Raw genomic sequence first — 115,343 nt, 5'->3', positions numbered from 1 at the left:
AAAGGTTTTATTGATAAATTGATTAATATTCTCATCCTTATCAGCCCCCAGTTTAAATGTTTCTCGGATATGTTCTCTGTCAAATGGAATAATTACAGATATTTTATCAAAGTAATGCTCGGAAAAAAAAGTATGTATTGAAGACCATAATGTTTGAACCTTATCTGCCGGTAACCTATCCATATTGTCGAACACGATAATTAACTTTTTTTCGATTAAGCTTTGCGATAAGTCATGCATCCATTTTTTAAATTCTCTCACTGATGGCTCGCTCTCTGACACAGTAACATGTGTCTTGTTCTCTAATTCTTTTTCTTTGTATAAATAAAACATTTCGGCAAGGGCTATCGGCTTACGACGAACAATGGAGAATATTATCCAGATGATAAAAGCAATTATTAATGGAATCGCGGTTATTAATAATTTAGTTATCTGACGCTGCACGGTTTCCGACATGGCTTTTGCTATTGGAGTCAGTACAGTTACTAAAATAGCAACAATAATTCCAGGGCTGAGCTTGGGAATTGTTTTCGTAACAGTTTCTCTTTTTTTTGACAACAAATTCTTTAGATTACCCTCCCAAGTCTTTTTATCTATTAAGTTGTTGCTACATAAATCTTCAGTTAATTCCTCGAGAAATGTCCTGCGTTGCAAGTCTTCTTGGTGGCCCCAAGCATCATGGATATATATGTGGTGTGTATTCTTAAGTTTATCTTGAATTATTGTAATTACATTTGACTTACCCGACCCCCAAGCACCATCAAGCCCAAGCAACCGGTTTTCAGAGTCCTTATCATTGATTAATTCGATAATACTAAAGGAAATTTTTTCCTGGGCTTTGCCCTCGAACATATCTTCACCCCGAGGTTGATCACTTATAAATTTTGGCTGCGACATATAAATTATGAGTAGGAAGTTAGGCTTTTTTATAAAGGTTTAAACAATTGTTAAAAATACGATTAATTAAATAAGATATGACCGTGAAAACACCCATTTTCAAAGGTTTAGCACAAGTAATTATACTCACGGCCCTGCGCTCACCCACCCCTGCCACCGCACGGGCAGCCGCACCCCCTCCGGGGAGGGGAATTTTTTTCGCGTTAGCCCTTACAGGGCTGGTAGTTTGCAAAAACACGCCAAATGAAAATGCAAAGCGCATTGCAGGCTGGCTGCGGGTTACGAATGACAGCCTTACAGCAACATCACATCAACAAACGGCAAGAAAAGACAACATTGTGCTAAAAGCCAGGTGCGGTTTTCCGCAAAATGAAAAACTCGGGAAACGCCATAATTCACTAAACTGTTATGATCTGGTAATTTGAGGCAACTTTAGCCAACTTAAGGCAGAAAAAGCCAAAATGGAGCTTTTGGCCCCTGGCAGGTACCGGGATATTCGGTCGGCCAAGTGCGATCTATAGACATTCGGCAATGCCGCTTATTTTATGGTTAACACTTCTCAATCCTGATTGGACTTAATATGTTGATTATCAAGTAATTAACAGACGGACCGCCTAAAAATGTGTTAACCATGTTAACCCTCTTTTGAGGTGAAAGGCGGAAAGGGAAAACGCGAAAGGTTGTTGTACCAAGGCGTACCTTTAACCTTTCACCTACCAAATCAATCCCTGTCCCTGCTCAGTTTGGTTATTACCAATGGGTTTTCGGTGAGTACGGCGGTTTCGCGGCGGTGTTTTACGATGTGGATGGCGGTAAACAGCGCCTCGCGGAACGAGTCGGCCGAGGCGAGGTTTTGGCCGGCTATGTCGTAAGCGGTGCCATGGTCGGGCGAGGTACGCACGAAGCTTAAGCCCGCCGTAAAGTTTACGCCCGATTCGAAAGCTAATTGTTTGAAAGGTATCAGGCCCTGGTCGTGGTACATGGCCAGCACGGCATCAAATTTATGGTACGATCCGTTGGCGAAAAAGCCATCGGCAGGGTAGGGCCCAAAGGCCAGTATATCGTTTGCCTTAGCCTCCTGTATAGCCGGGATGATGACGGTTTGCTCCTCGTCGCCAATCAGGCCGTTGTCGCCGGCATGCGGGTTAAGGCCCAGCACGGCTATCTTGGGTCGCCGTATCCAAAAGTCGTTACGCAGGCTGGCGTCCATCAGCTTCAGCTTGGCCAGTATTTTTTCGGTAGTTATGCTTTGGGCCACCGAGTTTAGCGGGATATGCCCGGTAACCACGCCAATGCGCAGGGTGTCGCTCACCAAAAACATCAGGGACTCGGCAGCGCCGTCGCGTTCCTGCAAATATTCGGTATGGCCGGGAAATTTAAACTCCTCGCTCTGGATGTTATCTTTATTGATGGGCGCGGTAACCAGCGCGTCTATATCGCCGCGCAGCAGGTCGTCGGCAGCGCGCTGTAACGAGATAAGGGCGTATTTGCCACCGTTTTCGGTAACCTGGCCCAGGTCTATTTTCACATCCTCGTCCCAGCAATTGATCATGTTGGCCTTGCGGTGCTGCGCCTGCGAAGCGTGATCGATCACCTGGAAATTGAAGTCGCTGATATTAATGGCCCGGCGATGGAAGGAGGCAATTTTGGTTTGCCCGTAAACTATGGGTGTACAATAATCCAGTATTTTATGGTCGGCCAGGGTTTTGATGATCACCTCGAGCCCTATGCCGTTAACATCGCCTATACTTATCCCTATTTTTAATTTCTCGCTCATAACTTTAGTCATTGGGGCATTAAGGCATTGGTCATTCGCCTGTAGCCATGCGCCACCACAAAGATGCAAATAAAGAATTTAGGTATGCAAATTCCTGATTAAAGCACAAATATGTATAATTTGCGCCTATAATTGGATCGGAAATGTCGATAGTAAGGGCGAAAAAGCATCTGGGTCAGCACTTTTTGACGGATAAAAATATTGCCGCAAAGATAGTTGGCAGTTTGCAGCTGGCCGGCGGCTATACGCAGGTGCTGGAAGTAGGGCCGGGTATGGGTATACTGTCCGACTTCCTGCTCCAGCGTACCGACCTGCAAACTTACCTGATAGATATTGACACCGAATCGTACGAGTTCCTGCAAAAGAAATATCCCCAATTAGGCGAGCGGCTGATCAATGATGACTTTTTGGAGATGGATTTCGGCAAGGTGTTTACGGGGAAGTTCGGCATTATTGGTAATTTCCCTTACAACATTTCGTCTCAGATATTATTCAAGGTGCTGGATAGCCGGCAGCAGGTGGCGGAGGTAGTGGGCATGTTCCAGAAAGAAGTGGCCGAACGGTGCAGCGCCAAACCAGGCAGTAAGGAGTATGGCATATTGAGCGTGTTTTTGCAGGCTTATTACAAGGTGGAGTATTTATTTACGGTGAAAGCGGGGGTATTTAATCCGCCGCCAAAGGTACTTTCCGCTGTGATACGTTTGACAAGAAACGAAGTGGCTGAACTGGATTGTGACGAAAAACTTTTCTGGCAGGTAGTAAAGGCCGGTTTTAACCAGCGCCGGAAGACTTTGAGGAATGCAGTTTCGTCGCTCATCAATAAAGAAAAGATGACCGGCGAGCCGATGCTTGACCTTCGGGCCGAACGGCTTAGCGTTGCAGATTTTGTTAGTTTGACGAATAAGATTGTTGAAAATAGATAATGGATAAGAATATATTAATCGTCGACGATATACACCCCATTTTTATAGAACAGGCAGAGGCTATGGGTTACCATTGTGATTACCGGCCGACCATCAAGCCGGATGAAGCTTATGCTATTATCGGGGATTACGAGGGGTTGGTGATACGTTCCAAATTTTTGGTAGATAGAAAGGTGCTTGATTTGAGTACAAAGCTGGAATTTATCTGCCGCGCAGGTGCGGGTATGGACAATATTGACGAGGCTTATGCCATTGAAAAAGGTATCATCCTGATCAACGCACCCGAAGGTAATATGGACGCAGTAGGTGAACATGCCATTGGTATGCTGCTAAGCCTGATGAATAACTTTAACCGGGCCGATGCCGAAATACGCAAGGGCGAATGGAAGCGCGAAGCTAACCGGGGTTATGAGTTAAAAGGCAAAACGGTGGGCATCATCGGCTATGGTTTTATGGGTAGCAGCTTTGCAAAAAAACTGTCTGGCTTTGGGGTGAATGTTATTGCCTATGATAAATACAAAACCGGCTTTAGCGACCAATATGCCCGCGAAGTAAGTATGGAGGAAATTGTAAAGTATTCGGATGTTTTGAGCCTGCATGTGCCGCTTACACCGGAAACAAGCGGCCTGGTGAATGACGAATACCTGTTTCACTTCAAAAAACCTATTTTCCTGTTGAATACCTCAAGGGGTAAAGTGGTGAAAACGCAGGCAGTATTAAACGCTATTAAGCAGGGGAAGGTATCAGGCGCCGGGCTGGATGTACTGGAAACCGAGAAGTTCCCGGCCCTGGGCGAACAAGCCTGGTACGAAGAATTACGGCAATCGGGCAGGGTATTACTAACCCCGCACGTAGCAGGCTGGACTTTTGATTCGTACCGCAGGATCAGCGAGGTAATGGCCGAAAAATTGAGCAAAATAAAGCGCTGAGCTGTACGGTTTTCGGAATAAAATCGCTCAAAAAATTTTGATATTCAAACTTAATTCGTTTATCTTCGTTTTACTGAAAAGCAAGACTATGCAGGCATCAGCCCACATAGTCTTGTTTGTTTTTTAAAGCAAACCCGTCCTTCCTTTAGTTAGGGGGACTGTTTTTTTTAGTATCAATTTGTAAACTAAGTAATTAATAACAGGGATCATGGCAGATGTAGCATACTACACCAGGGAAGGTTTAGATAAGTTAAGAGAAGAATTACAACAATTAAAAACTTCGGGCAGGGCGAACATAGCCAAAGCGATTGCCGAAGCGCGCGATAAGGGCGACCTTTCGGAAAATGCCGAATACGATGCCGCCAAAGAGGCCCAGGGGCATCATGAGTCAAAAATTGCCAAGATGGAAGAGTTGCTTTCGACAGCCCGCTTGCTCGACGAAAGCAAGCTGGATTCGTCAAAAGTACTGGCACTGTCAATTGTCAAAATAAAAAACGTGAAGAACGGCGCTACAATGAGTTACCAGTTGGTATCTGAAAGTGAAGCTGACCTGAAATCGGGCAAGATATCGGTAAGCTCGCCGATAGCTAAAGGCCTGTTAGGCAAAAAAGTAGGGGAGACAACGGAGATACAGGTGCCTGCCGGTAAAATGGAGTTTGAGATACTGGAGATCAGCCGGTAGTCAACTATTGATTTATTGAATTGCTGAAAGGTAATGCGATCTCTATTCAATAAATCAATAATTCAGTCATTCAATAATTAAAATATGACCATCTTCTCAAAAATAGTAGCCGGCGAAATACCCGCTTATAAGGTAGCCGAAACGATAGATTACCTGGCTTTCCTGGATATTAGTCCGCTGGCTGAAGGGCATGTGCTGGTGATACCCAAAAAGGAAGTTGATTACCTGTTCGACCTGGACGACGAACTTTATACCGGCTTGCAAATTTTTGCCAAAATAATAGCTACCGGTTTACGAAAAGCCATCCCGTGCAAAAGGATAGGCGTAGCGGTGATAGGGCTTGAAGTGCCCCATGCGCATATCCACCTGATACCGATGAACAGCGTTAGCGACCTGAACTTCTCGCGCCCTAAATTAAGCTTTACACCGGAGCAATTAGAGGCGACCGCGGCGAAGATAAAAGAAGCGCTGAGGAGTGAATGATATGGGTGTGCGTTCAGGCATTGCCGCTTAAACCTGTCCGCGTTGTCTCATTACCCCTGTTACAAAAAAACGGACGGACACCTTCGGGCTAAGGGCAATTTATTTTTTGATCTTCAATCCGCTCACCCTGTTGGTATTATCCTTCACAAAAGTTTCCCATCCCGAATAGGATTTCTTACTGCCGGCTTTTCCGGTACTCGTGCTGATCTTCTGGAACGAATGGCATACCGCCACGGCAAGGCCGTCGGTAGCGTCTAAAAATTCAGGTGTCTCGCTAAATTTCAATAGGTTTTGCAGCATGGCTGCCACCTGTTCCTTCGTTGCATTACCGTTACCTGTAATAGCCTGCTTAATTTTGCGGGGCGAATATTCTGTTATGGTCACATTCCGCGAAAGCGCGGCCGCCATGGCCACCCCTTGCGCACGCCCAAGCTTAAGCATTACCTGTATGTTTTTGCCATAAAAAGGCGCCTCGATCGCCAGGCAATCGGGGTGATAATTGTCTATCAGCGCGACGGTCTTTTCAAAAATGCGCTGCAATTTCAGCATGTGGTCGTCAAGGCTTTCCATCTTTATCACGCCCAGGCTTATCAGCTCCATTTTGGAACCAATCTCTTTCACCAGCCCGTAGCCCATTACAGCCGTTCCGGGGTCGATACCTAAAATGATACGTTCTTTTTGGATTATTTGCTGCATAAGTCTGTTAATGTCATCCTGAACTTGTTTCAGGATCCTGCAAGTAGATTACCGGTATGGTGTACTAAGCATGAGAGATGCCGAAACAAGTTCGGCATGACATTCTATTTTGAAAACAAAACTAACCTTTAAACCCCGCATTTTGCAGCATGCCCATGTATTCTTTTCTGCTGATCATACGTGCGCCCATGGATTCAAGATGTTCAGTATATACCTGGCAGTCGATCAGGGTGTATTTCCCTTTTTGGCATAAGCCTATCAAGCCAACTTTTGAAGCGTTACTTACCCTGCTGAACATGCTTTCGCCGCAGAACACCGAACCGATCTGCACGCCATATAAGCCGCCGACCAGTTCAGTATCTTCCCATACTTCAACCGAGTGGGCATGGCCTGCGTGGTGCAAATTAATGTAAGCTGCTTTCATGTCGTCAGTTATCCAAGTACCGTATTGCCCATCTCTTTCGGTAGCAGAACAAGCTTCTATTACTTCTGCGAAACTTTTATCATAAGTAACTTTGAACCGCCCAGACCGAAGCACCTGCCGCATGCTTTTTGATATTTTTAACTCCTGTGGGAACAGCACGAACCGCTCATGTGGTGAATACCAAAGAATAGGCGTATCATCGTTATACCAGGGGAATATGCCATTTTGATAAGCCAGCAACAGGCGCTCGACTGAAAGATCGCCACCTACTGCTAACAGACCATCCTCTTCTGCAAGCGACGGGTCGGGGAATATCAAACGCGCATCCAGCCTGAATATCATCAGGCAAATTTATGCCTTCTTGCGTATCACCAGTTTTTTATTCTGCGCTTTTGCAACGGCATCCAGGTATTCCTGCATTTCGGTGTATTTGGCGGCGGGTATCACCTGGTTGCTCAGCACAAATTTGGCTGTACTTATCACCTGGTTCTTATCCTTATTGTAAACATAGCTTACGTCGTAATTGCCATAAGTGAATTTGAGATTTGCATTTGCCGGCATGGTTTCCAATTCGTAGCCTGCAGGCAGGTCGATGGTAGTAGTACAGGATTTAATGCGCGGCCATTCCCAATAGAAATCTGTTTTTCTTGGCTTATCAGGTATCGGAACCGTATTTGCCCACAGTTTAAAGGCAGCAGGCCGGTAAAATTGCTTGTCACCGGTCATTACATCACAAAATTTGTCAAACTCCAAATTAAGATCGATATGTTTAACGCTGTTGGTATCCTTACCCGATTCCAGGTCAAATGCTGATGGTTGTTTAATTTGCAATTGCTCCAGCCAAAACTGTTTTTGTTCATCCAGCTTAATAGCGGCAGACCCGATATACAACAATCGGTATTCTCCTGTGCTTTGTAGTTTGATGTTCACCTTAGCGCTGCCGTCAGGCTGCAGCATAATATGTACGTTGCTGTTAAACTGGTTGTCGGCCGCATTGCTTTTTGGGGTGTTAACTAATCTGCCGCCATCCTCGGTAATTATTAGTGCATTCCGGTTCTCCGTAAAGGGGCCTAATTTCCCAAATTCCGATTTATTACTGGTACACTCCAGCCAGGTGGTGTCATTTTTGAAGGGGATACATAAAATAACATGATTGAAATTATCATAGGGGAAAGAGTAACTGGCAGGCTCTTCGTTTTCACCAGCACGTACAATCGCATAATATGAATTGATATTTACTGCCTTGAGTAAGGCATACATATAATTTGATAATGCCTTACAATCACCATATTTTTTTTCGTCTACAAATGTTGCCGCAAAGGGTTTAAGGCCACCAATACCCAATTGAATGCTGACATACCGCATATTTTGCTGCATATATTTGTATAGAAATTTAGCCTTTTCCTTGTCAGTCTTTATGGTATCGGTCATTTTTTTTATTTCAGCAATTCGTTGTGCAGTCAGCGAGCATACGTCTGAGTTTAGCACTTGCTGCCACTTGCCATAGGTGTCCCAACTACTTATGTCGCCTGGATTGCCAAAAAAATCAAATTTGGTTTGGCTGAATTTGATTGCCGGCATAACGCGCCAGGGCATGGCCTCCTCTTCCAGTTTAAAAGCTTTTAAATTTGAAACCCGCCAGGTATAAGTATCAATGTTTCCGGATGATGTTTTTTCTGGCTTCAACGTGGTATTTCTATTAAAATATCTAAACCCGGCGTCGCTGTTGATCGATATAGCATAATACTCATTTTGAATGGATTGCTCGTCTCCCTGAAGATTCCACTGCCCGAGGTCAATGAGGCTCGTTTTACTTTCCCCATATTCAATTTCTATAGTTTCCGGATAATCAGCAACCGAGTGCTTTAAGCCAAGAAAACGTTCGTCATTTACTAATGTCGATTCCATGGATACAGCGCCATCATACATATCGCCTTTACGGTATTTTTTAATCATTTTCCCGTTTTTGTCATAAACATGAACATCTATAAAACTGTAATTGTCATATTTTTTATTGTAACCGTATTGTAGCAATGCTTCATGGTCACCTTTTTCATTCAGGATAGTGATCAGGCTATGGTGGTTACGGGTTTCTTTACCCGGACCGGTTATTTTTAGTTCATCCCATGAATATCGTACCACCGAATTAGCATCCTCCTTTAATGAATCAGGAATGCCGGCGGCAGTATAAAGCTCTTTGGGGATATCTTTATCCTGGCTACGGGCAGCAAGGCTGAAGAAAAACAAGCCAGCAAAAAGCAACAGCCCCTTTATATAATTATTAAACTCCATTTTTTATGCTTTTTTTAAGATGATCTGCTCATTCAGCATCTCGTACATCTTTTTGAAAAATTCATGTATCTCTTCGTAATTCTCTTTGAACATGATCGACTTTTTAAAACTAATGGTATATCTCACCGTTATCACCCCCTCCTGTTCTACCACCAGCCTCTTGAAGCCGATACTTTGGTCGGACATATCCATCCGTGCGCTTTTGGGCAGTGCGTCGGTTTTGTACCCGGCCGGCACTTTGTAGTTGCCCGAAATTATATAGTTGTTATTATAACCAAAGTCGATATCTGTCGTTCTTTTTTCACTCATGAATGGATTAGCCCCCATCGAAATGAATAAATTCGGTTTGAAATAAATGTAGGTTTCATCCGAACCGGTCAGATCGAGATTGAAATTGATATTTTGTGTTAACGGCAGCGAATCGACATCCATGTTATCAAATTTGACGGAGGATATTTTCAAATCGTTGTTGCCTTCTTTTAAATTTTCGATAAACTTTTTTTCGCCATCGGTTTTATAGCTTTCAACATTATCTATCCTGTTATAGCTGAAATTACTTATTTGTGCCAGTCCCTCCATTTTACCATCAGGTTTTATATCGGCATTAATCAGTACCACATCGCGCACCGGGGCTGTGTTTTGGATAAATGTGATGTCGTATTTTCTATTTTCTTTATCAATGGTCAGGCCGAACGAGTTCAACAGGTTATGTGGGATCACATTATACATATTGTACTTGTTAGTGGCGTCAAGCACGTAATAGGTTGCGCTGTCGATAGGTACATAAGTGGCTGTTGTGTTAAACTGGTACCTTGTAGGGTAAGCGGGATTTACTTTGCCATTTTTACGCGTGCTCATTAATATCGGGTAAGCCTTAATGCCTGCACGCATAAGCAGGTGATATACCATCAGGTTTATCTCGGTGGAATTTCCTATCTTTTTATCCCACGCTTTTGCCGTACCATCATCTGTATATCTAAGGTACAGGTCATTCCACTTCATCGTATTTTTTACCTGGTTAAAAATGTAGGCTATCTTCTCGTCACCTGTTTTCAGGCTTTTTACATGGTTGAGTATATCCTCCTCGCCGGTTAGTTTTTTCCTGAACTGTGCGCCAAAATCATCAAAATCAGCCTCATTTTCCCCTATCTTTTGCCAGCTTTCAGAAAAATTCTGGCCGAACGATCCAGCACCAGGGGTAATGCTTAGCAACTGGGTGAGAATACATTGAAAGTTATCTTTTACCGAGCTCATGTAAGGCTCAGCATTGATCGAGGGTACATTGGCAAGTGCTATTTTGGATATCTGTCCATTGCCGTCCCTGTTGTTTACTACATAGGCCTGGGTTACTTTTACCAGGTTTTTGTAGTGAAAGGCGTCCGGGACCTTGGCTTCGATCTCACTATACCGGGTAGGTAATTCACTTTGAAAATACCAGTCGGGGAAATCACCTGCCGACTGGCTCAGGATACTGTATTTGTATTCAATAACTGAGCCCGGCTTAACATCTGGAAAGGTTAACACCATTTCAGACCTATCCCGGTCAATGCGCTTATCAAATATCTGTTTCTTATCTACTTTTACTATCTCAACATTCCCGTTATTCAGGTTAACAGTTTGCGCCTGTAGTTTTTCGATCCATTCGAAATGGCCTCCACCCCAATACGGAATGTGCACGTCAGCAGCATCTTTGCCATGATCGTTAAATATTTTTATCCGCACATGCCTTTCCAAAACAATTTCGGCGTCTGTAAAAAAAACAGTGCCCTTGTCAAATAATACTTCGGCGTTGGCATCGGTCTCAAAATCACATTTTGTCATTTCGAGATCGGCTTTGTCAATTTTTCCGAAAGGCTGGATTGTGGGGGTGGTTTGTGCATTTACTTTAAAAACAAATACACACAAAATAGCAGTAGTAAAAAATCTGTTCATATAAAATTGTGTTAAGGTTGGTAAATTGAAAATAGGGTTTATTAATGGTTTTTGAAATTAAAATCCTTCTATGTTTTTTTCAGTACTATCTGTTCGTTCAGCATTTCGTACATTTTTTTAAAGAACTCGCGCAGGTCAGGATATTCGTTCTTCAAAAATTTTGTTCGGGTAATATTGATCTCGTAATGAAGGGATACATAACCATCCTGGTTTTCAAGTGATCGTTTGAACCGGATACTTTTATCGGCCATTACAATATTTACGTTTTTGGGCAGCGATTCCACAGCGTACCCTGTCGGTAGTTTATACCGCCCAGTAATAATGTGGCTGCTTCCAAAACCAAAATCGATCGGCGACGTACGCGACTCGCTTAAAAAAGGATTATCATGTAACGGAGTAAAGATATTGGGTGTGAAGAACAGGTATTTATCCGAATTATTGAGCTCATATTGAAAATCAAAGCTTTGCTCGAATGGCAGGGTATCAACCTGCATGTTTACTAATTTGAGGTTTGTTATTTTAACATCGTTGTCCCGCCCGGTCAGGTATTCATTAAATTTCTGATCGCCCAGGGTTTTATATAATTTAAGATCTTGCGTTCTTTTGTACCCATAACTCGCTATCTGGCCGGTTCCTTTCATTTTGGCATCGGCGCTTATATCAGCAGCTATGATTATTACATCCCTTGACAAGGTCTTGTTTTCCATATAAACCATCTCATACTTATCAGCTTCTTTATTAAGGCACAACCCGAATGCGTTCAATAATTCGTAAGGTACCTGGTTATATACGTTGTATTTGTCGGTCGCATCAAGCACGTAATACCTGTTACTATCCACAGGCACATAGGCAACCAGGTTATTGATTTGAAATATGTCTACAAAATCAGGCTGGATAAGACCGTTCTCACGTGTGCTAACCAGCATAGGATAAGCTTTTATACCGCTTTTTTTCAACAAGTGATAAAGTACCGCATTTACTTCGGCCGAGTTGCCAACCCGTTTTTTCCAGGCGTTCCGGATACCATCCCTTGACGCCCAGTTCCGGAAGCCGTTCCAGCTCATGATACTTTTAACGCTATTGAATAAATAAGCAATTTTCTCATCGTCGCTATGCAATGACGATGCTTTTTTTATCAGGGTGTCCTCGCCACTGAGGTGCTGATCAAGCTCTCTATAATAGTCTTTTTCGTTCGCAAGTTTCTTGCCGGTTTTCTCCCAGGTATCGCTTAGGTCAATAGTTTTCCCGTCAAAAGTTTGCACCGAAGTGAGCAACAACGCAACACTTTGCATCCCGTCGCCTTCGGCCCGCGCGTAGGCCTCATCTTTTACTGATGGAAGGTCCTCCGCCGTCCAGATGTGCCCTCCTGTCACAAGCGTATCCAGGGCAAACGGCTGATTCCTGCGCGTAAAGGCTTTGAACTGCAATCGTGAACTGAACATGACGTTAAATTCGCTGTACCTGGTCGGGATATCCGTTTGAAAATGCCATGCGGGAAAGTTGGAGGCGATATTCCGCATCAGTGTATACTTGTACTCGATCACCGATCCGGGCTTTATACTAGGGAAGGATATAATAATGGCATCCTTGTTATTATCGGTGTGCTGGGCATAAATAAGTTTCGGGTCGAGTTTGTCTTTGACGATCTTGCCATTTTCGAGGTTTATGGTTTCCGCCTGGATGTCTATTATATTATCGACACCGTACATGTTGTCGTATTCTATCTTGACATTACCATATTCCTTGCCCTTTTCATTAAATATTTTAATGCGTTTATGTCGCTCCATGGTAAGGGCGCCCAGCGCGCTGAAGTAAACACGGGCTTTGTCAAAAAGCACCTCAGCGTTGGCGTCTTTTTCAAAGCTACAGGAAGGCAGGCGCAGATCGGCACTATCGATTATGCCAAATAGCCGTATCTGTGCATTCGCACCGATGGCGACAGCCATAAAAATTAACAGGGTATAAAACTTCCTCACGTCACAAGGTTTGGCAGCGACTAATTTAATAATAAAAAATAAATTAAAAAATTTAGCTTAATCTTAAATTCTTTGTGATAGATGAGGCAGGCGCAAATAAAAAGCCCCGTCATCAAAAGATAACGGGGCCTCATTTTGTTCATTGTACCATTAGAAGAATTTAAACCCGACGCTCAGTGCCCAAAGGTTTTGACGCTGGCCGAAATCGGGGTTGATCTTGGTTAAGCCACCTTCGTAACGCAAATCGGCTGTGATAGGACCTATATCCACACCGCCGCCGGCCTGGAAACCAAGTGTACTGTTTTTGTAATGACCAAAGTCGGCAACGGCGGCATTGGTATTATCCGAAAAGCTTTCGCTTTTATCAAGCGTATGCGTGTACACCGGGCCCGCCATTAGCCTGAAATTAAGGCTTTTTGTGCCGAATTCATGGCCGACCAATACGGGTACGCTTACATTAGTAAAATTAACTTTGGCATTGAAATTACCATCGTCGGTACTTAACTTGCCACCGGTACTGCTCAAATACACTTCGGGCTGAAAATACAGGGCGCTGCCAAAGCGGGCGAATACACCAGCCTGGTAGCCTGTGCGGGTGGATTCGTTGAAATTGTCGGTATTTATTTTAGAGAAATTAACACCGCCTTTAATACCGACGGAGATCTGCGCCTTTGCACTGATGCAAACTGCTATCAGCAATGCGGCACTTAAGAGAAACTTTTTCATAATTTTAATTTAGTTTATACGCAGGTTAGATGTAATCCTGTAACAAGGGTTTAAACAAACGTCAAGCCAAATTATTGCATCGGGCTACAGCAGAATTTTTATATTTTTGCTCAAATATTTTTTCGACCATGGCAGAGATCAGCATCAGCAACAAGGATTGGGAACGCGTAAAGATCAAATTACAAAGGAAATACAACAATCTCACCGACGAGCAGCTCCAGTATACCGAGGGCCAGGAAGACAGCCTGATCAGCAATATAATGAGCCTTGTGAACCGCGATCGTGGCTATGTGGTGTTCACCCTGAAGAAGGCTTTAGTGAATATAGATAACAACCGTTTGTAGGTTATACTATACAAATATGACGTCTTTCCCCGCTGATTCATGATCACTACTATCATCTTCGACCTCGGCGCAGTCCTTATCGACTGGAACCCGCGTTACATGTACCGCACCCTGTTTGATGATGAAGCCGAAATGGAAAGGTTTTTGGCTGAAATTACCACGCCTGACTGGAACGAAGAGCAGGACGCCGGGCGCCCGTTAGATGAAGGCACTAAGATGCTCGTTCAGCAATTCCCGGAACATGAACATCACATCCGCGCTTTTTATAGCCGGTGGGATGAAATGCTGGGTGAGGCATTTCACGATACGGTGGAAATATTCAAACAACTGAAAGAAAGCGGGAAATATAGGATATACGCACTTACTAACTGGTCGGCAGAGACATTCCCGGTAGCGTTTGAACGTTTTGATTTTCTGCGATGGTTCGATGGCATAGTAGTTTCAGGTACTGAAAAGATGCGCAAGCCTACTCCGGAATTTTACCATATCCTGCTTGACCGCTACCAGGTAAAGGCCAAAGATGCTCTTTTTATCGACGATAATTACCGCAATATTTTAGCTGCGGAAAAGATCGGAATCAATTGTATCCACTTTACCTCAGCTGGGCAGTTGGAACAGGATCTGCTTAACCTCGAACTTCTTTAAAATATCGCCTCTGCAATTTTTCTTGTCGGGCCAGGATTACTCATGGTATAAAAATGCAACACCGGCGCACCAAATTCTACCAGTTCCTTGCACTGATGGATCATCCATTCGATACCGGCATCTTTTACTTCTTTTTCCGATTTGCAGTTATGGACCAGGTCACTTAGGTCCTCCGGAATGTCGATATGGAATATTTTGGGCAAACTGATCAGTTGTTTTGATGAGGTGATCGGTTTAAGGCCCGGTATGATAGGTACATTGATGCTGTTCTCGCGGCAGAGCGCAACAAACTCTTTGTATTTATTGTTATCAAAAAACATTTGGGTAACAATAAAATCGGCTCCCATATCTACTTTTTGTTTCAGGTACCTAAAGTCTGTTTTCAGGTTGGGAGCCTCAAAATGCTTTTCGGGGTAGCCGGCAACACCTATGCAAAAATCGGCATTGGCAACTTCATGGTCCTCGTATAAATACTTGCCGTTATTCATATCCAAAACCTGCTGTAGCAGTTCCGTAGCATAACAGTGACCGCCGGGTGTTGGTATAAAACCAGAATCGGCCATGCGGGCATCACCGCGTAGTACCAGCACGTTGTCGATACCTAAAAATTGCAGGTCGATAAGTGCATTCTCGGTTTCCTCTTTTGTAAAGCCACCGCAAATCAGGTGGGGCACAGCGTCAACCTTATACCTGTTCATGATAGCCGCGCAAATAGCAACAGTCCCCGGGCGTTTGCGATAGGACACTTTTTCGAGCAAGCCATTCTCATGCTGTTTATAAATGTAATCCTCGCGGTGGTAGGTAACATCGATAAACGGCGGGTTAAAGTCCATCAGCGGGTCGATAGCATTATAAATGCTCTGGATGCTATGGCCTTTTACAGGCGGTAATAGTTCGAACGAGAAAAGCGTTTTGCCTTTGGCGGCATTAATATGCTCGGTTATTTTCATTTATGATTCGGTACAGATCAAATATATAATATCATTTTAAACTTTTTCGTTGCGATGCGCTAACAAGCAATCTGCTCGTCACTATACGACGGGTTTGCTTCGTCGTTTCTCCCCGCGATGGCATATTTTTAATAATTTAAGTTTGGGCCGAGCCAACGTTCAACGGTCTCTAAATCCATACTCTTCCGCTTCGCGTAATCCTCCACCTGGTCTTTGCTTATTTTGCCCAAACCGAAATAACGTGCCTGCGGGTGTGCGAAATAAAACCCGCTGACGGATGCAGCCGGTGTCATGGCCAGGCTTTCGGTCAGGTGCATGTGTGCATTGTCCTCTGCTTTCAGCAGATCGAACAACGTGGTCTTTTCAGTATGGTCAGGACAGGCTGGGTAACCCGGTGCGGGGCGTATACCCTGGTATTGTTCTTTGATCAGGTCCTCGTTGCTTAAGGCCTCGTCTTTGGCATAACCCCAGTATTCGCGGCGTACCAGTTCATGCATTTTTTCAGCAAATGCCTCCGCCAGGCGATCTGCCAGTGCTTTAGCCATAATGCTATTATAATCGTCGTGGTCTTTTTCGAATTGTGCTACCAACTCATCGCAGCCTATACCGGCTGTTACCGCAAAACCACCGAAATAATCGGGTACACCGCTTTCTTTTGGTGCGATAAAGTCGGATAATGCATAGTAGGGCTCTCCCTTTACTTTCTCTGCCTGCTGGCGCAGGGTATGAATGCGGGTCAGCAATTGTTTACGGCTTTCATCAGTGTATAATTCAATATCATCGCCAACGCTTGCAGCGGGCCAGAAACCGATAACACCGTTTGCCTGCAGCAATTTTTCGTTCACAATTTTCTTTAACAATTCCTGGGCATCGTCAAACAGCTTTTTGGCTTCAACGCCTACAAACTTATCGTCGAATATCTTGGGATAGCTTCCCCGTAGTTCCCAGGTATGGAAAAACGGCGTCCAGTCGATATAAGGCACCAGTTCTTCCAGCGGGTAAGCTTCAATCACTTTAGTGCCCGTGAACGTTGGCCCGGTTGGCATCGCGCCATTCAGGTTGATCTCCATCTTTGATTTCCTGGCATCGCCAATGCTCACAAAGCGTTTGTCCGAACGTTTGTTCAAATGCGCTTCGCGGGCTTTTTCGTATTCGTCTTTTACGCTTTGGATATAACCGTTGCGGGTGTCGCGGTTCATTAAATTACTGCAAACCGAGACACTTCGCGAAGCGTCAAGTACATGCACTACACCATGCTGATAGTTAGGCGCAACTTTTACCGCCGCATGTATGCGCGATGTTGTTGCGCCGCCAATGATCAGCGGTATATCAAAGCCCTCACGTTCCATTTCTTTGGCGAAGTGAACCATTTCATCCAGCGATGGCGTGATCAAACCGCTCAATCCAATAATATCCACCTGGTGTTTCCGTGCTTCTTCGATGATGCGTTGCGCAGGCACCATCACACCCAGGTCTATCACCTCGAAATTATTGCAGGCCAATACAACGCCTACTATATTTTTGCCTATATCGTGCACGTCACCTTTAACGGTGGCCATCAATACTTTGCCCGCATTCGCGCGTGAACCGGAAGAATCCTCTCCGGCATCTATCACGCGTTGTTTTTCCAGTTCGATAAATGGCAACAGGTAGGCAACGGCCTTTTTCATAACACGTGCCGATTTTACCACCTGCGGCAAAAACATCTTACCAGAGCCAAACAGGTCGCCCACCACATTCATCCCATCCATCAGTGGTCCTTCGATCACATCAAGCGGTTTAGCCGCTTTTTGTCGGGCCTCTTCCACATCATCATCTAGGTATTCAACAATGCCTTTTACCAGGGCATGCGATAAGCGTTGTTCAACCGGCTCTTTGCGCCATTCTTCATCCTTAACAACCCCTTTTCCCTTGGCTTTTACGGTTTCAGCAAATTCCACCAGGCGCTCTGTAGCATCCGGGCGACGATTCAGGAGCACATCCTCTACGTATTCTAACAGATTTTTTGGTATTTCTTCATAAACCTCCAGCATCCCGGCGTTTACGATACCCATATCCAAACCTGCTTTAATGGCGTGGTACAGAAAGGCTGAATGCATAGCCTCGCGTACGGTATTATTCCCCCTGAAAGAAAAGGAAATATTGCTGACCCCACCGCTCACCTTGGCCAGCGGCAAATTCTGTTTTATCCAGCGGGTAGCCTCAATAAAGTCTACCGCATAATTGTTGTGTTCTTCAAGCCCGGTAGCAACGGTTAATATATTGGGGTCGAATATGATGTCCTGTGGTGGAAAATGAAGTTCGTCGACCAGTATATCATAGCTTCGTTTGCATATCTCAATACGACGGGCCAATGAATCAGCCTGGCCCTGTTCGTCAAATGCCATCACCACCACCGCAGCGCCATAGCTTAATATTTTATTGGCCTGGTCTTTAAATTTTTCTTCTCCTTCCTTTAGTGATATGGAGTTGACAATCCCTTTTCCCTGTAAACATTTCAGCCCGGCTTCTATCACCGTCCATTTGGACGAATCGACCATGATGGGCAGTTTGGCAATGTCGGGCTCTGATGCTATCAGGTTCAAAAACTTAACCATCGCCGCTTCCGAATCGATCATACCCTCGTCCATATTTACGTCAATGACCTGTGCCCCGCCTTCCACCTGCTGACGGGCAACGGTTAAGGCGCCTTCATAATCCTCGGCTAAAATCAGCTTGGAAAACTTTGGCGACCCGGTAATATTGGTACGCTCACCAATATTGGCGAAGTTGGTTTCTGGCGTCAGGATAACTGCCTCCAAGCCACTAAGCCTTAGATAAGGCTCGGTTTGGGGTATTTGTCGCGGTATTCCTTTTGCAGCCTTTTCGGCAATATGCCTTATGTGATCGGGTGTGGTACCGCAGCATCCGCCGACGATATTCACCATGCCCGAACCAATAAAATCTTCTATAAAATGAGCGGTTTCGTGCGGCGTTTCATCATAACCGCCAAACTCATTCGGCAAACCTGCATTGGGATAAGCCGAAATAAAAACATCGGCTTTTGCTGATAATTCCTCCAAGTGCGGGCGCATTTCCTTAGCGCCCAAAGCACAATTCAAGCCAACGGATAACAGGTTTCCATGGCGAACCGAGTTCCAGAAAGCTTCAACGGTTTGGCCGGAAAGCGTGCGACCGGAAGCATCTGTTATAGTACCCGAGATCATGATACCGCCCGAATCCCTGAACGCCGGATAATCTTTACCTGCCGCTTTACACTCGTTTTCGTATCGTTTTATTGCGAATAATGCCGCCTTGGCATTCAGCGTATCAAAAATGGTTTCGATCAAAAGAATATCCGAGCCTCCATCAACCAAACCGCGTACCTGTTCATAATAAGCTTCGGCCAGGTCGTCAAAGCTAACAGCGCGGTAGCCCGGGTCGTTCACGTCAGGCGACATGGATGCTGTCCGGTTTGTCGGTCCTACAGCGCCCGCAACAAAACGCGGTTTCCCTGGATGGTCCTGGCTATATTCGTCCACAGCCTCGCGGGCAAGCCTTGCGCCTTCGTAGCTTAACTCGTAAGCCAGCTCCTCCATGTGATAATCGGCCAGCGATATACGCTGCGTGCTGAAGGTATTGGTTTCAATAATATCGGCTCCGGCATCCAGGTATTCTTTATGTATCGCTTTGATCACATCAGGGCGCGTGATATTCAGCAGGTCGTTATTGCCTTTCAGGTCGGAAGGGTGGTTTTTAAAACGCTCGCCACGAAAATCTTCCTCGGTCAATTGGTACCGCTGTATCATGGTACCCATTGCGCCGTCGATAACCAGTATGCGTTTTTGTAACTCTTTTCTAATATCCATTTTTTTCAGATATGAGATGTGAGAGGTGCGATGTGAGAAAAATGAAGAAGCAAATGCTAACTCAAAACTCAAATCTAATATCTCAAATCTATAACATGCTTATAACGAAAGGCCGGGTATAATGTTGACCTTCGCTTATCTTTCTTATCCATTTTGAGGCGGATAAGTAGAACGTAGCACCTTGTAAGCACAGGTTGCTAAGACATCGCAGGGTCTAATCCCTCCGTCTTTCTCTATAAGCACTGCAAATTTGCACAATAAGCTTGTAAAAACAAAATGAGTTGGGCGGGTAGTGGTGTAAGCTGTTTTAAATGAGAATAAGTTGACAGTTTTTTACCGAGCGAACAACTTATATTGCCTAAACTACTTTTAAACACCATTTTCTTTTTCGCTCAAAGAGTAGCAACTTCGCAATCCCGATTTGAATTTTATGACCAATCATTATAAAAAAATTGCTGCTGAATTATCCATTACCGAAAAGCAGGTAAGCACTACCGCTGCATTGCTGGATGAAGGCGCGACCGTGCCGTTCATCTCCCGTTACCGTAAAGAAATGACCGGAAGTTTGGACGAGGTGAAGGTTGCCGCCATCCGCGACCGTATGCTGCAGTTGCGCGAATTGGATAAACGCCGCGAGGCTATTCTGAAATCGCTGACCGAAATGGGCAAGTTGATGCCGGAACTGGAAAAACAGGTGAACGAGGCGGAAACAATGGTGGCGCTGGAAGACATCTATCTTCCTTATCGCCCCAAAAGAAAAACGCGGGCCACCGCTGCGCGCGAGAAAGGTTTGCAGCCTTTGGCCGACTTGCTGCTGGCTCAAAGCAGGGTAGACCCTGAAGAGGAGGCGACCAAATTTATCGACGAAGAAAAAGGTGTTAGTTCAGCAGAGGAAGCGCTGGCCGGAGCGCGGGATATTATTGCCGAGCATGTCAGCGAAAATGCCGAAACCAGGGCCAAAATGCGGCAATTGTTTTTGAATAAGGGAACCTTTCAATCGAAAGTGATAGCCGGCAAGGAAGAGGCCGGGATAAAATATAAAGATTATTTCGACTGGTCGGAGCCGGTGAAAACGGCGCCTTCTCACCGGGTGCTGGCTATGCGCAGGGGCGAAAAGGAAGAGATATTATGGCTGGATATTCAACCGCCCGAAGATGATGCGGTAAGCCTGTTGGAGCAGCAATTCGTTACTGCAAATAATGCCGCATCGCAGCAGGTGAAACTGGCTATTAGCGATGGCTATAAACGCTTGCTGAAACCATCAATGGAAACGGAGATACGTTTGTTCACCAAAAAAAGTGCAGATGAGGAAGCGATACGGGTATTTGCTGAAAACGCCCGGCAATTGCTGATGTCCGCGCCGCTGGGGCAAAAACGCATGATGGCTATCGACCCGGGTTTCCGTACCGGATGCAAGGTTGTATGCCTTGACGAGCAGGGCAAGCTGCTGGAATATACGGCCATTTTTCCGCACACAGGAGCAGGAAACGCAAAAGAAGCCGAGAAAACCACCCGGCATCTTTTTGAAAAATATAACATCGAGGCCATCGCCATTGGAAATGGAACTGCAGGGCGCGAAACCGAGCTTTTTGTCCGCAATCTTAATTTGCAGGGCGCAATCATCGTAATGGTGAATGAAAGCGGGGCATCTATCTATTCGGCTTCGGACGCGGCGAGAGAGGAATTCCCGGACAAGGATGTGACTGTAAGGGGCGCGGTTTCTATCGGTCGCCGGTTGATGGACCCGCTGGCGGAACTGGTAAAGATCGACCCAAAATCTATCGGCGTAGGGCAATACCAGCACGATGTGGATCAGAACAAGCTGCAAACCTCGCTGGACGATACCGTGATCAGTTGTGTGAACGCGGTGGGTGTAGAATTAAACACAGCATCGAAGCAAATACTGGCTTACGTTTCGGGCCTGGGGCCGCAACTGGCGCAGAATATCGTGGATCACCGTGACCAGAACGGCGCCTTCAAACGCCGGGATCAGCTAAAAAAGGTCGCCCGTTTAGGCGACAAAGCTTTTGAGCAAGCGGCAGGTTTCCTTCGCATCAACGGCGCTGAAAACCCACTGGACGCCAGCGCTGTACATCCCGAGCGTTATGCTTTGGTTGAACAAATGGCAAAAGATATGAAGTGTTCGGTACGGGATATGATGACCGATACGCAGCTTCGCAAAAGCGTCCCGCTGCAAAAATATGTGAGTGATACCGTGGGCCTGCCTACGCTGAATGATATTATGGCGGAACTGGCCAAACCCGGTCGCGACCCGCGCGAGCAGTTTGAGACATTCAGCTTTACCGAGGGAGTGAATGAGATAGGCGACCTGAAGATTGGCATGAAACTGCCGGGTATTGTAACGAATATCACAAATTTTGGCGCTTTTGTGGATATCGGCGTTCACCAGGATGGATTAGTACACCTGAGCCAGATCACGAACCGTTTCATCAAAGACCCGAACGAAGTACTTAAAGTTCATCAAAAGGTTGAGGTTACCGTAACGGAAGTGGATGTTAACCGCAAACGGATTTCCCTATCAATGAAAGCTAACGAACCGCGGCAGCAGCTACAACAAAGGCAGCAGCATAAACCCGCTTCATATCAGCCAAAAAATCAGCAAGAGCAGCCTGAAACGGATATGGCTTTAAAGCTGGCGGCGCTGAAAGGGAAGTTTAAATAATGTAGTAGAGACGCAAGATTTTGCGTCTCTACTTGAAAATCTATTCCAGCGTTATCTGCCTGCGGATGCTTTCTTCCAGCGAAATAAAGGTCTCGGTACGCTGTATCCCTTTCACGCTCTGGATATGCTCGTTCAGCACTTCGCGCAGGTGGTTAGTGTCATGACATACGATCTTGGCGAAGATGCTGTAGCTGCCGGTTGTGTAATGAAGTTCAACAATTTCCTTTACGGCTTTTAACTGTTTTACAGCCTCGTGATATTGTGATCCTTTTTCTAAATAAATGCCCAAAAACGCGGTAATATCATATCCCAGCTTCTGCGGATCAACCTCGAGGCTGGCGCCTTTGATGACACCCATTTCCTCCAACTTTTTCATGCGAACGTGTATCGTTCCGCCGGAAACAATCAATTCTTTGGCGATTTCGGTGTACGGAGTGGTCGCATTTTTCATTAAAATCGACAAAATCTGGATGTCGAGATTATCAATTTCTAAATTTTGAGCTTTTCTGTGGGACATAAATTTGAATTTCGGTATTCAAATACAAGTTTAATTAAAATAAAATTAAAAATGCAAATATATTATTGAAATATTTGCAAGAAATTGATAGTCCTGTTAGATTTGTAATAAGCAAATGGATAACGCTTGCTGTTCTTTTATTTACAAAAACAATGTTGGGTGGTGAAATTTATGGCAGACACACCTCCTTGTCCCGGTGGCGGAGATCATGGGAAATCAGCTTCGGCTGACTAACCACTCCTTGAAGGTTCGACCCCTTCCCCAACAGCTAGTTTAAGTCCTTAGTCTTAAGCCCGAAGTCCAAAGTCAAAATGACTTCAGACTCATGACTCAGAACTTCAGACTAATATACTGTAGGATGGTGAAATTTATGGCAGACACACCTCCTTGTCGCGGTGGCGGAGATCTTGCGAAACTCTTAGCAATAAGAATAAGCACTTCGTGAAGGTTCGACTCCTTCTCCTACAGCCCTTCTCATAATTTAGGTTTATAATTGGTTAGTAAAGACCCCTGCCCATCAGGGGCTTTGCTGTTTTTAGAGAGTTTGCGGATCTCCGGAAACATTGCTCACTGCAAACTGCCCACTGCCGACTAATAATAAATGCCTATCTTTAGAAAATCGACGGCTTATGATACTCTTTTCAAGAAGGAACTTATTTTATAGCGACTATAAATGGAATACCTATGTGCCCAACGATCCACGCACCAACGGCAAGCCGGACAGTACCCCTTTTGATAAAGCCGAAGGCAACGAAGTAGTTTACCTGATCAACCGGCTGATGATGCTTTGGGATTATCGTTTTTCAAATACCGGTAACAAGATGGAAAAACTGATACACGATAAAATGCCGCCGGATGTAACCACCCAGGAAAATGTGCAATTTTGGCTGAAAGCTAATTTGAAGTTTTAACCCCCACCCCTGAAGGAGAGTCTTAATCTGTATGCCAAACGCCTACGAGTAGCTGCTAACTCAAATTACTGCTTTTCAAACCTTGCCGCCCAGCCGCCGCCGGATGCCAGCTGAACTTTCAATTTGTCTTTTGAAGTTACGGTGATCTCTTTCTTTACATAGTCCGTCGCGTCCCGGTCAGCATTAATACCGTCTTCGAAGATGATAGCTTTGTAAGTACCGTCGCCTAAAAAGGAAAGGTCTATCGTAGTTTCCCGTGGCGTCCAGTTACTCATCGATCCGGCATACCATGTTGTTCCTTTGCGGCGTGCGATGCTGACAAATTCGCCGACTTTACCATCCAGCGCAACGGTTTCATCAAACACGGTAGGCACTGCGGCAATGAAATTCGTGCTTTCCTGCTCCTTCATGTATGCGGTCGGATTATCAGACAGCATTTGCAAAGGCGCTTCAAATATGGTATACATGGCCAGCTGGTGGCAGCGTGTGCCCTGGGCCATCGGGTTGCTGTTTATGGGGCGGATAGATTCTTTGGTAGCATTGCGCATGGCGCCGGGGGTATAATCCATCGGTCCGGCCATCATGCGGATGAACGGTATGCTTACGTCATATCCCGGGTGGTCCTTTACTCCCCATTTCTCGTTCTCCATGCCTTTTACACCCTCGCAGTTGATCACATTCGGCCAGGTGGTCATCAATCCCGAGGGTTTGTACATGCCATGATAATCAACCAGCAAATGATTTTTTGCAGCTTTTTCGGCAAGATCATAAAGCGAGGTTACCATTTTCTGGTCGTCGCGGTCGATAAAGTCGATCTTGAATCCTTTGACACCCATCTGCGCGAATTTGGCAAACAAGCCGTCGGCATCGCGGGTAATGGCATACCAGGTAGACCATAAGATAACGCCCACTCCCTTTTGCTTGCCGTAATCCACTATCTGCTGTATATCCAGCTTGGTTTTATTCAGATCGTGATCGTCCGACCAGCCTTCGTCTATGATAATATATTCCAGTTTATTTGCTGCCGCGAAATCAATGTAGTATTTATAGGTTGGTACATTAATACCCGCCCTGAAATCCACATGCGAAATATTCCAGTCGTTCCACCAGTCCCAGGCAACTTTGCCTGGTTTTATCCACGACAGGTCCGCAATTTTGGAAGGTTCGGCCAGGCGGCGCATCATGTCGTTATTAGCTAACTGCCTATCTTCCGTACTGATCACTACCACCCGCCACGGGAAACTATGAATACCTTTGGTTTTGGCAATATAGTCGGCGCGCTCGTCAACAACGTAATTAATGTTGCTCAGCTCCTCCCTGGTTGGATAATTGGCGAATACCCCATGCAGGTTATGGCCGGTAGTGCCGGGTGTAAGGTACATGCCGGGATAATCCTGTAAGTCGCCTTCAAGCAGGGCCGCCTTTTTGCCATTGCCCAGGTCCACCAGCACCGGCATAAACGCCAGCGTATCTTTTTTGATGGCGGAAATGTTCAGCTTGTCATACAAGGCCTCAAATGAAGTGTTGAATTTATCGTGGTGACGGTAGTCGTTCACAAAAGGAAGATAGGCCTGGTAGTCATCTTTAAAATTAAAATTTGCCTCTTCATTAGCTATGGTTATCTCATAAGCTTTTGAAGTAACAAAACGATAGGCCACTCCATCATCATAGGCCCTGAAAATCATCCCATAATCATTTCTGAAAGTTAGTGTTAGCTGGTTGTAGTTGTCGGAAACCTTATCTTTTTTATACAGCGGCGTATTGACGACCTGGTTGCCGGATGATGGCTTTGCATCTTTTACTTTCACATCATCGCCGAAAACCATGCCATCGCCCAGAGTAAGCGATACCTCCGAAGGTAATATTACTTCGGTGTCACCGTGCTTTACCGACCATTCGATGGTTTTCCCGACAGAGACCATAAGGTCAATTTTCCCATCAGGCGATTTTACATGATAAACCTTTGTGGTTTGTGCGATAGCAATTGTGCAGGCGAAAAATAAGCAGAACGATAGGAGGGCGCGCAGTTTCATCAGTAAAGGGTTTATAGTTAGCGATTCGTGATTTCGAAACTAAATAAAAACCGTATAAATGACAATTTTATTTTTGGAGCCGAAAGACCATATAAAATCCAGGAGCAGGAAATTCGCCTCCGTACTAAAGTGTTTGCAAATCAACTTTCGGACTTTCCGACTTCCGGACTAAATTAATTCGTCTGTTTATAAACCCTTACGTAGTCCACATACATGCTTGCCGGCAGTATACTTTCATCAACCGTGGCGCCGGGGAAATCACCACCAACGGCAAGGTTTAGTAAGATGAAAAAAGGCAAATGGAATGCGCCGGTATTGTTTACGTTTCCGTAAATATTTCCTGTTTGAAAAAGTGTGTCATCGACATACCACCTGATCTGTTTTGAATCCCATTCCACGGCATAAACATGGTAATCGGCCGGAGTGGACATGGTAGTATTCCCATATGATACATGCCCGTTATTGTTCCAATGCATGGTTCCGTATATTACGTTATTGGCGTTGATATGCTCCATAATATCGATCTCGCCGCATTGCGGCCACGAAACCGTGTTGATGTTAGCGCCCAGCATCCAGAATGCGGGCCACATGCCTTGTCCCATCGGTAATTTGATACGAGCTTCGATGCGGCCATAAGTCATGGAGAACTTGTCCTGGGTTTTCATACGCGCGGAGGTATACGGCTGACCCGAAACCAATTCTTTGTTGGCCGTGATTACCAAATTCCCATTAGCAATGGCAGCATTCTTGGCCTGGTAAAATTCCTTTTCGTTATTCACCCCGAGATTGCCCAGGTCGAAGCCCCACTTGGTAGCATCAATATCGGCCTCATCAAACTCATCCGACCACACCAGCGCATAAACAGGCTTTACTACCGTATCCGTTTTTATAATGACGTTATTTGAAGGGTCTGATTTTGATTTGCTGCACGATGACAGGCTAGTAAAGGCAAGCGCAACGACTAATGCAGCGAGAATATTTTTTTTAAGTATTGATGTTTTCATAAAGTTGAAATGTCCTGTTTCGTTATTTACGGAATTTTATATCAATTGGTCTTAAAGCCGAGCGCGCCAACGTACCCCTTGTTAACCCGGCAATGTTCAAAACGGCTGTTCTCTATAAAATCATATAGCGCTTTCTTTACCTGCTCGCGGTCTACGGGCCCGGCTTTGCGTATGTCTTCAAAGCTGCCCCGTTGTTTTGCGGCGTATTCAATGATCTTGTCATAATTGGCCGGCTTATCAAAAGTGACAAAGCCGCTCAGGTTTTCCATCTTTTTGTATGGCCAGTAGTGCCAGCCAATGTTATTTTCCTCCAGCACATCCTTAAATTTTTTAACCCATTCGTCCTTATTCTCGCCTGTTTCGCCGCAGTAAATAGGCACGTTGTATTTGTCTCTGAAGTCAATATAGTCCTGTATCACGGCTTTGGTGGGGTCGGTCCAGTATTTATGGAACTGGTAAATGAGTTTTGTATCGAACGGTGGCCCGAAGGGTTTGAAGTTGCTATCCCACTGAGCGCCGCCTAATATTACGATATGGTTCTTATCCACAGTACGGATAGCAGCAGTTATCAGCTTATAAACTGGTTCCAGCGAAGGGTTAAATTCGCCGGCATCAAAATAAGTGGCGATAGGTTCATTCAGCAGGTCGTATCCTATTATGATAGGCTCATTTTTATAATGATCGGCAATACGCGCCCAAATTTCGGCACATTGCTTTTGGCTGGCCCCGCTTTTGAAAAGGAATGGATAGCCGTAGCCGTCGTCAATATTATCGCCGGTCTGGCCGCCCGGTGCTGCGTGCATATCCAGTATTACGTAAATTCCCTCTTTTTTGCACCACTTGATGACAGGATCGATCAGTTCAAAACCCCGGTTGGGGTCATTGGCTCCCAGGTAATCCTCGTTAGTAAAAAGCCGGTAATTGAAGGGTATACGGATGGAATTTACGCCGATGCTTTTCAGGTAATGAATATCAGCTTCGGTGATATAATTATGCAGGTATTTCTCCCAGAATTTTTTGGCTTCGTCTGGCCCAATCAATTCGGTTATCGCTTCGTTGATAAGCCTGGGTGAATTTACCTTGTCAAATTTGAACATGTACCCCTCTGGGATGAGCCAGTTACCCAGGTTAGTGCCGCGCATGATGAAAGGTTTACCGTCAAGCCCGATGACGTCTTTACCCTTTACGGTGATAAAGCCTGGTTGCGCTTTAGCCCAAAAAGATAGCAGCAGCGCAAAAAACACAACTGCGAGTATGCTCTTCTTCATAATAAATGCTATTAGGTTATAATTGCCTGGTGCAAAATGATATTTGCAAAAGCTAATATAGTATTATTATCCACTTAGTGTATAAAATACAGCATTAAAAATAAATTATTAGTTGTAATTACTGGCGCTATGGTATAATTTTAAACGAATTAATACCCCTTCATTAATAATCATGAAAAAGACTATTTCAATAAGCATCTCAGTAATTTTACTTTGCCTGCTGTTTTCGGTACATGCTATTGCACAAGGTTTAAAGGTGGCTGTTGCCGCCAACCTGCAGGGCGTGATAAAAGTGCTGCAAAAAGATTTTAAGGAAAAAACAGGCATCGAAATTCAGCCGATCGTTGGTTCATCGGGCAACCTGTCGGCACAGATCAAAAACGGCGCGCCGTTCGATGTGTTTTTATCGGCTGATATCACGTTCCCGGAAACGCTTTATAAAGAAGGTTTTGCCGCAAAAGAGCCGGCTGTATACGCCTACGGCAGCCTGATTATTTGCAGCACCCAGGACATAGGCTTTGAAAATTGGGAACGCGAATTGTTGAGCCCGCGGGTTAAAAAGATCGCGATAGCAAACCCCAAAATAGCGCCTTACGGAAAAGCAGCAGAAGAGGCGCTTAAAAAGAAAGGCATTTTGGACGATGTGCAATCCAAAATTGTCTCAGGCGAAAGCATAGCCCAGGTTAATACCTATATTACTACCGGAGTTGTTGACGCTGGCTTTACAACACAGGCATTGGTCAAAGACCTGGAAGGAAAGAAAAAACTGTACTGGAAAGCCATCGACCCGAAGACCTACGAGCCTATAAAGCAGGGGATGGTTCTGATCAAGACTTCTAAAGAAACCATTAATGCCGAAAAATTTTATCAATATATGACAAGCCCTGAAGCGAAGAAGATATTAAAGGAATACGGATACGGGGTATAGCGCACACTGGAATTTATTTCATAGCGATGGGTTTTAAACCCATCGCTATTTTTATTTTTGACTTAATGGATCTGACCCCGATATGGCTTACGCTTAAACTGGCCGCTATCACCACGCTGGTGCTGCTGATCATCGGGCTTCCGTTAGCTTATTGGTTGTCTAAAAGGCGTTCCATATTTAAGATCGTTATCGAAGCATTGATAACCATGCCGCTGGTATTGCCGCCATCGGTGCTGGGGTTTTATTTACTACTGGCATTTAGTCCGCGGCATGGTATAGGCCAATGGTTGCACGATAACTTCGACCTGCAGTTGGTTTTTTCTTTCAAGGGATTAGTACTGGCATCGGTTATTTACAGCCTGCCTTTCATGATCGGGCCCATCAAGTCGGCACTGCAACAACTGCCCAAATCTTTTTCCGAAGCATCTTATACGCTTGGGTACACCGAATGGCAAACTTTTGTGAATGTATTGCTACCCAATATTAAGGCTTCGGTATGGACTGCCGCCATTTTAACGTTTGCGCATACGCTGGGAGAATTTGGCGTAGTGCTGATGATAGGCGGCAATATACCGGGAGTGACCAGGGTGGCTTCTATTGCTGTGTATGACTCAGTGGAAAACCTGGATTATCACTCGGCAAATATTTACTCCCTCATCCTTTTTAGCATCACGTTTGTAATGGTAATAGCCGTTTTTGTTTTCAATAAGTATAAAGCTAAAAGCCCGTTGGAATGATCGCCATCGACATAGAAAAAAAGCTGAAAGCCTACCGGGGGCAACAGGTGCTGAAAATTGACCGGCAATTTCCGTTGGGCAGTATCACCAAAATTTACGGCCCGTCGGGTACGGGCAAGACAACATTTTTGAAGGCAATAGCAGGGCTTGTACAGCCCGAAAAAGGAAAGATACAGTTTGGAGACACCGTTTGGCTGAATACCGAAACCAGGATATCTTTATCGCCACAAAAACGGAAAGTTGGTTTTGTGTTCCAGGATTATGCCCTGTTTCCCAATATGACGGTGCTTGAACATTTGCAATACGCGAGCCCTAACGACAGTTGGATTGCGCGCCTGCTAAGGGTGGGTAAACTGGAAACTTTTACCGATCACAAGCCGGAATACCTGTCGGGCGGTCAGCAACAGCGATTGGCTATTTTAAGGGCATTGGCCATAAAACCGAAACTACTATTGATGGACGAGCCATTCTCGGCCCTCGACCCGGAGATGCGGACTACCTTGATCAAAGAGTTGCGCGCGGTTTGGAATGAACAGGGAACAACGGTAATGATTGTGAGCCATAACCCGCAGGAACTGGATGGCTTTACCAACCAGGAACTATATATTGAAAGCTGATAGTTTCAAGTTTTGGCCAAGAAGTGAACGGGTCACAACTTTCGGCTCTATATTTTTTACTGTGCCTGGCAAACCACGATCTTATCCAGGTTATGCAAATACCGTCTTCCGGTTTTCATATCCAGCATCGAGGCCATTTGCAGGCTTTCGGGCAGTTTGCCGGCTTTAACGCCGTTCTTTTCCATCAGGATATACACCTGGTCCCCAGCCTGGGTATTAAACAGTTCGTTCCACGAATAAACCACCTTGTAGCCATCGGCCCCGGTGCAAACAAAATAAAGCTCGCTGAAAAATTTGGGGCCGCTAACCGCCCATTGGCTATGGTTTAAAATATCCTTCAATAAAACGCCCTTCAATTTTTCATCGTTATGCTTAAAATCGCCAAGATGGTTGGTTACCCGTATATCGCCTATTTCTTTCAAAGGATAACTATTCAGCGAATCCAAAGTGATAACGGATTCCTTTTTTACTTTACCGCTAATGGTAAACTGGTGCGTGGTTTTATAGGGTGCATCCTGCGCTAAAGCGGTGCCGGTATAAAGGGAAAGAATAAGCAGTAGTTTTTTCATAAATAAAAAAAGTGTGGCATAAAAATATCCACACTTTTGCGCTAAATCAATAACCCCAATTTTCTCAAGAACCCTGAATAGCGGTCAACAACTCGCTTACAGATGTTCTTTTGGTATAATTTTTATCGAAATGAACGAAGATCAATTTCCCGTTCTTGCCGATAACATAAGTTGCCGGTACCGGAAGCACATGGTCAGTATTGCCGTTATTCTTTTCCAGGTCGACACCATACCCTTTTAACTTTGAATACAGGCCGGCATCAACGGTGTAGTTGACATCGTAATCCTTCATTATTTTATATCCTTTATCCTGTATGATGGAAAAGGAGGCGTTCGTCTTTTCGATAGTTTTCCCAATATTTTCGCTAGTCTCCGGTGTTACGCCAATAATATAAGCACCTTTACCGGTAAGGTACTCCAGCGAATCCTGCAGCTTCTGGATGTATTTATTACAATAAGGGCACCATTGTCCGCGGTAAAAGAACAGCACAACCGCTTTATGCGACTTTAGAATGGTTTTCAGGTCGACAGTTTTGCCGTTGTTGTCCTTAGCGGTGAACGAAGGCGCTTCCGCACCCTTCTGCAGCCCGGTTTGAGCTAAAACCTGTAAAGCAAATAGCGTCACAAGTGTAATAAGTATGTATTTCTTCATAAAAAATTATTTGTATACAAGTCAAAAAAAAGGAGAGGATTAAGCACTCCTCTCCCCATAAAAAACAAAAAACAACTCACATTTTTGTTGTGTCTTTGCCCATCTTATCCTTCTTCATCTTGCTCATTTTCTTCTTTTCCATTTTGTCCATCTTATGGTCCATCTTGCCCATTTTGTCCATTTTTTTCATTTTGCCGGTATCAGCAGCTGCAGTGTGAGTTGGACCTGCCTGTGCGCTAACGGCAAAAAATGATGCGATAATAGCGGCTACTGCCACTTTTGAAATAATCGATTTCATACTGTTGTTTTTTTAGTTTTTAAGTAATGATTTACCCTTTTGTCGGGTGTCATTCTTAAACCTTACAAAACATTTTAATTTTTATTCAATTCTTCCTCAATGCGGTCCTGGAGGTCTTTTTTAAACTCCTCATCCAGTTTTGGAGCTTGGGCAACACGGCTGTTGAAAAGCTCCCGTATCATTTCACCGATCCTCGTAGTTTGTTTTTGATATAGTTTGCATACATCGCAGCCAACCAGGTGGATCTTAAGGAAAATACGCTCACGCAGGCTAAGCCGCCCGGCCAGTTTTTTCTCGATCAGGAATGTGGCGTGTTTGCAGTTATGGGTAATTTTTTTTAGTGCTTCCATCGTCATATCCAGTTTTTTTGAAGGCAGGCCCTCAGGTTAAGTTTGGCACGGTGAATGATGACCCAGAAATTTGATGACGTCAGTTTAAGTTCGGAACAGATCGTGTCCGTACTTTCCTCGTCGATATGTTTCATGGTAAATACAGACAGCCAAAGTGCCGGCAATTTCTGCATGCAAAGCATTAGTACGCGGTTAAACTCCTTTGCTGTCAGCGGGTCGTTATCTTCTATACCAAACGGTTGTGGCGCTCGCTCTGCGGTCCAGTGTCCATAATTATCGTCAAAAAAGTCGGCTTGTTCATCCTCTGCGTGTTTTACATCTATATTGATCAATGCCGATGATTTTTTTCGATAAACATCGATCACCTTATTTCGTAAAATAGCAGTCAGCCAGGTCCGTTCGGAACTTCGCCCTTCAAAATTTTTAACCTTTTCGAGCGCTGCCAGGAAGGTTTCCTGTACCAGGTCCCGCGCCAGTTCTTCGTCGTTTATTCGCGCCCGTGCGTATGCATACAGATAGTCGGCATGGGCCTCTACCCATTTATGCGGGTCGGGTTGATTATTTTCAATTATCATTAACTTTAATGTGAGTCGCGGGATTAGTCGTAAATTTATCTAAAACCTTACAGCTTATTTAAAAATAAGTTGAAAGGGAAAGCCCGGCTCAAAAAAATTATTTACAATTATTGTAAGGATAGATGTTGCTGCCCGTCTAAATCAGCATAACACCAATAAATTGAAAACAATGACAAAGATGAGTTCATTTAAAATATTCATTATCGCAGCCAGCCTGGGGTTTGCCGCCATGATCACCCAGGCATTTATTATTATTAAAGATAAAGACACCCTGAAAGTGCAGACAGAAGCCGATAAGGGCTTTGCCGTGGTGGAGCTATTCACTTCGGAGGGGTGCTCAAGCTGCCCGCCCGCCGATGCACTGGTAGCACGGGTACAAAAGGAAGATGCAGGCAAGCCGGTTTATATCCTGGCGTATCATGTCGATTACTGGAACCGCCTTGGCTGGAAAGATGTGTTTAGCGATGCAGCCTATTCGGCAAGGCAGCAGCAGTATGCCCGCTGGCTTAATTTATCATCAGTTTATACGCCACAGGCTGTGGTGAACGGTCGCAAAGAATTTGTTGGCTCCGAAAACGGGACTTTGCACGAAGCAATAGTGAGTGATTTGCAAAGATCATCAAAAACAGAGCTGATTCTAAACGGCTTACGCGAAAATGACGGCAAAGCCGAACTGCAATACCAGGCTTCAGGCACGCCTGTTAATGCGGCACTCGTGGTGGCGCTGGTCGAAAAAAACGCAACAACCAGGGTTGAGCGGGGAGAGAACGGTGGCCGTACGCTTTCGCACGTGCAGATAGTACGTAAACTGCAAAACGTGAACCTTGCAAGCCACAGCAGCGGCAACCTTAGTATAGCTTTGCCCGCTGGCTTTAATGCAGACGGATACGAAGTGATCGCCTTTGTGCAGAATACTTCAAATGGCGAGATCACCGCTGCGGCTAAATCGGGCTTTTCTTCCGCAATGAGCAATAAAACGAAATAAAGAATAGTTACCTTTAACCATAAACCAAACCAATGAAAGTAATAAAGGAAAAGCATCCCCTGATTATGCGGTGGACCCACTGGATCAACTTCCCGGTGCTTACCATTATGATATGGAGCGGGATGCTGATCTACTGGGCCAATGATGTTTACAGTGTTACCATCTTTGGCCACACTTTTGTGCGGTTTTTTCCTGAATGGTTTTATAAAACTTTACATATACCGCAAAGATTGGCAGAGGGTATGGCATTCCATTTCCTGTTTATGTGGTTTTTTGTGCTGAACGGGTTCTTTTACGTACTTTACAGTATCATATCGGGCGAATGGCGCTACCTGCTGCCCAACAGGCATTCGTTCAAAGAAGCGTGGCTGGTGCTTTTGCACGATTTGCATATCCGGAAAACAGCACCACCACAGGGTAAGTATAATGCCGCGCAACGGGTAGCCTACACAGCGATTATCGTAATGGGTTTCGGTTCTGTTATCACCGGTCTTGCTATTTACAAACCGGTTCAGTTTTATTACCTGGCGTGGATATGCGGTGGTTACCACCTGGCCAGGATATGGCATTTTGTGCTTACGATAGGGTATGTTTTCTTCTTCCTCATTCACATTATCCAGGTTATCCTGGCGGGATGGAACAATTTCAGGGCGGTAATATCAGGTTTCGAGGTTGTGGAAGAACAGCCCAAACCGGCAATTGAAACAAACAGCGACGATGAAAAAGCCTAATAAAGAATTAACTGTTAACCAGCAAATAAAACGGCGGACCTTTATCTCCTTCGGCTTGTTTGGCGTATACGCTGCCGGGGCTTACGGAGCCTGGAGATGGTTGTACAAATCGCCGGAAGAAACCGCCGGGATAACAGCAGGCGCACGCAAACCTTTGCGCCGGGCGCTAAATAAAACCGAAATATTTTTCAGGAGGCTGACCTTTAACGAGAATCACCTGGTGAAAACTTATCCGAAAGAGATGGCCGCCAAGATCATCAGGCACAATAGCGACATCGGATCGGAAGGTAAATTGCCGCCCGAAAACTGGAAACTACAGGTAAAGAAAATCAACGGCGAAACCTTGCAGATATCGCTGGATGAGATCAGGGCGCTGCCAAAGACCGAGATAACCTACGATTTTAAATGCGTTGAAGGGTGGGACCAGATACAGCACTGGGCCGGCGTAAAATTCAGCGATTTTATAGCCCATTACAAATTGGATACCGAAGCAAAGTTACAATACGTAGGGCTCGAAACACCTGATAAGCAATATTATGTAGGGATAGATATGCCCAGCGCCATGCACCCGCAAACGTTGCTGGCTTACCAGATGAATGATGTGTTGTTAAGCGGTAACCACGGCCAGCCTTTAAGGCTGATCATCCCGGTAAAGTATGGTATCAAAAATCTGAAACGCATCGGCACCATGACCTTTAGCAATACCCGTCCCCGAGATTACTGGGCCGAACAGGGATACGATTATTTTTCTGGATTGTAAAAGATTGGGGCAGAAAGTCCGACGCGGACAGTTATTCTACTTTTTCTTTAGGCTTTCCGCTTTAAGCTTTTCTTCGCATCTTGCGGTAAATGCCTTCCGAAAAACTGACCTTAGGAAAAGAACTAGCCTACGCCTGCGGGATGGTAGGCTGGAGCATCATGACGAATATTATTATTGTGATGCTGCCTTATTTTTATCTGCCGCCATCCAATGCCGGATTGGTACAATTGGTGCCGCAGTTGCTGCTTTTCGGAGTTATCAATATCTTATCCATCATCGCTGCTTCGGGCAGGCTTGCCGATGCTTTATACGATCCGTTCATCGCATCGATGAGCGATAAAAGCCGCCACCGCCGGGGGCGCCGTATCCCGTTTATGCAATGGGCTATTTTGCCCGCCGTAGTTTTTTGCTGCCTCACTTTTTACCCGTTGGTAAAAGGGGTGAGCGACAATAATTCGATATGGCTGGCTATTACCATGGTACTGTTTTTTATGGGCGCGACTACTTACATTATCCCCTATAATGCCTTATTGCCCGAACTGACTCACAGTGCCGCCGAAAAAGTTAAACTTTCGTCTTTTCAGCAGGCCGGTTTTGTGTTGGGTATTATCATCGCGGCACTGGTTAATAACTATGCCGACCTGGTGCAGCGTTTCTTCCATGTGACCGATCGCGATTTGGCAGTACAGTACACTATCTGGGGGCTTTGCATTGTGGCGGGCCTGATCATGCTGGTACCAGTGCTGGCTATTGACGAAAAGAAATATACAACGGGTAAGCCGGCGCACCTGCCTATTATGCAGGCTATCCGTAAAACATTCGGTAACTCAAATTTCAAATATTATCTCATTTCTGACTTTACATTTTATATCTCTCTTAGTATAGTCTCCAGCGGTTTGCTATATTTTGTAACGGTATTACTTAATATCGACGAGTCCGAGGGCGGAAAACTGATGGGCGCTATGGTTGTTTCCTCCTTATTATTCTATCCCGTCGTTAATTATTTTTCAAGGAAGATAGGCAAAAAGCCACTGGTACTTATAGCCTTCGGAATGCTGAGTCTCATTTTTGTGATGATTTATTTTCTTGGTAAATTTCCCGTCTCACCTTATGTGCAAGCTTATACTTTAGCATTACTTACCGCTTTCCCGCTGGCTGCCCTGGGTATTTTGCCGAATGCGATATTAGCTGAGATTGCCGAACAGGACGCTAAAGAAACCGGCGAGAATCGTGAAGGGATGTTTTTTGCCGTAAAATATTTTTTTGTTAAAATGGGGCAGACCTTAGGTATTGCTTTGTTTGCTTTCCTGACAGTATATGGAAAAGATCCGGGTCACGACCATGGCCTTAGGCTGAACGGAGTTTGTGGTTGTGTGCTTTGCCTGGCTGCGCTTATTTTCTTTAGCCGGTTTAAGGAGGCCCGCAATACCTAAACTTTATTCGGAGGGACCTAACGAGAAACATTATTCGGCCTCGAATACACCAATTGCATTACATTGATATTACGTGTGGCAAAAGCCGCTTCGCAATAGCAAAAATAATAGTTCCATTTACGGATGAAGGTATCATCAAATCCCAGCTTTTTGATAGCTGGAAGGTTGGTGTTGAACTGGTCGAACCATAATTTAAGAGTTTGGGCATAGTGCAGGCCAAGGTCCTTCAGGTCTACCATCGTCAGGTCGCCTGTGCGGTTGACGGCGCCGTTGATAGCGGCAACTGAAGGCAAAAGCGAACCCGGGAAAATATGCTTTTGTATCCAATCCACACCTTTACGCAGGCTGTCATACCTCGAGTCGGGCGAAGTAATTACCTGTAGTGCCAGTATGCCGTTCTTCTTCAGCAGGTCGTGGCATTTTTTAAAATAGACATCTAAATATTTGTGGCCGACCGCCTCCAGCATTTCAACGGACACGATCTTGTCGAACTGCCCTTCCATCAGGCGGTAATCGCGAAGCTGGATGCTGATTTTATCACTCAGCCCTGCTTTTTCTACACGTTCTTCGGCGAGTTTTAGTTGTTCAGACGATATGGTAAGCGAAGTAACCTTACACCCATAATTCTTAGCCATGTAAATGGCGTTGCCGCCCCAGCCGCTGCCAATTTCCAGCACATGGTCGGTAGGCTTTAAAAGCAGTTGCCTGCACAAGCGGTCATATTTAGCCAGCTGGGCATCTTGTAAACTCATTCCATCCTTATAAAAGTAGGCACTGGAATAGGTCATGGTCGGGTCGAGGAAACTTGCAAAAAAGTCGTTGTTTAAATCATAGTGTTCTGAAATATTCCTTTGCGAACCGCTGATGGAATTGGCTCTTTTGAAGTGGGAAAGCTTGTTGAACCATTTCAATATGTTAAGCATTACGGCCTGGGTTTTGCTACCCGAAACCACAGGATTATTATCCACGTTCAGCAAAAACCATTTGATCACATTGGTGATGTTCTCGGTGTCCCACATACCATCAACATAGGCCTCGCCAAAGCCAATATCGCCGTAAAGGATCACTTGCCGGAAAAACTCGCTGTCATTGATAGTCACATTGGCCGACACATTTCCTTCGCCGCTGCCTAACGCAATACGCCCGCCATCGGGCAAAGTAAGGTGCATGCGGCCCTTATCCATCCGCGACATGATCTTGAGAATAATATCCTGGTATAAACTGTGCCTTTTTGTGAGCGTAAGGGTATTGGGCATTTTAAATACTGTTATTGGGTTTATATGTATTTACGTAGGTTTTTGATATGCCGGTTTTACTAAGATAACAAAATTCAATTATATGGCCGGTAAACTTCCCTTTGCAGTTCCTTATTAACGTTTTTTTTATGATAAGGGATTTTTTTGAGCCAAAGTTTTAACGCCTGCCAGTGTATCAGCGCAATAACTTTCAAGGTAATAAGCGGAAAGCTAAAAAAATATTTCAGCAAGATCATATCGGTCAGGGGCTTCCGGTCGCCGGTAAGCGTACTGATAAAAAATCTATTACCTTGTTTATCAAAATCGTCTATCCTGATCTGTAATTTTTCGCCGGGAATCTGTAGGTTGAAATCAAAATTGGTATCCATCTCGATGAACGGCGACACGTAAAAATATTTGGTTGTATTCAGTTTGTAATGGTCGCCGGTTTTGGTATCCGCTCCTAAAAAGAAAGGCTTCATCTCTAAAAAGGTATTGCATATCTCAACGATTGAACAAACAGGTTGCCCGGCTTCGTCATAACAGAAATAGAATGAAACCGGATTAAACTGGTAGCCCAAAGTGCAAAGGTTGGTTAATATCATAATACGCCCATTACCGATATGGACACCGTTTGCCTGCAGGTAATCCGTAATATGCTGACGGACGTTTTTCGACTTTTCCGGGCTTTCTTTGGGTAATTGCAGGTGGTCCTTGTCCCGAAAGTTGAACAGGTTGAACCGGTTTCGGCTCATGAATTTCATCTTTTTGTGAAGGCTGTCGATCTCGTCCAGGTCGAGGTAAAACATGAATATATTGTAGTGAAAACTGTGCGGCTTGGGTGCCAAACGGTTATGCATTACGCGCGCTTTATAAAGACATGAATTCATGAGCGATATTAAAGATACGATTTAAACCGCCGGATGGATGATTTGTTCGCCGTAAACCGGCTTGCCAAGCAGTTGCGAGCACAAATTGACCGCGCTTGCAAATGCGTCCTCGTGAAAGCCGTATTTGAAATAGCTTCCGCAAAAATAAACCGGCCCGCTTTCATTCAAAATGTGCAGGCGCTCCTGTGCATTTATAGCCGGAACATCGAACAGCGGGTGCTCATAATCGATTTCCATGAGGATTTTCCTGTCATCCAGGTCATGATGAGGATTGACGGAAACAAAGTAATTCTTTTTATCTGACACGCCCTGTAGCCGGTTCATCCAATAAATGGTGCTGGGTTCTAAAGCGCCATCCTGAATTTTGATGCGGTAATTCCAGCTGCTCCAGGCCAGCCTGGTTTTGGGCATGATACTTTCATCGGTATGTAAAACAGCTTTGTTGTATTGGTATTTGAACGGGGGAAGCAAGCGTTGTTCTTCCCAGGTGGGTTTTTCCAGCAAGGCAAGGGCCTGGTCGGCATGTGTGGCGATGATCACCCGGTCGAATGTTTCTTCCGAACCGTCTGATGCTTTCACGGTTACCTTCCCACCAGCGCGGATAACTTTAACAACTTTTCGATTGACGTGAATGCTGTTCTTAAACGGTTTTATCAATAACTCCCGGTAGCTTTGACTGCCCTTATCCAGGGTGTACCATTGGTGCTGGGTATCCAATCCCAAAAAACCATGATTCTGAAAAAAACGGATGAGCGTGACGGCAGGAAAATCAAGCATCTGCTCCATCGGGGTCGACCATACTGCCGAGCTCATTGGCACCAGGTATTTCCAAAGCATGTCATCGCCGTACCGGAACTCTTTAATATATTGACCTATGGAATAACCAGCGTAACGGGGATCGTCCAGAATTTTCACGCTTTCCTTGTTGAACCGTCCGATTTGTTTCAGCATTTTAATAAAACTGCGATTGAAAATATTCTTCCTTTGGGCGAACAAGTGATTCAGGCTCGATCCGCAGTACTCTAATCCCGCCGGTAAATGCTGGACGCTGAAGGACATATCCGTTTTTTTAACCGGGGCATTCAATTCAGCAAAAAGCTTACATAACCTTGGATAGGTTTTGTAATTGAAAACCATAAAGCCCGTGTCGATATAAACGGGTTTGCCTTCTTCATCTATCGTCACGGTATTGGTATGCCCGCCAACGTAGCTGTTTTGTTCATAGATGGTCAGTTCATCCTGCTTATGCAAAAAATGCCCGCAACCCATTCCGGCAATGCCTGTGCCTATAATAGCCGTCTTCATTTGGTAACAGTACTTAAAAAATTCTCGACCGCGTAGGTGGATAACTGCCCCCCGGGGCCGTACAGGTTAAAATCGAAACCATGCGTGGCCCAGGGAAGCCTGAGCCAATAATGTTTTACATGCTCCTCCTCCAGTTTTGTGCTGAGTTTAACAGCATGGAGGTAAGTGACAAGCACATCGTTTACCCCGTGTATCATCAGGGTTGGCGGCGAAGCCGGGCCGGCAAAAAACAAAGGGGAACAATCGTGATATTTTTGCGGAACCTGGGCGTAGGTACCGCCTACATAGTCGCCCATTACCTTTCGGCTGTCCATGATAAGCGGGTTGGATGGTATTGAATATCCCCATACCATATCTGCCGGTCCGTAAAACTCAATAACGCCTTTAATGCTTTTGTCGTGTAATGTATAAGCAGCCAGCAAAGCTATCTGCGCGCCTGCCGAGCGGCCAAGCAAAACAAATTGACTGGTATCGATATGGAATTCATCCGCGTGAGTGCGGAAAAAGCTCATCGCGCTTTTAATATCTTCAACAGGCGCAGGGGTTTGGTATTTTGGAGCCAGGCGGTAATTAACGGCCGCAACGTTATACCCCGTTTTTGCCATGTAGCTATTCAGGTTGGCCAGTTGTTTGCTGTCGCCACTGCTCCACGAACCGCCGTGAACAACGATGACGCATGGCCTTTTTCCGGCCGCCTGCGCCGGGAAAAAGTCGAGTTTCAGTGTGGCTCCATCATTGTAAGTAACATAAGTTAAGGTTTTTGATCCGACGGTATCTTTAAAATTCAGCCGGAAGAACTTACTAAAACTGAAGGGTTCAACGCCATTTTTCAAATACACCTGACCGAAAGCGGCGCGCATGTCCTTTTCCAGGCGCCTCGATATTAAGTAGGACCTTAATATTGGCGAAAGGAACAAGATCAATGCTATGAAACCAACAAGTGTACCCGCCCACTGGTACTTGCCCGCCCAAAAACCGGTGGATAGCATGACTATTGTACCACCGGCGAAGATCAGCGGAAATTCGGTAACGGCAATGGCCATCAGCCAAAGGTAATAAGCCTGTGCCCGCATAACCGATAGTAACGATAGTAATAATAATATGATGAGAATGATAAGGCGGATCATGCGTTGGTTTTATGAAAAAGGTAATGGCTAACTATCCATTCATTACCGTTATTGTAGTTCCACAGTTCGGCGCAGGCCATATAAAATATCCGCCAATAGGCCCACCATTTTAGTGCCTGTGCCTTACCATAAGTTTCTTCAAATAATGGCATGATCTCATTCCTATGTCCATCCATGTTTTTGAGCCAGGCTTCAGATGTTTTGGCGTAATGACTGCCGCTTACATGCCAGTGCTTTTCGACGGTCAGGTGGTTGTTAAAGTAAAACAAAAGATCGTCGCTTGGCATAATGCCCCCGGTGAAAAAGTATTTGCTCATCCAGTCGGTTTCATCCTTCACCTCGAACAGGTAAGCATATTCCTTGTGGGTAAAAATATGGATGAATACTTTTCCATCGGGTTTCAGGAACGAAGCCACCTTTTGCATCAGCAGCTGGTAATTGCGCATGTGCTCGAACATCTCAACCGAAACGATCCTGTCGAACTGTTCATCGATACTGAAAGTGTTCATATCAGCAGTGATAACCGTCAAATTTTTGATGCCGCGTTCTTTTGCTTTCCCGTCGATAAAGGCCTTTTGCGTGCGCGAATTGGAAACCACTTTGAAAGTGCTATTAGAGAATTTTGCGGCCATATATAACGACAACGAACCCCAGCCGCAGCCTAATTCCAATACCTGCTGGCCGTCGGCCAATTCTGCCCGTTCACAGGTCAGCGCCAGCATATCATCCTCCGAGGTGTCGATATCGCTAACGCCATCGTTCCAGTAGCCGCTGGAATATTTGAGATTTTTGCCAAGGCAATATTGATAGAATTGTGTAGGGACTTCGTAATGCTGCTGGTTAGCTTCAGACGTATTAACCGCGATAGGTGATGCCTTGAGTTGCTCTATCAACGACATCAGGTGGGCCTGTTGCGCTTCAACGCCGCCTTTGTTTTCGTCTTTCAGGCGTTGCTTTAGCAGGCCGCGTATGCCGCGTCGCAGTAGAAAATCAGGGACTTTATTTTGCTCGATCAGTTTATCGTACCACATTAAGTTAGGGTCAGTAATATTTGTGATAATTGTAAGTCTGTAAATTACAGATAATACGATAAATGCGGGTGGTTGGATTTTTAAAACTAAATGTTGTGGAAAATTTACTTTTTCTTCTTAAACCACGGCACAAACACGCTTGTTGTTTTTTGATATTCCCTGAAGGCATCGCCCTTCGACCGGATGGATTGCTCCTCGGTAATGGGGATACCGGTTACCCGCAGCAACAGATAAAGAATAATAGCGGGACTGATGATCGCTAAATATCCGTACGGCGATGCCAGCGCAAAAACCAGGTACGACATCCACATCATCCACTGAAAAAAGTAATTAGGGTGACGCGAATAATTCCAGAGCCCTGCACTGCAAACTTTGCCTTTATTGGCCGGATCTTTTTTGAATGCCCGCAACTGCGCGTCGGCAACCGATTCACCTATCACACTGATCAGCCATATCGCAACACCGGCATATTCCAGCGGCGACAAATGCGCAACTGTATTCATACAGATGACGAAGAAGGGTATCGCCAGTATCACATTAGAAAGCGCCTGCGCCTGGAAGAACCAAAAGAAGGTACGGTCGGGATTTGGCCCCCATTCTTTGCGCAATTGCTGGTAACGGCCTTCCTCTTCTTCCAAATGGCTTACCGTACGGGTAAGGATATGCGTGCCAAGCCGGCCGCCGGCTACAATTACCATAGCGCAAATAAGCTGTTTGCGTATTTCGAAACCGGGCGCAAGCAATAATAAAATGAAGGCGATAACAGGGAAGTTATACGACCAGAAGATATCAACCACGCCGGCATTTTTGATCTTATAAGCCCAAAGCCATACCAATATCATGATGATACAGCACGCAATAAGGCTGTAAAGGGCCAGCCACCATACAGAATTATCCATTTTTGCTAAAAAACTCTTTTAAACCTTCGCCGGGCTTTAACCTGAATAATTGGATCAGGACATAGGCGCAACTGGCGATGCTGCCTAAACATACGAGGAATATCAGCCAAAGGATTTTCAAAAAAATACTTTTTTCTTTATAACAAACCCACAGGAAAATTACGGCAACATTGGCATAAAAATCCCATAAAGTGGCCCGCATCCAGGGTATGGAGCCAAGAAAATCCCACTCTGTTAACAAATTGCTCTGCAAACTGGTGCGTATCACAATATAACACATCCAGGCAAATAAAATACCGAATATGACCTTAAGCGCTGTTATCATACCGCAATTTGCAACGAAAATCTGGTCAACAGAAAAATGAATATAAATAATTGCCTGGTTATCAGCGGTGTTCACGCGGTGGCGCGTTCCAAAAATATTTTCGCCATAAATAATTGATTATCAATAATTTGACGATCGATGGACCTCAAAAAGTGCCCCGTTTTTGCACTTTTCGTGAACACCCCGCTGCAATATGCTGATTGTCAGGTGGTTGCACGACTCCGGGATTTGCCACTCCTGCAATACACTATTGCTTGATTATGAGGCTATTAAAACTTGTTGATTGCCAATTTCCCGCAAATTTAAACGACCCGCGAACGGCGCTAGCTTATTAGTTTGATTAACAGGCTGTTAAATTTTTAGGGAATTTGCGCAGGACTTTATGTTTTTCTGAGTTTGATGATCCGCATTACATGCAGCAATTTCATTACAGGGTAGGTGGGGTCGAATTCGAACCAGCGTTTCGAAAAATTCGGATCGTTGGGTTTTTTATGGTGGTTGTTTTGAAAAAGCTCGCCCAGCATCAGGAAATCGAATGGGAGGGTGTTTTTGCTATGATCGTCGTTGTCAAAATTGGAATAGCCGTACTTGTGCCCGCACCAGTTTACAATGGCGCCATGGATAGGACCCATCAAAAAGTGTATCGGCAATAGCAGGAACATCCACCAATGCGTGGCAAACATCACGTAAAAAGCGGTGTAAAACAGGCCAAAACCTACGCGGGTTATCCAATGGTCGCCTACGCGGTCAACAAATTTCCAGGTAGGGTAACGGTCAATAAATTGCGGTTCGGGTTCAAGCTTGTATCGCTGGTAACTCAGATAGATTTCCTTGGTCTTCCACATCAGCCCGAAAACATCCTTAATAAAATGCGGCGAATGCGGGTCCTTTTCAGTATCGCTGTAGGCATGGTGCATACGATGCATAATAGCATACGCGCGTGGGTTAAGAAAGGATGAACCCTGGAACATAAAGGTGCAGAAATAAAACACCTTCTCCCACACGGCATTCATTTTAAACATCTTATGCGAGGCATAGCGGTGCAGAAAAAATGTCTGGAAAAAGAGGGAGAGGAACCAGTGGGCAAGAAAGAAAAATAATATGATCATGAAAACTACGACGGTATATGCAACTACATACGAAATACAAAATTCCGCGGTTCAAAGTTCTTAAAATTTTTGATTTATTTGGCTTTGAACAGGTTAAATAATTGATGCAGCTCGCTATAAATCAAAAAGGGCCCCGCAGGGCCCCAAAAATATCGTCGGGCAAACTACTTCGCCTTCACAAACTTTAAAGCGTACGAGTCCAAGCAATAACGCTGCCCGGTTGGCGCAGGCCCGTCATCAAAAACATGGCCCAGGTGCAGCCCGGTGCTGCGTTCTACCACTTCGTCGCGCACCATGCCATCCGAATAATCTTTTACGATCATAATGGCTTTCGGATCGATGGGTTTAAAGAAGCTTGGCCAGCCGGTACCAGATTCAAATTTTGAATCCGAGCTGAATAATGGTTTGCCGGTTGCGGCGCTTACATAAATGCCTTTTTCGTGGTTATTCCAGTAAGGGTTATGAAATGGCGCTTCGGTGCCTTTTTCAACCATAATATAATAGGCGTCGGGCGATAAAACGGTTTTCCAGTAAGCATTTGGTTTGGCATCAGGGAACTTTTTTACGTCTTCAGAACTACCTGCCACTACCTTGCCATTGGCCGGCGCCTGGCTACAGGCATTGAGTACGGTTATTAACAAAACCGCCAATAATGTGCAAAACTTTTTCTGTCTGATTTTCATTATGTTATATATGTTTATCTAAATTTATAGTAGGAAAAATCACGAATACCTTACAATAAATTTTCAAATAATTTTCGACTGCTAAAAGATTTTGATTTAGCAGGGATATGTTAGCTGATCGCCTGGCTTGTAACCTTAAAACTGGACACTTTAAGGGAATAGTCATATAGTGCTGAATAGCAGCGGGTAATTTATTGCCCGTTAAAGTGCTGTGTATAATTCCTTTGTGGAATATACTACACAATAAAGTTACGCCTTTTTAAACCATTGGGGGTAAAAGGGGTCAAATTTTTATTGTATGATGGTTTTATGCTTAGGGGCATGATTGTTGTACTACATTATTGCTAATAATAACTAATAAAACACCCCGTCATGAGTAATTTAACATTAGTCGGAGTAATCATAACTGTTCTACCCATAGTACTGATCATCGCAACGGTGATCGTAAGAGGTAAGAAATTATTTGATTAATTTCTCCCGTCAAAATAACATGTGCACTGCTATTAATGCAATGCCCAGGTAAACTTGCCCTCCGTAAAGGGAACTTTTCTGAGACCATCCCAGGTATGACAGCGTACATTGTTACGCCCCGGAATATTAAATTAACTTCCTGCGTTAAAAAAGGTTTGCTTATAAACTGCTTAAAATCTCCTTTTGGAGCTAACTCCTTTTCTTTCAGGTAATTTTTTTTCTTTTTTCTCAACCGTGCTCTCGTCGTCAAAACGGGTTAATTTGGCTATCCGCTCCTCCATGGTTTCGGTTGTAAGCCTTTCGCGGCCCAGGCTGTCAACCATTATAGGGAATGCAAATGGCGTGGGGCGGTTTATTTCTTTCAGCACAATACTTTGTTTTACGATACGCTGCAATGCTTCGCGCAAGCGAAATTCTTCCAGTTGGAAAGCCAGCGCTTCATTATAGGCCTGCTTAACCAACAGGTTTTTAGGATCGTACTCTGTAAATACATCAAACAACAGCGAAGATGAAGCCTGTAAATGCCGGTTTTTGACCAATTGTCCGGGATACCCGGTGAACACCAGGCCTCCGATACTTGCAATATCGCGGAAGCGGCGCCTTGCCATTTCGTTGGCGTTCAGGCTATGCTGTATATCTTCAAGCAAATTGTCGATGGAAAAAAAGCTTGCATCTTCTAAAGCCTGTTCAATAGGTATCTCTTCATCGGCCAGTAATTCGAAGCCGTAATCGTTCATGGCGATCGAAAAGGAGAAGTTCCTGATACGGGAAATGCGGAAGGCAAGCAGCGAGGCCATTCCCTCGTGCACCAGCCGTCCCTCAAAGGGATAAAAAAGCAGGTGATGCCCGTCCCGGGCCTTGAACGATTCTATCAGGAACTCGTGGCTTTGAGGTAGATGCGATAATTCGGCCTGCAAATTAAAAAGAGGCTTTAGGGCTATCACCTCTTCATCGTTTTCAATACCATGGGCCACTTCGTCCAGCTTATCCCTGAAAACGGCCGAGAGTTGCGACGAAAGCGGCATACGGCCCCCCATCCAGCTTGGAATGAGTCCCTTTTTTGCCTTCGATTTTCGCACATAAGCGCTCATCTCCTTAATACGGATAAACTCAAGGTTTTGCCCTGCAAACCAAAAGGTATCGCCTTCTTTCAATTTCGATATAAACGATTCTTCGATAGTTCCCAGGCTGCCACCGCTTAACCAGCGAACGCGTATGCTCACATCGCTGGTGATGGTGCCGATGCTTAGCCGGTGCCGCATGGCCACCCGGCGGCTGTTTACTTTATAAACCCCGTTCTCTACCTCTACTTTCAGGAACTCATCGTACTGGGCCAGCACCCTGCCGCCTTTGGTTATAAAGTCCAATAACTCGTTAAATTCGCCACGACTTATGTCTGCAAAGGCATAGGTCGATTTTACTTCGGCAAACAATTCGCCGGCTGTGAAACCGTCTGATACTGCCAGGGTGACCATATATTGGATCAATACATCCATAGACAGCAGCATCGGGTCGCGGCTCTCATAAATGCCTTTTTTGATACCTTCTTTCAACGCTGCACCCTCTAATAGCTCAAGAGAGTGAGTAGGTACGAACCAGGCCCTTGATACAGCGCCGGGGTGGTGCCCGCTCCGCCCGGCCCGCTGCATAAAACGCGCAACACCTTTTGGGCTGCCCACCTGTACTACCGAATCAACAGGGCGAAAATCGACCCCAAGGTCGAGGCTCGACGTACAGACAACCACTTTCAGTGCTTCCGCATGCAGCGCCTGCTCTACCCAATTCCGCAGCTCGTTATCCAGCGAACCGTGGTGCATGGCCATAATACCGGCATATTCGGGGTAGTTATCCAATATGGCATGATACCAGATCTCGGCCTGCGAGCGTGTATTGGTAAATATCAGGGTGGTATTGCTTTTGGCAACAATTTCCATTACCTGGGGCAGCAGCCTCACGCCAATATGGCCCGACCATGAAAAGCTTTCAATGTTTTCCGGGATGACGGATTTAATAACCAGCTTTTTGTCAATAAAAGCCCGGACCATCCGGGTATTTTCCCTCGGAAAGTTATTGCCAAGCAGTACATCAACCGCCTGTTCCAGGTTGCCGATGGTAGCGCTGATACCCCAAATTCGTAGCCCTGGGTCCTGGGTATTAATTTCTGAGCCCTTTACCTTCTGACTTCCGACTTCCGACTTTCGACTTAAGACTTTCAACCTACTCAACCCCAGCTCCACCTGTACGCCGCGCTTGGTGCCCAGCAGTTCGTGCCACTCGTCTATCACCACCACCTGCAGGTGCTGGAATATTTTATAATATTCCTTTTGTGCCAGCATCAGGTGCAGGCTTTCGGGAGTGGTAAGCAACACTTCGGGTAGCTTTGTTTTTAGCGCTTGTTTTTCGGCGGCCGAAGTGTCTCCCGTGCGGGTCATGATGCGCCAGGGGAGACCTGTTTCCTCACACACTTCCTGCATGGCCTTGCGAATGTCGTTGGTCAGGGCCCGCAGCGGCGTTATCCATAGCATCAATAATCCGTTGTTTTGCCTGGTTTTGTAAGTATCCGGGTATTGGTTGATATAACCCGCCAAAAAAGGCAGAAACAATGCAAACGTTTTACCGCTGCCGGTAGGCGCATTTAACAAGCCTGAATTGCCGCCTAAATAGGCTTCTTCCATTTCGCGCTGAAATGGAAACTGCTGCCAGTTTTTGCGTTTATACCATTCCTGTATTACCTGCTGCCCTTTGGTGCTCATGTTTGGTGTCTAACAAATCTACCCCGATTTGGTTATATCTGTAAGCATCTGCTAAAATTGATGAGAAAATATCTTTTAATATTATCTGTATCACTGCTGGTTTATTCGTGTCACCATAAAACCGGCAGGAACTTCGCAAAGGAAGATTCGGTAGCGGCAGTGAGGAATATGATGAAGGACGTGCCGGCGAGCGATCTTATTGTGCCTGGAAAAAGTATAGGTAAGATGATGATCGGTGAGAATTCGGCCAAAGTATTTGACCTTTTAGGAAAGCCCGACATGGGCGATGTTGCCATGGGCAAGGCACTTGCTACGTGGTACCAGGGCCACGATACAGCGGGTTCCCAGGTCCAGGTTTTCTTTTGCCGCCAAATGGGTACTGCCGATGACACCAGCCGCGTAAAACAGATCCGTGTTACATCACCGGCTTTCGAAACCGCCGACCAGATACACGTAAACACTTTATTTAAGGATATTTCAGCCAAGTTCAAGCTGGATAGTATCGCCTTGTATCAACAGGGCGGTAAAGCATTCTCGGTTTATGCTGCGACAAGCGAAGGTATTGCTTTCGAGGTAGGCGACGACAGGAGGTGCGCAGGGATCATCGTTTTTAAAGCCGGGCTGCCCTTATCTTATTTTCCATTTCACGGCAACATGAAGTTAACGGGGAAATGAAAAGGCCCCGCTTCTTCAAGCGAGGCCTTTACTTGATTACCAGGATGTGGTTACCTTGTCAAATGCCGCAAGGCTTATTTTCCCTTCTCCGGCAATAAGATCAGTTTAATAAAATTGCTTTCGTTCAAATATTTGTTGGCCGCATCTTTTACTGTTTGCACAGTTGCCTGGTCAAGCTCGCTGATCCATTTCAAGGCGCCATCTGGTTTTTCCTGGCGCTGAACTGACTCAGTTATATGATCTTCCCAAAACGAATTTTCTTTCAGGTCAACTTCAATGGAGCGGGTAGTTTCAGCATGGAATTTTTGCACATCCACGGCCTCCGGACCATTTTGTTTGATCTTATTGATCTCGTCCAGCGTAGCTGCTATCAGCTTATCCACATTGGCAGGTGCGCAGCCAAAGTATACCGAGATACTATAACGTCCGTTCGGAAGCTTGGCGGTGTTCGACCGTACGCCCGGAGCATAAACACCACCTTCTTTTTCGCGCAGGCGTTCTATCAGTTTAATATTTAAAACTTCGGTAAGGGCGTTTATTTGCAGGTTATTGGCGTCAGAGTACTCGAATGGACCGCTGAACACCAGTTGAACACTGCTTTTATCGCCTATGCCCTTGTGGACCTCTTTGGTTAGCTGCCCCGCAGGAATATGAATGCCCAGGTCCTTATATGTCTCATTCCCGCCCGATGACGGTAACCCGCCCAGGTATTTTTCGAGCAATGGTTGGATCTTATCAACATCAAAGCTTCCTACCAAAACAAAGGTAAACCCATTGGCATCGGCAAAGCGTTGTTTGTAGAACGCATAAGCCTTATCCAGGCTGGCACTGTTAAGCCGCTCGACAGTAGTTACCATCCGCCTGAAATTGTGGTTGCTCAGGGTTGAGGAAACCGTGTCCTGGAATACGCTCGTTGGGTCCAGGCTGCGGTTAGCCAGCAGCGACTTGGTTTGGGTGATGTTCGATTGCCAGATATCCGGATCTTTGCGCGGCTGCGTAAAATACAGGTAAATTAATTGCAGCGCGGTTTCAAAATCTTTTGGTGATGAACTGCCGCTGATGCCTTCAGACAATTCGCGGATATAAGGCGAAATGTTCACGTTTTTACCGCTCAGCATTTTTTCGAGCTGTATCTCGTTAAAATCGGCAAGGCCACTGCTGCCGATAATGCCCGCCGCAAGATTGGCCGAGGTAAAGTCCTCGTCGCTTGCCAGCGAGGTGCCGCCAAAGTGGTAACCATTGATCAGTATCTGGTCGTTCTTGAATGTTGTCGGTTTCAGGATCACTTTTACACCGTTGCTCAATGTAAGCGTTGTGGTCGTGATAGCCGTGTCTTTTTCAACCGAGACAGTTTTGCCCGGTGTTGGTTCTTTTTCGAGCAGCGGCTTATTGCTTACGTTATCCACGTAAGGTTTAACATCCTTACCGGCAATGCTTATCCATTCAAGCAGGGTTTTTTCATTTGGCAGTTTATCTTTTTCCTTGTCCGGGGCCTCAACTATTACGGCGCGATTCTTATCACTGATATATTTGCCCGCCAGCGCGTTGATTTCGCTTAGTTTGATGCGGCCGATATTATCCTTGAAAAAATTGTATTCGTATTCGATACCGGGTATTGCCTCGCCCTGTAAAAAATTCTGCTGGTACTCTTGCACAAAACGTACAGATTTTGTTTTGTCGCGTTCTTTGTAAGCATTTTCCATCTGGGTTAGCGCATCCTGTTTTGCACGCTCGAATTCGGTTTCAGTAAAGCCAAACTTACGGGCGCGTTCCGTTTCAGCAACTACGGCTTTTATGGCAGTCTCCAGTTCGCCCGGCTTAGCAACCGCTATCGACGTAAAAGCATCCTGGTGCCCTATAAAACCGCCGTAGCTTGCCCTGCCAAAAAGAAAAGGCGGATTGGCTTTTTGCGTCAGCTCACTAAGGCGTGCATTCAGCATCTGGTTAAAAATATCGTTGCGCATACCCTGCAGGTAATCGGCTGTGGTGCGCATTTTAGTTTCCGGATGCTTTACAATAATTTCAGCCAGGGTATAAGGGAACTCCTTATCGGTCGCTATCTTAACCTGGGTGCCGGGGGTAGCGGGCACGCTGTATTGCGTACGCGGCTTTTCGCCGGCCGGGTCTTTCAGGTCTGAAAAATTATCCCTGATCAACTGCTCGACACGTTTCGGGTCGAAATCGCCCACCGCAATAACGGCTTGCAGATCGGGGCGGTACCAATCGTGGTAAAAACTCTTGATAGTTTCCGGCTTAAAGGTTTTCAATATATCCTCCTTGCCAATAGGCAGGCGTGCGGCATATCTCGAATTATTCAGCAATACCGGCAGTATCTGGTGTTGCAGGCGTTCCTGTGCGTTTTTGCCGCGAAGGCGCTCTTCCTCAAGCACAACACCCCGTTCAGCATCAATTTCTTTTGGATCGAAAGTGACGTGCCCGGCCCAATCAGCTAAAATATCAAAACCTTTTTCGAAAACTTTTACGCTGTCCGTCGGCAATGGCAATTGATACACCGTTTCATCGAACGAGGTATAAGCATTCAGGTCGGCCCCAAACTTCACACCGGCTTTTTGCAGGTAATTCACCAATTCGTTTTTGGGGAAATCGCGTGTGCCGTTGAAGGCCATGTGTTCGGTAAAGTGCGCCAGGCCCTGCTGGGCGTCCGTCTCCAGTACCGATCCGGCTTTGTTTACCAGGTATAGCTCGGCGCGGTTCTTCGGTTCAGCATTTTTGCGGATATAATAGGTTAAGCCATTAGGCAGTTTGCCGATGATCACATTCGGGTCAACAGGCAGCAATTCGCCCCTGATCTGTATAGCGGCCGCAACCGGTTTTGATTTAGGCGACGGAACCGGTTTCTTTTTTACCTGCGCAAATGAACAGGTGGCAGTTACGAACAGCGTTATAGCCGCTAAGGAAAGTTTTCTATCGAGATTCATAGATCAGTATTTAGGGTTTGCTAAGATGCAAACGAATTAAATAGTTTCAAAGTATTTATGTTATTGCTTACCAGGATCCTTAACTTCCGGCCCGGACATTGCCTCTTTCATCATTTGCTCCAATTCAGCCTGGTGGTCCTGTACAACCTTGACACCCCAGGCAGCACCTTTTTGCATTAATTCGGGCTGTTTCGAAGTCATAGCCTTGCCCGCCGGCGACGCCAGGAAATCGGCTATCTTGTTTAATTCATCCGCTGTGTAAGACGATGCATAAATCGGGATAAAGGCGCTTCTAAGCTGATCCCAGCTTACATATTTATCCAGGAATTTATTCATTGCGACGGTGAAGGCGGCACGTTGGTTCTCAGGCAACCGGCTTGACTGCATGGTAATGATCTGTCCAAACATTTTCGTCATGTTCTCCTTTAAACCGGAAACTTCGACCACCCGGGCGGCAGCCTGTAAGCTTGCCTCGCTCGGTTTAGCATCGGTTTGTGCTTTTAAATTGTTGACATTCAGAAATACAGATCCTGCAAGGATGATAAGGAATAGTTTAAGTTTCATGTGATCAGATTTTGATAAAAATTTTTCGAATATACAAAACCCACATCACCACCCAAACCGCCAGAACAATAAATACCGCGCTGGCCAGCGAGGCATTGACGGGCGACAGGAAATTAAGGAAAAAGGCATGATAAAAGGGATTGCCCTTTGCATCCCCGCGTATCATACTCAGGTAATGCGGCACAAAATCGGCCATTACATAAGCTGTAATAGCGTTGGCGCCGAAGACGACAAAAAACCAGGTGAAACGTTTATAGCCCTGTACGTCTATCAGCCAATAACTTAAGCTAAGCCCTATGGTAGCCAGCCCGCCGGCGTACAATACGAATGAACTGGTCCAAAGCGCCTTATTGATGGGGAAAAACAGGTCCCATATCAGCGCTATAACAACCGAAATAGCCCCATAAGTAAACATCCAGCTAACTTTGGTGCTATCGTCGCGGTCCTTGCGTTTGAGCCAGGTGCCCAGCCGAATGCCGAATAAACCCGTCGCCATTGCTGGTATGGTGCCTAATAATCCTTCGGGATCCCAGGTATGCGACTGGCTCCATAGGTGGTCGGGGGTAAAGATCAGCCTGTCGAGCCAGGCGCCCATATTGGTTTCCGGCTCCAGGTTGGCATAACCCACACCAGGTACGGGTACAAAGTTCATGATTATATAATAGCCAACCAGCGCAATAATAAATATCCAGTCCCGTGTTTTTTGCGAGGTTTTAACATACAATACGGTGCATATAAAATAAACCAGGGCTATCCGCGGCAGCACACCAGGTAAGCGCAGGTGCGACAGGCCTGGGTGAAACAGCAACTGGATGCTATACTGGATCAGCAATATCAAGCCCATTCGCCGCAATGCCTTCAATATTAGGCTGGAATGGCTAACGGTTGCCAGCTTATTCTCCATAGAGTACACGATAGACACCCCAACCATAAACAGGAAGAATGGGAATATAAGATCGGTGGGTGTGCAGCCGTTCCATTTGGAATGTTCCAGCGGGGCGTAAATATGGCCCCAGTCGCCGGGATCGTTAACTAAAACCATAGCGGCAATGGTAATTCCGCGGAATACGTCCAGGGATAATAAGCGTTTCTTAAGTACTGAAGGGTCAGTGGTAATTTCGGTCATTGGCTGTATATTGCATTTAATTTCCTAATCTAACATTTATAGTTAAAATTTGGAATCCCATCATAAACAGAATGAATCGAAACCTGCAAAACTTGGTTAATGCTGCGCAAAAACCCGAGAAACTCGGTATCGGTCTCATGTCGGGCACATCGTTGGACGGATTGGATATTGCCTTATGCCGGTTTAAGGGGAACGGCTTAAGTACTCAATTTGAGTTACTGGAGTTTATCACTTTACCTTATAACGATCATTTCAAACAGGAGGTGCATGAGGTATTCTCGCGGCGTTTGGTCGACCTGGAAAAGGTGACTTTGCTGAATGCTTTTATAGGTACGTTTCATGGAGAACTGATACTGCAGGCGCTTAAAAAATGGGGCATTAAAACGGCTGATGTCGATTTTATCGCCAGTCATGGGCAAACCATTTACCATGCGCCGAAAAGCCTGCATAAACAGGCCGGGTACCCCAATGCTACGTTACAAATTGGTGATGGCGACCACCTGGCAGTCAAAACCGGAATTTTAACTGTCAGCGATTTTCGGCAGAAACATATCGCCGGTGGAGGCGAGGGTGCGCCGCTGGCCTTGTATGGCGATGTACTGCTGGGAAGCAAGCCCGGCGAAGACAGGATACTCCTTAACATCGGCGGTATAGCTAACCTGACCTACCTGCCTGCTGACGGTGATCTGAACAAAGTGATCTGCACGGACATTGGTCCGGGAAATACGCTGATAGATGCCGCCTGCCGCGAGTATTTTAACCGCCCCTATGATAAAGACTCGCTGATCGCCTTATCCGGCACAGTAAATCAGGGCCTGCTGAATGCGCTGCTCAGCCACCCCTTCTTCAAAGAAAAAGCGCCCAAAACCACCGGGCCGGAATTATTTAGCCTGGCTTATGTGGAAGATGCCAAACAATTGGCTGGAATAAGTGACATCAATTCTGAAGACCTGGTAAGCACCCTGAGTGAGTTCACCGCAAAAAGCATCGCCGATTTCATCAAAACTAACCTGCCATCGGGCATTAAAATATTCGCCAGTGGTGGCGGTGCCAAAAACCAGTTCGTGATCAATTGTTTGAAACATTTGCTACACAAGGAAAGTATTTTTAACACCGAAGCTTTAGGTATAAACCCGGATGCAAAAGAGGCGATTTTGTTTGCCCTGTTGGGCAATGAAGCACTATCCAGCGAGCCCATGAAGATCGGAACCAATCCGGCGGTTTTGATGGGGAAGTTTAGTTTTCCTTTGTGAATAAAAGAACCTTGTCAACCCGGTTTCCTGACATTCTCCACATCGATCAGGTCGATGGCCCGGTAATAACTCATTGCTCCGCATTGTACGGCATCGTTGATGAATGGATAGAAAGATTTGGCGCCATTCTTAACCTGCATCCTGAAATAGATACGAATGATTTGCTGAGAACTATCTTTAAATTCAACAAAATTATCAACGCCTTGTGAAAGTCGCGGATTAAAACTGCGCATCCAGTACATCATTCCATAATAGTCATTAAACGCAAAGTCAAGTTTACTGATCATTTTTAAGTCGTAAACCTTTTCATTAACTACAATGCTGTCACCGTTAAATACGATGGTTCCTTGCATGATGCCATCTAAAGGTTCGTAAGACCAGTACGATTGCACAAGAAAATATATGATTACAAATACATCTATGCCTAATATAATTTCCCTCAAATAGCTACCAGTCTTGAAAAAATCATCAAAAAGCCATAGGAAAGCTATTGTTATTAGAAATAAGCCAAAAACTATCCGATTTGGCGATAGCCTGAACCCTTTTTCCATGGGTATAAATATGTCAACCGATAACCTGTCCATTATTAACTAATCTATGCAAAAATAGCGACGGGCGCAAACCCATCGCTATCTATATCCCGCAGGCCGGCGCACCGCTTACCATTCCACGTTTCACACGTTTCACCGTTTCATACTGCTGACGACTGAAACACGTGAAACAAACCGAATATGTCATTTCGAACGAGCGCAGTGAGGAGAAATCTTAAACGAAAGACCGGTGACGCATGGCGTCTAAGTTCCCTCCGCCTGCGGCGTTCGGGATGACATAGTTTATTAAAGGGCCCTCGTTTTGTGGTTAATGAATAGGTGCGTTTCACATGTTTCACCGTTTCATACTTCCATACCTGAAACACGTGAAACAAAAAATAGCGACAGGCCTAAACCCATCGCTATTTAAAATCTTTTAAGTCCTTAAATCGTGTCTTATAGATTCGCCTTTATGCCATACTTGGCAGCAAACTTGCGGTAAAGCTGTTTATGCAGGTTGTCCAGGTTAATGTCGCGCCCCTGGATGAAGGCTTTTTGTACGTCAATAGTGATCATGTCCAGCGCATCGCCTTTGGAGATGAACAGGTTAGCATCCTTGCCCACTTCCAGTGTACCGGTAGTTTTATCGATACCCAAAATTTTCGCGTTGTTCATCGTGATCATCGATACGGCCTGTTCTTTGGTCAGCCCGTAACCGCACGATTGGCCAGCCTCGAAAGGCAGGTTGCGCTGGCGCCAGAAACCGGTGCCGGTGAGGCCGTATAATACGCCCGCATCCTGTAATATCTTTGGCAGTTTATAGGGAAGGTACACGTCGTCGTCGTCATGTTCTGGCAGGGCCTGTGTTTCGCGGATGATCACCGGTACGTTGTTATTTTTTAATGCATCGGTAACCAAATAGGATTCCTTGCCGCCAACGATCACTACTTGTATGCCCAGCTTTTTACCGAAACTGATGGCCTGAAGGATCTCTTTAGCGCCATCCGCGTTTACGAATAGCTTTTTAGTGCCGTTAAACAAACCTTTCATCGCTTCAAAGCGCAGGTTGATAACCGCAGGCTTTGCTTCGGCGTAGGCTTTTGCTTCGGTAAACAGGTTATCGATCGCATCAAGTGCCTTCAGCATTCGCTCCTCGGGCGACTCCTGCGGAGTGCCTGGCGTGGGCTGTGCCCTGCGCCGGCCCTGCGGACGGATAACGGGCCAGTTCATGTGAATGCCGATGTCGGTTTTGTAAGCGGCATCCTCCCAGTTCCAGGCATCCAATTGTACGATGGACGATTGCCCGGATATAAGGCCGCCGGAGGGGGTAGGCTGTGCCAGCAGTATCCCGTTTGAACGAACGGTCGGGATCACTTTCGAATCGGTGTTGTAAGCTATCAGCGAACGGACATTCGCGTTGATATCGCCGGTTTCGTCGTCATCTACCGTACCGCGCGCGCCTTCTTCAATTTCTACCAGGCCAAGTGTTGTTGCCGGGCAAATAAAGCCGGGATAAACCTGTTTTCCGCTTGCGTCGATGACATCAGCGCCGCTGGTGTTAGCAGGTGTGCCTTCGCCAATGGCAGTAATTTTTCCTTTATCAAAAGTAATGTAACCATTATTGATCACCTGCCCGTTGCCGATATGGATAGTTGCGCCTGTAATGGTGACAGGTTTGGTTTGTGCGGGCGCCGGCGATATGTCTGCCTGCCCGTATGCGAGGATAGTGCCGAGCAATAATCCCCAAATGCTAAATGTTATTTTTTTCATCGTTTGTTTCAATTAGGGTTATTGTTGATCCTTTTTTTCGTCGCCGGTGCCTTTGGTTTGCATGCCGTTGTATTGGTCGGCTACTACATAAGCAGCATCCTCAACGGTATCGCAAGTATAATGCGGACGGCGGCTGCCACCTGTCGGGCGCTGTGTTGCTTCGCCTTTGTTTTTGGCGGCGATCATTTTTTGGATGATGCGCGCCTCGTCGGCTTTTAACGCTTTCTGTTTGGCAGCATCCTTATCGATATCCCAATAAGGTATGCCGTCGACATAAGTTTTTTCAGCAACCGCATAAATAGACAGCGGGTCGGCCGACCATACCACCAGGTCAGCATCCTTACCCGGTTTCAAACTACCGATGCGGTTATCCACATGCAGCATTTTGGCGGGGTTCAACGTCACAAATTTCAACGCTTCTTCCTCGCTCACCTTGCCATAGGTAACCGCTTTACCGGCTTCCTGGTTCAGGCGGCGGGCCATTTCCTCGTCATCCGAGTTGAACGCGGTGGTAACGCCTACGTCGTGCATGATAGCGCCATTGTAAGGGATGGCTTCCTGCACTTCCATCTTATAGGCCCACCAGTCGGAGAAGGTAGAACCTGCTATACCCCTTGCCTTCATCTTGTCGGCAACTTTATAACCTTCCAGTATGTGGGTAAATGTGTTCACTTTAAAGCCCATCGAGTCGGCCACGTGCATCAGCATGTTGATCTCGGACTGTACATACGAGTGGCAGGTGATGTGGCGGGTGTCGTTCAATATTTCAGCCAGGGCATCAAGCTCCAGGTCGCGGCGGACGTGGCTGCCTTTTACGGCACGCGCCGCTTCATATTCTTTTGCCCTCGTAAATGCATCCACATAAACCTGTTCCACACCCATACGTGTTTGCGGGAAACGCATGTTGGCGGTGCCCTGCGGAATACCCCAGTTACTTTGCTTTACATTCTCTCCCAACGCAAATTTGATAAAGCCGGGTGCACCTTCCAGTTTCATTTGGTCGGGCAATACACCCCAGCGATGTTTGATAAGCATGGTTTGCCCGCCAATCGGGTTTGCCGAACCGTGCAGGATATGCGAGGTGGTTACCCCGCCTGCCAGCTGGCGGTAAAGCTGTATATCTTCCGAATCGAGCACATCGCCTATGCGCACTTCGGATGTTACCGCTTGTGTGCCTTCGTTTACACCGCCGGTAACGGCAATGTGCGAGTGTTCGTCCACAATGCCCGGCGAAATGTGCTTCCCGGTAGCGTCGATCACTTTAGCGCCTGCAGGGGCTTTCAGATCTTTTCCCACGGCTTTGATCTTGCCATTCTCTATCAGCACATCGGCGTTTTTGAGGATGCCTTCTTTTTCATTGGTCCAAACGGTTGCGTTTTTAAATAATGTAGTTTCCTGTTTTGGTAATTCGGTATTGCCAAAGGGAGCAAACGGATAAACCACCGGCCCAACTTCCAGGTCGGGTTTGGTTTCCGGTTTCGGGGTCGAAGGCGTAAAGGGTGCGGTTAAAGTTGCCGTCCACCGGGTAAAAGTTCCGTCGGGTAACACCGCATCGCCGCTTAACGCAACGGGCGACGCCGAAGTGATATACCCGCTCAGGCGGATATTCCCCGCTGGTTTATTTTTCAGGTCGAAGTAGATGGTTACTATGTCGCCGGCGCGTTTAATGGTTCCTTTGGCACGGGTACTGTCGGTGCCGGTACGTTCTACATTCAGGTCGTATGCGCCGGGCGTGCCACCTATTTTAAGTTTGATATTGGCCAGTTCGTCGCCGGCAAGCGAGTAAATGCCGCGCAGGTCGGTTACATCCATGCGGCTAACCACATACTGCCGGCCCTCCACCCAATTCTCGTAGATAATATTGTCTTTTTTGAAAATATCGTCGGAAGTGATAATGAAATTGGCGAGTTTGCCTTTGGATAACGAGCCAACTTTATCACTCACACCCAGCATTTCAGCAGGGATCTGCGTTAATGATAACAGGGCTTGTTTTTCGCTCAGCCCGTATTCCATTGCCTTGCGCAGGTTGGTCCAAAAATCCTTTGCATTTTGCAGCCCGTAGGAAGTAATGGCAAATTTGATACCAGCCTTTTCCATCGCAGCCGGATTAGTAGGGGCAAGCTCCCAGTTTTTCAATTGGTCGTAGCTGATGTTCTTGGCATCCAGGGGGTCCTCGATATCATAAGGCTCGGGGAATGTCAGCGGGATAATAAAACTGCTCCCGGTGGCTTTCATGGCATCCATCCGGCGGTATTCTTCACCGTCGGTTTTAAAGATATATTGCTTGCCGAATTCTTTAGCTATTTTATCGGCACGCAGCACATTTAAAACGTCGCCTGCTTCGAATATTTGTGGCAGATTTTGTTCGGCGTTAAAATCGGCCAGGGAAATATTGTATTCCTCTTTTTGATTTTTGTACCAGTCCGCGTCGTAATAGGTTTGGCGAAGCAGGGCTATGCTGCCCATTAGCGATGATGGATAGTTGGTAGCCGCAGTCCCTTTGCTGAACGAATAGTGTGCCGCTGCCTCGTCGTTGAGCATTACTTCGTTGTCGCGTTCGTCGCCAAGCGAAACCACTACCGATGTACCACGGGCAATACCATCGTGGATCAGCGACTGAACGGCCCCAAAACCGTTCTTTTTTAGCTCCTCGGCTTTTTTGTCGTCTCCATGAAAAATTGCTTTCGCGTTCATTTCGGGGCGTATGGCTTCGTTCCAGCCGTAAGCTCCCGGCTTGGTTGACGTCGGTACGATCTGGAAACGGCCGCCAAAAGCCTGCCGCGGCGCTTCGGGCATACCATAAGTAGTATAGGCATCGATCAGTCCCGGGTAAATGTATTTACCCTTCAGGTCGACAACAATGTAACCCTTCGGGATAGCGACATTTTGGCCTACAGATTCGATAACCCTGTCTTTGACCAGCAGTGTTCCATTATTGATGGTCTGCCCGGCATTTACCACGATATTGGCGTTGGTAAACGCATACTGCCCGGGGCGCACGTCCCATGCGCCATTTACGGGAAAGGTTTGCTGAGCCCGGCACAAATGGAATGCAGCCATGGCAAAGCACAGAAGTAAAAGTTTCTTCATTCTTTATAAGTTCAGTTAATGCTCTAAAGTTATTTAAACATTAATACACTAAGTAATTTTCCGTACAATCATTCTATATTTGTTACACGTTTGTTACATGCAAGCGGGCAAAAATTTCAACCTTCTGCTTACTTTTCAAAACAATTTAAAGAAATGACTCCATACAGCTTTTTCAGGGAACTTCATTCAGGTTTCCGGTACATCGTTTTAATACTGCTTCTGGTAGCTATCATCAGGGCCTGGGCCGATTGGCTTGGAAAAAAACCATATAGCGAGGGCAACCGCAAACTGAACCTCTTTACCCTGATTTCGGTGCACACGCAATTTTTGATCGGGCTGGTGCTTTACTTTTTGAGTCCTTTTGTAAGATTTGGCAGCGACACGATGAAAGATCATGACACCCGGTACTGGACGGTGGAACACCTGACGGCGATGATCATCGCCATTGTTTTGATCACCATCGGGCACAGCAAATCAAAAAAAGCGGCATCGCCGGAGGCAAAGCATAAAGCGATAGCCATATTTTACACAGCGGCGTTGGTGATTGTTGTTGCAACCATTATGCTGAGCGGCAGGGGCTTGCTGACGATGACGCATTGATATAGATAAATACAGACCGTAAATAGGTCATATTATCCGGCGAAAGGATGATTAAAACGACCTACCCGGTATATTTAATAATATATTTTTTGAGAAAAAATTTGGTAATTCAAATTTCTTTATAAATTTGTCACCGCGATGATTAAAAACAACAAAAATAACAGCTGGTGGCACCATGAAAATGGCAGCCGGATGTGTTTTTGATGATGAAATACTAATCAATTGTAAACCTAAGATAGCCCGGCGCACCAATCGCCGGGTTTTTTTGTTTTATAACGCGACCGAAACAACAACATGAAAACATATAAAATTACAACCACTTCTAAAAAGCTATTAGCCGATACCACCACGCCGGTGAGCATTTATTTACGCTTGCGCGATGTGTTCCCTAACTCGCTGCTGCTGGAAAGTTCGGACTATCATAGCCGCGAGAATAGCCTGAGCTATGTTTGCTGCGAGCCGATTGCCGGCCTGGTACTGAGCGACGGGCAATTGCGCAAAAGCTACCCCGGAGGGAAAGCTGAAGATAAGGCGCCGGGCACATTCGACCTGGTTGATGAAGCGACCAGCTTTCTTGCCGAATTCGACGTGACCGATAATCCATCCAAAATCATATCGAATGGGTTATTCGGATATTTTACCCACGAGGCGGTAGAGCATTTTGAGACCATCAAGCTGAAACAGGTAGAAAGCGATCCGAGGAAGATACCAACAATGCAGTACCATGTATACCGGTATATCATAGCTATCGACCATTTTAAAAATGAGCTTCATATTTTTCACAATCAGGCCGACGGATTGCCTGCGAACGGCGGTATCGAAAAGCTGGAATACCTGATCAAGAACAAAAACTTTCCCGAATATCATTTTCAAACCAAAGGCGAAGAACGTTCGGGTTTGACAGGTGAGGAATTTATGGCGATGGTTGATAAAATGAAGCAGCATATTTTCCGGGGCGATGTTTTCCAGATCGTTCCTTCGCGACCTTTTTCAAGAACATTTTTAGGGGATGAGTTTAACGTGTACCGTGCCCTGCGGTCGATCAACCCATCGCCATACCTTTTCTATTTCGATTACGGCGATTTCAGGATATTCGGTTCATCGCCCGAGGCACAGATCACCATAAAAAACAACGTAGCCAGTATATTCCCGATAGCAGGGACTTTCAAACGCAGCGGAGATGACATTAAAGATGCGGAAATTGCCCGCCAGCTGGAAAATGACCCCAAGGAATCGGCTGAGCATGTGATGCTGGTTGACCTGGCCCGTAACGACCTGAGCCGTCATTGCGAGCAGGTGGAAGTTAAGGCTTTCAAAGAAGTTCAGTATTATTCGCATCTTATTCACCTCGTGTCGCATGTGAGTGGTAAGCTCCGGGATGATGTATCTTCCTTCAAGATCGTAGCAGATACGTTCCCGGCAGGCACGTTAAGCGGTGCACCAAAGTACCGTGCTATGGAGATCATCGACGAGAATGAGAAAGTAAAACGCAGCTTTTACAGCGGCGCCATAGGTTACCTGGGCTTTAATGGCGACTTTATTCATGCCATTATGATACGCTCATTTTTGAGCAAGAATAACACACTGCACTACCAGGCGGGCGCTGGCATTGTGGCCGACTCGAACCCGGAAAGCGAACTGAAAGAAGTTGACAATAAAATAGCAGCGTTACGTAATGCCATTGAAATGGCGCAATCGTTGTGATCAGTTAAAACAGAGTAAAATGAACAAGATCCTTATAATAGATAATTACGATTCCTTCACCTACAACCTGGTGCATTTGGTAAACGAATTGGGTTTGCAATGTGATGTATGGAGGAACGATAAATTCGCCATAGGCGACGTAGATGCATACAGTCATATTATCCTTTCACCCGGGCCGGGCATACCATCCGAGGCTGGTTTGCTGCTCGAAGTAATAAAAACCTACGCGCCAACCAAACGCATTTTGGGAGTGTGTTTGGGCCAGCAGGCTATTGCTGAGGTGTTCGGCGGAAAGCTGTACAATTTGAGCCGCCCCATGCACGGAATAGCGACGCCGATTAAAGTAACCGATCAACAGGAAGAACTGTTTACCGGGCTGCCGCAAAGCTTTAAAGTTGGGCGTTATCATTCGTGGGTGGTGGACAGGGATGGGTTGCCGGATGTGCTAACGGTAACCGCCATTGATGAGCAGGACAACAGCATTATGGCGCTCCGGCATAAGCAATATGACGTGCGTGGCGTACAGTTTCACCCGGAGTCGGTTTTAACAGAACACGGGCGGGCTATGCTATATAACTGGCTTTCGCCGTCTTTCGACATCGAAGAGCTTAAAGCCACAGAAAATCATTTTATCAAAATTTAGTAGCATTGCAAAATAGTTCCTTTAGGGGCCAGGAGTTTATGAATATACTCGATAAGATAGTCGCGCATAAAAAGACAGAGATACAAGCCGCAAAAAGAAACGTTTCGTACACCAGCCTGGAGGAATCAGAACATTTTCACCGCGATGTACTTTCATTTAAGGATTTTTTACTCGACCCGCAACGGACAGGCATCATTGCCGAGTTCAAACGGAAATCGCCATCCAAAGGCATCATTAACGATAAGGTTTCGGTGGAAGAGGTAACAACGGGTTATGCCGCAGCAGGCGCCTCGGCATTGTCTGTATTAACAGATCGCCAGTTTTTTATGGGTCGCAAAGTCGACCTGCGCCGCGCACGGCAGGCCAACAAAATACCGATACTGCGCAAGGATTTTATGATAGACGAGTACCAGGTGATAGAAGCCAGGGCTTTGGGCGCGGATATTATTTTGCTGATAGCAGCTATCCTGGCGCCGGATCAAATACAACAACTGGCCTCACTGGCCAAAAGCATCGGTCTGAATGTATTGCTGGAGGTGCATAACCTGGAAGAGTTACAACGGAGCGTCAACCCCAACCTGGACGCAATCGGTGTAAATAACCGCAACCTGGCTGATTTTACCGTATCGGTGGAAACATCTTATCAACTGGCTGAACATATTCCATCAGAATTTTTAAAAATATCAGAGAGCGCAATTAGTAATACAGGCACCATAAAGCAACTGAAAAAAGCAGGCTTTAACGGTTTCCTGATAGGCGAAAATTTTATGAAACAGGCTGATCCGGGTGCGGCAATGAAGGAGTTTGTGAGGGAGTTGTAGTATGATCGATAATTTATCCCAAATGTAGCTTATCCGGATTTTGATAATTATTCCAAAATGTAAGTAGGTCTATTATATGGTCGTTAACAATACGGTAATACACAGTAATTTGTGGAACAATTACATATTTATGTATATGGAGTGTTGAACTATGTAGAGGGAAAGCTTTCGGGTTTGACGCTATAATTAGAAGTGACTCGTCTACTTTATTGATAAATTCAATCACAACTTTGTTATTCCACCGGTAAGCCAGATATTCGAGATTTTGTGAAAAAGTTCTTTCTGCTTCCGGCGTCCAGTTTATAGCAATCATTTATATTTATCTATAAATTCTTGCATTACTTTGGCGTGCGGCTTTGTTAAACCCTGTCCGGATTGTTCGTAACCTGTCATTATCGATCTTTGAAGCGCTTCAGGGTCATCCAAGTGGTATTTTACCCCCAAATTGTCTAAAAATTCCTCTACCGCAAAAAGGTCTTTTTCTTTATCTATTTCAATGGTCACTATACGCATAAACAAATTTAACAATTGAAAAGGAAAATGTAAAACAATTTGGTGCCGGGGTAATAGAGGAGATTATGCGAGTATGCACATAGTTTACACTGTTACTTTGTCATATTCCCTAACTTGGCACTTTCATTGATAGCTAATTATTTGAATGAAGCAAAAATTTTATGATACTGCTGTGAAGCAGGAAAGAGTGGTGCTCGTCGGCATTATTACGCCGAATGAGACCGAAGAACAAACAAAGGAGTACCTGGATGAATTGCAATTCCTGGTGGAGACGGCTGGCGGGCAAACTATCAAAAGTTTCACCCAAAAAATGTTGCGCCCGGAGAGGGCCACTTTTGTGGGAACCGGTAAACTGGAAGAGATCAAGGCCTTTGTTGATTCGGAGGAAATTGACATCGTAGTTTTCGACGACGAATTGTCACCTTCACAATTGCGAAATATTGAAAACGAATTGCAGGTAAAAATACTCGACCGAAGCAACCTGATACTGGATATTTTTGCCGGCCGCGCACAAACTGCCCAGGCTAAGGCGCAGGTAGAACTGGCGCAGTTGCAATATTTACTACCGCGACTAACTCGCTTGTGGACGCACTTAGAGCGGCAAAAGGGTGGCATCGGTATGCGAGGTCCGGGTGAATCACAGATTGAGACTGACCGCCGTTTGATCCTGAACAAAATATCCCTGTTGAAGGACAAGCTCAAACTAATAGACCGGCAGAACGAAACCCAGCGCAAGAACCGGGCACAACTGGTGCGCGTAGCTTTGGTGGGTTATACCAACGTAGGCAAGTCCACCATTATGAATATGATCTCCAAATCAGAGGTGTTTGCCGAAAACAAATTGTTCGCTACGCTGGATACTACGGTGCGGAAAGTGGTTATAGAAAACCTGCCTTTCCTGCTGTCGGATACGGTTGGGTTTATCCGCAAACTGCCGCACCATTTGGTGGAATGTTTTAAATCGACACTGGACGAGGTTCGCGAAGCGGATATTTTGGTTCACGTAGTGGATGTTTCGCATCCCTATTTTGAAGATCAGATACGGACGGTAAACGAGACATTAAAGGACCTGGGTGCAAGGGATAAACAGACGATAATGGTGTTTAATAAGATTGATGCTTACGAACCCATGCAACTGCACCCCGGCGAGGAAGCCCACCAACTGAACCTGGAAGATTTTAAACAAAGCTGGATGGCCAAGGATAATAACCCGGCGATATTTATTTCAGCCTTGAAAAAGGAAAATGTAGATGAATTTCGTAAGCTGCTTTATGATAAGGTAGTTACAATACATACGCATAGGTATCCGTATGATAAATTGTTGTATTAGCCCAGCCCCTGAAGGGGAGCAAATCCAACTGAGAGTTATTCTTCCCCTTTAGCGGGCGGGCTTAAAAATATATCTTCCTTTATCTCCGGAATAATATTCTTCTCCCTCGCCGTATCAAACAGCAGGTTTATTGCCTTCCGTCCTTCTTCGCCCAGGTCGAGCGAATACTTGTTCACATACAATCCGATATGCTTGTACATTACTTCTTCGCTCATTTCCTGCGCATGCGAGCGGATGAATTCCAGTCCTGATTTTGGATTGGCAAAGGCAAACTCCACCGACTTTTTCAAAACCCGGTTGATTTTATGCTGAACGTCCAGCGGCAAACTCCGGTTCGCCACAATACCGCCAAGCGGGATAGCGCAGCCGGTCAGCTTTTCCCAATAATCGCCCAGGTCGATGATCTTTTTCAGGCCTCTATCCTGGTAAGTAAAACGGTTCTCGTGGATGATCAGGCCTATGTCGATTTGTTCGTCCAGTAAGGCGTCCTCTATCCCCGAAAAAACTATTTCCTGTTTATTAGTCGCTTCCGGAAATGCCAGGCCCAGTAAAAAGTTAGCCGTTGTATATTTCCCGGGGATACCAATTTTGAGTTTTGAATTGTTTAAATCCGAAATTGAAAATTCGGATTTCGAAATCAACATGGGTCCCACACCAAATCCCAGCGCACTCCCTGCATCCAGCAAAACGTATTTGCCGGCTACGTAAGCAAAGGCATGATAACTCAGTTTGGTAATATCCAGCTCACCGCGGAAGGCCTTTTGGTTCAATGTTTCCACATCGTCATAAAACACTTCAAACTCCAGCCCTTCGGTGTCGATCTTGTGGTGGATCAGGGCATCAAAAATAAAAGTATCGTTGGGGCAGGGAGAGAACCCGAGGGTTAGTTTCATTTGTCTAATAATCTTCTATGGTAATTCACCTGGCCTAAGTGATAGCTAAGGTGGGTGGCAAGATGGCTCAAAAAATAAGCTGTAGTGTCACCTTTTGCAAACACAGTTATCGGATACTCCGATCTCAGTTGTTCGTCAGTAACTTTATCTATAACCTGATCGATCATAGCTATGGTATCCTCTATTTTCTGAATGAGCTCGGCCTTCGGTATGTCTTTAAGGGAGAATTCCAGGTCGCGCTGACGAACGTAACCCGTATTGCCCAGCACCGTACCAATAAAATGATTCAGGTTACCAACCAGGTGCAGGCAAAGATTTCCCGCCGAATTGGCGATGCGATCAGCCACTATCCAAATATTGCTTTCTGTATTGTATGCGGCGATCTCTGTTTTAAGCTTGTCCAGGTCGCGTTTAAAAAGTTTTATTAAAATTTCCTGCAGCATGGTTTTTATTTAAAGGGAGAATCCTTTCGTCCGAAAAGCCCGGCAGCAAATGTATTCAGATTTTTAATAGCCAGGCCTACCTGCCAGGCGTCCCGGTTGCGTTTTTCCACGTAATTTGACACTGTCCTGATCTGCATACATGGAACATCGGCTTGTTTACAGGCATAGAAAAAAGCCGCGCCCTCCATACTTTCCAGTTGCGGTTGAATACGATTGATAAGCTTTTTAATGCTGAAGTCGTTACCATGTACCGTATTTACCGTAGTAGCGCTCACCTGCCTAATATCGGTTATGCCGAAATCAGAAAGCCGTGCGGTAGGCTTAAAGTCAGCTTCGCCAAAACCTAATTTGTCAATCGATAGGAATTTTTCATTGTCCTCGGCTCCTAATTCTGAAAAGCTGTCTTCCACTACTTCGACTACATCACCCAAAGCGATACTTCGGTCGAAGCTGCCTGCAATGCCGAGGTTTATCGCGAGGTCGTATCGCATAGTTGCCAGGTGTTTACCCAATGCAAATGCTGTTGCCACCATGCCTACGCCGGTTGTTAACAGTTCAATATCTTGATTCTGAACTCTGACTTCCGACATCAGTTCACCGACTTCAAACTCAGTCGCCGCGACAACCAATACCCGCATAATGGCTTTAATTTGACAACGAAGATAAACAAAGCCCAGTTTTTTGTTTTGTATATTTGCGCCAATTATTATTATGATGATCTATATTACACGCAGAGAGCACTTTAACGCTGCGCACCGTATGTACCGCGAAGAGTGGAGCGAGGAAAAGAATGCCGAGGTTTTCGGCAAATGTGCAAATCCCAACTGGCACGGGCATAATTACAATTTATTTGTGACGGTAAAAGGCGAGATAAGCCATGCCACCGGCTACCTGATTGACCTGAAGGACCTGAAAGTGATCATTAACGATTACGTGATTGAAAAGCTTGACCATAAGAACCTAAATAAAGACGTAGATTTTATGCAGGGCAAAATGGCCTCGACCGAGTTACTTTGCATCGAGATATTTAACCAATTGAAAGGCCCGATCGAAAAACACGAAGGCGTGTTCCTGCATTCGGTCAGGTTGTTTGAAACTGAAAATAATTCGGCGGAGTATTTTGGTGATTAAAACCTAAAGATGAATAAACAAGACGCTTACCCCGACCGCGACGAAGGTATCGACGGTTACGTAAAAATAGACCGGTATAACCCGGAACTGATAGATAACCTGAGCGCGCATTATCATGGGGTGCTTGAACAGATAGGCGAAGACCCTAAACGCGAAGGCTTGCTAAAAACACCGGAACGTGTTGCCAAAGCCATGTTGTTCCTGACACAGGGATACGACCTGAATGCCGAAGAAATACTGAAATCGGCGATGTTCAAAGAGGAATACAGCCAGATGGTGGTGGTAAAGGACATAGAGGTTTATTCAATGTGTGAGCATCACATGCTGCCATTTTTCGGTAAGGCCCACATCGCTTATATACCAAATGGGCACGTAGTAGGCTTGAGCAAAATACCGAGGGTTGTGGATGTTTTCGCACGGCGGCTGCAGGTACAGGAGCGCCTGACCAACGAAATACGCGATTGCATTCAGCAAACCCTAAATCCATTGGGCGTAGGGGTGGTTATTGAATGCCGCCACTTATGCATGAGCATGCGCGGTGTACAAAAGCAAAACTCAGTTACCACAACGTCGGCCTTTACCGGCGAATTTTTAAAAGAGAAAACCCGCACAGAGTTTCTAAATTTGATAACAGCTAAGTTAGGTTAGTGACTTATGATCAGTTAATTTGTGATTAGTATTTATAATTGCAGAATGAGCTGATAACCAATCACTGATAACCAGTTAACTATTCACTAAATATGAAAGCATACTTATTTCCCGGGCAAGGCGCCCAATTTGTCGGCATGGGTAAAGACTTATATGATAAGTCGGACAAGGCCCGCGAACTGTTTGAAAAGGCTAATGAAATATTGGGTTTCCGCATAACCGACATCATGTTCGGTGGCACCGATGAGGACCTGAAACAAACCAAAGTAACCCAGCCGGCCATATTCCTGCATTCGGTTATCCTGGCAAAAGTTTTGGGCGATGATTTTCAGCCGGATATGGCGGCAGGACATTCGCTGGGCGAATTCTCGGCCCTGGTATCGGCCGGCGCATTATCGTTTGAGGATGGTTTAAGACTGGTTGCCGCACGTGCCAATGCCATGCAAAAAGCCTGTGAGATACAGCCGTCGACTATGGCAGCAATTTTGGGCCTGGATGACTTTACGGTAGAAGATATTTGCGAACGCGCTACCGAGGTGGTAGTACCTGCCAATTACAACTGCCCCGGCCAGTTGGTTATCTCGGGAAGCATAGCCGGTATTGATTATGCCTGCGAAAAATTACTGGCTGCGGGAGCAAAACGTGCACTGAAATTGAACGTAGGCGGGGCTTTCCATTCCCCATTAATGCAATCGGCAAAAATGGAACTGGAATACGCTATACTGAATACAGAGATCAAAGAACCGGTGTGCCCCGTATATCAAAATATCGATGCAAAACCTTATACCGATCCGGCTAAAATAAAACACAACCTGATAGAGCAGCTGACCGGCCCGGTACGCTGGACCCAAACCGTTATGCACATGCTGGAGGACGGGGCCACATCCTTTATTGAGGTTGGCCCGGGCAGTGTGTTGCAGGGCCTTGTAAAAAAGGTAGACCGTGCTGCGGTAACAAGCAGCGCCGCTTTAAGCGAATAAAAATCGCGAAGCCATCCAAACTGAAAACGGATGGCTTTGTTTTTTTATAGTAATTTTATCCCTACCTTTTGAAACATTGACACCCGCTGCGAAAATACGATTGATGCTGGCCCTCCTGTTTGCCAGTTTACTGCTGACAGCAATTGTTATACAGAAAACCTACACGCCCAAAAATAACCTTTATCAAACCGCGCAAACGCTTGAAAGCAACCTGCAAAAAAAGGAACGTGTTGTTGCCGATGTTATTAACGATAAAAAAGCTTTCGACAATTTAAAGACGCTGCAGGATGATGACCGGGCAGCGCTGAAGGCCATAAAGAAATTTACGACCGACGAAGGTATCTGGGTGCTCACTTACAAAAAGGGCCGGCTTGTGTTTTGGAGCGGGATAAAGGTAATACCACTGCATCCCATTAGGGAGGGCTATTCTTTTGTTAAGGAATCGAACGGGCATTATAATGCCATCAAGAAGACGGATGGCGATTTTTCGGCTGTGTTCATGATCCCCGTAAAGTTTGAATACAAAATTCAAAACCAATATCTGCAGAATATCTTCGCAAAAAACCTGCTTAAGGATAACAATATCGAGATAGCCAAATATGATGACAAAAATATTTACGAGATACACAGTATTACCGATAAATATCTTTTTTCGGTAAAGGTAAACCCTTACGAGGTTAATCATAAGTTTCTTTATTTCGAAATAGCTTCCTGGGCGCTTTGTTTGCTGATCCTATGCCTGCTTATTCACAATATCTGTAACTATTTTGCCGTAAAAGGTTACGTGTTGTTGTCGTTTGCGGTGTTGCTTATTTTTATCGTCTCGTTAAGATATCTCAATATTTATTGCAACTGGCCCGACCTTAGTTACAAGCTTTCCATTTTTCAACCCACGTTATATTATGGCGGGCCTCTATACCCCTCATTTGGAGATTTTTGTATCAACGTGCTTGCCGTAAGCTGGTTCTTTTGTTTCGTTTACCGCTACCGCAACAGGCTTGTGAAACCAGCATACAGTAAAATTGCGGGTTATGTCATCGTTGTGGTGTGCGTGTTGGCTATCACCGGGGTTTCGTTCCTGTTGCTCAGGCGTTTTCATGGCCTGGTGCTTTATTCAAAGATCAATTTCGACGTTAACAATGTGCTCGGTCTCACACATCATAGCGTAATGGGCATAGTAATACTGTGTTTCGCCTATCTTATTTTTTATGTTCTTGTCGAGATATGCCTCGCTTTTAGCGCACGGGTAGCCGTTCCGGTATGGCAGCAGGCAGCCATCTTTTTAGCTGCTGTGCTTGCGGCCACATTCATTCCGGTGTTAAATCGCGGGGAACTTACCTTGTTTTATATTTTTGGCGCGGCCTGGGTGTTTATCCGCGGGTACGCCTACCTGTATAAGGAGGCGAGGTTAAATTCGGGTGCGCTGGTGAGCATCATCCTGGTTTGTGCCTTTGTATCAGCTATTAAATTAAACCACTTGCTTTCGCTTAAAGAAAAGGAAAAGCGTAAGGAGCTCCTGCATCAATTGATAACCACCGCCGATCTGCCGACCGAGCATTACCTTAAAATTGTTGAGCGTAAAATAGGGACGGACCCCGATATAAAACGGTATTTTATGGATACCGTCCACAATAATGATTTTATAAAAACTTATCTTCAAAAAACTTATTTCTACGAATACCTATCGAAATTTAAATTGAATGTTTATGGATACGACACCGGGGACAGGCAATTTTTGCCCCAGGAAGGGTATGAACAGCAGTCCTATGATCTGAATGTTTTTAAAGACATGGTAAGAATAGGCGGTGCGCCAAAAATATCCGACTATTTTTACAGGAACAGCAAGGCCTATGGGTCGAGAGAATACGTGGCCAGGATACCGGTTTACGATGATAAGGAACTTATCGGTACGCTGGTCATATCGCTCGACTCAAAAGATACGCAGAATGAAAATGCGCCGCTTGACTTACTGGTAGATAATAATGTAAAGCCTGCGGATGATTTTGAAGATTATTCCTATGCTTATTACAGCGATAACAGGCTGATGAGCCAGAAAGGCAAATACGATTATAGCCTGATAAACCGTGAATTTAAGGGGAAAGTAAAGGATACAGTATTTAAGAGCACAACCGTCTCTGACCTGGCATCTTATAAATTATGGAACACTTATAACCACCTGATCTATGAGCCCGATGGGCGGAGCATGCTGGTAATAAGCAAAAAGGAAAATATCACCATCAATACCATTACCTCGGTTACCTTCTTTTTTATTGTGTTTCTGGCATTTGCCGCAATTGTTATTGTAATGCGGTGGCTGTGGGCGCGCATACGGATATTATATTCGGAGGAGAACTATTTCCACTGGGTATTAAAGATCAATTTTGAACATATTTTATACAAAACAAGGATACAGCTTTCCATTGTATTCGCAGTTGTAGCAACGTTGATATTGGTTGGTGTTATTACTTATGTTTCTATCACAAAGCAATACAGCGAACAACAGGACGCTACAATAAGCCATAGGTTGCTGCAGATAGGGAAAGCGTTTGAAAACGCCCACCTTACAGGCGGTGTTTACTACATGGGGCAGGATTACCTGGCTAAGTTTGATGAATTTGCGAATGTTTACTCCGCCGATATCACACTGTTCAATACCAACGGCGAGATGCTGGTATCAACCCAGCCTAAGCTTTATGATAACGGTCTTATAGCTAAAAGGATCAATGGAAAAGCCTACATAAACCTGCATCAGCTTAATAAATCCATATTTATAAACCCCGAGATCATCGGCGATTTCAGTTATAAAGCGGGTTATATAGCTTTAACCAACGGGCAAAACAGGACTATCGGGTATTTACAGTTGCCTTCATTCTCGAATGAGGAAGATTACAAATCACGTTTGAGTTCCCTCCTGGACGCTATGATCAATATCTATGCCCTGATATTTATTGCTATAGGGCTGCTGGCAGTATTCATTGCACGGCAGATAACCACGCCGCTCAATATTATTCAATATAGCCTGAGCAAAACCATTTACGGCCAAAAAAACGAACCGATAAAATGGAAACGCAAAGACGAGATAGGAACGCTGATAGCCGAATACAACAACATGATAGCTGCCCTTGAGCAAAGCGCACAAAAGCTTGCACAGTCTGAAAGGGAAAGCGCCTGGCGCGAAATGGCCAAGCAGGTGGCTCACGAGATCAAGAACCCGCTGACGCCGCTTAAACTGGGACTGCAACTATTGGAAAAATCGTGGAAGGATAAGGACCCAAAATTCGATCAGAAGTTCGAGCGGTTCAGTAAGTCGTTCGTGGAGCAGATCGAGAGCCTGTCGTCCATAGCCTCGGAGTTTTCGGCCTTCGCCAAAATGCCGGATACAAGGTTGGAAAAAATGGATGTTTTTGATATACTTACGCAGGCTGTAGTGGTATATAAGCAAACAGAAAATATTAAAATAAACTACCGCGCGCCCGAAAATCCGTTCAAAGTTAGTGCCGACCGCGACCAGCTTCTTCGCTGTTTTAATAATCTTCTGAAAAATGCCATAGAGGCCATACCACAGGGGCGTGACGGGGTTATAGCGATCGAGCATATGATAACGAATGGGGCTGTGCTGCTAAGCATTAAAGATAACGGCAATGGCATACCGGCCAACCTGCGTGAGAAGATATTCGAGCCAAATTTTACTACCAAAAGCTCCGGCACGGGCCTCGGACTGGCATTTGTCAAAAACTCCATTGAGAACGCGGGCGGCAAGGTTTGGTTTGAGACCATTATTGGCGAAGGAACAACATTCTATATCAGCCTGCCCGAAGTAGCTTAATATTCATCAATACTCTTTAACGATAACATTTAGTGATGACCCTGTCCAAAAGATAAGGTCTTAAATTTGCGATAGTTCTTCCTTTAAATTCGTTCCGAAAGAAGAAGGGGCGAGATCAGTCAGCTTGAATGCCTGCCATGTGCCGTCTTAAAATAGAAATCCCGCCTGTTTTTACACAAGCGGGACCGGGTATTAATTTTTTAATAACTGATTATTTTAACGAGAATGTTCCTTGCCCCATGGTCGAGTTATCTGAATAGAGCATTACGGTATAAGCCCCTTTCTGGAATGCCGCAGGGTTGCTCCAGTCGATGGTGAACATGCTGCCATCATTCTTGAAATCGATAGACGTTTTATAAGTGTACTGCAGATCCTGGCCATCAGCGTTAAAATTCCCCGAATCGGTTGTGGTGATCAGGTTGCCGGTTGGATCAAGCACGCGAACATAAACATCGTGCAGCGCTTTATCGGCAAGCGTGTTGCTGGCCACCGTAAAGTTGATCTTGATCTTTTTTGCCGGGTTTGCGCGGCTCACTTCAACTTCTTTACCACTGTTTTTTACCTTGTATGCCACAATATTTACGCTGCCAACTTTCAAAGCCTTGGCAATGGTTACCTTGCTATCAAGGTCCTTGTTCTGCTCTTCTAAGGTTGTGGCCTTTTGGGTAGTAGTTGCCAGGTTGGTCTTCAGGGTATCTCTTTCACTGGCGAGATTTGTATTTTGTTTCTTCAACTCTTCTATCTGGGCAGTATAATTAGCAACAAAATAGCGCAGTTGCTTAACATCTTCCTGTGCTTTGCTCAATTCTTCCTTGGTGAGTTTACCCTTGTCCAATTGCACACGAAGCACTTTGATCTTGGCCTCAAGCGAGTCGTTTTTAGCACGTAACTCGGCCGACATTTTGGCCTTGCCGGAGTTTACCTGTTCAATTTGGGCCTCCAGGCTGTCGAGCTCAACCTTTAACCTGTTCTTTTCATCTTCCTGGTACACAATTTTTGTGTCCGACTTGTTTTTTTGCAAATACAGGTACACGTCGGTGCCCAGTAAGGCTAAAACAACAACAATAAGGAAATAGATGACATTCGAGTTCTTTTTAGGGGCTGGTCCGGATTGATTTTCCATAGCTGTTTTTCTAAGTTTTTTAATTAGGATGTTGTGTAAAGTTTGTTAGGGTCAGCAGTACACAAATCTGCCTTAATTTTAATAAAAATTTGTTTTGTGTTAATCTTAACGATAGTTAACAGTCAATTCAGGTTATTGTTTCGCTAAAATGCAGTTAATAATATAAAATGAAAATCTCGAAGAATTGTTTCTCTCATAGGTTATTATTTTCGGGCAGATGGCTTTAAAAGTAATTAGAATATAGGTAAAACACAAAAATCTCTGTGTAATTGCATGGTATAATAAAAAAATAAACCATGAGTTTATATCTTTGCAGCTTTAATAATTCTCCCCCAGATGCGTGTGTGCCGATATTTCCTGTTAACTATTTTTGCTTTTTTGGTAGTTACCAAAGTTCAGGCCCAGCCCTACGCACTAAAAAAATCGACTGACGGCGATATTGTTGAAAAACCGGCGCGAGCGCCGGTTGCAAACGCAGAACCAAAACGCGAGTTCAGAGGGGTATGGATAGCGACTGTAGTAAATATCGACTGGCCGAGCGACCCGCATTTGCCGGTTGAAAAACAAAAGCAGCAATTACTTGATATACTGGATGCCGACCAGCGGATGGGTATCAATGCCGTTATGTTCCAGGTGCGGCCAGCTGCCGATGCCTTTTACGCCAAAAGCCTTGAACCCTGGTCGCGGTGGCTGACGGGCAAACAGGGCCAGGCACCCGATCCTGCTTTCGATCCGCTTCAATTCGCCATTACCGAGGCGCATAAACGCGGTATGGAGCTTCACGCCTGGTTCAATCCCTACAGGGCTACTTTTGACGGTAACTTCAAAAACTTGTGCACCTGCCATATCACCAACCAGGAACCCAGCTGGTTTTTTACTTACGGTGGCATCAAACTGTTTAACCCGGGTATACCACAAGTACGCGACTACATTGTAAAAGTGATACTGAACGTGGTGGATAACTATGATATCGACGGGGTGCATATGGACGATTATTTCTATCCATATAAAATAGATGGGCAGACGATAAAAGACTCGGAGACATTTAAGGCCTATGGCGGCGAATTTACAGATATAAAAGATTGGCGCCGCAACAATGTTGACCTGCTGATACAGGCTTTAGGCGATAGTATTCACACGCACAAATGGTATGTGAAATTTGGTATTGCCCCGTTTGGTATCTGGAAAAACGCCCGGCAGGACCCGGAAGGTTCGGAAACCACGGGCGGCGATTCGTACTACGAATTGTATGCCGACACCCGCAAGTGGCTACAGGAAGGCTGGATAGACTATGTAGTGCCGCAGGTTTACTGGAACTTTGGATACCGGCTGGCGCCGTTTGAGAACCTGGTGGACTGGTGGAGCGACAATACCTTTGGCAGGCACCTTTATATAGGGCAGGCGCCGTACCGGGCCTTTGAGCCAAAGTCGAGAGCATTCCATAACCCGCTCGAACTGCCCAACCAGGTGCGTTACCTGCGCGACAATAACCGGGTGGAAGGCAGCGTGTTTTTCAGTAATAATTCGCTTATCAAAAACCCGCTCGGGTTTACAGATTCATTACATACCGATTTTTATAAATACCCCGCTCTGCCGCCACCCATGTTATGGCTGGATTCGGTGCCGCCCAACCCTCCGAAAAACCTGGTTGCTCAGCGCAATACGCTTGGGGTGAACCTCCAATGGCAAACACCGGCAATGGCCGCCGACAGCGAAGATGTTTATGGGTATGTGATTTACCGGTTTAACGATACGGATACCGTAAATCTTACCAATCCCAAAAATATCCTCCATATCCAGTACAGTGCCAATACGCAGTACGAGGACCAGACAGCGGAAAAGAACAAGACATATCTATACGTGATAACCGCCATCGACCGGATGAAAAATGAAAGCTATCCTACGCCTGCCATTCCCGCGATTCCTTACACAACTACGGGTAAATAGCCTTACAATTTAATCAGTTGCCTGTCGATCAGGGGTTGCAGGTACAGGTCGATCTCCGTATCGCCGAGGCCGTATATCTTTTCGTCGTTCCAGAAGCGTTGGTAAATAGTATGCCGGGTTTCGGCACCATTATGATAAATATCAAGTAGTTTTTGTTCGATATAATTAAAACCAGCTTCGTTGGTTCGCAGGCGTTTTACATGGGCCTCCAGGGCGGGCTTTAACAAGTGCAGGCTGCCCCAGAACACGGTCTCGTTTAGCCATTTTTCAAGAGCGTTGGCATCGTTCGATACATAAAGCTTCCAGGCTTCGCCAGCTATTACAAAATCGATCTCGCCAAGTTGGACGATAATATTTTCGTACAGGTATTCCAGTTCATCCGCCGCCAATTCGCCCATGCCTTTAAAATCAGGCTTGCCGGGAAATTCGCCCGGGCAAATCAGGAAGACCGCAGGTGGCGACAGGTTGGTGTTTTGTGCAAGAAGCGCCATTACTCCAAGCAGGTTAGCCTGGCAATGCAGATCGAACTCGAACCACAGGTTGATGGTCTCATAGGGCTCTTTCAGCATCTCCAGTGGTTCAACTACAGTTCCCTCGTATTCCACGGGGCTTTCCTTAAAAGTGCCAGCGATCCATTTGCTGCGCGCCTTCCAGAAATCCCCAGAAGAGACATTTTCAGCCAGCGGCCCCTGCGAAAATATTTCCCGCCAAACCAGGATATCACCCGGTATACCGGTTTCGCGGAAGACATGGGCGGTTGAACTGCCGTTGAGGACATGAAGTGTGGTGTGCATGGGGTAGTTTATATTGGCCATCAAATATCGAAATAAACTCAAATAATAAACCCGAAATCGAACATCATAAATCCGAAATAAAAAAATCATCCTAATGCCTTACTTTTGAATCCGATATGCCGAACCGGGATAAACTCTATTTTGCTTCTGATTTTCATTTGGGCGCACCCAGTTATGAATCGAGCCGTGAGCGCGAGATGATGATGGTAAGCTGGCTGGATATGATAAAAGCCGATGCCGCCGAAGTTTTCCTGATGGGCGACGTATTCGATTTCTGGTTCGAATACCGGACGGTAATACCCAAGGGGTACCTTCGCTTTTTTGGTAAATTAGCCGAAATGGCCGACGCGGGCATTAAGATATACTTTTTCAAAGGCAACCATGATATGTGGATGTTCGACTATTTTGAAAAGGAGCTTGGCGCGACTATCATTACCAACGAACTGATCATTGAACGGAACGGCAGGAAATTTTACCTGCATCACGGGGATGGCCTTGGACCAGGCGACTATAAATATAAATTCCTGAAAAAATTTTTCCGCAGTAAGCTATGTCAATGGCTTTTCGCCCGTGTGCATCCTAATTTGGGCGTAGGGATTGCCAATTACTGGTCTAGCCATAGCCGTATAGCCAATACAAAAAAAGAGAAAGGGATACCTAACCCCAAGCGACTTGAATTTCTGCCTGTATTTTGTAACGAGCTGACCAAAACGGAGTATTACGATTACCTAATCTTCGGTCACCGCCACCGCACAGCCGATATGCTGCTCAGCAACAACAAAAGCCGCTATATCAACCTTGGCGAGTGGGTGCTGACACGATCCTATGCGGTATTCGACGGCACAGATGTAGAGTTGCGTTATTTCAAAAATTCAAATGTGAACGCATTGTAATAAGTTGGGCGGCACACGCTCTGCTTCAAAATCTGCTTAAAATTCCGTACTTTTGTGCGCTTTTTAACAATATTAAAAAGCACCCGCCTTTGGCGGGGATTTAGGTAAGTCCATATGTTAGAGAAATTAGAAGCGATAAACCAGCGCTGGAAAGATGTTGAAGCGGAATTAAGCAGCCCCGATGCAATGGCTGATATGAAGCGTTTTGCGCAGCTGAATAAGGAATATAAGGACCTGGCAAAGGTGGTGGACGAATACAACATCTACCGAAACATCATGAGCAATATCGACGCGAACAAGGAAATACTGGCGACCGAGAAGGATGAGGAGTTTCGCGAGATGGCAAAAATGGAGCTGGACGAACTGCTGGTAAAGCGCGATGAGAAGGAGGAAGAGATAAGGGTAATGCTGATCCCGAAAGATCCCGAAGACTCGAAACATGCCATTGTGGAAATACGCGGCGGAACGGGCGGCGACGAGGCTGCTTTGTTTGCAGGCGACCTGTACCGCATGTACATGCGGTATTGCGAAAAACGCGGCTGGAAAACGGAGCTGGTAGATTTTACTGAGGGAACCGCAGGCGGGTACAAGGAGATTGTGTTTAACGTATTGGCAGACGATGCTTATGGTACGCTCAAATATGAGTCGGGTGTGCACCGGGTACAGCGTGTACCCGATACTGAGACGCAGGGCCGTGTGCATACATCAGCTGCGAGCGTGGTAGTATTGCCCGAGGTTGATGAGTTTGATATTGAACTGAATCCGGCCGACATACGCAAAGACCTTTTCTGCGCATCGGGCCCGGGCGGACAGTCCGTAAATACAACTTATTCGGCAGTACGGCTAACGCATATACCGACCGGTATAATTGCGCAGTGCCAGGATCAGAAATCGCAATTAAAAAATTACGATAAGGCGTTACAGGTATTGCGGTCGAGAATATACGAGATGGAACTTCAAAAGCACCTGGAAGAAATATCTAAAAAACGTAAAACCATGGTTTCCACCGGCGACCGCTCGGCCAAGGTGCGCACCTACAACTTTCCGCAGGGAAGGCTTACCGAACACCGCATTGGCCTTACCATTTATAACCTGCCCGAGGTTATGAACGGCGGGATACAGGATATACTGGAATCGCTGCAGTTTGCCGAAAATGCTGAAAAGCTAAAAGAGGGAACCGTAGCTTAAGCAAGACCTGTTTTTGTAAATCCCGCAATTTTTACACTAATCTGTTAATAAAAAGCCTCGTTTCGGGGCATTTTCATTTTAATTTCATGAAGCCGGTCTATTTTCGTAGAAAATGATCTATTGGCATGTTCCCCGGCTGGCAGGTTATTTAATTAACCCCTATGTTTAAAAATATCCTGTAAGCAAGCCCCCTATGTTAGCGGTAAAAACATATCATAATGACCTTCGTATTTTCAGGCGTGCTTTGCGGCTGATGGGTAACGTGTTCGAGATAAGTGTTGTGGCAAACGATGCGGCGTGGGCCGATAATTGTATCGATAGCGCCGTGGACGAGGTAAACCGGATCGAAAAAATGTTGAGCACGCTTGGCGACGACAGCCAGGTGACCGAAATAAACCGCAACGCAGGTATAAGGCCCGTAAAAGTAACAGGGGAATTATTTAAGCTTATAGAACGCGCACTTGATATTTCGGTGCTTACGCAGGGGACATTTGATATTACCTATAATGCCGACAAGACGGCCGACCTTCAAAAGATCGAGATCAAGTCGGTTAAGTTTACCAATTACAGAAAGGTAGTGCTTAACGCCGAAAAAACAACCGTTTTCTTACAGCAAAAAGGTATGCGTATCGGTTTTAGCGCCATAAGTAAGGGGTATGCTGCAGACCGTGCTAAATATATTTTGCAGATGATGGGTGTATCGGCCGGCGTGGTGAACGCCGGCGGCGACCTGCTTACCTGGGGCCTGCAGCCAAACGATGAGCAATGGACCATCGCAGCTGCCGATCCAAAACAGGTTGATCAGCCCTATTCCGGCATCAGGATAAGTAACATGGCGGTAGCAACATCAGGAAACTTTGAGAAGAACGCAGTTTTAAGTCACCAGGATATGCCTGCTGTGATCGACGCAAAAAAAGGGTTTCCCGTTAGCGTGCTGAAAAGTGTAAGTATTGTTAGCCCAACCGCCGAACTTTCGGACGCTATGGCAACGCCGATAATGGCCCTTGGTGTTAATGCAGGATTATACCTGATCAACAAATTGCAGCAGCTGGCTTGTGTAATTATCGATGATCATAACCGGGTATATACTTCAAAGGAGATCAGTTACTTAAGCTGATCCGGCCTTATAACCTAAAAAGATTACCGGCCTGGCCAGCCGTAATGCCGGCTGTTTCATCCTATCTTTGTAACAAAACGGGCGTTTATTCTGCATTAAAAAATAGCGGAATGAATAAAAATTTGCCATTTTTGACACAAAGGCTGGAATATTGATTAGAGTTTTAAATTTTTCTCCTTCGAAATGACTAAGTGGTTTGTGTATATCGTGTTCTCGTTTATACTCATGCCATGTATAGCTGCTGTTAAAAATCATCCGCACAGCAACAAATCATTTTATTTCAAGCCTGCCAGGTATTCGTCCGACTCCATTGAGGCCGTTGCTGATACGACCCCAAAATCAAAACAAAAACAACAGGAAACTGATAAAAAGATAAAAGAAATTACCAAAGCTAAGCATGTTCCGAAACCGGAGAAGATTGACGAAGGTGATTCAAAAGACAAACCAAAACCAAAACGGCAGCGACGGCCCCCGGGCATGGAGCGGCCACCCGAAATACCGAGAAGAAATGGCAATTAATAACATCGTTTTACTTTTAACCATGCGATAAAGCAATGAAATACGCCTGTCCCCTGCTTCTGTTTTCCATTTTCATCAGCATGAACGTAAATGCCGGTGCTTACCGTAATTATGCCGATACCGTTCCCAAAAAATCCACAGATACCGACACCGTCGTCCGAAAGCAGTCGCTGTCCATAGGGTTAAGTTTTGGCAGTGATGCGCAATTTTTTGGCCGCACAGGGACGCAAAAATATCCTTTCATGAATTCGGATATTATTTACAATGCCAAGTCGGGGTTCTTTGTGTACGGATCCTTTTACAAAGTATTTACTTCTACACCTGTTATCGACGAAACTGATGTTGGCGGAGGATATTTTTACCGCTTTTCACCTAAGTTTACCGGTAACATTAGCTATACCAGGTTTATTTTCAATAAAGATGCGCTCATCATCAAATCGGCATCATCCAACGATATTAACTTTAATAACTCGTACGACTGGAAAATAATGAAAACCGGCGTGGTGCTCGACTATCTTTTTGGCCAATCGAGCGATTTCTTTATGACCATTAATAATTCGAGATATTTCGAAAGTAATTTCGGGATATTTGACGACAAGGATTACTTGTCGTTCAACCCGGGCTTTACCATTATATTGGGTACGCAAAACTTTGTGCAGAAATATTCGCAAAACCATCCAGGGAAATTTGATTTTGACGACGCATACCTGCCGCCGCCCTTGCACAGTTACTCGGGCTATAACAGCGAGTTCAAGATGCTGAACTACAGCCTGAAACTGCCGATAGCGTATAACAGGCCGCACTATACCTTTGAATTTGCCTATAAATATTCGATACCCGTAAACGTGGAGGGTATATTAAGGAATCGCCGCGAATCATTCTATAACCTGACTTTTTATTACCTATTTTATTAACAGCTTATGAATGTTTTGATAGTTGAGGACGAAAAGGCGCTGACAACTGAAATGGAACTGTTCCTGCAGGGCAACAATTACATTTGCGATACCTGCTATAATGGTACAACTGCATCGGAAAGAATAGCGACAAACCTTTATGATTTTATTCTTATAGACCTGGGATTGCCTGATTACGAGGGCCTTGACCTGTTGAAAGAAGCAAAGAAATACAACCCTGAAGCAGCTTGTATCATACTAACTGCGCGTGCCGAGGTAGATGACCGTATCAAAGGGCTGGACCTGGGCGCGGACGATTACCTGCCCAAGCCATTTTCGCTACTTGAACTGCAAAGCAGGATGCAGGCGATAACCCGGCGCAAATTCGGGCTGAAAAATTCAGTTGTTATGCTTGGCGAATTTGCCATCGACCTGACCAATCGGACCATCTCGCACGGCACATCGCAGGTAAGCAGTATTACCAGGAAGGAATTTGACCTGGTGGCTTACATGCTGCTGCATAAGAACCGCACGCTCACCCGTTCGCAATTGAGCGAGCATATTTGGGGCAGTATTGTGAATGACGACTATGATTCCAATTATATAGATGCGCATATCAAAAATATCAGGAAAAAACTGAATGCTTACAGCCCGCCCGACTGGCTGGAAACGGTACGCGGATTGGGTTACAGGATAAACATAAACAATTAGCAAATTGAAGCTCGGCACCAAACTAACGCTTTTCAATACCATTTCGAAACTGGTGATAGTGGTGTTGTTTGTGTTGCTTTTGCCGACCCTGATACACAACATCAACCGCAATTACACGGACAGCTGGTTGCGGCGCCAGCAGGACAAGGTGCTGAAACAGGTGAAGTTGTCGGGTATAGACACCTATATTAAGGATGGTGAGGGCTATGGCAGCTACAATGCCTTGTTAAAAGAAGAATATGTAAGCATGGATGTGGATTCGGCCGGCGAAGACATCGACACCATTGTAAACGAACGGCGCCTGGTAGAGGGCGATACCATCCAATACCGTATCCTGAGCCATAATTTTAAAGTAGGCAAACAAAATTACCTGCTGGAAATAGGAAAAAGTATCGATACGATAAACGAGACAACTATACCGCTTCAGAGTATAGCCTTCGAGATATTGTTGGGTATGGTGCTTTTGACCATCCTGGCCGACCAGTTTTATTCGACCTATATCCTGCGGCCGCTCAATAAGATCATCCGGACGAAGCTAATAGGACACAAGTTTCCCCTGCGAACGCCTTACCGGAAAGTGAGAACCACCACCTCGGATTTTGAATACCTCGACATCAGTATCCATAAAATGATACAGACCATCGAGAGCACGTTCCAAAAAGAGAGGGAATTCATCTCGAACGCCTCGCACGAGCTGATGACGCCGATCTCCATCCTGCAATCCAAGATTGAAAATATGTTTGGCAGCGAGGATATTACCGACGAAGTGAAGGAACGGCTGCTGGAACTGCAGCGCATACTGAACCGGCTGAAAAGCATTACTAAAACCCTGCTGCTGATATCGCAGATAGAGAACGAACAGTTTTTAAAGGAGGATAAGGTAAATGTGGCGGAATTGCTGAACGATGTACACGATGAAATATCCATCCGCCTGCAGCAAAGAAATATTGGGTATGAGACCAATGTTCCGCCGGATTGGGAACTGGTAAAGGTGAATAAGTTCCTGTTGTTCAATCTTATTTTCAACCTGGTTAATAATGCGATAAAATACAATAAGGAGGCCGGGACGATAACCATAACCGGTTCGATAGAAAATAAGTTGCGTGTAATAGAGATCGCCGATACGGGCATAGGTATAAGTGGCGAACAACTGCCGCATATTTTTAACCGGTTTAAAAAGTTCACCCGGTCGTTACAGCAGGATAGTTTTGGCCTGGGGCTGCCGATTGTAAAATCTATTGCTGATTTCCATCATATCACCATCGAAGTAAGTTCGGAAGAAGGTGTTGGCAGCAAATTTAAACTGATCTTCCCGGCTGAAATGAATTGAAAGCCTCCATGTTGGCTTACTTCTAATATATTTTTAATAAATTCTATAATATCTATAGGAATTATAGAATATTGTATTTATGTTTGCATCATACAATTCGCCGGACGGGGCGCATGATGGTTCGGGGCCATGATTGGTATCCTCTCTTCTCATAATTTAGGTTTTATAATTGGTTGCAAAGAGTTCCTGCCCATCAGGAGCTCTTTCTTTTATATCTTTAGCCATGACATTCGCTGAAAAGGTGATCCAATTTAATGCCCGGCTTCAATACACGGGTTTGCCACTGCCACAAGGTATACGCATCATGAATCCGTTCCGCGAGTCGCGGGAGGCGGTTCGTGTCAGCGAGGAATTTTACCGTAAATATTACAACGATGTTAATCCGAGGCACCTTATCCTGGGTATCAACCCAGGCAGGTTTGGCGCAGGATTGACAGGAGTGCCCTTTACCGATCCGAAGCGGTTAGTATCCGAATGCCACATTCCTTACGAAGGGCGGGTGACCCACGAACCCTCATCAGTATTTGTATATGAGATGATCAGCGCATTCGGCGGAACGGAGAAGTTTTACGGGAAGTTCTATATCAATTCGCTTTGCCCGCTTGGCTTTACGTCGATAGATGAAAAAGGGAGAGAGAAAAACTATAACTATTACGATAGCCCGGCATTAATGGCTGCGGTAAGTGATTACATTATCGAAAATATCCGTACCCAAATAGGACTTGGGGTAAAAACCGACGTCGTTTTTTGCTTTGGCACAGGAAAGAATGAGAGCTACCTGCGCAAGCTGAATGATCGGTACAGTTTCTTTGGCAAGGTTATAGCGCTGGAGCATCCCAGGTTTATTATGCAATACAGAACCCGTAGTAAGCAAACCTATATTGACAAGTATTTAAATGCGTTTTTATCCGTGGTCCCATAGGTATTGTGCAACGAGAGATTCTCTAAAGAAAAACGGCCCCGGTATTGCGGGGCCGTTTAAGGTTTAGGTTTGTTAAAAGAAAAGTGAAGGTTTAGGTTTAGTACGTTGTTGTATAGCTGGCACTGTTAGCGAGTGACTTAGCCGTTTCGGCGAGGCGTATGAATTCGGAACGGTAACCGCCTTCGTCGTGCCCTTTGGCGCCTTGCGCAATGCTGATAGCCTGGTCGAACGTGGCGTGCTGTTTGAATTGAGAGTTTCGCAACAACATCCCGAATTCGGCTACCGCAGAAGCAAATCTAAAGTCGGCAGTGGTACTGTTAAAAGATGCCGGCCTGTCCTTCACTACAGCCACACTCATCTTGCTGTAGTCCGAGCCTGGTTGTTTGTACCGGAACTTCACCGTCATCAGTTCATCCGAATACGGTATCGAAGGATTGTTTTTGGGCTGCTGGTATTTCAGCGGATCCACGCTGGTACTATAATCATCGGCTATACCTGTCGGAACTATCTCGTACAAAGCCGTAACCGTGTGACCCGAGCCCATATCGCCGGCATCTTTTGTATCGTTGTTAAAATCTTCCTTGTTCAGCAGGCGATCTTCGTAACCTACCAGGCGGTAAGCCTGAACCTTGCCAGGGTTAAATTCAACCTGTAGTTTCACATCCTTGGCTACCATAAACATGGTTCCGCCATATTCGTCTATAAGCGTTTTGCGGGCCTCGGTCAGATTATCGATATAGGCGTAGTTGCCGTTGCCTTTATCGGCAAGTGTTTCCATCTTACTGTCTTTATAGTTACCCATACCAAAGCCGAGTATGCTTAATGGTACATGGCTTTCGCGTTCGCGGGTTATCAAAGTTTCCATATCGCCATCGCTGTAATCGCCTACATTAAAATCGCCGTCGGTACCCAGGATAATCCGGTTGTTGCCATCTTTGCGGTAATTTTCGCGGGCTATTTTGTAGGCCAGTTTAAGCCCTGCGCCACCTGCGGTTGATCCGCCGGCGCTTAAATTATCAATAGCATTATAGATTTCCGCTTTCTTATCGCCCGTGGTTGATGGCAGCACCAACCCGGCGTTACCTGCATACACTACGATAGCAACCCTGTCCTGCGCCCTCAACTGGTCGGTGAGCATTTTCATAGCTGCTTTTACCAGCGGAAGTTTGTTAGGTTCGTCCATCGACCCGGATACATCGATCAGGAACACCAGGTTTGATGGCGGCAAATGACTCATATCAATAGTTCGGGCCTTTAGTCCGATACGTACCAGGCGATGGTTTGGGTTCCATGGTGCCGACGAGGTTTCGGTAGTAATGGCTACCGGGTCGCCATTGTTTGGACCCTGCAGGTCGTATTTGAAATAATTGATCATTTCTTCAACACGTACAGCATCTGCAGGGGGCAACTGCCCGTTATTGATAAAGCGCCTTACATTGGTGTAAGAGGCCGCATCAACATCAACCGAAAAGGTAGAAAGGGGAACATCTTTGGCGTTGGTAAAACCATTTTCGTTGATGGTTTTGTAGCTTTCGTCATCCGTGTTGCCGGTATAAAAGCCGGGGTTGTTTGTCCTGGCTTTTGCATTTGCATTGTTGGTTGAATATTTGTAAACGCTCATGTCAGCTACTTTCGGGGGATTTTGCGATGTTACGGTTACACCGCTAACCTGCCCCTGCAACCTTACTGGCGCCGGTGCTATCGCAACATCGGCGTTCGCCTGTGCCGGTATAGTAGCGACACTTCCTGCTAGAGATTTTTTGTGTTGTATTCCGTAGCCGACAACTACCACTTCATTCAATGAAGTATTAGATGGTTTTAGATAAACATCCAAACTATCACTTTTGCCAATGGCAACTGTTTTGGATTGATAACCTACAAAACTGAACACGAGATTTGCATGGTCATCAGCGACATCAATGGTGTAGCCCCCGGCGCTGTTGGTTTGCGTACCAATACCAGTGCCTTTTATGGTGACCGTGGCGCCCGGGATGGGTAATTTGTCATCGCTGCCCAATACTTTTCCGTGTATGTGGCGCACGGCGTTGCACTTGAAAGCTGCAAAGGCCGCTATGATCAATGGGATGAGGATTAGCTTTTTCATTTGTTATGGTTTTTAGCTAATGATGCAGTATTGAACCAATTTCCATAAGCCGATGAAAAATTTTATTTTGCCCGTTGCAATGAAGTTTTTCAAAAAGGCGGGTAAGCCAGCAAATACGGATGATGAAGCGCTGTTGGAGAGCTACCGCCAAAGCGGCGATCTGTCGTTTTTAGGCACCCTTTTTGAACGATATACGCCGTTGTTGTATGGTGTATGCCTGAAATACCTCAAAGACGAGGAGGCTTCAAAAGACGCAGTAATGGGTATATTTGAGGAACTGATTATAAAAGTTAAACAACACGATATAAAACAATTCAGGAGCTGGGTTTACGTACTGGGCCGCAACTATTGCCTGATGCAATTGCGTTCGGGAAAAAAGATGCCGGAAGTTTCGCTTGACGAGGTTATGGAATTTACACCCTTTTTGCATCCTGAAGAAAACAATAATAAAGAAGAGGCATTAAATGCTTTGGAGCGGTGTATGAAGAAGTTAACCGAAGGCCAGCGACACAGCGTGCAGCTATTTTATTTAGAAGAAAAAAGTTATAAGGAGGTGGTGGAAGTAACAGGTTACAGCATAAATGATGTAAAAAGCTATATACAAAATGGCAAGCGTAACCTGAAGATCTGCCTGGAAAAGAACCGTGAGTAAGCATAAGAACGACATATTGCAAATAAGAAAGTACCTGAACGGACAACTGGACGCACGTGCTATGCACCAGTTGGAGCGGCGGGCGCTTGACGACCCGTTCCTGGCGGATGCGTTGGAAGGATATGAGCATGCCGCCGCCGATCAGCAGGCCAATCTTGCTGACTTGCAGCAGCGGTTACAAAGCCGGACCGATAAGAAAGTGAGACCGATGTGGATTCCCCTTTCGGCAGCGGCATCTTTGCTTATCATCATTGCGGCAGGAATATGGTTAGCTACCAAAGATGAGCCGGCAAAAAAGAATGTATTAGCTGAAGCGATCAAACCGAAAAATGAACAAAAACAACTTGACAATTTAGCTCCGGCACGTTTAACAAACCCCTCGCAGGCAGATACCCTTAAGCCTGTTGCGGACGAGGCAATTGTCAAAAACAAGGTTCCCGTATTTTCTGCACCGGCAATAGCGGCTGACAAGGAAGTTAATGTTGAGACGGAAGAAAACAAGGCTATTGCAGTCAATAAAAGAACCGATACAAGTCTTTTTGCCAAAAAAACGCCGGCTCCTGCGGAAGCTGACGGGTATGCAAATATGCAGGCCCCAACTGTTGCAGATATAAAGGTTAATGAGCCGAACTCTTCGCTAAATGAAGTTGTAGTGCAGAGCCAGAAACCGGCTGCTAAGGATAAAATAGCTGCATCGAATGCTGGATTTTATAAGCAAAATGCAAAGGCAAGCCCCGAGACTTTGCTGACAAGCAGGGTAGAAGGCCTGGATATAAAACCATCAAACAAAAGCACCCTGACGGGTATCATAACATCTGCAGGCGGCAACACGCCGTTGGTTGGCGCCATTGTAAAAATCGCCGGGTCTAATTTCGGCGCTGTTACCGATGCGAACGGCAGGTTTGTACTGCACGATGTGCCGGAAAAACGGAGCCTTGTTGTTGGTTACCTGGGGTACGATACCAAAAAAGTTAACGTGACGGGTATCGGTGATTCTATTAATGTGGCACTTACGCCCGCGGGCAGTGTGCTGAAGCAAGAAGCTATCAGCACCGATAAACGGAACAGGAACAATGCCGGGTCTGCAAGTGATGCCCATCCAAGCGCGGGCTGGAAGGCGCTGAATGATTACCTTGACAAGAATGCCGTAGCTTCGGACGGGCAGACCGGTAAAGTGAATCTTTCATTTGCTGTCGACGGGCAGGGTAACCTGAATAATTTCAAAATACTGAAAAGCCTTAGCGCTGCTGCTGATAAAAAAGCCGTCGACCTGCTGATAACCGGCCCCGGCTGGACGGGTAATGCTGACGGGCAAACGCACGACATAAAACTCGATGTCGTATTTCATTGATCAGGGCAACGGGTTTTACACCTGTTGCTTTAAGTTTATTTTTTTAAAGTCTTGTCGGCAAATGAAAATACTTTTTGCATTAACGGTGTTGAGCGTGCGGCAGGTAGGTTCTGACGTATTTTCAATTCTTCTTTAGCGATCTCGATAAACAATCCGTCGATCGTTTTTTGGGTGGCATAATCGGAGATGTCAGGGTTCATGTGCTTTACAAAAGGCAGCTTGTTGTATTCGGCGGCGGCGGAGCCATAATATTTGGTTGCACCAACTTTATCCAGGCTAACCTTGATAACCGGTTTGAATTTTGCGGCCAGTTCGGCAGTCGTTGTCCTTTTAAAATATTGTGTGGCGGCATCTTTCTGGCCCAATAGGATATCGCTCACATCCTTTAATGTCATTTTTTTAATGGCACTAATAAATATAGGCTTGGCATCTTTGGCGGCATCTTCTGCTGCGCGGTTAAGCGAAAGGATCACATTATCACACAGTTTATTTAACCCAAGGCCCCGTAATGCTTTCTCGGCTTTTTGTGCCTCTGGCGGAAACATGATCTTGACAGCGGCGTTCCCAAAAAAGCCATTTACGGCCGAAAGCTGGTCCGAACTTTTTGCAGTACCCTGTTCCAGTGCTTGTTTTAAAGCGCTCCCTATTTCCAAAGATGATGGAATGCTTTGGGGTAATGCGATGTCTGCCAGGGAAGCGGGTTTGTAATTATCAAAACTCGAAAGGGAAATGCTGATAGCTAATAAGCCAGACAGTAGTAATGCTTTTTTCATAAAGAGGAGCTGATATGGGCTAAAATTAATGTATCGCGTGTAACAAAGCAAACACGCCCGCTGCAATTAACGCCGAAACAGGGATGGTTATTATCCACGCCCAAACCAGGTTTATGGTTACTCCCCAGCGTACAGCTGATAAGCGCTTGGTTAAACCAACACCTATAATGGAACCGGTAATGGTATGTGTTGTAGAAACAGGTATGCCAAAATATTGCGTAAAAAATAAGGTAATGGCGCCTGCTGATTCGGCGCTAACGCCTTCCAGAGGGGTGATCTTGGTAATGCGCGACCCCATCGTCTTAACGATCTTCCAACCGCCGGAGAGGGTGCCGAGGGCGATGGCTGAATAACAGGCTAATGGTATCCATTCGGGCATGGCGCTCCCGGTGCCAATTACTTTTGCGGCAATCAATGCTACATAGATAATACCCATCACTTTTTGCGCATCGTTACCACCATGTGCGTAGCTAAGGGCTGCGGACGAGAGTAACTGTAGCCTTTTGAACCATTTTTCGGCTGTCGAAGGCCGGGCACTCTTACTCAAATGCAACACAATAATGGTAACGATATAGCCAATGATAAGGCCGATCAACGGCGCCAGTACGATATAAGCTATTGTGGTAAGCACCAGTTTCAGGTTAATGGCGGTTATGCCGTTAGCCCCCATATATAGGGCATTGGTTATACCCGCGCCCGCAAAGCCGCCTATCAACGTGTGCGACGAACTTGAAGGTATGCCAAACCACCAGGTGATCAGGTTCCAGCTTATCGCGGCTATCAGCCCGGCAAGTAATACATGCAGCGTAACAAAATGCTCGTTGACAATTTTGGAAATGGTTTTGGCAACGTTATGTTCCTTGACAAAAAAGAAAACCAGGAAGTTGAAGGCGGCCGCCCAAAGCACTGCCTGGAAAGGCGTCAGCACCTTGGTGGAAACGATGGTGGCTATAGAGTTAGCAGCATCATGAAAGCCATTGGTATAATCGAATAATAATGCGAGGCAAATTACGAGTACGAGCGAGCTTGTTACCATTTAGATCGATCAGGCGTTTTTAACTAAAATGGATTCCATTACATTGGCCGCGTCTTCGCAGCGGTCGGTAGCGGTTTCCAATACCGATAATATCTCTTTGTATTTGATCAGGCGAATGGCGTCGGTCTCGTACAGGAAAAGATCGGCAACGGCACGGTCAAACACATAATCTGCCTGGTTTTCGACGCTGTTTATCCTGATGCACGAATCGGCAATGGCGCGTACATTACGCAGGTCCTTAAGTTCTTTTACTGCTTTTTCAAGGTCGATGCTGGCCTGCTGTATCAATTCGCAAAGTTTTTTGATATGGTCGTTCAGGTCGTCGATGCGATAAAGCAGCATCCTGTTAGCTGCTCCCTGTATATTGTCGGCCACATCGTCAATGGCCGTAGCCAGGGAGTGGATGTCCTCGCGGTCAAAGGGGGTGATAAAATTTTTGCCAAGCTCCAGGTATATCTGGTGGGTTATTTCGTCGCCCCGATTCTCCAGTTTATCTATTTGCTTGTAGAGCTCTTCCCGGGTTACCGGGCTGCCAGAATTGACCGCTTCGACAAGGCAGTTGGACATAACAACAACGTTGTTTGCAGCCTGTTCAAATAAGGGGAAAAATATTTTCTTATCCTTAGGTACAAAATATTGGAAGATGCTGTTCAGTGACATTTTTTATAGATATGTAGGGTCAGATGGAATGGCGTTATGTTAAATTTTTGCAAAGGTAATGTTTGCAATGTTAAGTTAATGTTAACTATTCAAAACCGGGATAGTTGGAAAAGGTATTCCCTGTTTAGCCTTTTGAAGGGTAAACCCAAATGTTGATCCAAGACCATCGGTACTTCGAACATTGATGGTTTCCTGATGGGCTTCCACAATATGCTTTACAATAGCAAGCCCCAGGCCCGAGCCGCCTATCTGCCGCGAACGGCTGGTGTCTGTCCGGAAAAAACGCTCAAAAAGACGGGGCAAATATTTTTCTTCAATGCCTATGCCATCGTCGGTAACTTCCACCAATACCTGGTCGTGCAGTTCAAACAGGCTCACCGAAGTATTTCCTTCTTCTTTTCCATATTTAAACGAGTTGTCGATAAGATTCACCAACACCTGCCTTATTTTTTCGCGGTCGGCATTTACCAGGATGGGCTCGTCGTACTTTTGTTTGAATACCAGTTTGATATGATGCTCCGCAGCCTTCAGTTCAAGCGATTCGAATACTTCTTTGATCAGGTCGTTTATTTTGAACCTGGTATAATTGATCGGGATCTCACCTGTTTCAAGCTTTGATATTTCGTCCAGGTCTTTAATGAGGTAACTGAGCCGGTCGACATTTTTTGAGGCCTTATCCAAAAACTGCCGGGCCATACCGGTGTCTTCAAAATCATCGTCTACAATAGCATCAATGTAGCCCTGTATAGCGAACAGGGGTGTTTTGAACTCGTGGGAGATATTTGAAAGAAAATCCCTCCTGAATTTCTCCTGTTTACGCAAATCGTCAATTTCCGATTTTTTTTGCCTGGCCCACTCCTGCACTTCCTGTTCCACATCGTTTATCGGATCGGCGCTTACATGCTCGCCAAGCGCGTCGCGCAGGTCGCGCCCGAGTTTCAAATTGTGTATCAGCTTATAAATGATCTTGATCTTGGAATAGATATATTTTTCGAGCAGGATATAAAAGGTGACAAAGCTGATAGTTAAGGTAAGCCCGAAGGTAACGCTAACATCGTACCAGCTATGCTTAAAATAGTAATTAACCGCCGAAACTGTAATAGCCACTGCGGCAGCATTGATGAATACCAGGACACGTAATTTCATACAGTAAAGTTACAATTTGTATGCAATTGCAAGTTTGCTAAATGCTTAGCTGCCTGTTAAGTTAACATTATCAAATTATTATCCGTAAATGGCCGGAATTTATTTGGCGGTACTTATGCTGATGTCAACTTTCACATCGTTTGACATCACGAGGCTTTTGCCGCCGATACCATAGGCAGTACGCTCTACCTTGAAATTTCCTTTAAATTCAGCACCGGTGCCCGATTCGGCATAAGTAAACGGAACGGCGATGGTATTCGTCTTGTCCTTTATGGTTAGGCTGAAAGTTCCCGTATAGTTGTTGCCGCTGTTGTGTTTGAACGAAACGGACCTCATGGTGATGTTAGGGTATTTTGCAACATCAAAATAACTGTCGCTTTTCAAATGATCGTTGCGCGTGCCGTTATCTGTGTCGATAGTGTTCACATCAACAGAGGCAATAATAGAACTTGCCGCCAGGTTTGCCGGATCAAATTTAACTTCTCCCTTAAACCCGGCAAGGGTACCGTCGACCGTAAAACCCAGGTTTTTGATATGAAATACAACAGATGATTTGGTAATAGTTTGCTCTTTGATTTGAGCAAATGTACAGGTGGCCAAAAATAAAAAAATGAGCAGGGGATATATTTTCTTCATATTGTGAACGGATGCAAGTATGCAAAAATAAGACGAATCTACCTATGAATTATTATATTGGTGGCTGAAATATATGATAATAGTTATCAAATAGCCTAAGTCAGGATATCACAAACAAATGGATGGAGAAAGATTTGAATTCAGTCCGCTACGACCGATCTTATTTGTAATTAATGTGCCATTATTTTATTATTGGTTAACGCATGGCATTGCAATAGCCGTTCTGATCCACAGGCCGATGTTCTGGATCATGACTATTTTTTGCATTTTAATTATACAAAAGCCTGTTCGGATAACCATTCTGATGCTGGCATTAAGACCCGCACTAGTGTTATCAAATGAATCGGTCACTATTACAGAAAGTGGTTATACGATAAAATGGACAGATGTTAGTAATGTATATCTGTCAAGTACAGGCGGGGATTCGTCAATACCCTTAAAATCGTATTTCGTTACTATCACAGTCAGGGAGGCTGATAGGAAAGCCTATTTAATGCAGTTGAGGAACCCCTTTACGCGTTGGTACCGGTGGGCCACACGAAATTGGAGAACAAGCTTTTTTGAAGTTGATTTGTCTCTTGTGAGAGGTAATAATGAGGAGCTATTTCACACCATTTTACGATATTACCAAAATAATAGGGGCTTTTAAAACTCCACATGCGCCCTTAGTCCAAACACATTCACCGGTCCGCGGTCGGCATTATAGGCCGGGTGCAGAATGAATTGGTAATCGGGTGATATCCAAAATTTTTTCTGAAAGGCATTTATCTTGTAGTACAGCTCTGCTATAAGTTCAGGCGAATAATTCAATCGGCCGTCTCCTACTAAAAACCCGTAACCCCCAGCGGCCAGGTAATTCTTATGGTCGGCTGAAAGCCCGTTAGCCACAAAAGCGAGCCCAAGTTCATCATCGCTGCGTTTCCATGACTTGCCTTTTAATACCCCGCCAAAACTAAGCGAGCGGTCTATTTCGGTAAAGAACCAGGTTTCGGTATGGCCATCGTTGTAGCTGGCTTTGGCAAATATGCCGAAGTCGTTACTCAAGTACTGGTCGGCGCTGATCCCAAAGCCGTATTTGTGCCGGCCGTATTGCTGGGTCATATCCACGTCGGGCGCATTGTGGTTTTGCGCTATGGCTTGCAGGTAGTTGCCAAATTTGCCATTATTGCGGAAAGCCAGCACCCGCAGGGTTCCCTTTTGGCCCGACAGGCTGTAGCGTCTTTCAAACTCAACCGTTTGGGTATTGGCTTTGCCTATCTTCGCATCCCAGGTCGATTCATTTGCCTGCGTGGTTACCATGGTAAAGGCAAAGCGCAGTGTCCAGCCGGGCTGGCCTAATTCGGCCGTGGCGCCCAAAACATAACCGCGCGTGTTAGCGGGATAATCCCAGGCAGCATTATCCATCAGCGACCAGTTCATGAACTGGGTACGCGGATCGTGGCTAAACTCGTTGCCGTCAAAAAAATCGGCCATGCCAAATTTGCCTGCCGAAATAGAAAAGTAACGTTTACTCCGTATCCCCGCTAATTGATTAATGTCATCATCCAGCGTATCTTTTTCGCTGCCCCATTCAAAAGTTTGTTTCAGGTATAGTCTTGCGATGTAGATCTTGGGTTCGGCAGCGCCTACGCGAAAAGTCTCGCCATTAGGGAAGCCTGCAACACCCAGCGTTTTGCTTAAGCCGGCACCGCCTGATATTTCCGGGTTAAAATAGGCTTCCGCCCCTTTCCATAATCGTGCCCCGCCGTACAGCGTTGATGTAATCGAACTTTGGGTTTCTTCATTTGTCGAAAGACTATTTAACCCGCTGTATGGCGCGTTGAACGAAGGTTTATATTGGGTGATAACCGTTTGCTGAAAATGGAAATTAAGAAATTGCCGTGTGGCCGTATCCTGTGCAGCCGCAAGGGTTACACATAAGACACCGGTAAGCAGAAGTATAGTTTTTTTCATAAATCGCGCTAAGATATAGCCGCAGCATTAAGCCTGTGTTAAGCCGCAGCTATTGTTAGGCAAATCTAATATAAAATTTAGACTAATCTAAAAAATAAAATTAAAATTTTACCTCGCTATAAAATTGGGTGAGATATTGCTCCATAAATTCATGGCGCTGTTGTGCCATGGCCTTGCCGGTCGCAGTGTTCATCTTATCCCGCAGGAGCAACAGTTTTTCGTAAAAATGGTTGATGCTTGGCGAAGCTGAATTTTTATATTCTTCCTTGCTCATGGCCAAATTTGGTTCGATGGAAGGGTTGTAAATTTCGCGGCCCTTAAAACCGCCATAGCTGAACGCCCGGGCAATGCCGATAGCGCCAATGGCATCCAGCCGGTCGGCATCCTGCACTATCGCTAATTCGTTAGAGTGGAACGCGGGTTTATCAAAACCAGCTTTGAAGGATATGTGCCTGATGATCTGCTGTACATGGGTTATTGTTTCGTCATCGATATCCATGCTTTGGAGAAACTTACCGGCTGTAGCGGGCCCAACCTCCTCGTCGCCGCCGTGGAATTTGGCATCGGCAATATCATGAAGCAATGCAGCCAGTTCGACAACCAGCAGGTCACATGTTTCAGTTTGGGCTATTCGCCGGGCGTTGGTCCACACTCGGTGTATATGCCACCAATCGTGGCCGCCTTCAGCGTTTTCGAGGGTTTTTTGTACGAAGGAAACGGTTTTAACGATGCAAGCCTGTTGATCCATATTTTTTACAGTGAGCCGCAAAAATAACGGAAAACTGCCTAAACCGCCTTTAATATTTCGCCTTCATCGTTAATAATAGCCACAGGATCGGTCTCCAGTATTTCGGATATCTGGAATAAGCGCTCAACGGTTATTTTGGTATAACCCAATTCAATTTTGCTGTAGGCGTTTTGGGAGATGTGCAACTTGGCGGCCAGGTACTCCTGCGTATAATTCCTGTGCTCCCTTATTTTGCGGATGCTGGCAGCTACTTGTTTAATTTTTAAATTCAACTTATCCTTCATAACGTTAGTCTGTTTAACAGGTCCGGTTAAACATTTACGGAATAAAGGAGGGCGGCGGATTTCTAAATAAGAAAATTATTTTCCGGCATCGTAGCTGATGGTAACTGCGGGCAGCAGGGTAGCCTGGTTTAGCGGGATCTGGTCGCGGGCGACTATCGGCTTACGCTTCACCTCAAAATTGTGCATGGCGCCTGTTGTTTCAGCGTTGTCATCGTCCGTCGCTTTGAACCGCACGAGGAAAGGAATAATAAAATCGTGTAGTTTCTCCTTTTCCGGGATGATCCACTTGTGGGTTGTTTTTTTCATCACATCGATAAGCGGTGAAGCAAGCACGGCATCGTCGGCATAATAGATCACCAGGTTCTTCATATCGCCATGCTCATCGGCCGAAAATTTGAATACCACCATACCGCTGGCCTTGTTAAGCATTATCCGTTGCGAAAGTTTTATGCTGTCCTGGAAAAATTGCATCATTACCCTGTTGCCACCCTGGAATGGAAACGGTATATCTTCCTGTGCGAAACAATGAACGGAGATAAATAAGGTAATTACCAGGGGAAATAACTTTTTCATTATTGTTGTGTCTCTTTTGGTTCGCGCTTGCTGCCTTCGTAAAGCTCGTATTCGAGCAGGCGGCAATCAAGCTTTCCATTATAAAATTCGATCCGGCGCTTAGCCTGCAGACCTATTCTTTTGGCCAGGTCGGGATTACCGGTAAATATATAACCGCGGTAACCCTTGCACTGTTGTTTCATAAAGTCGCCAATACGCTTATAAGTAGCTTCCAGTTTGTTATGTACACCCAGCCTTTCTCCATATTCGGGGTTGAACATAACCACTCCTTTTTCATCAGGTACTATGGTATCTGCAAAATCACAAACGTTAAAATCTATCAAATGTTCTACGCCGGCTGTGCGGGCATTCTTTTGGGCGATGTCAACAGCGTCGGCTGAAATATCGGTTGCGATTATTTTAAAGTCAAGTTGCTTTGTCGCTTTGTCCTTCAACTTGCGCCGTTCGGTAAAGAACACCTCTTCCTCGTAACCGATGATATGCATGAAGCCGTAGTTCATCCTGAAAAAGCCCGGGCTTTTATCCGTTGCCAACAAGGCAGCTTCAATAGCCAGTGTGCCCGAACCACACATGGGATTGATAAACGTACTTTTACGGTCCCAGTTAGTGGCCATAATAGTTGCAGCGGCAAGTGCCTCCAGCATTGGGGCCTTACCCGGTATTTTGCGGTAACTATGCTTGGCCAGTGTTTCGCCGGATGTATCTAAAAAAACCTCCGCGCGGTCATCCTGCCAGTACAGGTGGATAACGGTTTTATTTTGATCAGAACCGGAGTTGGGCCGGATGCCTTTTTTATCTTTAATGCGGTCGACTATGGCATCTTTAACCTTCACATTGGCAAAAAGTGGCGTGGTTATATGCTCGTTATTAACGTTCGATGTAACCGAAAAATAGCCTGTAAAGTCGATTAGCTTTTCCCATTCTATCTCCAAAAGTCCCTCGTAAAGCTCCTTTGGATCGGCAGCAGTAAAGCTTTTGAGCAGGTAAATTACCTGGCTTGCGCAGCGCAAATTCAGGTTCAAAGCAACGCAATCGTTCACGGTGCCGTTCAGCTCAATACCGGTCTGGAATACCCTGGTGGGCGTAAAACCAAGTTCTTCAACCTCCTTTTGCAAGTAGGGAGAAAGGCGTTTGTTACAGGTAATAACGATCCTGCTGTCGGTGTGGAAAACTTCCATAAATTGTTGGCGAATTTATGAATTTAATACCCCGATTTTATACCATAAGCATTAACTTTACATTTTAAATTATTAGAAGATATGGAAATTAAGGGCAAAGTACATGAAGTTGCGCCAACCGTCCAGGTAACGGACTCATTGAAAAAGAGAGAACTGATAGTAGAATATATTGAGAACCCACAGTACCCTGAATACTTAAAATTTGAAGCTATACAGGACCGCTGCAACCTGCTGGATAACCTTCGTGTAGGTGATGATATCGAAGTGTTTTTTAACCTTCGTGGCCGCCCATGGACCGATAAATCGGGCAAGAAAAGCTATTTCAACTCGCTGCAGTTATGGAAAGTGAACGTACTGGCAGGCGCCAATAACAACACCGTACCTGAATATGCGCCGCCGGTTGACCTAAGCTCGACACCTGAAGAAGACGATCTGCCGTTTTAAGGAGTTGGCAGTTGCCTGCAGGCAGTTTGCAATAGATATTACAAAAAAGGAGCTTTTCGGAATGGAAAAGCTCCTTTTTATTTGCGCGCAGGTTAGTGTGCCAACTGCCGGCTATTCTTCCTTTATTATCCGTTTCAAAGCAGTTTTCCCGCCCTGTTTTACCTCCAGCAAATAGATACCATTTAAGCCAAGCGGGAAGCTTTTGCTGAAGCTGCCGTTTGTCACTTTATCGCTCCATATCAATTTGCCTTCGTTGTCAGTTAGTTTTACTTCGGCGGCAGTATGGGTAGCAAGCCTGAAGGTAAGCAGCGTTTTGCCCGATGAGAACTCCGGCACCAGGGCCAGGTCGGTCAGTTCGAGGTCGGCTTTTTCGGCCCCGGTCGTTTTCTTTGTTCTTTCGGGGGACGCGTCAGATACGTTAAAGCTGACGTGTGTGCTTATGCCGTCGGCGCCGGTATTGCTGTAGTTGAAACTTTGGCTGTTACGGCGATGCATGCGTGCCATCATCATAGGCATGCGTCTTCTCATCATTTCACCGTCGCGCATGAAATTGTCATCACGGTCATTCCATGTGTTATCAAAGTCGTCGTTGTTCATCCTGAAGTTGTAAGTGAACAGCGAATCCTTTCCGTTCGGACCTCTGAAACGGAATTTGAAAAATTTGTTTCGCGTCGAGTCGTCAAAAGGCGTCGCCCTTGCCATGTCGCCATCGTTAAACCTGCGTCTTTCAATGATGATATCTCTTTTGTTAGTATCGTCAGAATTTCTTTTCCTGATAAAAACGCGGTTACGGGCATGGGCGCCTATAAAATTATCGCTTAGGTGATCAATATCTTTCAGGGCCTGCTTGCGTTCCGACGGCGACAGCTCATTTATTTTTTTTCCGTTAACAACAGTGTCCCCATTGGTTATCTTTATTTCTATATCCCTGTTTTTTTGGGCGAAAACCAGGGGAGGCAAGCCAAGGATCGCGATGATACTCAGCGCAAAAACAGCCTCAAAGCCTGGTTTTAAAAAACGTTGTTTCATTTGATTGTTTAAATTTGGTAAGTCAAAATTAACAAGCTATTCAATACCAAGATGTTAAATCTGGAGATGGATGTGTTAAAAAGTGTTAAATGGAGGTGTGTTTGAACCGATTTAAAATATTTTTGTTCAAAGGATGAAGAAGAAGAGTATAAGTTTGATTGTCGGGCTGATGGGTTTGGCGCTGTTGGGGGTGATGTCCATGCAATTATATTTCCTCAGGCAATCGTACCAGATGCAGTCGGATCTTTTCGACCGCTCAGTGAATGACGCCCTCAATAATGTTGTTTCTAAACTGGCCCGGCAGGACGCGAATAATTTCCTGAACCGCAAGGCAGAGTTAATAGTAAAGCAAAGGAGGCAATATGTATCGCCGGCCCCTATGGATGCAAGTATCGGTACAGCACGCACCTATACGCCACGGCACGGGAAAAAAGTAATGTCGGCTCGCGAACGCAGGTTGAATGCTTTGCGCGACAGCCTGCGGCAGGTGATCCAGAGCAATAAGCTTGATGAAGAATTTTTTAATATGGCACAATCGGGCCAGTTAATGCTGCACGTTAAATACGAGGAGTTTACCGATGAATTTGGCGTGGTACACCAGCGTATGACCGATCCTAAGATCATCAGGCAGGCGTCGGGCAAAATGGTTTTTAAAAAACAAGGGAAGCTGCACAAATATGATACAGTTTTTGTAGATTATATTGACCCGCAGTTTGGCAAGCAAACCATCCCGGTTGTGCAGATAAACCCGTTCTGGCAGCGCGAACAGGAGCGAAAGAAAAGCGAACGCCAGTTTAACGAAGTTAAAAAGATGCTCGAGGACGATTCGCTGGAGAATTTGAAACAGGGCCCCAAAGTAAATGTGATAGAAAACCTTGCTGCCGAATATCAAAAATCGGATGAGCCGCTGGTAAAGCGGCTGAACCCTTTCTGGATCGACTCGTTACTACGGTTCGAGCTGCATAATAAAGGGATATTTCTGCCATTTAACTATATGGTAAGTACATTCAACAGCGACTCGCTGCTGTTTTCGAGCACGTCCTATACCAACGACGGGGTCCAGAAGTTTACTGAGGCGGGCAGCTACCAGGTGCCTATCTTCGCCAAGGAGGTAATAAACGACCCGGGGAAGATCAAAATATCGTTCCCTGAAAAGAACTCGTTGATCCTTACAAAAATGACGGCATCTATGGCTACCTCGGGTGGTTTACTGGTGGTACTGATCTTCTGCTTCGGCTACACCATTTTCCTTATCGTGAAACAGAAAAAGGTATCGGAAATGAAGATGGACTTTATCAATAACATGACCCACGAATTCAAGACCCCGGTATCAACCATTATGATAGCCAGTGAGGCGCTTAAGGATAAGGAAATTGTGGAAGATAAGGGAAGGGTTGAACGCCTGGCAAATATCATTTTTGAGGAAAACCAGCGGTTAGGCAGCCATATTGAAAGAGTGTTGAATATAGCGCGGATCGAAAAGAATGATTTCAGGCTCGACATCAGGCCGCTGGACGTAAATGAGATGGTAACTACAGTGCTCGACAGTATGTCGCTTAAACTTCAAAAGCACCAGGTAATCGCCAATCTCAATCTCGACGCCACGAACGCGACCATTGAAGCGGACGAACTCCATTTTTCGAATGTACTGTACAACCTGATCGACAACGCGATAAAATATAGCCCGGAAACGCCCGAGATCACCATCAGTACTTTTAATAAGGATAATAATGTGGTGATACGTGTGGCCGATAAGGGAATAGGCATGAACCGCGACCAGCAGGCGAAGATATTTGAACAATTTTACCGCATCCCGACAGGTAACCTGCACGACGTGAAGGGCTTCGGACTTGGGCTGAGCTATGTGAATACCATCGTAAAAAGGTTAAATGGTACCATCAGCGTTAAATCGGAACGGGAAAAGGGGTCAGAATTCGAATTAAAATTCCACACAACATAAAGCAAAGGCATGAAGAAAATATTACTGGTTGAGGATGACCCAAACCTCGGATTGCTTTTACAGGACTACCTGCAGTTGAAAGGTAAGTTTGAGGTAGTGTTGTGCAAGGACGGCGACGAAGGGTTACGGGCATTCACAAAGAACAGCTTCGACCTGCTGATATTGGATGTGATGATGCCAAAAAAGGATGGCTTTACTTTGGGCAAAGAAATAAGGCGTATAAACGAAAAAGTGCCCATCATATTTGCTACCGCCAAGGGAATGATAGAAGACAAAACCCAGGCCTTTAACCTCGGCGGCGATGATTATATCACCAAGCCATTCCGTATAGAAGAATTGCTGCTTCGCATTAATGCCTTGCTGAAACGGGTGAACAACTCGGAAAAAAGCGAGGAAGAGAAGCAAACCCATTTTAAGATCGGTCATTACGATTTCGACTATACCACGCAAATGATCTCGATCGGCGAAACGCAGCAAAAACTGTCGACCAAGGAAGCTGAATTATTGCGCCTGCTTTGCCTGCGCAAGAATGAGGTGCTTACCCGCGAGGAAGCGCTGCTGAATATATGGCACGATGATAATTATTTTAACGGCCGTAGCATGGATGTTTTCCTGAGCAAGATACGTAAGTACCTGAAAGACGATTCAAGCGTCGAGATCATCAACGTACACGGCCGGGGGTATAAATTGCTGATCAATTAATCCGCATCCATGTCCTCGCCGAAGTGGATGATGTTGCCGTTATTGTCGAGTATGCTGAACTGCTTCATCTGCCAGGGCTTTTCCTCTAATTTTCCGTTGGGATGTACAATGCCAAGCGGCTCGTATTTAGCATAAAGCCTGTCGATATCTGTTACATTGATATAACAGCCTGTATTTTTTGGTATCTCCGCATCCTTGCACGGCCAAAGGTGCAATTGCACTTTGTCTTTGCTAAATATCAGATAGCCCTCCCAGCTCGAGTGAAAGGTAAACCCAAGCTTTTCGGTATAGAATTTAATGGTCTCTTCCTCGTTGAGCGAAGCTAAAATGGGAACTGCTGATTTGAGCATGTATCATAGGATTTGTATTTTCAAATATACCTTAAAACCCCTTCCCACTGTAACAAATTTGTTAAGCGCGGTTGAAAAAAATGTAACGCAAAATAAATAGGTTTGTTATTCTTAACTCAATTAACTGATCGACACCATGAAACGAAAATTACTATTTTCAGGCTTGTTTATAGCCGTAATAGCAGGCCCGGTATTTGCCCAAAGCGAAGCTGATCCTGCTATGCTCCAAAAGATCCGGACGGAAGGGATGGATCATTCCAAAGTGATGGAGACCGCCTTTTACCTCACCGACGTTGCCGGTCCGCGGCTGGCCGGTTCGCCCGGTTTAAAACGCGCACAGGATTGGGCGGTAAACCAGCTCAAAACCTGGGGTATGCAAAATGCGACCCGTGAGGCCTGGGGGAAATTCGGCAAAGGCTGGGAAGTTCAAAAGAATTATGCAGCTATCACCGTTCCTTATTATCATGCCATCATCGCTATCCCTAAAGCATGGACGCCCGGTACCAACGGCGAAATTAAAGGTGATGTGGTGTTGGTTAAAGCTGATACCGTTACCGACCTGGATCAGTACAAAGGCAAACTAAAGGGTAAAATCGTCATCTTCGATACCAAAACGAAATTGCTTGGAGGTACCAAAGCCGACCTGAACAGGTACACCGACGAAGAACTGGACAAAATGGAAAAAGCGGAAGCAAGGCCCGAAGGGCCGCGCCGCCCGGCGGGCCCAAATCCGCGGTTTGCAGCCTTTGCCAGATTACGTGCTTTAAGGGCGGCTATTAGCGAATTCCTGGTTAAGGAAGATGTTGCACTGGTGTTAAGCATGGCGCGCGGCACTGACGGTACGGTGTTCACCACTAACGGGGCCTCTTATGCCGATACTGCCAAAGCTGTTTCGCCCGAACTGGAAACCAGCGGCGAAGATTACCTGCGCATTTTGCGGCTGGTAAAGGAAGGGCAGAAGGTTGAAATGGAAGCTGATATCAAGACTAAGTTCTACACCGACGATCTGCAGGGATATGATGTGGTTGGCGAAATTCCGGGCACCGATAAAAAATTGAAGGACCAACTGGTGATTATCGGCGGCCACCTCGACTCGTGGCATGCCGCCACCGGTGCTACCGACAACGCCGCGGGAAGCGCGGTGATGCTGGAGGCCATGCGTATTTTAAAAGCGGTTGGCTTTAAACCCAAACGCACCATCCGCATTGTGCTGTGGAGTTCGGAAGAGCAAGGCCTTTTTGGTTCACGCTTTTACGTGCTGAATCATTTTGGCGACCCGAAAACCATGCAATTAAAGCCGGAGCAGGCAAAAGTATCAGCCTATTACAACCTTGATAACGGAACAGGAAAGATACGCGGTATTTACCTGCAGGGCGATTCGGCGGCCCGGCCGATATTTAAACAATGGCTGGAACCATTTAAAGATCTTGGCGCAAGTACCGTAACCATCAGCAATACCGGCGGTACCGACCACCTGTCGTTTGATGCTGTAGGTATCCCCGGCTTCCAGTTCATCCAGGACCCGATGGATTACGGCTCACGTACGCACCACAGTAACCAGGATACTTATGACCGGTTAAGCGAAGATGATCTGAAGCAGGCTGCCACCATTGTGGCTACCTTTGTGTACAACACTTCGCAGCGCGCTGAAATGATACCAAGGCAGGAATTGCCAAAAGCACAAGGAACAAATTAAAACGATACTAATGCCTATTCAGCCCCCTTTTTCAGGGGGCTTTTTTGCTTTAAAAGAAACTAAGTGATTAGTTGCTTTTTATTAATTTTGTTTTTAACTTTAGTTTACCGGGACAGCAGTTTGCAGCGGTAATCACAAAAACGAACCAATTTTTCAAGTTTATGGAAATCAAAGAATTAACCCGGGCCGAGGAGCAGATAATGCAGGTGCTATGGCAGCTAAAAAAGGGCTTTGTTAAGGAAATTATAGATGAGTTGCCCGAACCTAAGCCGGCCTATAATACCGTTTCGACCTTTGTCCGGATATTGGAGGCAAAAGGATTTGTCGACCATAACGCCTTCGGTAAAAGCCACGAATACTTCCCAATAATCAGCAAGGATGCTTATCAAAGCTTCGCGACCGACAAATTACTTAACGGCTATTTCGATAATTCGGTTAAGCGCATGTTCTCATTTTTTGTGAAGAAAGAGAAGATCGACCTGACAGAAGCTGATGAGATAATGAAATTGATAGAGCAGTTAAAAGATAAATAGTAATACTACCTATGAGCTGGTGGCAATACCTATTACTGGTTAACCTTTACCTGGTATTATTTTACGGGTTTTATGTGCTATTGCTGCGCCGCGAAACATTTTTCAACCTTAATCGCGCATACCTGGTCACCTCGGCTTTATTATCATTTTTTATACCTCTCATCCACTATGAATGGATAAGCAAGCTGTTCATAACACAAAAAGTGCAGCACACCATATCTGTTTATGCAAAACCCATCGCGGTGTACGGCTTTAAACCTATCGAGCAGCATGACCTGACGATAGGGCATCTTTTGCTTTACATTTATACTGCGGGGGCCATAATTTTAACGCTGCGCCTGGTGAGCCAGCTGGCTTCATTAAAAAGGCTCATCAATCATCCTGAATCAAACAGCGCTTTTTCGTTTTTCAAACTAATAAGCCTCGGCAACAACCTGGAGAATAACGAGGTTATAGCCGAGCATGAAAAGGCACATGCAAGCCAATGGCATTCGGCAGATATTATGCTTGTGGAAACCATTGCTATCATAAACTGGTTTAACCCTATCGTCTATTTTTACAGGCTCGGCATTAAACATATCCACGAGTATATTGCCGACAGGCAGGCTTTACGGAACGGAACAAGCAAATCGGAATACGCTTTACTACTATTGAGCCAAACACTGAAAACACCGGCCCACCAATTGGTAAACCCGTTTTACAATCATAGCCTGTTAAGGAAGCGCATAGAAATGCTGCAGAAAAGCAGGTCGAAATACATGGCTTTGTTAAAGTACGGCCTGTCGGCGCCGCTATTTATGCTGATGCTGATACTTTCGTCCGCAGCTGTTATAAAGAACCACACCGTACGCTTATTTAATACCAAAGCGGAAGAAGTGATGATGTCGCCTGCTGCACAGTCGATCGAATTAAAAACACCGGGCCTTGCGGAAAATACAGTGATGAAAACTGTTGCTGCGCCCGAGGTGACCGCCAAGCACATGTCGTACCTGAAGGCAAGCGGTATCGAGGACATCAAAAGCGACCCGGTTTTTGTTACTTTCGAAAATCAGCCTCATTTTAAAGGAGGGATGACCGAGTTTTATAAGTTTTTAGCAGGTAACTTAAGATACCCCAACTGGATGATGAGAAATAACATCCAGGGTAAGGTGTTTATCACCATGACGGTTGAGAAGGACGGGTCGTTAAGCGACATTAAATCAGTGCGCGATATTGGGTTCGGCTCTGCCGAAGAAGCGATACGCGTGTTAAAGCTCTCGCCGAAATGGGTGCCAGGCTACCAGAACGGACAGCCGGTGCGCGTAAGATACACACTCCCTATCAGCTTCAATTTGGTAAAGGAGAAAAACTCTTTTGATACGGTTTCGAAAGTCACTTATAATTTAAGCACTAATGATGATGACGCCGCCCCGCAATCGGCCAGCACCACGGAGGCCGGCCCCGACACGGCGCGGAAATACAATCTTATTATTGCAGATAACTTTGACTTTCAGTCGCCGAACGTGTTATTTGTGCTCGATGGCAAAGCAATACCGGGAATGACCAACCTGAACCCGAATGATATTCAGAGCGTTAAGGTGATCAGGCACCCGGCAAAAGACAATGTTTACTATGTCCTTTACGGTGCTAAGGCGCTTAACGGCGTTGTTGTAATAGAATCGAAGCAGGCCTGGTTAAAGCAGCAAGCGGCCAATAATTAGTCTCTGGGTTAGTTTCTTTATAGCAAACTTTTCACCTTTATAATAAACCCCTTTCACATGAACTGGAAAATCGTTTTTCAATTGTCGGCCTTTGGTTTGATAATGTCTTTCGGAACCATATCGCTCATACCGGAAAATATTGAATTCGTGTTCTGGCTGGCAATATTTGCATTTTGCGCCTGCGTTATCGCCAAAACCTGCAGCAGTAAATACTTCCTTAATGGGTTGTGCGTAAGCTTGATCAATAGCATTTGGATCACCGGCATCCATATCTTGTTTTATAGCTCTTATATCGCACATCACCCCTCAATTGCTAAAATGTCGGAGGAACATCCTATGTTGCCCGGTCATCCGCGCCTGGCTATGCTCATCATGGGGCCCTTGTTTGGGGCGGCATCGGGTATTATCCTCGGGCTGTTTGCTTTTATCGCTTCGCGCCTTGTGCCAAAGAAACCAGCAGCTTTGTAAAATTGAATTATCAACATTCAGAATAAAAATCTTAATTTAGCGCCATAAATACTTTTTGAAATGAAAGCCTTTGTATCGACTTCAGTATACGGATTTTGTAATTACGCTTTGGCCCTGCTCATGATCGGTTCGCCATGGCTATTTGGTTTTTCTCATGCCCACGGCGCATCACTTTTGTTGCCTTTGTACTTTGGATGGCTGCAATTGATCATGGCAATTTTTGGAAGGCACGCTTTAGGGTTTATCAAAGTATTCCCGGTATCGATGCATTGCTTTATTGATGTAATGGTCGGTTCGTTCCTGCTGGGGTCGCCTTTTATTTATGGCTATTACCATACAGGTGTGTGGATACCGCAATTCCTGCTCGGTCTGGCGTTGTTCCTGCTGGGCTTGTTTACAAAACAGTCGCCTTTTACCGATGAGCCCCGCCACGTATTTAAAGATGGCCTTATGGAGCACATCGGTGATATTGACGAACCAATGAGTCACTAAAAAATAAGATAAAAGGAAGCCCCGGTAAAATTTTACCGGGGCTTCCTTTTTTTTTTGACTTTCTCTAATCTCAGAATAACATTTCCTGCGGCGGCGTTGTGCCCTTTAACCGCAGATAAACAGTGGTTTGCCCGCGATGGTGGGTTTGGTGTTCAAACGCCTTGTTAAATGCCAGTCCTTTTTGGATATCCTGCCCTGCAACTTTAGCGGTCTCCTGCAATTGTGCTTCGGTCATCTCGTTTAAAGTACTGATCACATAGTCGTAACTATCCATTACGGCCTTTGTGGTGGCTTCCTTAGTTTGTGCTACGGTCTTTTCCGCCGACTCTTTGCCTAATGGCCCGGGCTTCCCCGTTGCGGAGCCGACAAGAAAATAACTTCCGTCGGCCAGGTGCAGCATTTGCTGCGCGAATGTGCGCATTTCAGGCGTTGGCTTTAGACTGTAGCCGTCTTCGGGCATAGCATCCAGGTAAGCTTTAGTGTACGTTTTGGCGCGCTGCCAGTCGGCAAGCATTTGTTCTTTGCTTTGCGCCCGCAATTTTGTACCGGCAAATACTGCCGTTACAAGAATAAACAGCATAGCTAATCTTTTCATATTTACTTTGTTTTTGGTTTAACTGGTAATTATCCCCGAAGTTATTAAATATATATTTTAATATATGAGGAATATAAAAAAGCAGGCGCTGTCCCGGCGCCTGCTCTCTCAAAGTATTGTTTAGTTTTTATTGTTTTAAAAAAGCATTTCCTGCGGCGGGGTAACGCCTTTCAGCCGCAGGTAAGTCACGGTTTGCCCGCGGGTGTGGGTCTGGTGCTCAAAGGCCTTGCCAAGCATAACCACGCGCGGTATTTCCTTATTTCCCTGCTTTATGGTTTCCTGCAATTGTGCGGGTGTCATGGCCTGTATGGTAGCAATGACAAAATCGTACGAATCCATAACCGTCTGGGTTACGGTTGCTTTGGTTGGCGATGCGGTTGTTTTTTCGAGGTTTTTCCCTATCGGGTTTGTTTTGCCCGTTGCAAAGCAAACCAGGCCATAATTGCCGTCGGCCAGGTGAAGCATTTGCCCTGCAAAGCTGCGCATCTCCGGAGTAGGTTTAAAAGCGTAGCCATCCTCGGTCATAGCGTCCAGGTAAGCTTTAGTGTAGGTCTTGGCGCGTTGCCAGTCGGCAAGCAACTGCTCGGTTGTTTGCGCCCGTGCAGTAGCGGCAGCGAAAGTTGCTACAAGCACAAATAGTATCGATAGTTTTTTCATGGTCAATAGTCTTAAGATCAAACTAAGTTATTAAAAATCCATACCAATAAACGCTGAACACGCTGAAAGGTGATTTAAGCCTACTAATAACAAAAAAGCCCCAACCCAAAAAAGGTCGGAGCTTCGCACACATTAACCATTATAAAACTGAACAGAAATGTCAATTTAACTAAAGGCCAGTATCGTTGCCTAACTGCATCCCATTGAGTTACCGCAATTCAGACATTTATAACAAGTACCCGAGCGTACGGTGGTATGCCCGCAAACGTTGCACGATGGCGCATCGCTTTGCACGCCCATACTAAGATCGACACTAAGCTGTTTCTTGGTATTTCCCGAGTCGGAAGAAGTTTTTACCGGCTGATAAACGTTGGTTTCGTCGGTATTCACATCCTCATCTGCCATCTGTGGGTTACCGGTCACTGCTTTTTGCTCGGTGATCACATGTACCAGGTCGCTGCGGTCGAGGTATTCATAACCCAGCATCCTGAAGATATAATCGATGATGGAAGTAGCGCTCTTAATATTAGCATGGCCGATAACCATACCTGCTGGCTCAAAACGGGTGAAAGTAAATTTCTCTACATATTCTTCCAGTGGTACGCCGTATTGCAAGCCAACCGAAACAGCTATCGCAAAGCAGTTCATCAACGAGCGGAACGTAGCGCCTTCCTTGTGCATATCCACAAAGATCTCGCCCAATGTTCCGTCCTCATATTCACCTGTGCGCACAAACACGGTTTGTCCGTCGATGCTTGCTTTTTGAGTATAGCCGCGGCGTTTGTATGGCAGGTTCTTCTTTTGTACCACGCGTGACAGCTGGCGCATGAAGTGGGTATCTTTCGATTTCTCCATGATCGCTATTGCCGCTTCCAGCACCTGGTCAGGTGTCAGGTCGCTCAGCTTAACGTTGGCCGCTTCGCCCAATACTTCTTCAACCGAATCCAGTTTATCTTCAGCTTCCTCTTTCTTGTCAGATTTGGTAGACAACGGCTGAGAAAGTTTGCAACCATCGCGGTAAAGCGCATTGGCTTTCAAGCCTAATCTCCATGAAAGATCATAACAATCTTTTATTTCCTCAACTTTAGCCTCGTTTGGCAGGTTGATGGTTTTTGAGATAGCTCCTGAAAGGAACGGCTGTGCTGCGCCCATCATTTTGATGTGGCCGTGAGCGTGGATATAACGCTCGCCTTTAGCGCCGCATTTATTGGCGCAGTCGAATATCGGGTAGTGTTCCTGTTTCAAATAAGGGGCGCCCTCGATAGTCATGGTACCGCAGATATATTCGTTTGCCTCAGCTATTTGTTTTTTGGTGAAGCCTAACGAACGCAGTACGTTAAAATCAGGTGCATTATATTGTTCGGCAGTTAAGCCCAAACGCTTCAGGCATTCTTCGCCCAGCGACCAGATGTTAAATGCAAAGCTGATCTCGAAAGCAGAAACTAAACCTTTATCCAGTTTTTCCAGTTCGTCGTTGGTAAAGCCTTTTGCTTTCAGCGTGTCCAGGTTGATATGCGGCGCGCCCTTTAAACTGGCCGAGCCTTTGGCGTAGTTAACGATGGCGCTAACCTCGTGCTCTTTATAACCAAGATTGGTCAATGCTTCAGGTACTGCCTGGTTAATGATCTTAAAATAACCGCCGCCCGATAATTTTTTGAATTTAACCAAAGCAAAATCAGGCTCGATACCGGTGGTGTCGCAATCCATTACCAAACCGATGGTGCCGGTAGGGGCAATAACGGTTGTTTGCGCGTTGCGGTAACCATGCTGCTCGCCCATTTCAACTGCTTTGTCCCATGCGTTGCATGCAGCCGATAGCAGGTAGTCAGGGCAATATTTCTGGTCGATCCCCGGAGGCAATATTTCCAGGCCTTCATAGTTCTCTGTAGAATTGTATGCCGCGTAACGGTGGTTGCGCATTACACGCAGCATGTGTTTCCTGTTTTCTTCAAAACGGCGGAACGGACCTAATTCCCGAGCCATTTCGGCCGAAGTAGCATAAGCAGTACCGGTCATGATAGCGGTGATAGCGCCGCCGATTGCGCGGGCTTTGTCGCTGTCGTAAGGAATTCCGTTCACCATCAATGCCGAGCCTAAGTTGGCGTAGCCTAAACCGAGGGTACGGTAATCGTAGGATAATTCGGCAACTTCTTTGGATGGGAACTGGGCCATCAGTACCGATATTTCCAATACGATGGTCCACACACGGCAGGCGTGTTCAAAACCTTTTACATCAAAGGTGCGGGTATCTTTATCAAAGAAATGGGCAAGGTTGATCGATGCCAGGTTACATGCGGTGTTATCCAGGAACATGTATTCCGAACATGGGTTGGAGGCATTAATGCGTCCGCCTTCAGGGCAGGTATGCCATTCGTTAATGGTGCTGTCATACTGTACACCCGGATCGGCACAGGCCCAGGCAGCAAAAGCGATATCGTCCCATAATTTTTGAGAAGATATGCTTTTAACCGTCTTGCCATTCATGCGGCCTTTCAATTCCCAATCTTTTCCTGCATTTAACGCATGGAAGAACTCGTTAGGGATACGAACCGAGTTATTCGAGTTTTGGCCCGATACGGTGCGGTAAGCTTCGCCTTCATAATCTGACGAGTAACCTGCGGCTATCAAAGCAGCAACTTTTTTCTCTTCTTCAACTTTCCAGTTTACAAAGCCTTCAATTTCGGGGTGATCAAGGTCAAGGCAAACCATTTTGGCAGCCCTGCGGGTCGTACCGCCCGATTTGATGGCGCCGGCGGCGCGGTCGCCTATTTTCAGGAACGACATGAGGCCGGATGAATAACCGCCACCCGATAATTTCTCGTTCTCGCCGCGTATTTTGGAGAAGTTGGTGCCTACGCCCGAACCATATTTAAATATACGTGCCTCGCGAACCCAAAGATCCATGATACCGCCGTCGTTCACCAGGTCGTCCTCAACCGACAGGATGAAGCAGGCATGCGGCTGCGGGCGCTCGTAAGCCGAAGTTGATTTGCTAAGCACCTCGGTAACAGGATCGACATAATAATGTCCCTGCGGCTTCCCGGTGATGCCGTATGAAGTATGCAAACCGGTATTGAACCACTGCGGCGAGTTTGGCGCTGCCAATTGCCCAACAATGGTGTAAACTATCTCGTCGTAGAATATCTCAGCATCTTTTGTAGATGCGAAATACCCATAACGCATTCCCCAGTCCTTCCAGCAATTAGCCATACGGTGGGCAACCTGTTTAATGCTTTTTTCAGAACCTGTAGTACCGTCGGGCTGCGGAACGCCTGCTTTACGGAAATATTTTTGGGCCAGAATATCCGTAGCAACCTGCGACCATGAGGCAGGCACTTCAACATCATTCATTTCAAATACAGCATCGCCCGAAGGGTTGCGTATTACTGACGACCGTTTCTCATATTTAAAGAGATCGTAAACGTTATTTCCGTCTTTGCTAAAGTACCGTTGTACCTTCAGCCCTTTTCCGCCCGGCGCGGCTGCTTTTTTTGAGGAGTTCTTGCCCATATCTATGTATCTACTAAGTTATTATAGTGTTAAAAAATCCTTAGGGGTTTTTAATCAAATTTATTGTTCCATATAACGCCATTCAATTCAGTTTTTTCCACACCGTGTGGAGTCCAAGCGCATTATCATTATTTGTTTGCTATAATTTGTTGTTTTACAGTATATTGCGGCTGTGGAAAACTTAAATTTGAAAAAAATGCAATAATTTTTCACTTAAATTTGCTATGTTTTTCAAGTATTTCAGAAATCTGCTTTAAACAACAATTAAAGGGCAAAAAAGCTAAACTTCTTTAACTAAATATAACAAAATAATTAAACCCTTGCGCCGTTACAAGCTCATAAGGGTAACCAAAATTTAAGATATGACGATGGTAAGGATATACTGGGATTATTATTTTACAAGAAAGAGCAAATTGGTGAAGAAGGCTTGTAAGGCAAGGATTTATTGAGTTGGAATGTTGTAAAGTTGAAAGGTTGGAATGTTATCATAACAATACTTTTTAATTGCTATTCAAATTCCAGTAGCTGTCACTTAAAACAAAAAATCCCGACCAAAACCGGGATCATATTTAATAGTAAGAAATTAACTTTTCAACTTTACAACATTCGAACCTTACAACAACCTATTATTCCACAACGGAAACCTTCAGCATATTCGTCTTGCCCTGTTTAGTAATAGGCACTGAAGCTGTATTGATAACCACGTCTCCAACCTCGATCAGGTTTTCGGCTTTCAAAACTTCATTCACATCGCTGATGCTTTGATCGGTACTCTCCAACTTGTCATAAAAGAAGGCCCGCACGCCCCAAACCAGGCTCAGCGCATTCAGCAGGTTTTTGTTCGATGTAAATATATAGGTGGCAGCTTTCGGCCTGTGGCTCGATATTTCGAAGGCCGTATAGCCCGATACCGTCATGGAGATGATACCCACGGCATTTGTATGTTCGGCCAGGTAAACCGCCGATCCGCAAAGGGCATCGCTAAGGTAATTTGCCGGTGACGAATCGATGTGCTCGATAGTGGTATTAAAAGGATAGCCCAGTTCTTCCACGTTCTTTACGATCTTCGCCATGGTCTCAATAACGATCAAAGGAAACTCACCCACCGAGGTTTCGCCGCTAAGCATTACCGCATCGGCGCCGTCCAATACCGAATTTGCCACGTCGTTTACTTCGGCGCGGGTTGGGCGCGGCGTGGTTATCATAGATTCGAGCATCTGTGTTGCCACGATAACCGGTTTTGACGATGCACGGCACTTACGCACGATCATCTTTTGCAGTAGGGGCACTTCTTCCAGCGGCATCTCAACACCCAGGTCGCCGCGGGCAACCATTACGCCGTCTGTAGCAGCAATAATAGCGTCGATGTTATCGATGGCCTCCGGTTTTTCTATTTTGGCAATAACACGCGCCGATTTATTGTTTCGGGCAATGATACGCTTCAGATCTACAATGTCTTCGGCATTACGCACAAACGACAGGCCTATCCATTCCACATCATTCTGTAAAGCAAACTCAAGGTTTACCAGGTCCTCTTCAGTCAAACTCGGGATAGATACCTTGGTATTAGGCAGGTTAACGCCCTTACGCGAGGTCAGGATGCCGCCGTGTACTACTTCGCACACCACGGTGTCCTTCCTGTTGGTAGATATCACGCGCATCTGTATCTTGCCATCATCCAGCAATATGATCTCATCGGCCCTTACGTCCTGCGGAAAAGTTTCATAAGTAATATATATGCGGTTATCATCGCCAATGCACTCGTGGGTAGTAATATTAATATGTGTGCCGTTTACAAGGTGTATGCCGCCATCCTTTACCAAACCGATCCGGATCTTGGGCCCCTGCAGGTCGGCCAGTATGCCCACGTTAACTTTGTACTGCTCGTTAATTTCGCGAATTGTATCTATCGTTTTCTGATGGTCCTCTGGTCGGCCGTGCGAAAAATTGAGACGGCACACATTTACACCGGCATTGATCATGGACAATAAAACGTCCTTATTGGTCGATGCCGGTCCCATTGTGGCTACAATTTTGGTACGGTTGTAAGATAATTTCATATATATTAGGGTTAAAACAGGCTCTACTTAAAAATTTAGTGTTATGGATACACTTTTAAAATTCGCCGCTAAAATAAAAGATTTTCCCGTGATTTAATCTTTTTTGGGTCAATCTTTACGGCGGCGACGATTTCCTGTATCCGGTTAAGGCCGGTAATTATTTTGTCAAGCTCGTCATCGGCTATGTAATTCCTTATCATAATAAAGTAATCGGCCTTACGCATTTCGGGCACCAGGTAGCCTTCCGAGCCTTTATTGGCAATAAAATAAAAGTCGGTTTCGCTGGCTTCCCAATGATATTGATACAGCGAAAAAAATACCGGCCCGGCACCTTGTATAAGGTCCAGCTCCAGGTCGGGGCTCCTGGTAAAGTCAAAGTTTAAGCGCTTATTAATATAATGGCAGATACGGTAGTCTCTCAGTGACGTTGTGATAGCTATCAGCACGAAATCAAGGTCGATCTCAAACTTTAACGTTTTCCTGTTCAAAATCACTAATTTTACGCCGTCAAAAGTACAAATCGAAACCCGGGCAATAAAATATTGTTCGTTGTATTGCAAAAGTTTTTAGATTTGATATTTGATAGAATTTATCTTTCTTTGCACAGAATTTTTATTAATCATTAAACCATCAAAAGTATGTCTGATATCGCTTCAAGAGTAAAAGCTATTATCGTAGAAAAATTAGGTGTTGACGAAAGTGAAGTAACACCTGAGGCTAGCTTCACCAACGAT

Annotated in this window: 106 protein-coding genes, 1 pseudogene and 1 riboswitch (1 of these 108 running past the window's edge); of the genes and pseudogenes, 46 read left to right on the top strand and 61 right to left on the bottom strand. The window is 45.5% G+C overall.

Translation table 11 applies throughout. The annotated features are described in order from the left end of the window. The 3 genes from VL525_RS01600 to pdxA all read right to left on the bottom strand — a co-directional run. A protein-coding gene (locus tag VL525_RS01600; RefSeq protein ID WP_325382600.1) for a P-loop NTPase fold protein crosses the window boundary here: on the bottom strand, positions 1 to 897 show its 5' end (the start). It extends 2,256 nt beyond the left edge of the window; only the first 897 of its 3,153 coding nucleotides appear in the window; the start codon lies at positions 895 to 897; its stop codon lies beyond the left edge, outside the window. A gap of 19 nt (positions 898 to 916) precedes the next feature. After that, positions 917 to 1,159 (bottom strand): hypothetical protein, encoded by a 243-nt coding sequence (locus tag VL525_RS01595; protein WP_325382598.1) that lies wholly within the window; start codon positions 1,157 to 1,159, stop codon positions 917 to 919. Between the two features lie 459 nt (positions 1,160 to 1,618). Further along, a complete protein-coding gene (gene pdxA, locus VL525_RS01590; protein WP_325382596.1) occupies positions 1,619 to 2,674 on the bottom strand; it encodes a 4-hydroxythreonine-4-phosphate dehydrogenase PdxA in 1,056 nt (351 codons plus the stop codon). A gap of 143 nt (positions 2,675 to 2,817) precedes the next feature. Here pdxA and rsmA point away from each other — a divergent pair, with 143 nt between their 5' ends. The 4 genes from rsmA (at position 2,818) to VL525_RS01570 (ending at position 5,691) form a co-directional block, all read left to right on the top strand. Next, the gene (rsmA, locus tag VL525_RS01585; protein WP_325382594.1) at positions 2,818 to 3,597 is read left to right on the top strand and encodes a 16S rRNA (adenine(1518)-N(6)/adenine(1519)-N(6))-dimethyltransferase RsmA; all 780 of its coding nucleotides are present in this window, start codon (positions 2,818 to 2,820) and stop codon (positions 3,595 to 3,597) included. Continuing rightward, positions 3,597 to 4,526: a 2-hydroxyacid dehydrogenase gene (locus VL525_RS01580; RefSeq protein WP_325382592.1), complete on the top strand. Its 930-nt coding sequence runs from the start codon at positions 3,597 to 3,599 to the stop codon at positions 4,524 to 4,526. The genes rsmA and VL525_RS01580 overlap by 1 nt, the downstream gene beginning before the upstream one ends. A 208-nt stretch (positions 4,527 to 4,734) precedes the next feature. Continuing rightward, positions 4,735 to 5,208, top strand: a complete 474-nt coding sequence (greA, locus tag VL525_RS01575) for a transcription elongation factor GreA (protein WP_325382588.1) — start codon at positions 4,735 to 4,737, stop codon at positions 5,206 to 5,208. Positions 5,209 to 5,292: 84 nt separating this feature from the next. Continuing rightward, positions 5,293 to 5,691 carry an HIT family protein gene (locus VL525_RS01570; RefSeq protein WP_325382586.1) on the top strand — a complete coding sequence of 133 codons (399 nt, stop codon included), beginning with the start codon at positions 5,293 to 5,295 and terminating at the stop codon, positions 5,689 to 5,691. 99 nt (positions 5,692 to 5,790) lie between these two features. Here VL525_RS01570 and ruvC read toward each other — a convergent pair whose 3' ends face one another. From ruvC to VL525_RS01540, 6 genes are all read right to left on the bottom strand, one after another. After that, on the bottom strand, positions 5,791 to 6,387 hold the full coding sequence (gene ruvC, locus VL525_RS01565; RefSeq protein ID WP_325382584.1) for a crossover junction endodeoxyribonuclease RuvC: 597 nt from the start codon (positions 6,385 to 6,387) through the stop codon (positions 5,791 to 5,793). A gap of 121 nt (positions 6,388 to 6,508) precedes the next feature. Continuing rightward, complete coding sequence (gene aat / locus VL525_RS01560) at positions 6,509 to 7,153, bottom strand: leucyl/phenylalanyl-tRNA--protein transferase (protein ID WP_325382582.1); 645 nt, start codon at positions 7,151 to 7,153, stop codon at positions 6,509 to 6,511. A gap of 9 nt (positions 7,154 to 7,162) precedes the next feature. After that, entirely contained in the window at positions 7,163 to 9,103 is a 1,941-nt protein-coding gene (locus VL525_RS01555) for a DUF3857 domain-containing protein (RefSeq protein ID WP_325382580.1), read from the bottom strand. Positions 9,104 to 9,106: 3 nt separating this feature from the next. Continuing rightward, on the bottom strand, positions 9,107 to 11,035 hold the full coding sequence (locus tag VL525_RS01550; protein ID WP_325382578.1) for a DUF3857 domain-containing protein: 1,929 nt from the start codon (positions 11,033 to 11,035) through the stop codon (positions 9,107 to 9,109). Positions 11,036 to 11,103: 68 nt separating this feature from the next. Beyond that, the gene (locus VL525_RS01545) at positions 11,104 to 13,011 is read right to left on the bottom strand and encodes a DUF3857 domain-containing protein (protein WP_325382576.1); all 1,908 of its coding nucleotides are present in this window, start codon (positions 13,009 to 13,011) and stop codon (positions 11,104 to 11,106) included. 150 nt (positions 13,012 to 13,161) lie between these two features. After that, entirely contained in the window at positions 13,162 to 13,737 is a 576-nt protein-coding gene (locus VL525_RS01540) for a porin family protein (RefSeq protein WP_325382574.1), read from the bottom strand. Positions 13,738 to 13,865: 128 nt separating this feature from the next. Between VL525_RS01540 and VL525_RS01535 the strand changes: the two genes are divergently transcribed. Then, positions 13,866 to 14,081 (top strand): hypothetical protein, encoded by a 216-nt coding sequence (locus VL525_RS01535; RefSeq protein ID WP_325382572.1) that lies wholly within the window; start codon positions 13,866 to 13,868, stop codon positions 14,079 to 14,081. Positions 14,082 to 14,120: 39 nt separating this feature from the next. After that, a complete protein-coding gene (locus VL525_RS01530) occupies positions 14,121 to 14,726 on the top strand; it encodes an HAD family phosphatase (protein WP_325382570.1) in 606 nt (201 codons plus the stop codon). Here VL525_RS01530 and VL525_RS01525 read toward each other — a convergent pair. After that, positions 14,723 to 15,676 (bottom strand): methylenetetrahydrofolate reductase, encoded by a 954-nt coding sequence (locus tag VL525_RS01525; protein ID WP_325382568.1) that lies wholly within the window; start codon positions 15,674 to 15,676, stop codon positions 14,723 to 14,725. The genes VL525_RS01530 and VL525_RS01525 overlap by 4 nt on opposite strands. Positions 15,677 to 15,804: 128 nt before the next feature. After that, positions 15,805 to 19,524 carry a methionine synthase gene (gene metH / locus VL525_RS01520; protein WP_325382566.1) on the bottom strand — a complete coding sequence of 1,240 codons (3,720 nt, stop codon included), beginning with the start codon at positions 19,522 to 19,524 and terminating at the stop codon, positions 15,805 to 15,807. A 132-nt stretch (positions 19,525 to 19,656) separates the two neighbouring features. Continuing rightward, positions 19,657 to 19,766: riboswitch (SAM riboswitch) on the bottom strand. A 188-nt stretch (positions 19,767 to 19,954) separates the two neighbouring features. On the opposite strand from metH, the gene VL525_RS01515 reads away from it, so the two are divergent. Continuing rightward, a complete protein-coding gene (locus VL525_RS01515; RefSeq protein WP_325382564.1) occupies positions 19,955 to 22,207 on the top strand; it encodes a Tex family protein in 2,253 nt (750 codons plus the stop codon). A 40-nt stretch (positions 22,208 to 22,247) separates the two neighbouring features. On the opposite strand, the gene VL525_RS01510 is transcribed toward VL525_RS01515, so the two are convergent. Further along, entirely contained in the window at positions 22,248 to 22,724 is a 477-nt protein-coding gene (locus VL525_RS01510; protein ID WP_147029909.1) for an Lrp/AsnC ligand binding domain-containing protein, read from the bottom strand. 629 nt (positions 22,725 to 23,353) lie between these two features. Here VL525_RS01510 and VL525_RS01505 point away from each other — a divergent pair. Further along, on the top strand, positions 23,354 to 23,635 hold the full coding sequence (locus VL525_RS01505) for a hypothetical protein (protein ID WP_325382560.1): 282 nt from the start codon (positions 23,354 to 23,356) through the stop codon (positions 23,633 to 23,635). Positions 23,636 to 23,700: 65 nt separating this feature from the next. Here VL525_RS01505 and VL525_RS01500 read toward each other — a convergent pair whose 3' ends face one another. From VL525_RS01500 to VL525_RS01490, 3 genes are all read right to left on the bottom strand, one after another. After that, positions 23,701 to 25,668 carry a glycoside hydrolase family 97 protein gene (locus tag VL525_RS01500; protein ID WP_325382559.1) on the bottom strand — a complete coding sequence of 656 codons (1,968 nt, stop codon included), beginning with the start codon at positions 25,666 to 25,668 and terminating at the stop codon, positions 23,701 to 23,703. Between the two features lie 173 nt (positions 25,669 to 25,841). Then, the gene (locus VL525_RS01495; RefSeq protein ID WP_325382556.1) at positions 25,842 to 26,672 is read right to left on the bottom strand and encodes a glycoside hydrolase family 16 protein; all 831 of its coding nucleotides are present in this window, start codon (positions 26,670 to 26,672) and stop codon (positions 25,842 to 25,844) included. 41 nt (positions 26,673 to 26,713) lie between these two features. Next, positions 26,714 to 27,940, bottom strand: coding sequence for a glycoside hydrolase family 5 protein (locus VL525_RS01490; RefSeq protein ID WP_325382554.1), 1,227 nt, complete (start codon positions 27,938 to 27,940; stop codon positions 26,714 to 26,716). 172 nt (positions 27,941 to 28,112) lie between these two features. Between VL525_RS01490 and modA the strand changes: the two genes are divergently transcribed. The 3 genes from modA (at position 28,113) to VL525_RS01475 (ending at position 30,222) form a co-directional block, all read left to right on the top strand. After that, a complete protein-coding gene (modA, locus tag VL525_RS01485; protein WP_325382552.1) occupies positions 28,113 to 28,868 on the top strand; it encodes a molybdate ABC transporter substrate-binding protein in 756 nt (251 codons plus the stop codon). Positions 28,869 to 28,933: 65 nt separating this feature from the next. Further along, a complete protein-coding gene (gene modB / locus VL525_RS01480; RefSeq protein WP_325382550.1) occupies positions 28,934 to 29,605 on the top strand; it encodes a molybdate ABC transporter permease subunit in 672 nt (223 codons plus the stop codon). Beyond that, positions 29,602 to 30,222: an ATP-binding cassette domain-containing protein gene (locus tag VL525_RS01475; protein WP_325382548.1), complete on the top strand. Its 621-nt coding sequence runs from the start codon at positions 29,602 to 29,604 to the stop codon at positions 30,220 to 30,222. Before modB ends, VL525_RS01475 begins: the two co-directional genes overlap by 4 nt. A 56-nt stretch (positions 30,223 to 30,278) precedes the next feature. Here the strand turns inward: VL525_RS01475 and VL525_RS01470 are convergent, their stop codons facing one another. From VL525_RS01470 to VL525_RS01450, 5 genes are all read right to left on the bottom strand, one after another. Continuing rightward, positions 30,279 to 30,791: a hypothetical protein gene (locus VL525_RS01470; protein WP_325382546.1), complete on the bottom strand. Its 513-nt coding sequence runs from the start codon at positions 30,789 to 30,791 to the stop codon at positions 30,279 to 30,281. Positions 30,792 to 30,855: 64 nt separating this feature from the next. Then, positions 30,856 to 31,443 carry a peroxiredoxin family protein gene (locus VL525_RS01465; protein ID WP_325382544.1) on the bottom strand — a complete coding sequence of 196 codons (588 nt, stop codon included), beginning with the start codon at positions 31,441 to 31,443 and terminating at the stop codon, positions 30,856 to 30,858. Between the two features lie 76 nt (positions 31,444 to 31,519). Next, entirely contained in the window at positions 31,520 to 31,741 is a 222-nt protein-coding gene (locus tag VL525_RS01460) for a hypothetical protein (RefSeq protein ID WP_325382542.1), read from the bottom strand. 74 nt (positions 31,742 to 31,815) lie between these two features. Continuing rightward, positions 31,816 to 32,091: a hypothetical protein gene (locus VL525_RS01455; RefSeq protein ID WP_325382540.1), complete on the bottom strand. Its 276-nt coding sequence runs from the start codon at positions 32,089 to 32,091 to the stop codon at positions 31,816 to 31,818. A 2-nt stretch (positions 32,092 to 32,093) separates the two neighbouring features. After that, the gene (locus VL525_RS01450) at positions 32,094 to 32,666 is read right to left on the bottom strand and encodes a sigma-70 family RNA polymerase sigma factor (RefSeq protein ID WP_325382538.1); all 573 of its coding nucleotides are present in this window, start codon (positions 32,664 to 32,666) and stop codon (positions 32,094 to 32,096) included. Positions 32,667 to 32,844: 178 nt separating this feature from the next. Here VL525_RS01450 and VL525_RS01445 point away from each other — a divergent pair, with 178 nt between their 5' ends. The 4 genes from VL525_RS01445 to VL525_RS01430 all read left to right on the top strand — a co-directional run bounded on the left by VL525_RS01445 (position 32,845) and on the right by VL525_RS01430 (position 36,575). Then, a complete protein-coding gene (locus VL525_RS01445; RefSeq protein WP_325382536.1) occupies positions 32,845 to 33,651 on the top strand; it encodes a DUF1223 domain-containing protein in 807 nt (268 codons plus the stop codon). 32 nt (positions 33,652 to 33,683) lie between these two features. Beyond that, a complete protein-coding gene (locus VL525_RS01440; RefSeq protein ID WP_325382534.1) occupies positions 33,684 to 34,382 on the top strand; it encodes a cytochrome b/b6 domain-containing protein in 699 nt (232 codons plus the stop codon). Further along, positions 34,369 to 35,142, top strand: a complete 774-nt coding sequence (locus tag VL525_RS01435; RefSeq protein ID WP_325382532.1) for a molybdopterin-dependent oxidoreductase — start codon at positions 34,369 to 34,371, stop codon at positions 35,140 to 35,142. Before VL525_RS01440 ends, VL525_RS01435 begins: the two co-directional genes overlap by 14 nt. Before the next feature lie 89 nt (positions 35,143 to 35,231). Beyond that, a complete protein-coding gene (locus tag VL525_RS01430) occupies positions 35,232 to 36,575 on the top strand; it encodes an MFS transporter (protein WP_325382530.1) in 1,344 nt (447 codons plus the stop codon). Positions 36,576 to 36,592: 17 nt separating this feature from the next. On the opposite strand, the gene VL525_RS01425 is transcribed toward VL525_RS01430, so the two are convergent. The 10 genes from VL525_RS01425 to VL525_RS01380 all read right to left on the bottom strand — a co-directional run bounded on the left by VL525_RS01425 (position 36,593) and on the right by VL525_RS01380 (position 48,403). Continuing rightward, entirely contained in the window at positions 36,593 to 37,831 is a 1,239-nt protein-coding gene (locus VL525_RS01425) for a cyclopropane-fatty-acyl-phospholipid synthase family protein (protein WP_325382528.1), read from the bottom strand. A gap of 74 nt (positions 37,832 to 37,905) precedes the next feature. Next, positions 37,906 to 38,700, bottom strand: a complete 795-nt coding sequence (locus VL525_RS01420; protein ID WP_325382526.1) for a DUF1365 domain-containing protein — start codon at positions 38,698 to 38,700, stop codon at positions 37,906 to 37,908. A gap of 21 nt (positions 38,701 to 38,721) precedes the next feature. Then, complete coding sequence (locus VL525_RS01415; protein ID WP_325382524.1) at positions 38,722 to 40,005, bottom strand: NAD(P)/FAD-dependent oxidoreductase; 1,284 nt, start codon at positions 40,003 to 40,005, stop codon at positions 38,722 to 38,724. Beyond that, complete coding sequence (locus VL525_RS01410) at positions 40,002 to 41,132, bottom strand: alpha/beta hydrolase (protein ID WP_325382522.1); 1,131 nt, start codon at positions 41,130 to 41,132, stop codon at positions 40,002 to 40,004. Before VL525_RS01410 ends, VL525_RS01415 begins: the two co-directional genes overlap by 4 nt. Next, complete coding sequence (locus VL525_RS01405; protein WP_325382520.1) at positions 41,129 to 42,163, bottom strand: cyclopropane-fatty-acyl-phospholipid synthase family protein; 1,035 nt, start codon at positions 42,161 to 42,163, stop codon at positions 41,129 to 41,131. The genes VL525_RS01410 and VL525_RS01405 overlap by 4 nt, the downstream gene beginning before the upstream one ends. Before the next feature lie 104 nt (positions 42,164 to 42,267). Next, complete coding sequence (locus VL525_RS01400; protein WP_325382518.1) at positions 42,268 to 43,062, bottom strand: DUF1295 domain-containing protein; 795 nt, start codon at positions 43,060 to 43,062, stop codon at positions 42,268 to 42,270. After that, positions 43,055 to 43,387, bottom strand: a complete 333-nt coding sequence (locus VL525_RS01395; RefSeq protein WP_325382516.1) for a DUF1475 family protein — start codon at positions 43,385 to 43,387, stop codon at positions 43,055 to 43,057. Before VL525_RS01395 ends, VL525_RS01400 begins: the two co-directional genes overlap by 8 nt. Positions 43,388 to 43,767: 380 nt before the next feature. Continuing rightward, complete coding sequence (locus VL525_RS01390; RefSeq protein WP_325382514.1) at positions 43,768 to 44,496, bottom strand: acyl-CoA desaturase; 729 nt, start codon at positions 44,494 to 44,496, stop codon at positions 43,768 to 43,770. A 164-nt stretch (positions 44,497 to 44,660) separates the two neighbouring features. Then, the gene (gene msrB, locus VL525_RS01385; RefSeq protein ID WP_325382512.1) at positions 44,661 to 45,179 is read right to left on the bottom strand and encodes a peptide-methionine (R)-S-oxide reductase MsrB; all 519 of its coding nucleotides are present in this window, start codon (positions 45,177 to 45,179) and stop codon (positions 44,661 to 44,663) included. A 641-nt stretch (positions 45,180 to 45,820) separates the two neighbouring features. Next, a complete protein-coding gene (locus VL525_RS01380) occupies positions 45,821 to 48,403 on the bottom strand; it encodes a ligase-associated DNA damage response DEXH box helicase (protein ID WP_325382510.1) in 2,583 nt (860 codons plus the stop codon). Between the two features lie 60 nt (positions 48,404 to 48,463). Here VL525_RS01380 and VL525_RS01375 point away from each other — a divergent pair, with 60 nt between their 5' ends. Continuing rightward, positions 48,464 to 49,078 (top strand): hypothetical protein, encoded by a 615-nt coding sequence (locus VL525_RS01375; RefSeq protein ID WP_325382508.1) that lies wholly within the window; start codon positions 48,464 to 48,466, stop codon positions 49,076 to 49,078. Positions 49,079 to 49,152: 74 nt separating this feature from the next. Here the strand turns inward: VL525_RS01375 and VL525_RS01370 are convergent, their stop codons facing one another. From VL525_RS01370 to VL525_RS01360, 3 genes are read right to left on the bottom strand one after another with little or no spacing between them, the layout of a single operon-like run. Then, a complete protein-coding gene (locus tag VL525_RS01370; RefSeq protein ID WP_325382506.1) occupies positions 49,153 to 52,017 on the bottom strand; it encodes an insulinase family protein in 2,865 nt (954 codons plus the stop codon). Positions 52,018 to 52,077: 60 nt separating this feature from the next. Further along, positions 52,078 to 52,581 carry a DUF2059 domain-containing protein gene (locus tag VL525_RS01365; RefSeq protein WP_325382504.1) on the bottom strand — a complete coding sequence of 168 codons (504 nt, stop codon included), beginning with the start codon at positions 52,579 to 52,581 and terminating at the stop codon, positions 52,078 to 52,080. 4 nt (positions 52,582 to 52,585) lie between these two features. Further along, positions 52,586 to 53,707 carry a DUF5009 domain-containing protein gene (locus VL525_RS01360; protein ID WP_325382502.1) on the bottom strand — a complete coding sequence of 374 codons (1,122 nt, stop codon included), beginning with the start codon at positions 53,705 to 53,707 and terminating at the stop codon, positions 52,586 to 52,588. Positions 53,708 to 53,778: 71 nt separating this feature from the next. Between VL525_RS01360 and VL525_RS01355 the strand changes: the two genes are divergently transcribed. Then, a complete protein-coding gene (locus VL525_RS01355) occupies positions 53,779 to 54,960 on the top strand; it encodes an anhydro-N-acetylmuramic acid kinase (protein ID WP_325382500.1) in 1,182 nt (393 codons plus the stop codon). A gap of 14 nt (positions 54,961 to 54,974) precedes the next feature. Here VL525_RS01355 and VL525_RS01350 read toward each other — a convergent pair whose 3' ends face one another. From VL525_RS01350 to VL525_RS01340, 3 genes are all read right to left on the bottom strand, one after another. After that, complete coding sequence (locus VL525_RS01350; RefSeq protein WP_325382498.1) at positions 54,975 to 55,313, bottom strand: hypothetical protein; 339 nt, start codon at positions 55,311 to 55,313, stop codon at positions 54,975 to 54,977. 633 nt (positions 55,314 to 55,946) lie between these two features. After that, positions 55,947 to 57,260 carry an amidohydrolase family protein gene (locus VL525_RS01345; RefSeq protein WP_325382496.1) on the bottom strand — a complete coding sequence of 438 codons (1,314 nt, stop codon included), beginning with the start codon at positions 57,258 to 57,260 and terminating at the stop codon, positions 55,947 to 55,949. An 18-nt stretch (positions 57,261 to 57,278) separates the two neighbouring features. Continuing rightward, positions 57,279 to 60,350, bottom strand: coding sequence for an amidohydrolase family protein (locus VL525_RS01340; RefSeq protein WP_325382494.1), 3,072 nt, complete (start codon positions 60,348 to 60,350; stop codon positions 57,279 to 57,281). 153 nt (positions 60,351 to 60,503) lie between these two features. Here VL525_RS01340 and VL525_RS01335 point away from each other — a divergent pair, with 153 nt between their 5' ends. The 4 genes from VL525_RS01335 (at position 60,504) to trpC (ending at position 64,118) form a co-directional block, all read left to right on the top strand. After that, positions 60,504 to 60,950, top strand: coding sequence for a cytochrome B (locus tag VL525_RS01335; RefSeq protein WP_325382492.1), 447 nt, complete (start codon positions 60,504 to 60,506; stop codon positions 60,948 to 60,950). Positions 60,951 to 61,244: 294 nt separating this feature from the next. Beyond that, positions 61,245 to 62,654 (top strand): anthranilate synthase component I family protein, encoded by a 1,410-nt coding sequence (locus VL525_RS01330; RefSeq protein WP_325382490.1) that lies wholly within the window; start codon positions 61,245 to 61,247, stop codon positions 62,652 to 62,654. Between the two features lie 19 nt (positions 62,655 to 62,673). Beyond that, complete coding sequence (locus tag VL525_RS01325) at positions 62,674 to 63,297, top strand: aminodeoxychorismate/anthranilate synthase component II (protein WP_325382488.1); 624 nt, start codon at positions 62,674 to 62,676, stop codon at positions 63,295 to 63,297. A 38-nt stretch (positions 63,298 to 63,335) separates the two neighbouring features. Next, positions 63,336 to 64,118 carry an indole-3-glycerol phosphate synthase TrpC gene (gene trpC / locus VL525_RS01320; protein WP_325382650.1) on the top strand — a complete coding sequence of 261 codons (783 nt, stop codon included), beginning with the start codon at positions 63,336 to 63,338 and terminating at the stop codon, positions 64,116 to 64,118. A 13-nt stretch (positions 64,119 to 64,131) separates the two neighbouring features. On the opposite strand, the gene VL525_RS22795 is transcribed toward trpC, so the two are convergent. Together VL525_RS22795 and VL525_RS01315 are read right to left on the bottom strand one after the other, a co-directional pair. Beyond that, positions 64,132 to 64,431, bottom strand: a complete 300-nt coding sequence (locus VL525_RS22795) for a type II toxin-antitoxin system RelE/ParE family toxin (protein WP_414684719.1) — start codon at positions 64,429 to 64,431, stop codon at positions 64,132 to 64,134. Continuing rightward, entirely contained in the window at positions 64,428 to 64,631 is a 204-nt protein-coding gene (locus tag VL525_RS01315) for a hypothetical protein (protein WP_325382486.1), read from the bottom strand. Before VL525_RS01315 ends, VL525_RS22795 begins: the two co-directional genes overlap by 4 nt. Positions 64,632 to 64,776: 145 nt before the next feature. On the opposite strand from VL525_RS01315, the gene hflX reads away from it, so the two are divergent. Then, entirely contained in the window at positions 64,777 to 65,961 is a 1,185-nt protein-coding gene (gene hflX, locus VL525_RS01310; RefSeq protein WP_325382484.1) for a GTPase HflX, read from the top strand. 35 nt (positions 65,962 to 65,996) lie between these two features. On the opposite strand, the gene VL525_RS01305 is transcribed toward hflX, so the two are convergent. Genes VL525_RS01305 through mqnB form a run of 3 tightly spaced genes read right to left on the bottom strand, consistent with a single transcriptional unit; the run spans position 65,997 to position 67,935 of the window. Next, complete coding sequence (locus tag VL525_RS01305) at positions 65,997 to 66,854, bottom strand: 1,4-dihydroxy-6-naphthoate synthase (protein ID WP_325382483.1); 858 nt, start codon at positions 66,852 to 66,854, stop codon at positions 65,997 to 65,999. Then, positions 66,851 to 67,297: a DinB family protein gene (locus VL525_RS01300; protein WP_325382481.1), complete on the bottom strand. Its 447-nt coding sequence runs from the start codon at positions 67,295 to 67,297 to the stop codon at positions 66,851 to 66,853. Before VL525_RS01300 ends, VL525_RS01305 begins: the two co-directional genes overlap by 4 nt. 5 nt (positions 67,298 to 67,302) lie before the next feature. Further along, entirely contained in the window at positions 67,303 to 67,935 is a 633-nt protein-coding gene (gene mqnB, locus VL525_RS01295; protein WP_325382479.1) for a futalosine hydrolase, read from the bottom strand. A gap of 76 nt (positions 67,936 to 68,011) precedes the next feature. On the opposite strand from mqnB, the gene VL525_RS01290 reads away from it, so the two are divergent. The 4 genes from VL525_RS01290 to VL525_RS01275 all read left to right on the top strand — a co-directional run bounded on the left by VL525_RS01290 (position 68,012) and on the right by VL525_RS01275 (position 73,882). Next, complete coding sequence (locus VL525_RS01290) at positions 68,012 to 68,428, top strand: 6-carboxytetrahydropterin synthase (RefSeq protein WP_325382648.1); 417 nt, start codon at positions 68,012 to 68,014, stop codon at positions 68,426 to 68,428. A 9-nt stretch (positions 68,429 to 68,437) separates the two neighbouring features. Next, positions 68,438 to 69,076 carry a GTP cyclohydrolase I FolE gene (folE, locus tag VL525_RS01285; RefSeq protein ID WP_325382477.1) on the top strand — a complete coding sequence of 213 codons (639 nt, stop codon included), beginning with the start codon at positions 68,438 to 68,440 and terminating at the stop codon, positions 69,074 to 69,076. A gap of 92 nt (positions 69,077 to 69,168) precedes the next feature. After that, positions 69,169 to 70,056, top strand: coding sequence for an ACP S-malonyltransferase (gene fabD, locus VL525_RS01280; protein ID WP_325382475.1), 888 nt, complete (start codon positions 69,169 to 69,171; stop codon positions 70,054 to 70,056). A 103-nt stretch (positions 70,057 to 70,159) separates the two neighbouring features. Further along, positions 70,160 to 73,882: a sensor histidine kinase gene (locus tag VL525_RS01275; RefSeq protein ID WP_325382473.1), complete on the top strand. Its 3,723-nt coding sequence runs from the start codon at positions 70,160 to 70,162 to the stop codon at positions 73,880 to 73,882. Between the two features lie 211 nt (positions 73,883 to 74,093). Here the strand turns inward: VL525_RS01275 and VL525_RS01270 are convergent, their stop codons facing one another. Then, positions 74,094 to 75,005, bottom strand: coding sequence for a hypothetical protein (locus VL525_RS01270; protein WP_325382471.1), 912 nt, complete (start codon positions 75,003 to 75,005; stop codon positions 74,094 to 74,096). 336 nt (positions 75,006 to 75,341) lie between these two features. On the opposite strand from VL525_RS01270, the gene VL525_RS01265 reads away from it, so the two are divergent. Then, positions 75,342 to 76,952: a glycoside hydrolase family 10 protein gene (locus VL525_RS01265; RefSeq protein ID WP_325382469.1), complete on the top strand. Its 1,611-nt coding sequence runs from the start codon at positions 75,342 to 75,344 to the stop codon at positions 76,950 to 76,952. Positions 76,953 to 76,954: 2 nt separating this feature from the next. Here VL525_RS01265 and VL525_RS01260 read toward each other — a convergent pair whose 3' ends face one another. Beyond that, a complete protein-coding gene (locus tag VL525_RS01260; protein WP_325382467.1) occupies positions 76,955 to 77,746 on the bottom strand; it encodes a DUF1835 domain-containing protein in 792 nt (263 codons plus the stop codon). A gap of 116 nt (positions 77,747 to 77,862) precedes the next feature. Here VL525_RS01260 and VL525_RS01255 point away from each other — a divergent pair, with 116 nt between their 5' ends. From VL525_RS01255 to VL525_RS01220, 8 genes are all read left to right on the top strand, one after another. Next, positions 77,863 to 78,639, top strand: coding sequence for a UDP-2,3-diacylglucosamine diphosphatase (locus tag VL525_RS01255; protein ID WP_325382465.1), 777 nt, complete (start codon positions 77,863 to 77,865; stop codon positions 78,637 to 78,639). 114 nt (positions 78,640 to 78,753) lie between these two features. Continuing rightward, the gene (gene prfA / locus VL525_RS01250) at positions 78,754 to 79,827 is read left to right on the top strand and encodes a peptide chain release factor 1 (protein WP_325382463.1); all 1,074 of its coding nucleotides are present in this window, start codon (positions 78,754 to 78,756) and stop codon (positions 79,825 to 79,827) included. A 193-nt stretch (positions 79,828 to 80,020) separates the two neighbouring features. After that, complete coding sequence (locus tag VL525_RS01245; RefSeq protein WP_325382461.1) at positions 80,021 to 80,944, top strand: FAD:protein FMN transferase; 924 nt, start codon at positions 80,021 to 80,023, stop codon at positions 80,942 to 80,944. A gap of 183 nt (positions 80,945 to 81,127) precedes the next feature. Further along, positions 81,128 to 81,463: a hypothetical protein gene (locus tag VL525_RS01240; protein WP_325382459.1), complete on the top strand. Its 336-nt coding sequence runs from the start codon at positions 81,128 to 81,130 to the stop codon at positions 81,461 to 81,463. Positions 81,464 to 81,498: 35 nt separating this feature from the next. After that, a complete protein-coding gene (locus VL525_RS01235) occupies positions 81,499 to 82,377 on the top strand; it encodes a hypothetical protein (RefSeq protein ID WP_325382457.1) in 879 nt (292 codons plus the stop codon). Between the two features lie 6 nt (positions 82,378 to 82,383). Beyond that, positions 82,384 to 83,067 carry a response regulator transcription factor gene (locus VL525_RS01230; protein ID WP_325382455.1) on the top strand — a complete coding sequence of 228 codons (684 nt, stop codon included), beginning with the start codon at positions 82,384 to 82,386 and terminating at the stop codon, positions 83,065 to 83,067. A 4-nt stretch (positions 83,068 to 83,071) separates the two neighbouring features. Continuing rightward, a complete protein-coding gene (locus tag VL525_RS01225; protein ID WP_325382453.1) occupies positions 83,072 to 84,397 on the top strand; it encodes a HAMP domain-containing sensor histidine kinase in 1,326 nt (441 codons plus the stop codon). A gap of 223 nt (positions 84,398 to 84,620) precedes the next feature. Beyond that, positions 84,621 to 85,319 (top strand): uracil-DNA glycosylase family protein, encoded by a 699-nt coding sequence (locus VL525_RS01220; RefSeq protein ID WP_325382451.1) that lies wholly within the window; start codon positions 84,621 to 84,623, stop codon positions 85,317 to 85,319. A 97-nt stretch (positions 85,320 to 85,416) separates the two neighbouring features. Here VL525_RS01220 and VL525_RS01215 read toward each other — a convergent pair whose 3' ends face one another. After that, a complete protein-coding gene (locus VL525_RS01215; RefSeq protein ID WP_325382448.1) occupies positions 85,417 to 87,423 on the bottom strand; it encodes a vWA domain-containing protein in 2,007 nt (668 codons plus the stop codon). A gap of 52 nt (positions 87,424 to 87,475) precedes the next feature. Here VL525_RS01215 and VL525_RS01210 point away from each other — a divergent pair, with 52 nt between their 5' ends. Further along, the gene (locus VL525_RS01210; RefSeq protein WP_325382446.1) at positions 87,476 to 88,075 is read left to right on the top strand and encodes a sigma-70 family RNA polymerase sigma factor; all 600 of its coding nucleotides are present in this window, start codon (positions 87,476 to 87,478) and stop codon (positions 88,073 to 88,075) included. Continuing rightward, positions 88,068 to 89,426 (top strand): carboxypeptidase-like regulatory domain-containing protein, encoded by a 1,359-nt coding sequence (locus VL525_RS01205; RefSeq protein ID WP_325382444.1) that lies wholly within the window; start codon positions 88,068 to 88,070, stop codon positions 89,424 to 89,426. Before VL525_RS01210 ends, VL525_RS01205 begins: the two co-directional genes overlap by 8 nt. 35 nt (positions 89,427 to 89,461) lie before the next feature. Here the strand turns inward: VL525_RS01205 and VL525_RS01200 are convergent, their stop codons facing one another. The 10 genes from VL525_RS01200 to VL525_RS01155 all read right to left on the bottom strand — a co-directional run bounded on the left by VL525_RS01200 (position 89,462) and on the right by VL525_RS01155 (position 98,413). Continuing rightward, a complete protein-coding gene (locus VL525_RS01200; protein WP_325382442.1) occupies positions 89,462 to 90,199 on the bottom strand; it encodes a DUF4197 domain-containing protein in 738 nt (245 codons plus the stop codon). A gap of 25 nt (positions 90,200 to 90,224) precedes the next feature. Further along, positions 90,225 to 91,235: an inorganic phosphate transporter gene (locus VL525_RS01195; protein WP_325382440.1), complete on the bottom strand. Its 1,011-nt coding sequence runs from the start codon at positions 91,233 to 91,235 to the stop codon at positions 90,225 to 90,227. Between the two features lie 9 nt (positions 91,236 to 91,244). After that, positions 91,245 to 91,895 carry a DUF47 domain-containing protein gene (locus VL525_RS01190; protein WP_325382438.1) on the bottom strand — a complete coding sequence of 217 codons (651 nt, stop codon included), beginning with the start codon at positions 91,893 to 91,895 and terminating at the stop codon, positions 91,245 to 91,247. 81 nt (positions 91,896 to 91,976) lie between these two features. Further along, positions 91,977 to 93,041 (bottom strand): sensor histidine kinase, encoded by a 1,065-nt coding sequence (locus tag VL525_RS01185; RefSeq protein WP_325382436.1) that lies wholly within the window; start codon positions 93,039 to 93,041, stop codon positions 91,977 to 91,979. Positions 93,042 to 93,140: 99 nt separating this feature from the next. Then, positions 93,141 to 93,677 (bottom strand): YceI family protein, encoded by a 537-nt coding sequence (locus VL525_RS01180; protein WP_325382434.1) that lies wholly within the window; start codon positions 93,675 to 93,677, stop codon positions 93,141 to 93,143. 645 nt (positions 93,678 to 94,322) lie between these two features. Next, entirely contained in the window at positions 94,323 to 95,630 is a 1,308-nt protein-coding gene (locus VL525_RS01175) for a carbohydrate porin (protein WP_325382431.1), read from the bottom strand. 100 nt (positions 95,631 to 95,730) lie between these two features. Continuing rightward, positions 95,731 to 96,378, bottom strand: coding sequence for an HD domain-containing protein (locus VL525_RS01170; protein ID WP_325382429.1), 648 nt, complete (start codon positions 96,376 to 96,378; stop codon positions 95,731 to 95,733). Between the two features lie 38 nt (positions 96,379 to 96,416). Further along, positions 96,417 to 96,662, bottom strand: coding sequence for a helix-turn-helix transcriptional regulator (locus VL525_RS01165; RefSeq protein WP_325382427.1), 246 nt, complete (start codon positions 96,660 to 96,662; stop codon positions 96,417 to 96,419). Positions 96,663 to 96,737: 75 nt separating this feature from the next. Further along, entirely contained in the window at positions 96,738 to 97,235 is a 498-nt protein-coding gene (locus tag VL525_RS01160; protein ID WP_325382425.1) for a hypothetical protein, read from the bottom strand. After that, entirely contained in the window at positions 97,235 to 98,413 is a 1,179-nt protein-coding gene (locus VL525_RS01155; RefSeq protein ID WP_325382423.1) for a THUMP domain-containing class I SAM-dependent RNA methyltransferase, read from the bottom strand. Before VL525_RS01155 ends, VL525_RS01160 begins: the two co-directional genes overlap by 1 nt. An 81-nt stretch (positions 98,414 to 98,494) precedes the next feature. Here VL525_RS01155 and VL525_RS01150 point away from each other — a divergent pair, with 81 nt between their 5' ends. Next, positions 98,495 to 98,857 (top strand): DUF3127 domain-containing protein, encoded by a 363-nt coding sequence (locus tag VL525_RS01150; RefSeq protein WP_147029842.1) that lies wholly within the window; start codon positions 98,495 to 98,497, stop codon positions 98,855 to 98,857. 111 nt (positions 98,858 to 98,968) lie between these two features. Here VL525_RS01150 and VL525_RS01145 read toward each other — a convergent pair whose 3' ends face one another. Continuing rightward, positions 98,969 to 99,886: a T9SS type A sorting domain-containing protein gene (locus tag VL525_RS01145; protein ID WP_325382420.1), complete on the bottom strand. Its 918-nt coding sequence runs from the start codon at positions 99,884 to 99,886 to the stop codon at positions 98,969 to 98,971. Between the two features lie 133 nt (positions 99,887 to 100,019). On the opposite strand from VL525_RS01145, the gene VL525_RS01140 reads away from it, so the two are divergent. Beyond that, positions 100,020 to 101,846, top strand: a complete 1,827-nt coding sequence (locus VL525_RS01140; protein ID WP_325382418.1) for a HAMP domain-containing sensor histidine kinase — start codon at positions 100,020 to 100,022, stop codon at positions 101,844 to 101,846. 9 nt (positions 101,847 to 101,855) lie between these two features. After that, positions 101,856 to 102,548: a response regulator transcription factor gene (locus VL525_RS01135; RefSeq protein ID WP_147029839.1), complete on the top strand. Its 693-nt coding sequence runs from the start codon at positions 101,856 to 101,858 to the stop codon at positions 102,546 to 102,548. On the opposite strand, the gene VL525_RS01130 is transcribed toward VL525_RS01135, so the two are convergent. Then, positions 102,545 to 102,898: a VOC family protein gene (locus VL525_RS01130; RefSeq protein WP_325382416.1), complete on the bottom strand. Its 354-nt coding sequence runs from the start codon at positions 102,896 to 102,898 to the stop codon at positions 102,545 to 102,547. The genes VL525_RS01135 and VL525_RS01130 overlap by 4 nt on opposite strands. Positions 102,899 to 103,034: 136 nt before the next feature. Between VL525_RS01130 and VL525_RS01125 the strand changes: the two genes are divergently transcribed. The 5 genes from VL525_RS01125 to VL525_RS01105 all read left to right on the top strand — a co-directional run bounded on the left by VL525_RS01125 (position 103,035) and on the right by VL525_RS01105 (position 107,787). Continuing rightward, entirely contained in the window at positions 103,035 to 104,594 is a 1,560-nt protein-coding gene (locus tag VL525_RS01125) for a M28 family metallopeptidase (protein WP_325382414.1), read from the top strand. Positions 104,595 to 104,755: 161 nt separating this feature from the next. Beyond that, a complete protein-coding gene (locus VL525_RS01120) occupies positions 104,756 to 105,127 on the top strand; it encodes a BlaI/MecI/CopY family transcriptional regulator (protein ID WP_147029836.1) in 372 nt (123 codons plus the stop codon). A gap of 11 nt (positions 105,128 to 105,138) precedes the next feature. Beyond that, positions 105,139 to 106,827, top strand: coding sequence for an energy transducer TonB (locus tag VL525_RS01115; protein ID WP_325382410.1), 1,689 nt, complete (start codon positions 105,139 to 105,141; stop codon positions 106,825 to 106,827). Between the two features lie 57 nt (positions 106,828 to 106,884). Beyond that, the gene (locus VL525_RS01110; protein ID WP_325382408.1) at positions 106,885 to 107,295 is read left to right on the top strand and encodes a hypothetical protein; all 411 of its coding nucleotides are present in this window, start codon (positions 106,885 to 106,887) and stop codon (positions 107,293 to 107,295) included. A 60-nt stretch (positions 107,296 to 107,355) separates the two neighbouring features. Beyond that, positions 107,356 to 107,787, top strand: coding sequence for an SPW repeat domain-containing protein (locus VL525_RS01105; RefSeq protein WP_325382406.1), 432 nt, complete (start codon positions 107,356 to 107,358; stop codon positions 107,785 to 107,787). Between the two features lie 70 nt (positions 107,788 to 107,857). On the opposite strand, the gene VL525_RS01100 is transcribed toward VL525_RS01105, so the two are convergent. The 5 genes from VL525_RS01100 to VL525_RS01080 all read right to left on the bottom strand — a co-directional run bounded on the left by VL525_RS01100 (position 107,858) and on the right by VL525_RS01080 (position 115,103). Further along, on the bottom strand, positions 107,858 to 108,382 hold the full coding sequence (locus VL525_RS01100; protein ID WP_325382404.1) for a DinB family protein: 525 nt from the start codon (positions 108,380 to 108,382) through the stop codon (positions 107,858 to 107,860). 135 nt (positions 108,383 to 108,517) lie between these two features. Continuing rightward, positions 108,518 to 109,039: a DinB family protein gene (locus tag VL525_RS01095; RefSeq protein ID WP_325382402.1), complete on the bottom strand. Its 522-nt coding sequence runs from the start codon at positions 109,037 to 109,039 to the stop codon at positions 108,518 to 108,520. A gap of 189 nt (positions 109,040 to 109,228) precedes the next feature. Further along, positions 109,229 to 112,549 (bottom strand): vitamin B12-dependent ribonucleotide reductase, encoded by a 3,321-nt coding sequence (locus tag VL525_RS01090; protein ID WP_325382400.1) that lies wholly within the window; start codon positions 112,547 to 112,549, stop codon positions 109,229 to 109,231. A gap of 626 nt (positions 112,550 to 113,175) precedes the next feature. Continuing rightward, complete coding sequence (pyk, locus tag VL525_RS01085; protein WP_325382398.1) at positions 113,176 to 114,609, bottom strand: pyruvate kinase; 1,434 nt, start codon at positions 114,607 to 114,609, stop codon at positions 113,176 to 113,178. Between the two features lie 68 nt (positions 114,610 to 114,677). Then, complete coding sequence (locus VL525_RS01080; RefSeq protein WP_325382646.1) at positions 114,678 to 115,103, bottom strand: IPExxxVDY family protein; 426 nt, start codon at positions 115,101 to 115,103, stop codon at positions 114,678 to 114,680. Between the two features lie 144 nt (positions 115,104 to 115,247). Between VL525_RS01080 and VL525_RS01075 the strand changes: the two are divergent. Further along, positions 115,248 to 115,343, top strand: a pseudogene (locus tag VL525_RS01075) (acyl carrier protein); the annotation flags it as partial.

The sequence above is a fragment of the Mucilaginibacter sp. genome (genome assembly GCF_035492695.1).
GTDB lineage: Bacteria > Bacteroidota > Bacteroidia > Sphingobacteriales > Sphingobacteriaceae > Mucilaginibacter.
The sequence above is the reverse complement of the archived record's forward strand: the minus strand, read 5'-3'. Positions and strand labels throughout refer to the sequence as shown.

What these genes read in the sequence shown, in the direction of transcription:
- VL525_RS01595 (WP_325382598.1), bottom strand. Translation starts at nt 1,159, where the DNA reads ATGCGCTTTGCATTTTCATTTGGCGTGTTTTTGCAAACTACCAGCCCT.
- pdxA (WP_325382596.1), bottom strand. Translation starts at nt 2,674, where the DNA reads ATGAGCGAGAAATTAAAAATAGGGATAAGTATAGGCGATGTTAACGGC.
- rsmA (WP_325382594.1), top strand. Translation starts at nt 2,818, where the DNA reads ATGTCGATAGTAAGGGCGAAAAAGCATCTGGGTCAGCACTTTTTGACG.
- VL525_RS01580 (WP_325382592.1), top strand. Translation starts at nt 3,597, where the DNA reads ATGGATAAGAATATATTAATCGTCGACGATATACACCCCATTTTTATA.
- greA (WP_325382588.1), top strand. Translation starts at nt 4,735, where the DNA reads ATGGCAGATGTAGCATACTACACCAGGGAAGGTTTAGATAAGTTAAGA.
- VL525_RS01570 (WP_325382586.1), top strand. Translation starts at nt 5,293, where the DNA reads ATGACCATCTTCTCAAAAATAGTAGCCGGCGAAATACCCGCTTATAAG.
- ruvC (WP_325382584.1), bottom strand. Translation starts at nt 6,387, where the DNA reads ATGCAGCAAATAATCCAAAAAGAACGTATCATTTTAGGTATCGACCCC.
- aat (WP_325382582.1), bottom strand. Translation starts at nt 7,153, where the DNA reads ATGATATTCAGGCTGGATGCGCGTTTGATATTCCCCGACCCGTCGCTT.
- VL525_RS01555 (WP_325382580.1), bottom strand. Translation starts at nt 9,103, where the DNA reads ATGGAGTTTAATAATTATATAAAGGGGCTGTTGCTTTTTGCTGGCTTG.
- VL525_RS01550 (WP_325382578.1), bottom strand. Translation starts at nt 11,035, where the DNA reads ATGAACAGATTTTTTACTACTGCTATTTTGTGTGTATTTGTTTTTAAA.
- VL525_RS01540 (WP_325382574.1), bottom strand. Translation starts at nt 13,737, where the DNA reads ATGAAAAAGTTTCTCTTAAGTGCCGCATTGCTGATAGCAGTTTGCATC.
- VL525_RS01535 (WP_325382572.1), top strand. Translation starts at nt 13,866, where the DNA reads ATGGCAGAGATCAGCATCAGCAACAAGGATTGGGAACGCGTAAAGATC.
- VL525_RS01530 (WP_325382570.1), top strand. Translation starts at nt 14,121, where the DNA reads ATGATCACTACTATCATCTTCGACCTCGGCGCAGTCCTTATCGACTGG.
- VL525_RS01525 (WP_325382568.1), bottom strand. Translation starts at nt 15,676, where the DNA reads ATGAAAATAACCGAGCATATTAATGCCGCCAAAGGCAAAACGCTTTTC.
- metH (WP_325382566.1), bottom strand. Translation starts at nt 19,524, where the DNA reads ATGGATATTAGAAAAGAGTTACAAAAACGCATACTGGTTATCGACGGC.
- VL525_RS01515 (WP_325382564.1), top strand. Translation starts at nt 19,955, where the DNA reads ATGACCAATCATTATAAAAAAATTGCTGCTGAATTATCCATTACCGAA.
- VL525_RS01510 (WP_147029909.1), bottom strand. Translation starts at nt 22,724, where the DNA reads ATGTCCCACAGAAAAGCTCAAAATTTAGAAATTGATAATCTCGACATC.
- VL525_RS01505 (WP_325382560.1), top strand. Translation starts at nt 23,354, where the DNA reads ATGATACTCTTTTCAAGAAGGAACTTATTTTATAGCGACTATAAATGG.
- VL525_RS01500 (WP_325382559.1), bottom strand. Translation starts at nt 25,668, where the DNA reads ATGAAACTGCGCGCCCTCCTATCGTTCTGCTTATTTTTCGCCTGCACA.
- VL525_RS01495 (WP_325382556.1), bottom strand. Translation starts at nt 26,672, where the DNA reads ATGAAAACATCAATACTTAAAAAAAATATTCTCGCTGCATTAGTCGTT.
- VL525_RS01490 (WP_325382554.1), bottom strand. Translation starts at nt 27,940, where the DNA reads ATGAAGAAGAGCATACTCGCAGTTGTGTTTTTTGCGCTGCTGCTATCT.
- modA (WP_325382552.1), top strand. Translation starts at nt 28,113, where the DNA reads ATGAAAAAGACTATTTCAATAAGCATCTCAGTAATTTTACTTTGCCTG.
- modB (WP_325382550.1), top strand. Translation starts at nt 28,934, where the DNA reads ATGGATCTGACCCCGATATGGCTTACGCTTAAACTGGCCGCTATCACC.
- VL525_RS01475 (WP_325382548.1), top strand. Translation starts at nt 29,602, where the DNA reads ATGATCGCCATCGACATAGAAAAAAAGCTGAAAGCCTACCGGGGGCAA.
- VL525_RS01470 (WP_325382546.1), bottom strand. Translation starts at nt 30,791, where the DNA reads ATGAAAAAACTACTGCTTATTCTTTCCCTTTATACCGGCACCGCTTTA.
- VL525_RS01465 (WP_325382544.1), bottom strand. Translation starts at nt 31,443, where the DNA reads ATGAAGAAATACATACTTATTACACTTGTGACGCTATTTGCTTTACAG.
- VL525_RS01460 (WP_325382542.1), bottom strand. Translation starts at nt 31,741, where the DNA reads ATGAAATCGATTATTTCAAAAGTGGCAGTAGCCGCTATTATCGCATCA.
- VL525_RS01455 (WP_325382540.1), bottom strand. Translation starts at nt 32,091, where the DNA reads ATGGAAGCACTAAAAAAAATTACCCATAACTGCAAACACGCCACATTC.
- VL525_RS01450 (WP_325382538.1), bottom strand. Translation starts at nt 32,666, where the DNA reads ATGATAATTGAAAATAATCAACCCGACCCGCATAAATGGGTAGAGGCC.
- VL525_RS01445 (WP_325382536.1), top strand. Translation starts at nt 32,845, where the DNA reads ATGAGTTCATTTAAAATATTCATTATCGCAGCCAGCCTGGGGTTTGCC.
- VL525_RS01440 (WP_325382534.1), top strand. Translation starts at nt 33,684, where the DNA reads ATGAAAGTAATAAAGGAAAAGCATCCCCTGATTATGCGGTGGACCCAC.
- VL525_RS01435 (WP_325382532.1), top strand. Translation starts at nt 34,369, where the DNA reads ATGAAAAAGCCTAATAAAGAATTAACTGTTAACCAGCAAATAAAACGG.
- VL525_RS01430 (WP_325382530.1), top strand. Translation starts at nt 35,232, where the DNA reads ATGCCTTCCGAAAAACTGACCTTAGGAAAAGAACTAGCCTACGCCTGC.
- VL525_RS01425 (WP_325382528.1), bottom strand. Translation starts at nt 37,831, where the DNA reads ATGCCCAATACCCTTACGCTCACAAAAAGGCACAGTTTATACCAGGAT.
- VL525_RS01420 (WP_325382526.1), bottom strand. Translation starts at nt 38,700, where the DNA reads ATGAATTCATGTCTTTATAAAGCGCGCGTAATGCATAACCGTTTGGCA.
- VL525_RS01415 (WP_325382524.1), bottom strand. Translation starts at nt 40,005, where the DNA reads ATGAAGACGGCTATTATAGGCACAGGCATTGCCGGAATGGGTTGCGGG.
- VL525_RS01410 (WP_325382522.1), bottom strand. Translation starts at nt 41,132, where the DNA reads ATGATCCGCCTTATCATTCTCATCATATTATTATTACTATCGTTACTA.
- VL525_RS01405 (WP_325382520.1), bottom strand. Translation starts at nt 42,163, where the DNA reads ATGTGGTACGATAAACTGATCGAGCAAAATAAAGTCCCTGATTTTCTA.
- VL525_RS01400 (WP_325382518.1), bottom strand. Translation starts at nt 43,062, where the DNA reads ATGGATAATTCTGTATGGTGGCTGGCCCTTTACAGCCTTATTGCGTGC.
- VL525_RS01395 (WP_325382516.1), bottom strand. Translation starts at nt 43,387, where the DNA reads ATGATAACAGCGCTTAAGGTCATATTCGGTATTTTATTTGCCTGGATG.
- VL525_RS01390 (WP_325382514.1), bottom strand. Translation starts at nt 44,496, where the DNA reads ATGATCATATTATTTTTCTTTCTTGCCCACTGGTTCCTCTCCCTCTTT.
- msrB (WP_325382512.1), bottom strand. Translation starts at nt 45,179, where the DNA reads ATGAAAATCAGACAGAAAAAGTTTTGCACATTATTGGCGGTTTTGTTA.
- VL525_RS01380 (WP_325382510.1), bottom strand. Translation starts at nt 48,403, where the DNA reads ATGAGCACCAAAGGGCAGCAGGTAATACAGGAATGGTATAAACGCAAA.
- VL525_RS01375 (WP_325382508.1), top strand. Translation starts at nt 48,464, where the DNA reads ATGAGAAAATATCTTTTAATATTATCTGTATCACTGCTGGTTTATTCG.
- VL525_RS01370 (WP_325382506.1), bottom strand. Translation starts at nt 52,017, where the DNA reads ATGAATCTCGATAGAAAACTTTCCTTAGCGGCTATAACGCTGTTCGTA.
- VL525_RS01365 (WP_325382504.1), bottom strand. Translation starts at nt 52,581, where the DNA reads ATGAAACTTAAACTATTCCTTATCATCCTTGCAGGATCTGTATTTCTG.
- VL525_RS01360 (WP_325382502.1), bottom strand. Translation starts at nt 53,707, where the DNA reads ATGACCGAAATTACCACTGACCCTTCAGTACTTAAGAAACGCTTATTA.
- VL525_RS01355 (WP_325382500.1), top strand. Translation starts at nt 53,779, where the DNA reads ATGAATCGAAACCTGCAAAACTTGGTTAATGCTGCGCAAAAACCCGAG.
- VL525_RS01350 (WP_325382498.1), bottom strand. Translation starts at nt 55,313, where the DNA reads ATGCAAGGAACCATCGTATTTAACGGTGACAGCATTGTAGTTAATGAA.
- VL525_RS01345 (WP_325382496.1), bottom strand. Translation starts at nt 57,260, where the DNA reads ATGAAAAAAATAACATTTAGCATTTGGGGATTATTGCTCGGCACTATC.
- VL525_RS01340 (WP_325382494.1), bottom strand. Translation starts at nt 60,350, where the DNA reads ATGAAGAAACTTTTACTTCTGTGCTTTGCCATGGCTGCATTCCATTTG.
- VL525_RS01335 (WP_325382492.1), top strand. Translation starts at nt 60,504, where the DNA reads ATGACTCCATACAGCTTTTTCAGGGAACTTCATTCAGGTTTCCGGTAC.
- VL525_RS01330 (WP_325382490.1), top strand. Translation starts at nt 61,245, where the DNA reads ATGAAAACATATAAAATTACAACCACTTCTAAAAAGCTATTAGCCGAT.
- VL525_RS01325 (WP_325382488.1), top strand. Translation starts at nt 62,674, where the DNA reads ATGAACAAGATCCTTATAATAGATAATTACGATTCCTTCACCTACAAC.
- trpC (WP_325382650.1), top strand. Translation starts at nt 63,336, where the DNA reads ATGAATATACTCGATAAGATAGTCGCGCATAAAAAGACAGAGATACAA.
- VL525_RS22795 (WP_414684719.1), bottom strand. Translation starts at nt 64,431, where the DNA reads ATGATTGCTATAAACTGGACGCCGGAAGCAGAAAGAACTTTTTCACAA.
- VL525_RS01315 (WP_325382486.1), bottom strand. Translation starts at nt 64,631, where the DNA reads ATGCGTATAGTGACCATTGAAATAGATAAAGAAAAAGACCTTTTTGCG.
- hflX (WP_325382484.1), top strand. Translation starts at nt 64,777, where the DNA reads ATGAAGCAAAAATTTTATGATACTGCTGTGAAGCAGGAAAGAGTGGTG.
- VL525_RS01305 (WP_325382483.1), bottom strand. Translation starts at nt 66,854, where the DNA reads ATGAAACTAACCCTCGGGTTCTCTCCCTGCCCCAACGATACTTTTATT.
- VL525_RS01300 (WP_325382481.1), bottom strand. Translation starts at nt 67,297, where the DNA reads ATGCTGCAGGAAATTTTAATAAAACTTTTTAAACGCGACCTGGACAAG.
- mqnB (WP_325382479.1), bottom strand. Translation starts at nt 67,935, where the DNA reads ATGCGGGTATTGGTTGTCGCGGCGACTGAGTTTGAAGTCGGTGAACTG.
- VL525_RS01290 (WP_325382648.1), top strand. Translation starts at nt 68,012, where the DNA reads ATGATCTATATTACACGCAGAGAGCACTTTAACGCTGCGCACCGTATG.
- folE (WP_325382477.1), top strand. Translation starts at nt 68,438, where the DNA reads ATGAATAAACAAGACGCTTACCCCGACCGCGACGAAGGTATCGACGGT.
- fabD (WP_325382475.1), top strand. Translation starts at nt 69,169, where the DNA reads ATGAAAGCATACTTATTTCCCGGGCAAGGCGCCCAATTTGTCGGCATG.
- VL525_RS01275 (WP_325382473.1), top strand. Translation starts at nt 70,160, where the DNA reads ATGCTGGCCCTCCTGTTTGCCAGTTTACTGCTGACAGCAATTGTTATA.
- VL525_RS01270 (WP_325382471.1), bottom strand. Translation starts at nt 75,005, where the DNA reads ATGGAAAATCAATCCGGACCAGCCCCTAAAAAGAACTCGAATGTCATC.
- VL525_RS01265 (WP_325382469.1), top strand. Translation starts at nt 75,342, where the DNA reads ATGCGTGTGTGCCGATATTTCCTGTTAACTATTTTTGCTTTTTTGGTA.
- VL525_RS01260 (WP_325382467.1), bottom strand. Translation starts at nt 77,746, where the DNA reads ATGCACACCACACTTCATGTCCTCAACGGCAGTTCAACCGCCCATGTC.
- VL525_RS01255 (WP_325382465.1), top strand. Translation starts at nt 77,863, where the DNA reads ATGCCGAACCGGGATAAACTCTATTTTGCTTCTGATTTTCATTTGGGC.
- prfA (WP_325382463.1), top strand. Translation starts at nt 78,754, where the DNA reads ATGTTAGAGAAATTAGAAGCGATAAACCAGCGCTGGAAAGATGTTGAA.
- VL525_RS01245 (WP_325382461.1), top strand. Translation starts at nt 80,021, where the DNA reads ATGTTAGCGGTAAAAACATATCATAATGACCTTCGTATTTTCAGGCGT.
- VL525_RS01240 (WP_325382459.1), top strand. Translation starts at nt 81,128, where the DNA reads ATGACTAAGTGGTTTGTGTATATCGTGTTCTCGTTTATACTCATGCCA.
- VL525_RS01235 (WP_325382457.1), top strand. Translation starts at nt 81,499, where the DNA reads ATGAAATACGCCTGTCCCCTGCTTCTGTTTTCCATTTTCATCAGCATG.
- VL525_RS01230 (WP_325382455.1), top strand. Translation starts at nt 82,384, where the DNA reads ATGAATGTTTTGATAGTTGAGGACGAAAAGGCGCTGACAACTGAAATG.
- VL525_RS01220 (WP_325382451.1), top strand. Translation starts at nt 84,621, where the DNA reads ATGACATTCGCTGAAAAGGTGATCCAATTTAATGCCCGGCTTCAATAC.
- VL525_RS01215 (WP_325382448.1), bottom strand. Translation starts at nt 87,423, where the DNA reads ATGAAAAAGCTAATCCTCATCCCATTGATCATAGCGGCCTTTGCAGCT.
- VL525_RS01210 (WP_325382446.1), top strand. Translation starts at nt 87,476, where the DNA reads ATGAAAAATTTTATTTTGCCCGTTGCAATGAAGTTTTTCAAAAAGGCG.
- VL525_RS01200 (WP_325382442.1), bottom strand. Translation starts at nt 90,199, where the DNA reads ATGAAAAAAGCATTACTACTGTCTGGCTTATTAGCTATCAGCATTTCC.
- VL525_RS01195 (WP_325382440.1), bottom strand. Translation starts at nt 91,235, where the DNA reads ATGGTAACAAGCTCGCTCGTACTCGTAATTTGCCTCGCATTATTATTC.
- VL525_RS01190 (WP_325382438.1), bottom strand. Translation starts at nt 91,895, where the DNA reads ATGTCACTGAACAGCATCTTCCAATATTTTGTACCTAAGGATAAGAAA.
- VL525_RS01185 (WP_325382436.1), bottom strand. Translation starts at nt 93,041, where the DNA reads ATGAAATTACGTGTCCTGGTATTCATCAATGCTGCCGCAGTGGCTATT.
- VL525_RS01180 (WP_325382434.1), bottom strand. Translation starts at nt 93,677, where the DNA reads ATGAAGAAAATATATCCCCTGCTCATTTTTTTATTTTTGGCCACCTGT.
- VL525_RS01175 (WP_325382431.1), bottom strand. Translation starts at nt 95,630, where the DNA reads ATGAAAAAAACTATACTTCTGCTTACCGGTGTCTTATGTGTAACCCTT.
- VL525_RS01170 (WP_325382429.1), bottom strand. Translation starts at nt 96,378, where the DNA reads ATGGATCAACAGGCTTGCATCGTTAAAACCGTTTCCTTCGTACAAAAA.
- VL525_RS01165 (WP_325382427.1), bottom strand. Translation starts at nt 96,662, where the DNA reads ATGAAGGATAAGTTGAATTTAAAAATTAAACAAGTAGCTGCCAGCATC.
- VL525_RS01160 (WP_325382425.1), bottom strand. Translation starts at nt 97,235, where the DNA reads ATGAAAAAGTTATTTCCCCTGGTAATTACCTTATTTATCTCCGTTCAT.
- VL525_RS01155 (WP_325382423.1), bottom strand. Translation starts at nt 98,413, where the DNA reads ATGGAAGTTTTCCACACCGACAGCAGGATCGTTATTACCTGTAACAAA.
- VL525_RS01150 (WP_147029842.1), top strand. Translation starts at nt 98,495, where the DNA reads ATGGAAATTAAGGGCAAAGTACATGAAGTTGCGCCAACCGTCCAGGTA.
- VL525_RS01145 (WP_325382420.1), bottom strand. Translation starts at nt 99,886, where the DNA reads ATGAAACAACGTTTTTTAAAACCAGGCTTTGAGGCTGTTTTTGCGCTG.
- VL525_RS01140 (WP_325382418.1), top strand. Translation starts at nt 100,020, where the DNA reads ATGAAGAAGAAGAGTATAAGTTTGATTGTCGGGCTGATGGGTTTGGCG.
- VL525_RS01135 (WP_147029839.1), top strand. Translation starts at nt 101,856, where the DNA reads ATGAAGAAAATATTACTGGTTGAGGATGACCCAAACCTCGGATTGCTT.
- VL525_RS01130 (WP_325382416.1), bottom strand. Translation starts at nt 102,898, where the DNA reads ATGCTCAAATCAGCAGTTCCCATTTTAGCTTCGCTCAACGAGGAAGAG.
- VL525_RS01125 (WP_325382414.1), top strand. Translation starts at nt 103,035, where the DNA reads ATGAAACGAAAATTACTATTTTCAGGCTTGTTTATAGCCGTAATAGCA.
- VL525_RS01120 (WP_147029836.1), top strand. Translation starts at nt 104,756, where the DNA reads ATGGAAATCAAAGAATTAACCCGGGCCGAGGAGCAGATAATGCAGGTG.
- VL525_RS01115 (WP_325382410.1), top strand. Translation starts at nt 105,139, where the DNA reads ATGAGCTGGTGGCAATACCTATTACTGGTTAACCTTTACCTGGTATTA.
- VL525_RS01110 (WP_325382408.1), top strand. Translation starts at nt 106,885, where the DNA reads ATGAACTGGAAAATCGTTTTTCAATTGTCGGCCTTTGGTTTGATAATG.
- VL525_RS01105 (WP_325382406.1), top strand. Translation starts at nt 107,356, where the DNA reads ATGAAAGCCTTTGTATCGACTTCAGTATACGGATTTTGTAATTACGCT.
- VL525_RS01100 (WP_325382404.1), bottom strand. Translation starts at nt 108,382, where the DNA reads ATGAAAAGATTAGCTATGCTGTTTATTCTTGTAACGGCAGTATTTGCC.
- VL525_RS01095 (WP_325382402.1), bottom strand. Translation starts at nt 109,039, where the DNA reads ATGAAAAAACTATCGATACTATTTGTGCTTGTAGCAACTTTCGCTGCC.
- VL525_RS01090 (WP_325382400.1), bottom strand. Translation starts at nt 112,549, where the DNA reads ATGGGCAAGAACTCCTCAAAAAAAGCAGCCGCGCCGGGCGGAAAAGGG.
- pyk (WP_325382398.1), bottom strand. Translation starts at nt 114,609, where the DNA reads ATGAAATTATCTTACAACCGTACCAAAATTGTAGCCACAATGGGACCG.